The following is a 100,306-nucleotide window of genomic DNA, read 5'->3' as shown; positions in this document are numbered from 1 at the left end:
GCACAAACTCGCGCCGCTGCTCCATGGCCGACACCTCCATCCAAGGCATGGACCGCCCTCCTCAAGAGCCAATCCAGAAAATGATGTGTCAGCTATGTCCCCGAACACCTGTCAGGCATGTCCCCGGGCTGAACAACAAGGCCTAGGATGACGGTAGCGAGGAGGTGGGCGGGGTTGGCGGGCCTTCCATCCACAATGTTAGGATAGCCCGTGAACCGCCTCCTCATCTTCGGCTTCGGCTACACCGGACGGGCCTTCGCCCACCGCATGCAGGCGGACGGCTGGGAGGTCTGGGCCGCCGTCCGGTCGGAGGACTCGGCCGAGGAGGCCCGCGCCGCCGGCGTCATCCCCGTCGACAGCGGCGACCAGACCGCCCTCGTCGCCGCCCCACCGATGACCGCCATCCTGGTCACGACGCCGCCCACCGACCACGGTTGCCCAGCCCTGGAGGCCCTGGTTCCGGCCATCGCCCGGGCCGGCGCCTTTCCCGACTGGATCGGCTATCTGTCGACCACCGGCGTCTACGGCGACCGAGAAGGCGGCTGGTGCTTCGAGGCCACGCCGCTGCACGCCCGCAGCATCGAGGCCGGCCGCCGCGTCGCCGCCGAGCGCGACTGGCTGGAGGTCGGGCGCGGCATGGGGCTGACAGTGCAGGTCTTCCGTCTGCCCGGCATCTATGGCCCCGGCCGCTCGCCGCTGGAGAAACTTCACGAGCGCACGGCCCGCAACATCGTCAAGCCGGGCCAGGTGTTCAGCCGCATCCACGTCGACGACATCGCGCGGGCCCTGGCCGCCTCCGTCGCCCGGCCGCGAGCCGGCGGAATCTACAATATCGTCGACGACGAACCGGCCCCGACCCATGAGGTCAACGCCTTCGCCGCCGCCCTGCTGGGCCAGTCGCCGCCGCCGCTCCTCCCCTACGACGAGGCCAGCATGCCGGCCCCGGCCCGGCGCTTCTGGGCTGAGAACAAGCGGGTCTCCAACGCCCGCGCCAAGGCCGAGCTCGGCTGGCGGCCGAGATACCCTTCCTATCGCGAAGGCCTGGCGGCTATCCTCGCCGCGAACGAGGGGAAACAGGCATGAGCAAGGCGTTGGTTCTGGGCGGCGGCGGTCCGGTGGGGATCGCCTGGGAGACGGGCCTGCTGGCCGGCCTGGCCGACGGCGGGGTCGATGTCTCGGACGCCGACTGGATTCTCGGCACGTCCGCCGGCTCCTTCGTCGGCGCCCATCTGGCCATCGGCCGCGACCCGGTCGCCATGCTGCGGGCCGAGTTCGCCGCCGCCGAGCAGATCAGGGAAGCCGCGCCAAGCGGCCGCCCCGCCCCCGACCTGACGCCGCTGATGAGCGTCATGATGAGCAAGCCGCCCGGCGAGCCGCTGGCCGTCGAGGGCCGGCTGAAACTGGCCAAAATGGCGCTGGAGGCCACGACCGTCTCGGAAGAGGCCTTCATCGCCGGCTTCGGCCCGCTGGCCGAAGGGACCCGCCCCTGGCCTGCCGGCTACGCCTGCACGGCCGTCGACACGGCCGATGGTGAGCTGGTCATCTGGGGCGAGGACAAGGCCGCCCCGCTGATCCGAGCCATCGCCTCCAGCTGTTCGGTGCCGACCATCTTCCCGCCGATCACCATCGACGGCCGGCGCTACATCGACGGCGGCATGCGGTCCGGCACGAACGCCGACCTCGCCAAGGCCCACGACAAGGTCCTGCTGGTCGCCGTCGCCCCGCCGGCCTTCCTGCCCTTCATGATGCCCGGTCTCGAAGCCGAACTGGCCCAGGTCCGCGCCGCCGGCAACAAGGCCGCCCTGATCGTCCCCGACGCCGGCAGCGGCGAGGCCTTCGGTCCCAACCTGATGGACGGTTCGCGTCGCGGAGACATCGCCCGCGCCGGCCATGCGCAGGGCTTGGCCGAGGCGGAACGGATCAAGGCGTTCTGGGCCTAAGGATTGTCATGCCCAGCCGCGACGCCCTGCTGATGAACCGCCCGGGTTGGTGGCGCCTCTACGGCGCCGCCGCGATCATCATCCTGATCGGTCTCGGCTGCCTGGCCGCCGGGGTCTGGATGCTGCTCTTCCAGGAGCAGGCCGAGCCAGTCGTTCGCACCTTCCTGGTTCGACCTCGACGCTGGGAGCGCTTCGGCGAGACCAGCTACGTCTTCTACCTCGCCCTGATACTCGGCCTGGGCCTGGTGCTGACGGCTTTGGCCGTCTGGATCGCCCGCGCCATTTCGGCCAGCGAACGGCGGCTTGATGAAAGGCTATCCCGTCAGATCGAGGCTGAGGCCGGCCGCAACACCCGCAGCCTCGACTAGCCGACCTCCTCCACCGCCGCGATCAGCCGCGCGATGTCCTGCGGCCGCGACAGTCGGTGGTCGCCGTCCTTGATCAGGGTGAAGACCACGTCCTCGCCCTTCAAAGCCTGGGCCAGAGCCAGCGCATGGCCCCACGGCACGTCCGGGTCCTCGGCGCCCTGGAGAATCCGCACCGGGACCTCGATCGGCACAGGGCCGGGCAGGATCGACCAGCGGGCGCCGTCTTCCAGCAGACTTCTGGTGATCGGATAGCCGCCCTCCTCGTAGAGGCTGGGCCGGGTCCATTCGCCGGTGGCGGCCAGGGCGGCGTGGGCCTCAGCCGGGAAGCCGGGCAGCATCAGCTTCTCGGTGAAGTCGGCGGCCGGGGCGATCAGCACCATGCCGGCCAGCCGTTCGGGGCGCACCGCCGCGACCAGGCAACTGATCCAGCCGCCCATGGAGGAGCCGACCAGCACCAGCGGTCCCTCCGTCAACTGATCGATCACCGCCAGGGAATCCTCGCGCCAGCGGCTGATGGTCCCGTCGCGGAACGCCCCGCTCGACTCGCCATGGCCCAGGTAGTCGAACCGCACATAGGCCCGTCCCCGCGCCAGCGCCCAGTCGGCCAGCGCCTTGGCCTTGGTCCCGGCCATGTCGGACATGAAGCCGCCCAGCCAGACCACCGTCGGGCCGGCGCCGGCGACGGCTTTCCAGGCCACGCGCTCGCCATCTTCACGCTCCAGGTATCCACTGGTCTCGGTCATGGCGCCGGGCTCCCGTTTGGCCTATCAACGCTCCCTATCCTCATTCGTCACCGCCAAGGAAGCGCTCACACCCTTGATCGCCCTGCCCCCGGATTTTGCGTTGCTGCAGGTGGTTCCCGAACTGGAGACCGGCGGCGCCGAGCAGACCGCCATCGACATCGCGCAAGCTGTCGTGAACGCGGGCGGCCGGGCCTATGTGGCGACGCGCGGCGGGCGGATGGCGGCGCGCCTTGAGGCCGACGGCGGCCGCCTGGTGCAGATGCCGGTGCATAGCAAGAACCCGCTGGTGATGATGGGCAACGCCGCCCGGCTGATCGACCTGATCCGCAAGGAGAAGATCAGCATCGTCCACGCCCGCAGCCGCGCCCCGGCCTTCAGCGCCCTGTGGGCGGCGCACGCCACCAAGGTCCCCTTCGTCGCCACCTACCACGGCATCTACAACGCCAAGTCCGGCCTCAAGCGCTGGTACAATGCGGTGATGACCCGCGGCGACCTGGTTATCGCCAACAGCGACTACACCCGCGACCACGTCATCGCCGCCCACGACGCCGCGCCCGACAAGGTCATCTCCATCCCGCGCGGCGTCGATCTCACCCGCTTCGATCCGCGCAAGGTCACCGCCGCCCGGGTCAAGGCCCTGCGCGACCTCTGGGGCCTGGGCAAGGCGGACGGCCGCACGGTCTTCGTACTCGGCGGCCGCATCACCCGGCTGAAGGGCCACAAGACCATCGTCGACGCCGCCGCCCGGCTGAAGAAGGAGGGCCAAGCCGACTTCCTGATCCTCTTCGTCGGCGACGACCAGGGCCGCACCGACTACCGCCAGGAGGTCGAGGACGCCATCCGCGCCAACGGCCTTGGCGATCAGGTCAAGCTGGTCGGCCACTGCGACGACATGCCGGCCGCCTACCGCCTGGCCGACTTCGCCCTGCTGCCCTCGACCCAGCCGGAAAGCTTCGGCCGCGCCGCGGTCGAGCCGCAGGCCATGGGGCGGCCGGTGCTGGTCAGCGACCACGGCGGGGCCCGCGAGACGGTGGTCGACGGCGAGACCGGCTGGCGGCTGGCCGTCGGCGACGCCGACGCCTGGGCCAAGGGGCTGGCTGAGGCCATGCAGACCGACGCCGCCCGCCGTCGCGCCATGGGCGAGGCCGGCCAGGCGCGGGCCAAAAAACTCTACTCGGTTGAAGCCATGTGCGAAGCCACGCTGGGCGTTTATGTTCGCATATTGGAGAGTCGGGCCTGATGGCGAGCTTCGAGAAGATCCTGGTCGTGCAGGCCGGGACCATCGGCGAATTCGTGCTGTCCCTGGCCGCCATGCGGCGGATCAGGGCCGCCCACCCGCGCGCCCGCATCACCCTGCTGACCATCCCCGCCTTCGAGGCCCTCGCCAAGACCAGCCCCTACTTCAACGAGGTCGACACCAATGGCGCGCCGGGCAATCCCGGCGAGTGGCTGGCCCTGCGCAAGGCGATCAAGGCGGCCAAATACGCCCGCGTCTACGACCTGCAGGGCAACTCCACCTCGGCCTCGCTGTTCAACATGCTGCGGCCCTTCCCGCCGCCCTGGTCGGGCCCGGTGGCCGGCGCCAAGTTCCGCCACCGCAACCCCAACCGCGAGAAGATGCACATCCTCGAGCGCCAGGCCGAGCAGCTGCAGGTGGCCGGCATCTGGCCGGACGCCCCGACCACGCCCGGCGACGCGCCGGCCCCCGACCTCTCCTGGATCGTTCGCCGCGCGCCGGAAGCTCGGCCAACCCCCGGCGCCCAGGCCCCGCGCCCCTTCGTGCTGCTGGTGCCGGGTGGCAATGAGAAGGCGCCGGAGAAGCGCTGGCCGATCGAGAAGTTCTCGGACCTGGCCGGGCGGCTGTTCAAGGCCGGCTACGACATCGTCATCATCGGCGGGCCGCAGGAAAGCGCCCTGGCCCGCACCATCCAGAAGACCGTCGGCCGGGCCCGCGACCTGACCGGCCGCACCGACTTCGCCCAGATCGCCCTGTTGGGCTCGCGCTCGGTGCTGGCGGTCGGCAACGACACCGGCCCGCTGCACCTGATCGCCGCCGCCGGCGCCCCGACGGTGGCCCTGTTCTCGGCCAGCTCCGACGCGGCCGTCACCGGCCCGCGCGGCCACGTCGCCGTGCTGCATGCCCCGACCCTGGCCGACATGGCCGTGGACACGGTGGCCAGCGCCAGCTTCTCACTGCTTCCGCGCTAAGAAGCGGCCGCGGGCCTGCCGGACCCGCGGCCTTCTTCACGTCAGCTCAGCGATGAAGACCCACGCGCCGTGGTTGGCGTCGCGGTCGTCCCGTCGCCCCGGCTCGCGCCGTCCCGGACCCGCAGATTGTTCTGCACATGCTTGGCGCCGGAGATGCGATCGGCGATGTCCTCGGCGTGGCGCTTGGCGAAGCGGCTGTCGACCGTGCCGCTCAGGGTCACCTCACCGTCCTTCACCGCCACCTGGATGCCCGAGGCGTCGATGTGGGCGTCGTCGGTCAGCCGGTCGTTGACGTCCTCGCGGATGCGGTCGTCCGAGCGCTTGTAGTCAGCCGGGCCGCGCCCCCGGTGGTGGCCCTGCGCCTCGCCGTCGGTCGCGGCCCGGACGTAGGGGTTGGGATCGCCGAAGCCGGTGTCACGGCCATAGGCGCCGCCACGGTAATCGGCCCGGTAGTCGGCGCGACGGGCGTCGTAGCTGTCGCGATCGCTCCACTCGGCGCCGTAGTAGCGGTTGGTCTGATCGTAGCTGTAGTCCGGCCCGCCCCGGCCCCGTTGGCTGTACCGGTCACGGCCGCCCTGGTCGAAGCGGCGGGCGTCGCCGAGGTAATCCTCGCTCGGATAGCCGGTCGGGCCGCCGTCGCCGTAGTTCCGGGCCCCGTAGTCGCCGTAGTAGCGGTCGGGGCGGTCGCCGGCGCTCCACGAGCGGTCTTCGCCCGCGTGATAGTTCTGGGCGGGTCCGGCCGGATTGTGCCCCTCCTCGAAGCGGCGCGCCTCGCGGCGCCCGCGGTAGTCGTCACGGTCGCGCCAGTCACTCGCGCCGCGCCAGTCCTGTTCGCGTTCGTTCCACCGTTGCATGGCCATTTTTGTTCTCCCGTACGCTTGAAACAACGAAGCCCCAGCCCGCCCCCGCGTTCAAAACCGGGGGCGACTCCGGTTGTTCCGGGAACTCCGATCACAACCGGCCTCGTCGCGTCTTTGTGAGCACAGGGGCGGCGCCCGGCCGCCGTGGGCCGCAACTTCACTTGCGGCGCACCCCGCCAAGGGTCATATATCGCCCACAGACGCGGAACGCCCCGGGCGAGCCGCGCCTTTCGTATAAACAGATACCGGAGCAGAAGCCTATTCGCCGCCCTAACAATACGCCGCCCGTGAAAGACGGGCCGCGCATGAATGAAGACATTCGCGTTCCCCGTGTTCTTCTGATCGATCAGAACGGCGAGAAGCAGGGTGAAATGCCCATCTCCGCCGCTTTGGAAGCGGCTGAAGAGGCCGGTCTGGACCTCGTCGAGATCGTCCCCAACGCCAATCCGCCGGTCTGCAAGATCCTGGACTATGGCAAGTTCAAGTTCCAGGAACAGAAGAAAAAGAACGAGGCCCGCAAGCGGCAGAAGATCGTCGAGCTCAAGGAAATCAAGCTGCGGCCCAACATCGACATTCACGACTACGACGTGAAGGCCAAGTCGATGCACCGGTTCTTCGAGGAGGGCGACAAGGTCAAGGTGACCCTGCGCTTCCGCGGCCGTGAAATGGCCCACCCGGAACTGGGCATGAAGCTGCTCAACAAGGTCAAGGCCGACTTCGACGAGGTCGCCAAGGTCGAGCACGAGCCCAAGATGGAAGGCCGCCAGATGATCATGATCCTGGCCCCGCGCTAGGCTTCCCTCATCGGTAAGAGATCAACGCCCCGGTTCGCGCCGGGGCGTTTTTCGTTGGCCCTTTCCGCCGGGGCCCCGCCTTTGCTAGCATTGCCCCGGGGCCGTCAGTCGGGCCTTGGGGGGCGTACTCATGAAATTCCTGTCGCGCGGCCTGGCCGCTCTGAGCCTGGGCGTTCTCGCCGTCTGCGCCCTGCCGCCGACGCCGTCGCTGGCCGCGCCGCTCGCCGCCTATGGCCGGCTGCCGACGATCGAGGACGCGCAGATCTCGCCCAACGGGGCGATGGTCGCCTATGCCGTCACCCGGGGCGACGCCCGGCTGGTGCTGATCAAGGCGGTCGCCGACGGCAAGGCGGTGGTCACGCTCAACGCCGGCGACCGGAAGGTGCGCGACCTGCAATGGGCGACGCCGGGCTACCTGCTGATCACCGTCTCCTCGACCAACTATGTCGCCGGCCTGGCCGGACCGGTGCGGGAGTATTTCCAGGTCCTCGCCTACGATGTCGCCACCGGCAAGACCCGGCTGTTGATGGACAAGGCCAAGGACTCCATGAACACCGTCATCGGTCCGCCGCAGGTGCGGATGATCGACGGCGCGCCCACGGTCATCGTCGAGGGCGTCCATTGGCCGAGCGGCGAGATGGGCCGCGACAGCCTGTTCGCCATCAAGCTGACGACCGGCGCCACCCGGCTCTACGAACAGGGCCGGCCCGACACCTCCGACTGGGTGCTGTCCCGCGACGGCACGCCCTTGGCCCAGACCGAATACGATCGGGTCAAGGGCGACTGGTCGCTGCGCCTGCAGCGCGACAACCGCTGGACTCTGGTCGAGAGCCTCAACACCCCTCTCAACCGCCCCTATCTGGCCGGCCTCGCCCAGGACGGAACCTCGGTGCTGCTGGTCAGCCATGACGACGAAACCGACGTCCGGGTGATCCGCGAATACCCCGCCGACGGCTCGGCCCCGCGCGAGATCAAGCTGCCGCCCTATGACGGCTTCGTCCGCGACCCGGCCAGCCACGCGCTGATCGGCATCTGGAACCTCGACGGCGACGACCTCTCCTACAGTTTCTTCGACAAGAAGGACCAGGCGGTCTGGCGCGGCATCAGCAAGGCGTTTCCGGGGCTGCAGGTCAGGCTGGTCTCCTGGACCGATGATCGCCGCAAGATCATCGTCCGGGTCGAGGATCCGCAGGCCGGCCCCTACTACGCCCTGGTCGATCTCGACACCAAGTCGGCGGGCGCCCTGGGCGACATCTACAGCGGCCTGAAGCCCGAGGACATCAGCGAGGTGCGGCCGGTGAAATACAAGGCCGCCGACGGCCTGGAGATCACCGGCTATCTGACCCTGCCGCGCGGCCGCGCAGCGGAGAAGCTGCCGCTGGTGGTCCTGCCTCACGGCGGCCCGGCCGCGCGCGACGAGCCGGGCTTCGACTGGGAAGCTCAGGCCCTGGCCTCGCGCGGCTATGCGGTGCTGCAGCCCAACTTCCGCGGCTCGGACGGTTTCGGGCGCCGGTTCCTCGAGGCGGGCTACGGCGAATGGGGACGCAAGATGCAGACCGACCTGTCGGACGGCGTCCGCGACCTGGCCGCCAAGGGGATCATCGACCCCAAGCGGGTCTGCATCGTCGGCTCCAGCTATGGCGGCTATGCGGCCCTGGCCGGGGCGACCCTGGATCGCGGCGTCTACCGCTGCGCCGTCGCCATCTCGGCGGTCTCCGACCCCAAGCGTTTCATGACCTCGGCGGCCGCGGCCGAAGGCGGCCGCAACACCGACACCCAGCGCTACTGGTCGCGGTTCATGGGCGTCGACAACCGCCGCGACCCGGCCCTCGCCGCCATCTCGCCGGTCGCCAACGCCGCCAAGGCGGACATCCCTGTCCTGCTGATCCACGGCAAGGACGACACGGTCGTGCGCTACGACCAGAGCCAGGTGATGGCCGACGCCCTGCGCAAGGCGGGCAAGCCGGTCGAACTGGTCACCCTCAAGGCCGAGGACCACTGGATGTCGCGCAGCGACACCCGGCTGCAGATGCTGGAGGCCACCGTGGCCTTCCTGGAGAAGCACAACCCGCCCAACTAGCCAGAAGAGGCCGTCAGGCGTAGAGGCTCAACCCCTCATGTCGGACCAACCCGCTCCTCAGCCAGAAGACAAGCGCGCCCTGGCCATCCTGCTGGGGGTGGTGTTCATCAACATCGCCGGCTTCGGGGTGGTGATCCCCCTGCTGCCCTTCTACGCCTCCAGCTTCGGGGCGCCGGCCTGGCAGGTCATCGTCCTGTTCTCGGCCTACAGCCTGGGCAACTTCTTCGCCGAGCCGATCTGGGGCAAGCTGTCGGACCGCATCGGCCGCCGGCCGGTGCTGATGCTGACCATCTTCGGCAACGCCGCCACCTACATCGCCCTGGCCTTCGCCGGCGACATCTGGATCGCCATGGGCATCCGCTTTGTCGGCGGCATCCTGACCGGCAACATCTCGACCATCCAGGGCTACCTGGCCGACGTCACCCCACACGAGAAACGGGCCGGCCGCATGGGCTTCATGGCGGCGGCCTTCAGCCTGGGCTTCGTCACCGGGCCGGTGCTGGGCGGGCTGCTGGCTGACCCCAGCCAGGGCACGGCGGGGTTCCGCCTGCCGCTGCTGATCGCCGCCGGCCTGGCCCTGACGGCGGGCCTGGGCGTCACGCTGTTCGTGCGGGAGACCCGCCACGTCCACAAGGACGCCCCGCGCCGCGGCCGCTTCGAGGGCCTGGGCGACGCCATCGCCCATCCGGTCATTCGCCGGGTGCTGGTCGTCAGCCTGATCGCCATGGCCGGGTTCGCCGGCATGGAGGCCACCTTCGGCCTGTGGGCCAAATATCAGTTCGCCTGGGGCCCGCGCGAGATCAGCCTCTGCTTCCTGGCCATCGGCATTACCGCCGCCATCGCCCAGAGCCTGCTGACCGGCTGGATGGCCCGGCGGATCGGCGAGGCGGCGACCCTGATGACCGGCCTGTGCCTGATCGCGCTCGGCTTCGCCTTCCAGCCCCTGGTCGGCCAGAACTGGCCGATCGCCATCCTGGGCATGATCATCGTGGCGCTGGGCCAATCCCTGGCCTTCCCCAACATCGTGGCCATCCTCTCCAAGGCCGCGCCGCATGACCGGCAGGGCGAGATGCTGGGCCTCAACACCGCCGCCGGCGCCCTGGCGCGCATCTGCGGCCCGCTGGTCGCCGCCCCGCTGTTCACCGGCATCGGGCCGAGCGCCCCGTTCGCGGTGGCCGCCGGCCTCTGCCTGCCGGCCGTGTTCATGGCCTGGCGGGTGTCGAAAGCCGTGCGGCGGAGCGCCTAACGTTCAGGCGGCGGGATCGGGCGACCTTCGCCCCGCGGCGGCGGCTCGCGCAGCTGGCCGGCCATGGCCTGGCGCAGGCCGGCCGCCAGCACCTTGCGCTCCTGCGGCGTCAGGGTGGCGGCGAAGTCCATGATCCTGGCCTCGACCTGACCCCTGGCCGCGGTGTCCAACTGGCGGGCGCGGTTCATCTCGCCGGCCACCGCCTTGGCGTCGAAGGTCTCCGCTTCCAAGGCGGCGATCGCTTCGCGACGGATGGCGCGCGATTGGCGGATGTCGTCGCGGGTCTCCAGCCCGGCCTGGCGGAACATCTGGCGGAAGGCCCGCCGCTTGGGGAAGGGCAGCTCATCGCCGGCCCGCCACAGCGGCGTGCGGTTCTGCGCCGCCAGCGCCGCCGGCCGCAGCTCGGCCGCCCGCCGCGCCACCACCACCCCGCCGACGATCAACCCGGCCAGGAACAGGTTCAGGGCCACCGAGACGACCAGGGCGACGATCAGACCACGGGGTTTCACGACTGGTTCTCCGTCTCGGGCAGCACGATCCAGTCGTCGTCGGCCGAGGCGGCCGTCACGGCGTCGTCCGAGACCTCGACGGGCGCCGGGCTGACCTGCGTCCCGACCATGACGCCGGCGACACTGGCCGCCGCCAGGGTCGCCCCGACGCCGGCCCCGGCCAACCAGCGACCAAGATTCCAGCGCGGCTTCTCCTGCGGCGCGGCGGCGAGGATGCGCGTCCGCAGCGCCGCGGAGGCTTGCGGTGGCCGCAGAACATCCAGCGCCTCGTCAAGGGCCAGGGCCTGCGTCAGCACCGCCTGCGCCGCCTCCGGAGCCTGCGCCAGCCAGGCATAGGCGGCGTCCTGCACGTCGGCCGGCCAGCGGGCGATCAGGCCGCCGTGGGCGTCGGCAAGAACCTCGAAGCGTTGCGCGTCCATCATCGTCTCATTCTCTCAGGTCGGCGAGGGCGGCGCGCAAGGCCCGGCGCCCCCGGGACAGCAGACTTTCCAGGGCCTCGACGCTGATCCCCATCAGCGAGGCGGCCTCGATGTTCCCCAGGTCCTGGTAGTGGCACAGCACGACCGCCTCCCGCTGCCGGTCCGGCAAGGCGGCCAGCGCGGCGGAAACCCGCACCCCGGTATCCTGGGCCAACAGCCCCCGGTCGGGGGCCGGGCCGGTGTCCACCTGCTCGGGCGGCTCGGCCATGACCTGCTCGCGCCGGCGGCGCAGGCGGTCGTAGCAGAGGTTCAGCGCCACCCGGTGCAGCCAGGTGTCGAACTTCGCGGCCCCAGGCGACCAGCTGGCCGCCTGTTTCCAGGCCCGCACGAACACCTCCTGGGCAATGTCCTCGGCCTCGGAGGCGTCGTTCAGCATCCGCTGGGCCAGCTGCAGCATGCGCGGCAACTTGCGGGCGACAAGGGACTGGACCGCGGCCTGATCGCCGCGGCCGATACGCGCGACAAGCGCTTCGTCCGGATCGCCCTTCAGCGTCAATACACACTCCCATCAGCGGCGCCCGTCCCGCCGCTTCAAGGACTATACCGTCAGCGGCCGCCACCCATCATGCCCTGTCCGGCCGACTGGCGCTCGGCGGCGGTCAGCACGCCATCGCCGTCGGCATCCATGCGGCCAAAGCGGCGCTCGGCCATCTTGCCCAGTTCGGCCTTGTCGAGCGCGCCGTCGCCATTGCCGTCCAGCATGCCGAACATGCGGCTGCCGTCACCCTTGCCCTTGCCTTCCATGCCCTTGCCCTCGGCCTTCGCCTTGCGGGCGGCCATGCCGGCCTGGAACTCGGCCTTGGAGACCTTGCCGTCATGGTCGGTGTCCATGCGCATCATCATCGTGGTGCGGCCGGCCTTGAACTCGGCCAGGGTGAGCTTGCCGTCGCCGTTGGCATCGGCGCGGCCGCCCTTGCCGGGGGCGGGCTGGGCGCAGGCGGCCCCGGCGGTCATGGCGAGCAGTACGCCGGCGATCAGATAGGCTTTCATGTACGGGAATCTCCTTGATCACTCCCCCGCAGCTTCAACGGCCGGGCCAAGGGGTTCCGTCGCCGGTCTCGCTATCGAAGCGGCGACCATTATACCGCCGTCCGCCGACCTACGAAAAAGGCGATGTCGCTCGAAAACCTCCGGGGAGGGGGCAAACCCCAGGAACCGTTGGCTTTTGCGTGGGCCATGGCCGCGCGATAGTAGCCTCGGGGGTTGGTCGGTCGGTTGGTCGATGTGCGGGGTTTGTTGGTCGAAAGCGCGCCGCCGTGACCAACGCCTCCCCTCGCCTTCTCCCGGGAGGCCAAAAACACTGATGAATATGTCTAGACATATTCATTTGGGCCCCGGCGTGGGGCGGTTTCTCAGCGCACCAGCTGGTCGTAGACAGCCCTTGCCGCGACGCGGGCCCTGGCCAGGGCGGTCTTCAGGGCCTTGAAGTCCTTGGCCCCGCCGGCCCGCGCCAGCAGGGCTTTCAGGGCGCGGGGCTCGCCGTCCGGATCGGCGGCGTCGTCGAGCGCCACCTTCAGCAGCTGGCTGAGGTTCTGCTGCATCCGCCAGGCGCCCTCCAGCACCCGCACCGCCTCCGGATCGGCCATTCTCGCGTCCGCCAGGGCGGTCAGGGCGTCGCCGGTGTTCTGGCGCAGCGGCCCGCCTTCGGCGGCATGGGCCAGCTGCAGGAACTGGGCGGCGAACTCGATGTCGACCAGGCCGCCGGGCGACAGCTTCAGGTCCCAGGGGCCGGACGGCGGCCGCTCGTCCTCCATCAGCTGGCGCATCTCGCGGACGTCGATGGCGGTGCGGGCCCGAATCCGCGGCCGGCGCAGGGCCGCCTCGATGGCCGCCTCGCAGACCTGGGCGAAGTCCGGGCTGCTGGACCAGGCGACGCGGGCGCGGGTCAGGGCCAGCATCTCCCAGGTCTCGGCCTCGCGGTCATAGTAGGCCTCGAAGGCCTTCATGCTGACCGCCACGGGTCCCTTGCTGCCGGTCGGTCGCAGCTGCATGTCGACCTCGTAGAGGCCGCCCTCGCCGGTCGGCGCCGACAGCGCCGCGATCAGCCGCTGGGTGAAGCGGCCGTAGAAGGTCTCCGCCCCCCAGCCGCGCCCCTCCGACATCGCCGCCGCGTCGGCCGGCGAATAGAGGGTCATCAGGTCGAGGTCGGAGCGGGCGGTCATCTCCCGCCCGCCGGCCTTGCCCAACGCGATGACCGCCACCTCGCCGGGGAAGGCCCCGCCCTGGCGCACCGTCTCGGCCAGGGCCGCGGGCGCGAGGCCGGCGATGCAAAGGTCGGCGAGGTCGGCGAAGGCGGCCCCGGCGTCGGCCGCCGTCGCCGTGCCGCCAATGACCTGCACGCCGATGCGGAAAGCCTGTTCGCGGTGCACGCGGCGGGCGGCGTCCATCGCCGCCTCGAAGCCGTCAGCGGCGGCCAGGGCCTGATCGAAGGCCGCCGCCCCCTGCCCGGTCTCGAACGGGGCGAAGAAGGCCGGGTCGAGCAGGGCGTCGAGCGCCGCCGGCCGCCGGGCCAGGGTGCGGGCCAGCTCCGGCGCGAAGGCCATGACCTGCACCACCAGCTCGAACAGCTTGGGCTGGGCCAGGAACAGCGACTGCACCTGCACGCCGGAGCCCAGCCGCTCGAAGAAGTCCCCGAACCGGCGGAAGGCGGCGTTGGGCGCGCCGGTGGCGTGGGCGGCGTCGAGCAGGCGCGGGGCCAGCCTCGTGAACAGCTCGCGGCCGCGCTCGGTGCGGGTGGCGGCGATGCGGCCATGGTGCCAGCCGCGGATGGACCCCGACACCGCCGACGGATCGTCGAAGCCCATGCGCTTGAGGGTGGCCAGCGTCTCCGGGTCGTCCTCGACGCCGGTGAAGATCAGGCTGCCGAACCGCGAGCTCAGCGCCTCCTCACCCTTGAACAGCTCGCCGTAGGTGGCGTTGACGCCTTTGAGGATTTTCCCGACCGCCGCGTCGAAGGCCTTCAGGCTGGCGTGCCCCCACAGCGCGGCCACCCGCTTGCGGTCGGCGTCGGCCTCCGGCAGCCGGTGGGTCTGTTCGTCGCCGATCATCTGCACCCGGTGCTCCAGCGCCCGCAGCTGGATGTAGGCCTCGCGCATCAGCGTGGCGGCTTCCGGGGTGACGTGGCCGGACTCCTGCAGGGCCGCCAGCGAGTCCAGAGTTCGGGGCGAGCGCAGGGCCGCCTGGCGGCCACCGAGGATCAGCTGCTGGGTCTGGACGTAGAACTCCACCTCGCGGATGCCGCCGCGGCCCAGCTTCAGGTCGGCGCCGGCCGCCGTCACCCGGTCGTCGACCTTGTGGGCGTGGATCTGGCGCTTGATCGAATGGATGTCGGCGATGGCCGCGAAGTCGAGGTTGCGCCGCCAGATGAAGGGCGACAGCTCGCCCAGGAAGTCCTTGCCGGCCCGCATGTCGCCGGCCGCGACCCGCGCCTTGATGAAGGCCGCCCGCTCCCAGTTCTGGCCGACGCTCTCATAGTAGGCGAAGGCGGCCGGAACCGGCATGGCCGGTGGCGTCGAGGAGGGATCGGGCCGCAGCCGCAGGTCGACGCGGAAGACATAGCCGTCGGCGGTGCGATCCTGCAGCATGCGGGCGACGCCATGGGTCAGCCGCACGGCCACGTCCTGCGGCTCGGCCCCGGCGGCGACCGGCATCAAGTCCGGCTCGTAGAAGACCGAGATGTCGATGTCGCTGGAGTAGTTGAGCTCGAACGCCCCGTGCTTGCCCATCGCCAGGCAGAACAGGCCGGGGACGGGTCCGCGGGTCTCGTCGGCCGGGGCCGTCAGCCGCCCGCGATCGATCTCCGTCCGCGCCGCCTGCACCAGCGCCGCCTCCAGGGCCGCGTCGGCGAACCGGGACAGGGCGCCGGTGACCTGGTCAAGGTCCCAGACCCCGCCAAGGTCGCTGAGGGCGCAGAGCAGGTGCAGGTCGGCCTTCTGTTCGCGCAGGCGTTTCGTGGCGACCGCGTTGTCCGGCTCCCGCGCCTGCTGGCGCGCCGCCGTCAGCAGGGCTTCCAGCCGCTCTTCGGGGTCGTCCTCAAGCGTCTCGATCAGCGACGACGGCCGCCGCCGGATCAGGCTCGACAGATAGGGCGAGGCGCCCAGCACCGGGGCCAGGGCCTCCCAGACGGCATCCAGCGCGCCCGCCCCGAGATCGCTCTCGACGATCTCCCGGGTACGCTCGGCATGTTTGGCGTCGATGACCGGCCCGCAGGGGGCGAGTCTCGGCCCCAGCGGGCTCACTCCGGCCTCGGCAGCACCAGGGCCACACGCAGCCCGGGGCCGAAGCCGTCGATGACGCCTGGCCCCTCCGACAGCTCCAGCCGCCCGCCGTGCGCCTCGGCGACGGCGGCGACCAGGGACAGGCCAAGGCCCGAGCCCGGCTCGCTGCGGCTGTTCTCCAGCCGCACGAAGCGCTGCACGACGCGGGCGCGGTCTTCCTCGGGCACCCCGGGTCCGGTGTCGGTGACCGAGAACTCCACCTCGCCCGACGAGCGGCGGCGCACCCGCAGCATCACGGCGCCGCCCTCGGGCGTGTATTTGATGGCGTTGTCGAGCAGGTTGGCCAGGGCCTGGGCGAGGATTTCCTTCGCCCCGTTGACGCTGAGGCGTGGGGTCAGTTCGGCCTTGAAGTCGAGGCCCTTGTCCTCGCAGACCGCCTCGTAGAGCTCGGCCATGTTGGAGGCCAGCTCGCCCGGATCGAAGGGCTTGGGATCGGGGATGCGGCCGGCCGCCTGCAGCCGGGCGATGGCCAGCACGGCGTTGAAGGTGGTCAGCACATTGTCGGCGTCGGCCAGGGCCTGTTCCATCGCCTGCAGCGGGTCGCCCTTGCCGTTCTCGATCTCGATCAGGCTGGCCTCCAGCCTTGCGCGAAGCCGGGTGAGCGGCGAGCGCAGGTCGTGGGCGATGGCGTCGCCGGCGTGGCGCAGGCCGCCCATCGACTGTTCCAGCCGGTCGAGCATGTCGTTCAGCCCCTCGGCCAGCTCGTCATACTCGTCGCGCACCCCGCGCACCCGCACCCGCGTGCGCAGATCGCCGCCGCGCACCGCCGCCACGGCGTCGGTCAGGCCCTGCATGTGGCGGGCGACGTTGCGGCTGACCAGCACCCCGCCGGCCAGGCCCAGGATGATGATCAGGGCGCCGGCCCCCCACAGGGCCCGGGCGATGCCGACCACGAAGGCTTCGCTCTCGCTGACGTCGGCTCCGACGAACAGGATTTCGCCGCCCTCCAGCCGCTCCTGCAGCCCCCGCGCCGGCCGGCGGATCTCGCCGCCGTCCATGTCGGTGTCGGTGAGGGTGAAACGGGCCCAGTTCTCTCCGTCCTCGGTTTCCTCGATCGGCGAGACGGGGATGGTGCCGCTGATCTTCTTCCCGGTGTGGTCCATCAACAGATAGAGGAACGGCTTCTCGCTGGCCGAGCGCTCGATGATGGCGGTGTTCAGCCCGTTGACCCCGCCCTGACGGTAGGTCGCCTCCAGCGAGTTCATCTCGCGGGTGATCTCATTGTCGGCTCGCCGGCTGACCTCGCCGGCCGTGGCCACATAGATGTAGCCGAGGAACGCCGCCGCGGCTCCGGCGAACAGCGCCAGGAACAGCAGGGTCAGCCGGAAGGTGGTGGTGCGGACGAAGCGGGGGAGTTTCATCATCGGTCGCGACCCAGCAGGGCCTGGATGTCGCGTCTGCCGTCGAGCACCCTCATCACCCGAATTCCTCTTTCCCCAATGAGGGGCTCATACACCAACAGCCAAGGATGTACGGAAAAGCTTCGCGGCGAATCGAGCAGGTCGGGCCGAAAGCGACCCATTTCGGGAAACGCCGCGAGATTGTTTAGAGCGCGGTCAATTCTGCTCAGAACCTGGCTGGCGGCGTTTGGGCCGGTATCGATCGCGATCCACAAGTCGAGTTCGTCCAACTCATCGCGAGCGGTCAGGGTGAACCGTATGATCGGCTCCGACTTCGTTGGCATCAGGACCGTTGCTTGGCCAGATATTCCTCATAGCGTCGGCGGCCGCGCTCGAGCGCCTCCTCGAGGTTCCATTCGACAACTCGCCCCTGCCGAACGTCCTCGTGGGCCTCTTCGAGGAGCTTGTTTATCGCCTCGCGGTTCCGCGCGATGAACGCATCCTCCCAGTCCTCAAACGCCTTGGCGTCCTCGGCCATGCCTTCCGGCGTTTCGGGATATTCGGGATCGGACGTCATCTCGCCATCCTACCACATCTCTAGGGGTCGAGCCGGTACCCGGCTCCGCGCACCGTCTGCAGCATTGCCCGATCGAAGCCCTTGTCGATCTTCGAGCGCAGGCGGGAGATGTGGACGTCGATGACGTTGGTCTGGGGATCGAAGTGGTATTCCCAGACCTTCTCCAACAGCATGGTGCGGGTCACCGACTGGCCGGCGTGGCGCATCAGGAACTCCAGCAGCTGGAACTCGCGCGGCTGCAGGTCGACCTCCTTGCCGGCGCGGTGGACCTCGCGGGTCAGCAGGTTCATCTCCAGGTCGCCGACCTTGAGCGTCGTGGAGACCGCGCCGGTCTCGCGGCGGCGCGACAGGGCCTCGACCCGGGCGATCAGCTCGGGGAAGGCATAGGGCTTGACCAGATAGTCGTCGGCGCCGGCCTTGAGGCCGACCACGCGGTCATCGATCTCGCCCATCGCCGACAGGAACAGGACCGGGGTGGCGTCGCCCTCGCGGCGCAGGGTCTCGACGACGCTGACGCCATCGCGGCGCGGCATCATCCGGTCGACGATGAGGACGTTGTAGTCACCGGCCCGGGCGGCCTCCAGGCCGAACTCCCCGTCCGAGGCGTGCTCGCATTCGTAGCCGGCCTCGGAAAGGCCGCGCCGCATGGCTTCGGCCGCTTCGATGTCGTCTTCGATGATCAGGATACGCATGCCGCCCAGCCCCAGAAATAAGTCACGGGCGGCCCCGACTCAGGGCCGCCCGGACTTAGACTAACCCGGGATCTTCACCGGGACGAACTGCGTCGAGCCGCCGACCGCGAAACCCATCAGCACGGTCGGGCGACCGGCCTTCTTGGCGGCGTCAACGGCGGCGGCGACTTCCGCCGCGCTGGCCACCTTGCGGGTGTTGACGCTGACGATCACCGCGCCGCGGCGCACGCCCTGTTCGGCGGCGTCGGAGTCGGCGCGGACGGTCTCGACCAGCACGCCGGTCTCGACGTTCAGCCGGCTCTTGGTGGCCGCGTCGATGGGGGCGAGCGCCATGCCCAGGACCACCGGCCGCTGGGCCGGGGCCGACTGCGGGGTGGCCTTCGGCGCGCCGCCGGGGGTGTCGGGGGTGTTCAGCTCGGCCAGTTCCTTGGCCGAGGGCCGCACGCCCGACTGGATCGACACGCTGCGCTTCTTGCCGTCGCGCAGCACGTCCAGCTTCAGGGCGCCGCCGGGAGGGGCCTTGGCCACTTCGCGGGTCAGGCTGGTCGAGGAGGTCACCGGGTTGCCGTTGACGGCGGTGACGATGTCATCGCGCATCAGCCCGCCCTTGGCGGCCGGGCCGCCTGGGGTCAGGTCGGCGACGATGGCCGCCTTGATGCCGCCCAGGCCCAGGGCCTCGCCCATGTCGGGGGTGAAGTTCTGGATGGTCGCGCCGATGTAGCCACGGGTAACCTTGCCGTTGTTGATCAGCTGCTGGGTGACGCTGTCGGCCAGTTCCGCCGGAATGGCGAAGCCGATGCCCACCGAGCCGCCGGTCGGCGAGAAGATGGCGCTGTTGACGCCGATCACCCGGCCATAGGTGTCGAAGGTCGGGCCGCCGCTGTTGCCGCGGTTGATGGGGGCATCGACCTGGATGTAGTCGACGAACGGGCCGTCGTTGATGTCGCGGCTGAGGGCCGAGACGATGCCGGCCGTGGCCGTGCCACCGAGGCCGAAGGGGTTGCCGACGGTGATCACCCAGTCGCCCACGCGAGGCTTGGCGTCATTCTCGAAATTGACGAAGGAGAAGCCCTTGCCCTCGACCTTGAGGACGGCGAGGTCGGTGCCGTCATCGCGGCCGACCAGCTTGGCCGGCAGCTCGCGGCCGTCCTTCAGGGTGACCATGATCTCGTCGGCGCCCTCGACCACGTGGTTGTTGGTCACCAGGTAGCCGTCGGCGGTGATGAAGAAGCCCGAGCCCGAGGACTGCTGCCGGGGCAGGCCGCCCGCGCCGCCTTCCTGGCCGCCTTCGTTCTCTTCACCCTCCTCGCCCTGGCCGGGCAGGTTGAAGGGCAGGCCGGGGATGCCGCGCAGGGTCGAGGGATCGACCTTCGACTTGACGTCGATGGAGACCACCGCCGGCGACACCTTCTCGAAGATGTCGGCGAAGGACAGCGGCGCGCCGGGCGGCGGCGCGAAATTCACGCGCGTGGGGGAAAGCTGGGCGGCCGCGGCGTAGTGGCCCTCGGCGGCGTCAGCCATCCGCATGCCCACGCCCGCCATAGCGGCGGCGGCGACGCCGACCCCCGCAACCGCGCCCACGACAAATCCGGTCTTTCTCGATGACATCGTCGTTTTGTTCCTGCGTCCGGCATAACGCCGGTGTTTCCACGTCCAAGTTAGTTGCGTTGCCGCGATGCGCAACGCCGCTCAAGTTATCTTTGCGTCATGAGCAAGGTGTTAGTTGCGGCAGGATCGCGGCGGCTTGGTGTCAATCTCGCTCTTCGCGCGTCAATTGCGCAAGCCGCGCCTCCTCATCGGGCGAAAGCGTCGCAGCCGCGGTGCGGTCCCGAAGACGCAGCGCCAGCAGGCCGCCGCCGACCAGCAGCACCAGGATAGGCGCCCCCCAGAGGGCGGCGTTGGGGACCGAGACGGCGGGCTTGAGCAGGGCGAACTCACCGTAGCGGGCGACCAGGAAGGCGCGGATCTCCGCATCGCTGCGGCCGGCGGCGATCTGTTCGCGGATCACCTGGCGCAGGTCGTGGGCGAGGTCGGCGGTGGAGTCGTCGATCGACTCGTTCTGGCAGACCAGGCAGCGGACCTCGCGGAACAGGGCGCGGGCGCGGGCCTCCTGGGCCGGATCGCTCAGGCGTTCGGAGGGGTCGGAGGCGGCCGCGATGCAGGCGAAGGCGGCCAGGGCGATGAGAAGGCGCTTCATGCAGCGGCGGCCTTGCTCTTTTGGCCGACGGCCAACCGCAGCCGGCGGTCCGACAGCGACACCGCACCGCCCAGCGCCATCAGCAGCGGCCCCAGGAAGATCAGCTGCACCCAGGGATTGAAGTAGCCGCGGATCAGCCAGGCTGGCTGACCCCGCACGGTCGCGCGGCGCTCGCCGAGCGTGATGTAGACCTGATCCAGGCCCCGGTAGCAGATCGCCACCTCCTGGGTGGTCTGGCCGCCGGCCGGATAGAAGCGGCGCTCCGGCTCGGCCGTGCAGACCACCTTGCCGCCCTTGCGCACGGTCAGCACCCCCTGTTCGGCCAGGTAGTTGGGCCCGTCGACGATGTCGACCCGGTCGAGGGTGACCTCATAGCCGCCCAGCGGCACGGTCCGGCCGGCATCCATGGCCTCGGCCAGCTCGATCTTCCAGGCGGTCTCGAAACAGGCGCCGAGGATGAACAGCCCCAGCCCGAAGTGGGCCAGGCTGGAGCCCCAGGCCCCGCGCGGCAGGCCGCTTAAGCGCCGGCGCACCTCCGGCCAGGGGGCGCGGAAGGCCTTCACCCGTTCGCCGATCTCGGACAGGGCGCCGAGCAGCAGCCAGACGCCCAGCGCCACCCCGGCGCTGGCGATCGCCTTGCGCGGGCTGATGACGGCCAGGGTCAGCAGGCCGGCCCCCACGGCCAGCGCGGCCGCCAGCCCCAGCCGCTGGGCGGCGCCGAGGGCGTCGCCGCGTTTCCAGGCCAGCATCGGCCCGAACGGCAGGATGACCAGGCCGATGACCATGATGGGCACGAAGATCAGGTTGAAATAGGGAGGCCCGACCGACACCGTCTGGCCGTCCAGCGCCTCGCGGATCAGCGGGAACAGGGTGCCGAACATCACCGCCGCGGCCGCCGCGGTGAGGACGATGTTGTTGACGACGATGGCGCTCTCGCGGCTGATCGGCTTGAAGCCGCCGCCGGGGGTCAGGGCCGGGGCGCGCCAGGCGAACAGGGCGAACGCCGCCCCGGACGCCAGGCCGAGGATGCCCAGCAGCAAGAGGCCGCGCTCGGGATCGACGGCGAAGGCGTGAACGCTGGTCAGCACGCCCGACCGCACCAGGAAGGCGCCCAGCATCGAGAAGGTGAAGGCGGCGATGGCCAGGAACAGGGTCCAGCCCGGCAACGCGCCGCGCTTTTCGGTGACCACCGCCGAATGCAACAGGGCCGCGCCCATCAGCCAGGGCATGAAGCTGGCGTTCTCGACCGGGTCCCAGAACCACCAGCCGCCCCAGCCCAGTTCGTAATAGGCCCAGAAGCTGCCCAGGGTGATGCCGACGGTGAGCAGGCTCCAGGCGGCCAGCGTCCAGGGCCGGACCCAGCGGGCCCAGGCGGCGTCGACGCGGCCGCCGATCAGGGCGGCGACCGCCAGGCTGAAGACCACCGAAAAGCCGACATAGCCGAGGTAGAGCATCGGCGGATGGATGGCCAAGGCCGGGTCCTGCAGCAGCGGATTGAGCGAGGCCCCCTCGACCGGCGGATTGGCCAGGCGGCTCATGGGATTGGAGGCGAACACCGTGTAGGCCAGGAAGGCCGCCCCCAGCGCCCCCTGCACGGCCATGGTCCGGGCCTTGAGGTCACGCGGCAGGTCGCGGCCGAACAAGGCGACGGCGGCCCCGAAACCGGTCAGGGCCAGGCACCACAGCACCATCGAACCCTCATGGCTGCCCCAGGCGCCGGCGACGCGATAGAGCAGCGGCTTGGCGGTGTGGCTGTGGTTGGCGACATTGGCGACCGAGAAGTCGCTGGTCACGAAGGCATGGATCAGCGCCCCGAAGGTGACGATCAGGGCGAGGAAGGCCCCGATCGCCGCCCCCTCCCCGGCCCCGGCCAGCAAGGGCCGGCGCGCCCCGGCCGCCGACAGGGCGGTCTGGGCGATGGAGAGCACGAAGGCGAGGATGAGGGCGAAGGCGCCCAGTTCGACGATCATGCCCCATCCTGCTTGGGGGCAGCCTGTCTTGGCGCGGGCGCGTCATGCGACGGCCGCTGGCCCTCGCCGCGCCATTCGCCCTGTTCCTTCAAGGCCTTGGTGACCTCGCGCGGCATGTACTTCTCGTCGTGTTTGGCCAGCACCCGCTTGGCGACGAAGACCCCGTCGGGACGCAGGGCGCCCTCGGCGACCACCCCCTGGCCTTCCTTGAACAGGCTGGTGACCTCGCCGTCGTAGACCACGGTCATGCCCGCCTGGTTGTCGACCACGCGGAAGGTCATGGCCTCGCCATGCTTCTTCAGGCTGCCGGCCTCGACCAGGCCGCCCAGCTGGAAGGCCTTGCCGGGCTTCAACGCCGCCGCCTCGACCTGCCCAGGGGTCAGGAACAGGGAGATGTTCTCGCGCAGGCCATACAGGGTCAGGCCGACGGCCAGGGCCAGCACCGGGGCGGCGGCCAGGACGATGGTCAGCCGACGGCGGGCCTTGTGCGATTTCGGCCAGAAGCTCATGGCGCATTCTCCGAAGCCGCTTTCAGCGCCTCAAGCACCTGCGGCTGGTCCTTGTAGAGGGATCGGGCGCGGGTCAGGGCGGCGTCGCGCTTGGGGATTTCGCCGAGCACGCCATAGGCGCGGACCAGCCGCACCCAGCCCTCGGGATCGTTGGGATCGGCTTCCAGCCGGGCGGCCAGGCCGTCGACCATGCCGCGAATGGCCTGGTCCATGTCGGCGCCGGGCTGCGCCGAGGGCGCGGCGGCCTGCTGTGGCGGCGCCGGCGGTTTGCCGGTGCGCTCGACCTCGGCGATCTCGGCCGCCAGCTGCCCGCGGCGCGGATCGTCCGCCGGCAGGTCGGCCATGAGGGCGCGCCAGCCGGTCAGGCCTTCCGCAGCCCTGCCGTCGGCGATGTCGGCCAATGCCAGGTGATAGCGCGGCGAGAGGGCCTTGGCGTCGTAGCGCAGGGCCTCGCCGAACGCCTTGCGGGCGTCGAGGCCGATCTCGCCATTGCCGGTCAGCACGAACAGCTCGCCCAGCTGGGTCCAGAGCTCGGGGTTGCGCGGCTCGACTGCCACCGCCTCGCGCAGCGCCTTGGCGGCCCCAAAGGGGTCGTTCGACTCCATCCGCGCCTTGGCCAGCAGCTGCAGCAGGCGGGCGTCGTTCGGCGTCTTCTTGGCCACCTGGGTCAGGGCGGCGGCGATCTGCGCCGCGGTCAGGGTGTCGGGATCGGCCTGGCTCCAGGCGGCGATGCGCGCCGCCATCGGGGCGTCGGCGCGGCCGGGCGAGCCGACCAGGACGTAGAGCCCAAAGGCGATCAGCGGCGTCAGCACCGCCGCCCCGGTGGCGATCTTGCGCCCGCCGGCCAGGGTCACGGTGCGCGCCACGTCGTCGGCCGCCAGCAGCCGCTTGCCGGCCTCGGCCCGCACCTCGGCCTGTTCGGCCGGGCTGAGCAGTCCCCGGGCCACCAGGTCGTCGATCTCGGCCAGCTGGCGGCGATGCACGGCCAGCCCGGGGTCGCCCTCAGCCGGGGCCAGCGAGCGCCGCTGGGCCAGGGTCAGCACCAACCAGCCCGCCAGCGCCGACAACAGGGCGGCGGCGGTCCAGAACAGGGCGGTGAACCAGAAGGACATGGGCGCGCTGTTAGCGGATATCCGGTGTGGAAGCGAGGTGGCAGAACGTCCGCTCGATCCGATCATCCCGACGAAAGTCGGGACCCAGTGTCCGCCAGCGGCGGCGAGCCGTGGCGCTGATCAGAGCTGATCCTTACGCTGCCTGCCAGCTGGGTCCCGACTTTCGTCGGGATGATCGGAATTTGAGGGACACGGGCCCTCGGAAAGCCCCTAAGCCGCCGCCAGACGCCGGCGGACGATCTGCGCCGCCTTCTCGTCCTTGGACAAAGTCAGGATATCGGCGGCGATGGCCAGGAAGGCGCGCACCCGTTCAGGCTCCTCGACCTCGCCGGAGCGCAGGTATTCCAGGGCGTCCTCGACATAGGGGTCGATGTGGTTTTCGACCGACTCCATGACGCGGGCCCGGGTCGCGCCGAAGCCGCCGGTGTCGGCGCTGGAGCGGACTTCCTCGGAGAAGGCCAGCAGGCTCATCGCATGACCGACCGCCTTGGGATCGGGGTCGGCCGACAGTTTCGGCGCCGCCTTGATCAGCCGGGCGCTGTAGCGGATAGCCTGCACCGGCAGGGCCTGGCCGACGGCGGGTTCGATCTCCTTCAGCCGCCCCTCGACCGACAGCGCCAGCCCGCGCTTCTGGCCGGCCAGCCGCTTGCCCCACTCGCCGTCCTTGCTGAGCTGCACCGCCTCCTCGAACTCGGCGATGGCGAGGGTGGCCTGATGCACGGCCTGGCCGGCGGCCCGGCCGGCCGCCTCGCCGCCGGCGGTGTCGAAGCCGCGCACCTCGGCCAGCTTCCGGTCGATGCTGTCCAGCACCTGGGTTCCGAACGGCCCCAGTTCCGAGTCCGAGAGATAGCGTTCGCTGGGCCGGTCCATGACCGCCGAGATGACCCGCAGGATCTGGCCGGGCTCGGCCAGCCGCGAGGCCAGCATCTGGAAGAACAGGGGCCCGGCGTCGGGCGCCATCGCGACGCTGTCGCGATAGGCCAACCGGGCGGCGGCGCGGCGTTCCTGGTCCATCCGGGCCAGCCAGTCGCCCAGATGCGGCAGGCAGCGGCGGACGATGGGGGCCAGGGCCAGGACCGGGGCCAGGCGGTCGGCGTCGAAACCAGCCAGGGCGGGCGGCCGCGCCTCGGCCCGCAGGTCTTCCGCCGCCAGGACACAGAGGTTGTCGAAGGCGGCCGGATCGATGTCCGCCGGATCATAGACGCGGGCGGAGGCCTCGGCCTGGCGGATCGCGCCGGGATGGGCGGCCTTCAGGTGGTTCCACAGCCGGCCCAGCTGGCCGGGCGGAAACTGCGCCATCGGGCCGCTGAACAGGCCGATGAGCGGGGCCAGGGCCAGGTTGCGAAAGGCCCGGTCGTGGGTCTCGCGGTCGATCAGGGTCCAGACAGATCCCAGGGGGCCGTCGCGGACGGCGTCGTCGGAGAGGGCAAGCTCAAGCCGGCGCAAGACGCCATCGGGGGCGCTGTCGATCAGCATCCGGAGCATTCCGGCCTTGGCCGGTGAAAGCTCGCTCATGGTGTGCGCCCAAGGTCGCCCCAACGGCGACACCAAACAAAATGGCGTACGGGTGGTTAATGAAGGCCGAAATGCCGGCTTCAGCCCTCGGCGCGCGGCAATTTGACCATCACCTTCAACCCGCCCATGGCGCTGTCGTCCAGCACCAGGTCGCCGCCGTAGGCGCGGGCCAGTTCGTCGACGATGGCCAGGCCCAGGCCCGAGCCCGGCGCGCTCTCGTCCAGCCGGGCCCCGCGCTTGATCACTTCCTCGCGCCGTTCGGCCGGCAGGCCCGGGCCGTCGTCCTCGATGCTGACCGTCAGCCAGTCGGCCCCGGCCGGGGCGGCGGTGGCCCGGATGTTGCGCCGGCACCAGATGCCAGCGTTTTCGAGGATGTTGCCGACCAGCTCCTGCAGATCCTGCCGCTCACCCCGGAAGCACAGGCCATCCGGCGATCGCCAGTCGATGGTGACGCCCTTCTCCTGGAAGATTCGCTCCATGGTCACGGCCAGTTCGTCCAGCACCTCGGCGACATCGGTGCGTTCGCCGGTGCTCTGCGAGCGGGCGGCGGCGCGGGCCCGGCGCAGGTGATGCTCCACATGGGCCCGCATGGCCTCGGCCTGGCGCTCGACGATGTCGGCCAGATCCCCCGGCGTCTGGCGGGCCTCGGTCAGCATCACCGCCAGCGGGGTTTTAAGGGCATGGGCCAGGTTGCCGACGTGGGTGCGCTGGCGCTCGACGACATCCTGGTTGTGGGCGACCAGGGCGTTCAGCTCGCCGGCCAGCGGCGACAGCTCGGCCGGATAGTCGCCGACCAGCCGCTCGGCCTTGCCCCGGCGCACCAAAGCAACTTCACGCCGCAGGCCGAACAGCGGCGCCAGGCCGACCCGCACCTGCAGATAGACGGCCAGGATCAGCCCGGCGCCGAGAATGACCAGCGCCCCGACGATCACGGCGATGAAGCGGTTGGCGGCCTCGTCGATCGACTCGCGGTTCTCGGCGGCCATGAACAGCACCGGCCTGTCACGGCCGGGAATGGAGCCGACCTGGGCGGCGGCGTGCAGCCGCTTGCCGAGCGGGTCGGTGGTGTCGAAATACAGGCTGATTCCCGGCGTCTTCATCGCCGCCGCGCCGATGCCGGCCGGAATGCTGAGGTTGCTGTCCCAGATGGAGCGCGACTCGACCAGCGGCGTCACCACCCCCTTGGCGTCGACATTGGCGATCTGCCAGTAGAAGCCGCTGTAGGGGCGATAGGCCCGCACGTCGGTCATCGGCGGCGCATAGACCTGACCATTGTCGACGGTGGTCTCGGCCTGCAGCCCGCGGATCGATTCCTCGAGGCCGGCCTCGAAGCGCTGCACGGCGGCCTGGCGGAACAGGTGGTTGAGGCCGAACCCGGCCAGCACCAGCATGGCGATGCTCCACACTCCGGCCAGTAGCACCAGCCGCAGGACGAGCGAGGAACGCCTCAGGCTCCGAAGGAGGGGCTGGCGCGGCCGGCCCGACGTCACGCGTCGCTCTCGCCCTCGAGCGCCATGATCCGGTAGCCCAGGCCGCGCACCGTCTCGATGCGGTCCTGGCCGATCTTCTTGCGCACCCGGCCGATGAACACCTCGATGGTGTTGGAGTCGCGGTCGAAGTCCTGGTCGTACAGGTGCTCGACCAGCTCGGTGCGGCTGATCACCCGGCCCTGGTGCATCATCATGTAGTGCAGCAGCCGGTACTCCAGCGAGGTCAGGCGCAGGGGCTCGCCGTTGACCGAGGCGCGGGCGGCGCGCGGGTCGAGGCGAAGGCCGCCGCAGGACAGCTGCGGGCTGGCATGGCCGGCCGAGCGGCGGACCAGGGCGCGCAGCCGGGCCAGCAGTTCCTCGGTGTGGAACGGCTTGGTCAGGTAGTCGTCGGCCCCGGCGTCGAAGCCGGCCACCTTCTGGCTCCAGTTGTCGCGGGCGGTGAGGATCAGCACCGGGGTGGCGACGTTCTCACGCCGCCATTTTTCCAGCACCGACACCCCGTCGATCTTGGGCAGGCCAAGGTCGAGGATGACCGCGTCATAGGGTTCGGTCTCGCCGAGGAAGTGGCCTTCCTCACCGTCCGCGGCGTGGTCCACGGCATAGCCGGCGTCGCCAAGGGCCAGCTTCAGCTGGCGCGACAGGTCGGGATCGTCTTCGACGAGCAGAATGCGCATGGGGAGACTCCTAGAACTGGCCGGTGGCCGCGTCGACCATGAAGTCTTCGAATCGGCCGCCGGGGAAGCGCAGGCGCATCCAGTAGTATTTGCGGCCGCCCTGCATCCGGGGGTTGGCGTTGACGTACTCGCCGCCGGTGCGGCTCTCGACCATGCGGATCAGCTGCGACAGCGGGATCTCGCGCTCGCGGGGGGCGTCATAGCCGCCGTCGTTGCCGTTTCCGCCGCGATTGCCCTTGCCGCCGCGTTGTTCCTGCTTGTCAGCCTTCGGCCCACGGCCCTGCGCATCCGCCGCCACGGGAAGGGCGGCGGTCAGGATCGCGGCTGCAAAGAGGGCGACGAGACGTTTCATGCCTGTGCTTCTAGAGCCCCCGGTCTGAATGGCGGCTGAATGAACAGGTTATGCGGGTTGTGCGCCAATCTGTCACGATGCCGCCCGCCATAAGCGAGATCAGCGCCGTTTGGCGGCGTACGGACGTTTCGCCTTCCACTCCTGGGCGAACTGCTCAAGTTCCGGGCCGGCGACGTCCGGCAGGGTGACCACCAGCCGCGCCACCAGGTCGCCGCGCTTGCCCTTGGCGTCGATGAAGCCCCGGCCCTTGAGCCGCAGCTGCTGGCCGCTGTTGGACCCCTTGGGCACGGTCAGGGAGACGTTGCCGTCCGGCGTCGGGGCCTCGACCTTGCCGCCCAGCACCGCGTCGGGAACGGTGATCGGCACGTCCATCTCCAGGCTGTCGCCCTCGCGGCGATAGATGGGGTGGGGCCGGATATGCAGCTCGATCAGGGCGTCGCCCGGGCCGCCGCGGCCGGGCGCGCCCTGGCCCTTCAGGCGCAGGACCTGGCCGTCCTGGGCGCCCTTGGGAATCGCCACCTCGACCGTGCGGCCGTCTGAGAAGGCGATGCGCTTCTTGGCCCCGCGAATGGCGTCTTCCAGGTCGATGTCGATCTTGGCCCGGACGTCCTGGCCCTTGGTCGAGAAGCCGCCGAAGCCGCCGGGATTGCGCTGGCCGCCGCGGCCGAACATCTCGCCGAGGATGTCGTTGAGGTCGACGCCGTCGGCGCCCTGGCCGCCGGCCCCGCGCGGCGACCAGCCGCCCGGCCCGCCGCTGCCGAACCCGCCGCCGCCCCGGCTGAAGGGATGCTGCTCGCGGCCCTCGGCGTCGATCTCGCCGTTGTCGAACTTCTTGCGCTTGTCCGGATCGCCGAGGATGTCAAAGGCGCCCGAGACGCGCTTGAACTTCTCCTCGGCGGCCTTGTCGCCGGGGTTGGCGTCAGGGTGATGCTGCTTGGCCAGCTTGCGGAACGCCTTGCGGATATCGTCCGCCCCCGCGCCGCGGGGAACGCCCAGCTCCAGATAGGGGTCGCGCGCCAAGGAAACCTCTTGAAAAACGAACGTCGGCGGAAGGCCTCTACCTAAGGCAACGCGCGGGCCGCGCAAGGGGATGGGGTTGACGAGGTCGAAAGTGAGACCTAGTGTACTAGTCAACCAATACACTAGGTCTCCACCGCTTGCATATCGCCATCAACACGACCGACGCCCGGCCGATCTACGTCCAGATCATGGACGAGGTCCGGCGCGCCCTCGTGCTGGAGACCCTGCGGCCCGAGGACCCCCTGCCCTCCGTCCGCCAGCTGGCCGGCGACCTGCGGCTCAACCCCAACACCGTCGCCCAGGCCTACCGCGAGCTGGAGCGCGAGGGGGTGGTCTATGTCCGCCGGGGCCAGGGCACCTTCGTCTCCGATCGCCAGGCCACCGCGCCACAGCGCGACGTCCTCGTCCGCGAGGTCGCCGCCCGCGCCCTGCTCGACGCCCACCGCCACGGCCTCAGCGCCGACGACCTCATCGCCGCTGTCCGCCAGGCGGCGGACACCCTCAGAGCCGCCGAATGACCCTGTCCACGCGCCAACGCCAAGTTCCCAGCTTCCATGCCGACGTCGCCGGCGCCCCCGCCGTCTCGACCCAGGGGCTGACAAAGCGCTATGGCCGCGAAACGGCGCTGGCCGGCGTCGACCTGGTCGCGCCGGAGGGCGGCGTCTACCTGCTGGCCGGGGCCAATGGGGCGGGCAAGAGCAGCCTGCTGCGCATCCTCCTCAACCTCATCGCCCCGACCGCCGGGTCGTCCTCCGTGCTCGACCTCGACCCGCGCCGCGATGGCCCCACCATCCGCGCCGAGGTCGGCTATGTGCCCGAGACCCACCAGATCGGCTATCGCTGGATGACCGTCGGCCGGCTGATGGACCACCTGGCCAGCTACTATCCGCGCTGGGACCAGGTCTACGCCGACCAGCTCAGCCGCCGCCTCGACCTGCGCCCCGACAGGAAGCTGGGCGCCCTTTCCAAGGGCCAGGCCCGCCGGGTGCAGCTGGTCGCCGCCCTGGCCCGCCGGCCGCGCCTGCTGCTGCTCGACGAGCCGACCGACGGGCTGGACCCGGTGGCCCGCGACGAGGTCATGGGCCTGATCGCCGACCACCTGGCCGACACCGGCTGCACGGTGCTGGTCTCCACCCACCTGATCTATGAGGTCGAGCGCATCGCCGACCACGTCGGGGTGCTGCGCGAAGGCCAGCTGCTGGCCCAGCTCCCCCGCGAGGACCTGCAGCGCAAGCTGCGCCTCTACCGCGCCACCGGGCCGGAAGGCTGGGTCGGCCCCTCCGATCTGACCGGGGTCATGAAGCGCGCCTCGCTCGGCCGGGAGATCCACTGGACCGTCTGGGGCGAAGAAAGGGATGTGGCCGCCCGCATCACCGACTCCGGCGGCGTCGTCCGCGACGCCACGCCCCTCACCCTCGACGACGCCGTCGTCACCCTGATGCGCGCCAAGGACTCCCAGAACTGACATGACGGACGCCGCCATCTCCTCACCCCTTGCCGCGCCGAAGCCGACGCCGCCCTTCATGGCCGTCTTCTCCGAGCAGCTCGGCCTGATCGGCCGCGCCCTGTGGCGCGAGGCCGCCATCCTGGGGACCGCCTTCGTCCTGTTCACCGCCGTGGCCCTGGTCGAGATCTTCAAGCACCGCATGCAGGTCGACTTCCCGGTCGAGGCCGCCCCGATCGTGGCCCTCTTCGGCTTCCTCGCCGGCTTTGCCGTCTGGCGCGGCGAGAAGCTGTTCGACCAGGGCCATCTGACGACCCTGCCCGTCGACCGGCGGGTCCACATCTTCATCCGGACCCTGGCCGGCGGCGTCTGGCTGTTCGGCGTCGTCGCCTGGGTGATGCTGTGGCTGGCGGGCATGGGCCTGCTGTCCGGCGGCGACCTGGGCTTCGACCGCTACCTGCTGCTCCAGCCCCCCGGTCCCGAGGGCCAGGTCACCCTGGAGGGCCTGAGCAAGATCCGCTGGACGCCGCAGACCTGGCACTGGCTGGCGCCCTTCGCCACCGCGGCGGTCTTCTACCTGCTGGGCGTCGCCGTCACCGTCGGCGCGCGGCGCCAGCTGCGCTGGGCCCTGGCCGCCGTCGGACTGGTCCTGCTGTTCGTGACCAGCCCGTTCGGCGTCGGCGATGTCCTGTCCGAACTCCTGGTCAACAGCCCGGTCGGCCTCGACAACCTGCTGAGCGGCGGCCTGGAGCAGGCCAACCGCGCCGTCACCCTGCCCGGCGGCGAGCGGATCATCGCCTGGAGCCACGTCCCCAGCATGCTCGCCTGGGCCCAGGCCGCCGCCTTCTGGCTGGCGCTCGGCGGCGCCCTTCTCTGGCTGGCCGCCTGGCGGCATCGGGAGCATTAGTGGAACACCTCGCAGCTGATATCGGCGCCTTCATCGCCCGCAACGCCATCTGGGCCGGACCCGTGCTGGGGCTGATCACCTTTGGCGAGTCGATGGCCTTCATCGGCGCCTTCTTCCCGGCCACGGCCCTGATGATGATCGCCGGCGGCCTGGCCGCGGCCGGCATCCTCGACCCCTTCGCCGTCGTCGCCTGGTGCGTCGCCGGCGCCGTCCTCGGCGACGCGGTCAGCTACTGGATCGGCCGCCGGGCCGGCCCCGGCGCCTTCCGCAGCCCCATCATGCAGCGCCGGCGCCGCACCATCGCCCGCGCCCGGCTGTTCTTCCGCAAGTGGGGGGCCGCCTCGATCTACTTCTGCCGGTTCCTCGGGCCCGTGCGGGCCTTCGTGCCGCTGATCGCCGGCATGACGGCGATGAACCACGTCCGTTTTCAGGTCGCCAACGTCGGCTCGGCCATCGTCTGGGTGCCGGTCATGCTGGCCCCCGGCTACCTGGCCGCCAAGGGCGCCGAGCATGCCCACGGCTTCGGCTGGCTGGCGCTCGGAGCCCTGATCGTCATCGCCATCGCCCTGTTCGGCCGCCGCCTGTTCAAGGCCCGGGCGGCGTCAAAGCATTGAGACGACGTCCAGCTTCCGCGGGATGAAGGTGGCCCGCGCCACCTCGACGATCATGCCGTCCGGGCCGCTGACGGCGTCGAGCCGGGCGTCCAGCTGCTTGACCAGGGCCTGGACGATCACCGTCCCCAGCCCGCCCACGGCCCCCTGCACCGACGCGCCGGCCGCCGGCGTGGCGCCGATGCCGTTGTCGCTGACGGTCAGCTTCCAGTCCTCGCCCTTGCTCTCGTAGCGGACCCGCACCAGCGCCCCCTGGCGCCCGTCCGGGAAGGCGTACTTGACCGCATTGATCACCAGCTCGGTGACGATCAGCCCGATGCTCACCGCCTGGGCCGAGCTCATCCGCCCCTCGTCGGCGACGACTTCCAGGGCGATCGGCCGGTCCTCGGCGATCATCGAGCGGCCCAGGCTCTCGCACAGCTTGGTCAGGTAGGTCCCGACCTCGATCTGGTCGATGCCCTCGACGGCGTGCAGGTGCGACTGCACCGCCGCCACGCTCATCACCCGTTGATGGGCGTCGCGCAGATGGTCCCGCGTCTCGGTCGAGGTCACCGCCCGCGCCTTCAGCATCAGGATGCTGGCGATGATCTGCAGGCTGTTGGCGACCCGGTGCTCCATCTCCTGCAGCAGGATCTGCTTCTGCTCCAGCAGCGCCTCGGTGCGGGCCAGCAATTCGGCCAGCTCCCGCTCCATCGCCCGCCGCGCGGTGACGTCGGTGAAGGCCAGCAGGATGGTCCGCTCGGCGCTGGTCTCATAGACCACCTTGCGGGCGTTCAGCAGCATGGTCCGCTGGCCGACGCCCGGGAAATCATGGCTGACCTCGAAGTCGTCCATCGCCGCCCGCTCGGGGATGATGGTCTCCAGGAGCAGCCGCAGGGCCGGGATGTCCCACTGCCCGTCGCCCAGGTCGTAGAGCAGCGCCCCGAAGGTGTCGTCGGGATCGACCTTGAAGATCTCGTAGAAGGCGCGGCTGGCGGCCATGACCCGCAGGTCGCCATCCAGCACCAGCAGCGGCTCATGGATGGTGTTGACGATCGCCTGCGCGAGCGTCTGGGCCTCCGCGATCCCCTGCAGGGGGTTCATCATGGCGGTAAGGTCGACCGATCTGGAGCGCGCGGGCGGCGGCCGATATCGGCCGAAGGAACACCCTGGGATGGTTCATAGGCCATCGGGCCGGCCATGTCGCGTGGTGACGGTGTCGCGGCCCAGGGCCGACCGACGTTCCGCTGCTGATGCATGGCCGCAAACCCTGATTATCGAAGCGGCGACCATTATACCGCGATCGCCAGACCAACGAAAAAAGCCGGCGCCGCCTGAAAGCCGCGAAAATCGGGCCAAACCCCCGGGCCCGTTGGTTTTGGCGTAGGTCCAGGCAGCAAGACGGTAGCCCGGAGCGTTGGTCGGTCGGTTGGTCGTTGCGCGGGGTCGGTTGGTCGAAAACGCGCCGCGGCGACCAACGCCTCCGGCCCGGTCGCCGGCGATGGCCGAAAAGGCGGATGAATATGTCTAGACATATTGTGCAAAGCCCCGGCGGGCGGGGGTTTTCCGGTTGCTGGAGGCGCGGCCCCGGCCTCAGCCAGACCCGTCCGCATGGCCCTCGAACCGGGGAGAGTCGTCGCAGATCGCCACCCAATCCGGCTTCGACCCGACGAAGATGTGGCCGGCGATCTTCAGGTCCGGATTGCCGTCCAGCGCCCCCGCCTGCACGAACAGGCGGCCGCCGTCGGGCGTCGGCTGCGGCATTGGGCAGCCGCACCGGCCGCAAAAGGTCGTGCTCCAGCCGGACGCCGTCTCATAGCGCCGCAACTCGCCCTCGCCGCTGACCCATTCGAACCGGTCCCGGCGGACGTTGAGTATGGCGTTGGAGCCTGTGCCGGAGGCGCGGCGGCACTGGGAACAGTGGCAGAAGCCGACGGGTGGGAGGCGGTCGAGGAGACGGAACCGCACCTGGCCGCAGAGGCAGCCGCCTTCGGCGACGATGGGGTGAATATTGGGCGTGTCCATACGGCCAATCCTACGTCGCGGTCGCGCCAACCCGACTCAGTCATGAGACAATCCTCGGCACCGAGGATCAATCTACTCATGCTCCGCAATGTCCGCCTGCCTTCGGAATTTGGACTACAGTCGTCTCGTACGGGACGACCTATTCGCCCAGCAATGGAAATGCGTTGGCATGAGGCAGGCAACTTACCCGGGCGTAACCGACGAATTCGCCGCATTTATTGCTTGACGGAGTTTACTACCTATCAATATGATAGGTCTATGGTGCAACCAACCACGGGCAAAGTCGTTGCCCAGTTCACGCTCCGGCCCGAGCAGCTGCTGCGCCAAATTCGGGCAGCAGCCGCGAATTCGAGTGACGCCCTTTGGTCCGATCTGATCGTAGACCAACTGGAAAAGCGTGCGCTCTCGATGCTCGATGTGCTGCGGGCCCTCAGAACTGGCAACTTGGCGTGCACCACTACGTCGGGGAAGCAAGTTGGAGAATGGTTATGTCAAGTCGTCGCGCCAATGCGGGGAAGCCGAGAGACGGGCGTGGTGACGCTCGTCCTCAGCTCGGGGCGGCTAATACTGAAAAGCATCGAATGGAAAGACTGATGATGAAGGACAGCTTCTACCTAAAGGGTGAAGCGGTTCAAAATGAGCCGCTAGCCTATAGAGCATGCGGTCTAGACGGAATCTATCTCCTCAACGGTTATGCAATCGAGGAGCATGATGGTGATCGACATGTTTCCGTCGTTGACATGGACGGACTGCATAAAGCCATCGGGCGGCATCTGATTACTCATCGGAAGGCCCTGTCTCCCAAAGAGATACGGTTTCTCAGGAACACGATGGAGATGACGCAGGCCGATTTAGCCAAAGTGCTTGGCAACAACTCGCAATCTGTCGCGCGTTGGGAGAAGGGCGAGTGCGAAATTCCTGGGACTGCGGAGAAATTGCTCAGAGCGATATTCATGGCGTCTCTGATGAATGAAGAGATGGATTCGCTCCGCGAGCTGCTGACGGGCAAACTGGCCGAGCTCGACAGCATGGACGAAGTCGCTCCCGCTCAAGCGCAGTTCCAGCTGGACGATACCTGGTCGGAGAAAGCTCCAACCAAAGCGGCCGCCTAGTTAGTCAAACCTGACTATTTGCAGAGGGGCTTCGCAAAGCGCGGAGCCCCTTTTGCGTTTCAGATCGCTGCGGCCGCTAGCTCGTCCCAAAAAAGCTATCACCATGATAGGTGGCACTTGCATCTTACCTATCACGATGATAGCAGGATGAACTATCACGATGATAGTTATCTGGAGCTGGAAATGACCAAGGATATCGAGCGCGGGAAGCCGACCAAGGACGAGACGGAGGTCCACGTCCTCCACGTGGGCGAGGTGGAGCGGGTGAACTTCAAGGTGGAAACGGATTCCACCCTGAAGGCCATCTGGGACCGTGCCTACGAAGAACTGGCCGTCGCCCATGATACCCGCGACGGCTTCCAAGCCGTTGAAGGGGGCGGGCCCAACCGGACGGCGACCGATCTCGCCCCGTACTTGACGCTGACCTTGGCGGAGGCCCTCGCGCAGGACCTGACGAAGACCAAGCACTTCGAGATCACCAGCGGAACCGGCGGCGCCTAGTATGGCCCAGCCAAACGTTCGACCGACGATCGATTTGGCGGCGGGACGTGCCGTTCTCGCCGCCAGTTTGGCTCGTGTTCTGACGGTCGAAGGGGTCGAAACGCCAGCGGATCTTGGCTGGTCGATGCCCAACAAATCGACCCTCTTGGTTCCGATGGCGGGAACCCACGAAGGTCGCACCGAGGCCTATTTGCTCAAGCTGTATTTCTGCACTGGCCAGGAATGGCCGCCCTCGGCGCAGTTCGTGAACCCCGAGAGCCACAAGTACGATATCGCAAAGGACCGGAAGCATTTGCCGATGCTCCAAAGTCCGGAAGCGCACATGCACCCCGCCTACAAGCATCCGGAGGGCCATCAGCTTCAACTCGTCTGTTGCTCCGCGACGTTCGAGTTCTACGACGTCCTGCATCCGGTCAATGAAGCCCACCATCTATGGCGGAGCACCGACACGTTCCTTGTGACTGTGCGGGCCATCGAGCGGGCGATGACGAACCACTATCATGGACGGTTTCCAGAAAATGACTGAGGTATTTGAGGGTCGACCGCCCCCGCTTGGTCCATACCGCTGGGGCGGCCAGGGTCTGACGGTCTCAACTAACGCCGTCGAAGGCACGCTGAGTCTGCTCCGGCGTTTTGGAAGACGGGAAGCTAGCGTCTTTTGGTACGGCGTCCGGCAGGCTAACGGTGACGGTCAGGTCGAAGCGATCTTCTCGCCCCAACAACGTATGGAGCCGCGTTGGTACGACGTTCCGGCGTTCGCCATGAGCGAAATGGTCGATTCCCTGGCGGAATCGGGCTGGAAGCCACTCGCCCAAATTCATAGCCACCCTGGAATCTGGGTTGAGCACTCGCTGTATGACGATGAAATGGCGAACAGCAAACGCGCCTTGTCGCTGGTTGTCCCCAACTATGGCTACAGCCGGAAAGCCGCGTTTCAGGATTGGGGCGTCCATGAGCATCAGGATGGCTATTGGCACATGCTGACGGCCAGCCAAACTGAGAGGCGCCTTCGCCTTGCGCCCGCCAAACCCGTTCTTTTGAAGGATTTCCGCCGATGAGTATCGGTGATCGCCACCTGCGCCAAGCGTCGGGACTCTCCGACGACGCCCACGCCATCGCGATCCGGGTTGTGGTTGGGGACCGAGCCGCAAACACCATTGCCGGCCAGCTCCTTGTGACAAGCCTGATCAATCTCCTTTGCCGCCAGGTTGGCGCTGTGTCTTCGATCACGCTGTCCGGGGCCGACGCGGCCCTGGCCATCGCCCTTCCTCACGCTAACCACAAAGGCCTAGTTGACGCGACTATCGGCATGGCGTGTTGGATTCAGCAAGACATTCCCGTCGCCCGAGAAGGCGTCGGAACGACAGCGGACGTTACGCTACACATCGGTGTCGAGCCTATTTCTGCCCCCTCTGACGACACCATTTGCGCGATTGGGAGCGGCTGGCGCGCGTGGATCGGTAACCCGCGCCTAGCGCCCTTGGGACCGGCCGTCGATCTGACGGACCCGAACCCGTTGGGGCCCTTCTTGGCCGCGTGCCTGCTTGCCGGCGAGGTCTTCAAACGCGCGCGCAAGGCGACGCGCGGCCGTCAATTCGAACAGGTCAGCTATTCACTTTGGACCGGCCAGAGCGGACAAGAATTGGAAGAAGTTGGGCAAGGTCCTCGCTTGGAGAGGTCGCAACTTCCGCCGTTCTATCTAGTCGGCGCAGGGGCAGTTGGTCAGGGTCTAGCATACGTGCTCGGAAGTGCACCGGTTCAAGGCCTCATGGTGGTCATCGATGACGACTCCCATGACGATACGAACCTCAATCGCTGCTTCTTGGCTGGGTTTGACGACATTCAGAAGCCAAAGGTCGATGCCGTTGACCGCTTCGCCACTGGGACCAACTTGGAGGTCCGGTCCTTCAAGGGCACCCTCGCAAAGTACATAGGCGAAAGTCACGACCATCTCCCGGCAGACCTGCAGCTTCTCGAAGAGAATGGGCAATTCGATATTGTTGCCAGCTGCGTCGACAAAGGCGTTTCGCGACAGACCATTCAAGGGCTGTGGCCCCGTTTGATCGTGGGCGGCAGCACCAATGGCTTGTCGGCGAAGTCGAACGTTTATGATCTCGCGACCGACAACGCCTGCCTTGGCTGCCACAATCCCGCAGAGCCCGACGGCGAACGTCTGCGACTGTTGGAAAGGCACATGAAGTCGCTGACGCGGCCCCAGCGGGCGGAATTTCTGGAGGGCAAGGTCGACGATCTTGAGGCGGTTCTCGACTACCTTGACTTGGGCCACGCAGATTGCGGTTCCGCCGGAGAGGCACAATTTAGGGCCGTCGCGGTTGAGCACAGCGCCGAGTTCTCTGTCGGGTTTGTGTCCTTGGGCGCCGCTCTGTTGCTGGCTTCGGCGTTGCTGAGAGAGACCGTCTTCAGCGCGAGCGCGCCCGCGCGGGGCTCTATGACCACCTTGAACTTCCTGAACGTCCGAGGCCTCGACTCTACCTTGGCCGTTGATTCCCGCTGCGAACGATGCGGCGTGGAGCGGCGTCATCAGTTTCGTTCGGAATGGGGACTGCCCGCTTAGCGGGCCGATACGCATCAACCGTTCAAGGCCGCCGGCCCACGACCGCCCCTCCCGGAACCATCCCCCCTCCCCAACCGCTCCCCTCCCACGGGTTCGCGACCATCGCCGACCTTCGGAGAACCCCCATGTCCATTCTCGCCTGGATCGTGCTCGGCATCGTCGCCGGCTTCATCGGCAGCAAGATCGTCAATAAGTCCGGCAGTGGCCTGGTCATGGACCTGGTGCTCGGCGTCGTCGGGGCCGTGGTCGGCGGCTGGCTGTTTGCCCAGTTCGGCAGCGCCGGCATCACCGGCTTCAACCTCTACAGCCTGCTGGTCGCCGTCATCGGCGCGGTCGTCGTGCTGCTCATCTACCACCTGATCTTCCGTCGCGGCCGCGTCTGACACCGGCGGCGACGCCCAGTCAAAAGGCTCCCCGGCGCGAAGCCGGGGAGCCTTTTTCGTTCCGCCCGGGGTTCGGGGGGCGATCGGCGGGGGAACGGCCGGCGCTGGGCCGGCGATGTTAAACGCGTCGCGAGGATGATCGTTCGATGTGGGGCGTGGATATCTCAACTTTTCCGGGTGCTCGGTGGTGGCAGGGGCCGGGCCCGAGGGTTTGGGGCTAGTCGGCATTCACCGTTTCCTTTGGGTCCGCTCGTCCCGGCGAATGCCGGGACCCATTTCATGGAGCGCCGTCGGCCAGGATTCGTGCCTTCAGGCACGGTGAAGTTCGGACTGGGGCAATCATGGCCGTGCCCAAGGGCACGTTCACTTGACCTTGAGCCCTATGAAATGGGTCCCGGCATTCGCCGGGATGAGCGGAAATTGGGGGGTAAGGGTTGAATGCTGGTTGGCCCTACCCCGTCGGCGCCAGTCCGAACCCGGCCTCGTCAAACACCTCCAGCCCCTGCGGCATCGGCGGCGGCGGCTCTCCCGCCAGCCGCGCCAGCAGGTAGCCGACCGCCAGCACCATGTCGGCCGCGTCGTAGGGCTTGGGCAGGGAGGCGATGGCCACCGTCTGGGCTGAGCGGGCCCGGCTGATCTGGCCGCTGATCAGCAGCACCGGGATGCCCAGGTCCTTGAGATACTCGGCCAGTTCGATGCCGTCGTCGCGGCCGGCCAGGCGGATGTTGACCAGGGCCAGGTCCGGCTTGCGCGCCCTGGCCACCGCCAGCGCCTCGGCGTGGCGCTCGGTCAGGTCGAGGACGTCGTAGCCGGCCTCGACCAGTTCATCGCGCAGGATCATCGCCACCACGGCCTCGTCCTCGACGATCATCAGGGTCTTTCCCAGCTTGCCGGTCGGAAGGGCGGTCATGATTTTTTCCTCTGCTCATCGCTGGGGGTTTGCCCCGCCGGCGCGCGCCTCTTCCGCCGCCGGATCGTCCTCGGCCAGGGCGATGCCTGTGCGGTGGATCGAAACCTGGGTGCCGGGATGCCGCGGCGTGATCTCGACCGTCGCGCCCAGCTGCTGGGCCAGGGCCTGGACGATGCTGGCCCCCATGCCGGTCCGCGCCGGCGGGCCGGGCGGCATGCCCACCCCGTCGTCCTGCACGCAGAGCACCCAGTTGGGTCCATGGAAATCGTAGTCGACCGCGATCCGGCCGCGCTCGCCGCACGGAAAGGCATGCTTCAGCGCGTTGATCACCAGTTCGGTGACGATCAGCCCCAGGCTGACCGAGACCCGGGCCTCGACCATCCCATGGCCGCCCGCGACGGTCAGGGTGATCTGGTCGGGATCGCCGATCATCGAGGCGGTGATGCTCTGGCAAAGGCTGCTGAAATAGACCTGCACATCGACGTCGCCGCCCTGCGAGGTCGACAGCAGCCGCTCCAGGGCGGCCACGGCCATCACCCGCCCGTGGGCGTCCTTGAGATTGCCGCGGGTCTCCTCGGAGCTGGTCTTGCGGGCGTTCTGCAACAGCACGCTGGCGATGATCTGCAGGCTGTTGGCCACCCGGTGGCGCACCTCGCTGAGCAGCACGCTGTTCTCCGCCAGCAGGGCCTCCTGCTGGGCGGCGTCGGCCATGCTGTCGGTGACGTCGGTCACCCCGATCAGGATACGGGTCTGCTCGAGGTCCAGATAGACCAGCCGCCGGGCCTGGATGATCAGGTGGCGGACGGGCTGGCGCGGCCGCTTGAGGTCGATGTCGCGGGCCTCGGTGGTCGCCTGGCCGGCCACGGCGGCGTCCATCAGGGTGCGCAGGGCGGGACTGTCCCAGTCGCCGGCGTCCAGCGCATAGAGCGGCCGGCCGACCACCTCGGCCAGATCCAGGCCGAACACGTCGCAGAAGGAGAGGCTGGCGGCGACGACGGTCAGCCGTCCGTCCAGCAGCAGCAAGGGCGCGGGCGAAGCGGTCACCACCGCCAGGGTCAGGCTGAAGGCGATGTCTTCGAGACTATGGGATCGATCAGCCATGGCGGGCCTTCGGACATACCGGAGGCTCGCGGGGCGAAAGCCGATGGCCGGGAAATCGCGAGGTCAGGCGGCGGGGGCCTGGACGGTGGTTCGCGTGAAAGCTTAACGCGCGCCGCCCGGCGAGGTTGCGTTGAAGGGGTTGCGCACGGCCCGCCGTGGGACAATGGGCCCGCCGCTTCGACAAGCCCGCTACCTCTCCCTTCCCCCTGGAGGCAGGGCGCCGTGACGGGATGTTTGTGAGTTCGCCTCTGGGCTCCCTTCTCCCCTCGTGGGAGAAGGTGCCCCCGGAGGGGGCGGATGAGGGGGCTCCCCGGCCTCCGACACGGCCTGTCGCCACCGCCTCTGCGCAGCTGAAAGACCTATCGACCCCTCATCCGGCGCTTCGCGCCACCTTCTCCCACGAGGGGAGAAGGGCGCCCAGAGGCGAAATCACGAAGCTGAGGGGCGGCTTCACCTCCGCTTCATGGGGACTTCACCCCGACGCAGTCAGGCCTTTGAAATCGTCCGGGACAGCAGGCAATCAGGCCCGTTTGCGCTCCGGCCCTGCCTGCTCTTCCCCGACCGAGAACTGCCGGATCAGCCCGCCCAGGGTGTCGACGTTCTCGTCCAGGCCGTAGGCGGCGGCGGTGGTTTCCTCGACCATGGCGGCGTTGTGCTGCACGGCGACGTCCATGTGGCCGACGGCGCCGTTGATCTGCACCAGGTTGGCGGCCTGGTCGCGGGCCGAGTCGGCGATATCGGCGACCAGCAGGTCGATCTCGCCGACCCGCTCGACGATGCGGCCCAGCGCCTCGCCGGCCCGGCCGACCAGGTCGACGCCGGTTCCGACGTGCCGGCTGGAGGCGGCGATCAGGGCCTTGATCTCCTTGGCGGCGTCGGCCGACCGCTGGGCCAGGGCCCGGACCTCCATGGCGACCACCGCGAAGCCGCGGCCGGCGTCGCCGGCCCTGGCGGCCTCGATACCGGCGTTGAGGGCCAGAAGGTTGGTCTGGAAGGCGATCTCGTCGATCACCCCGATGATCTGGCCGATCTGGTCCGAGGAGGTCTCGATGTCGCCCATGGCGCGGACGGCGTCGGCGACCAACTGGTTGGACTCGTCGGTCTCGGCCCGGGTGGCGCGGACCACCTGGGCGGCGCGCTGGGCGTCGGCGGCGGAGCGCTCGACGGTGGCGGTGATGTCGCCGAGGGCGGCGGCCGTCTCCTCCAGCCGGGCGGCCTGGCCCTCGGTGCGGCCCGACAGGTCGGCGGCGGCCCTGGCGATGTCGGCCGAGCCGTCGTGGATGCCGCCGGTGGCGGCGGCGATGGTGCGGACGGTGGCCTCCAGCTTGGCCACCGTGGCGTTGAAGTCGGCGCGCAGCCGGTCGTACTGGCCGGGGAAGGCCTGGCCGATGCGGGCGCTGAGGTCGCCGCCGGCCAGGGCGGACAGGCCGCCGGCCAGGACCTCGACGATCTCGGTCTGCTCGGCGGCCAGGCGGCGGGCGGTGTCGGCCTCGCGATCCTGCTGGGCGCGGGACAGCTGGTCGAGCTCGGCCTGCTGGGCCAGCTGCTGGGCGTGGGCGTCGGCCTGGCGGGCGACGACGACCTCGCGCATGCGCAGGATGTCGCGCATCAGCACCGCGAACTCGCCGCGGCCGACGACCCGCAGGGTCTCGACACTGTCGGCGTCCTCCTCGACGCGGCGGACCACGCCGCGGGCGTGGGCCAGGGCCGACAGGATGCTGCGCGACAGCAGGAAGGCGAGGATGGCGCTGAGGATGATGGTCGGAGCCAGGGTCAGCACGATCATGTCGTGGCCCTTGGCGGCGATCTCGGCGATGTCCAGCCGGCGCTGGAAGACGACCATGAACTGGCTGTCGACGGCCGACTGCAGCTGGGTCTCCGCCTCTGCCAAAACACTAGGGGGGAGGGCGGCCGGGTTGGCGGCCAGCTGGCCGAGCGCCTGGGCCGAGGCGGCGACGGCGGCCTTGGCGGCGGGGTCGCTCATCCGGGGCGCGAAGGCCTGGACGGTGGCGACGGCGTCGGCGGCGGTCGAGGGATCGGCGCTGAGGCCCTTGAGGGTCAGTTGGGCGGCGCGCATCTCGTCCAGGGCGGCGACGTCGGTCTCGTCGAAGGTGGCGCGCAGCTTGTTGAAGGCCTTGTACTGCTCGGCCCCGTAGGCCCCGGCCGACAGGGTCATGACCAGGATCAGGCCGCAGCAGGCGGCCAGCTGGACGGTCAGGGGGATGCGGTTGACCAGCCGGTCGGCCGGCGGCGGGGGGAGCATGCGCTCCAGCACCGGGGCCTTGCGGAAGAGGTGGTTGAAGGCGACGGCGCCCAGGTGGACGCCGAGCAGCCCGACCATGGCGTAGGCCAGGGTGGCGTGCCAACCGCCGATCATGACGCCCTGCGGCTCGCTCAGCTGGACCAGCACCGGCAGCTGGATCAGGCCCAGAACGCTGATCTGGTCGCCGCGGGCCCAGGCCGAGAGCATGCCGAGGATCGGCTGGGCGGCCAGGGCGGCCATCAGGCCCCAGTGGACGGCATGGGCGGCGGCGCTCTGCCAGAAGGGCGAGGCGTAGGGGGTCCTGGGGCTGCGGACGAAGAGGCCGAGGGCCAGGCGCGTGAGGATCAGGAGGAGGATCAGCACCCCGCACTGGCGGTGCAGGCTGAGGACCAGCCGGCCGAACTCCAGCGACTCCAGCTGGCGCAGCACCACGATCAGCGCGAACTGCAGGCCGACCAGCAGGGCCAGGCCCCAGTGCAGGGCCTGGAAGATGCGCGGATGACGGTGGCGGGCCTCCAGGACCTCAGGCGCGGACATCTACTGGACCGTCACGGACATCTTCATCTTCGGATGGATGCCGCACATGACCTGGTAGGTCCCCGGCTTGACCATCGGGGCCTTGAAGGAGACGCCGGGCTGCTGCAGCCCGCTGTTGAGGTTCACCCCCGCCCCGGTGATCAGGATGTTATGCGAGGTGTTGTCGCTGTTGTTGAAGCTGAGGATGGAGCCCTTCGACACCGTCAGGGAGGCGGTGCTGAAGGCCAGCCCCTTCTGGTCGACGCTGACCACGCCGGCGGCCCAGGCGGCGGCGGTCGTCAGGGCGGTGGCGGCGGCGATGGCCAGGCCAAGGGTGACGCGGGACTTCATTGCGAGGGCTCTCCGGCGGACGGCAGGTTGGGCAGGGAAACGGGCGCGTCCTGGCTGCTCAGGGTGCGCATGAAGGCGACGAGGTCGGCGCGGTCCTGGGCCGACAGGTTCAGCGGCTTGATGCTGTCCGACAGCGAAGCGCGTTGGACGAAGCCCTTGTCGTAGTGGTCGACGACGGCCTCCAGCGTCGGCTGCGAGCCGTCGTGCATGTAGGGGGCGCGCTCGGCGATGTTGCGCAGGGTCGGGGTCTTGAAGGCCCGCTCCAGGATGGTCAGGCCGGGCATGATCTTGCCCCGGCCCATGTCGTCGCCGGCCAGGCCGATGTCGTGGAAGCCGTCGTCGGTGAACCGCCAGCCGGTGTGGCAGGTCGAGCATTTGGCGGTGGTGTTGAACAGCACGAAGCCGCGCTTGGCGCTCTCGGAAATGGCGGCGGCGTCGCCCTTGGCCCAGCGGTCGAAGGGCGCGTCGGCCGAGACCACGGTGCGCTCGTAGGTGGCGATGGCCTTGGCGACGGTGTCGATGTCGATCGGCTCGCCCGGGAAGGCGGCGGCGAAGGCGGTGCGGTAGCCGGGCATGCCGCGGATGGCCTTGACCACGTCGTCGTGCGGCATGTTCATCTCGGCGGTGGATTGCAGCGGGCCCTTGGCCTGCTCCTCCAGCGTGGTGGCGCGGCCGTCCCAGAACAGCGGCTCGGCCCAGGCGGTGTTGAGGATGGTCGGGGTGTGGCGGCCCAGTTCCGCGCCCTTGTGGCCGACGCCCTTGGCCAGGCCGTCTTCCCAGCCCAGCGCCGGGTTGTGGCAGCTGGCGCAGGAGATGGCGCCGGAGCCCGACAGGCGGGGGTCGAAGAACAGCGCCTTGCCCAGGTCGATCTTGGCCTGGGTGATCGGGTTGTCGGCCGGGGCCGGGATGGAGGTGGGACGCTTGTAGTCCTGCAGCAGGACCTGGATCTGGTCGCCGCCGGCCAGGACGGGGGCGGCGATGGCGACGAACGCGACAGCCGCGATTGCGGCCAAGCTTCTGCTGTTCATGGGTCCCCCCGAGTGCGCGTGTTGGGGGCGAACATTGATGGAGAGGGTTAAAATTCCCGTACCGGTGATCGGTCGAAAAGGTCGCAGCTACCCAACTTGGGTTGCTATGCTTTGACACCCGATCGCGAATACTCGCGAGAGTTACGGATCATACTCCTCGTCGCCCCGATCGCACATCAGGTCCCAGGCGGTGAAGTCCAGCGCATCTTCCGGATCTTCGAGGGTTTCTTCGCCTATTGTCTGTCCCCGTATGGATACTCCGGCCTTGTGCACGCTTTCCGGGTCGCCGGTGACCAGGGGATGCCATTGCGGCAGCGTCCGGCCCTCATGCAACCGGCGATACGCACAGGACGGCGGCATCCACTGCAGCCGCTCGATATTGTGGGGTGTCAGTTTGACGCAGTCGGGGACGTGCTTCTGGCGGTTGGCGTAGTCGGTGCAGCTGCAGGCCTGGCTGTCGAACAGCTTGCAGTGCACGCGGGTGGGTATGACTTCGCCGGAAACTTCATCCTCGAAGCGAACCAGGCAGCATAGGCCGCAGCCGTCGCATAGGCTTTCCCATTCGGCCACCGTCATCTGGCCGAGAGTCTTGTATTCCCAGAAGGGTTTGCGCGGCATGGTCCTTGCGTCCTAAACCGCTAGACCCTCAATCGCCAAGGTTTCCTCACGCGTGTCCGACGATTGGTCCCTCGAACCGTTCAAGTTTCCGGATTCGCAGCCGGAGCCGGAGGACTCGAAACCCGAGGAGCCTCAGGAGCCGCGGAAGGAAAAGCCCAGAAAGCCCGAGAAGGTCCGCAAGGAAAAGCCCGCCAAGGCCCCCAAGCCGCCCAAGGAAAAGAAGCCCAAACGCGAGAAGATCGTCTCCGACGGCCAGGGCTGGGAGCGTTTCAAGGCGGGACTGGCGCGGCTGAAATGGCTGTGGATCACCCTGGCGGTCCTGTTCGTGATCGGCGCGGCGACCGCCATCGGCGGCGGCGTCTACATCTGGCGCAAGTATCTGACCGACGTGCCGCCGCTGCCCGACCGGGCCGCCCTGTTCGCCGTCAACCGCGCGCCCGGCATCCGCTTCCTCGACCGCGAGGGGACGCTGATCGCCACCCGGGGCCCCCGCTACGGCGAGCGCATCACCCTGGCCCAGCTTCCGGAGCATGTGCCGGAGGCATTCCTGGCCGCCGAGGACCGGCGCTTCTACCAGCACGGGGCGCTGGACCTCTACGGCATCGCCCGCGCCGGGTACGTCAACTGGCGGGCCGGCCACACGGTGCAGGGCGGCTCGACCATCACCCAGCAGCTGGCCAAGGGCCTGTTCCTGACGCCGGAGCAGACCATCAAGCGCAAGCTGCATGAGGCGGTCATGGCCCGGAGGCTCTACAAGGTGCTGAGCCGCGACGAGATCCTCGAGCTCTACCTCAACCGCATCTATTTCGGGGCCAACACCTTCGGCATCGACGGGGCCAGCCACAGCTATTTCGGCAAGCCGGCCTCGCAGCTGACCATCGCCGAGGCGGCCCTGTTGGCCAGCCTGCCCAAGGCCCCCTCGCGCCTGGCCCTGAACAAGAACATGGGCGCGGCCCTGCAGCGTTCGCACCTGGTGCTGGACCGCATGCGCAAGGAGGGCTGGATCACCGCCGAGCAGGAGCAGGAGGCGCTCGACAACCCGCCGACACTGCAGGCCAAGGCCCTGCAGGACGAGGGCGACCTCGGCTACATCCTCGACTACGCCACCAACGAGGCGGTGAAGATCGCCGGCGCCAACGCCCCCGACCTGACCGTCCGGCTGACCATCGACAGTAAGCTCCAGAAGATCGGCGCCGACACCGTGCGCAAGGTCCTGGCCACCGACGGCGCCAAGGCCAAGGCCAAGCAGGCCGCCCTCCTCTCACTCGGCAGCGACGGGGCCATCCGCGCCATGATCGGCGGCACCGACTTCGACGTGGCCCCCTTCAACCGCGCCGTCCAGGCCAAGCGCCAGCCGGGCTCGACCTTCAAGGCCTTCGTCTACGCCGCCGCTCTGGAAAAGGGCCTGCTGCCCAAGGACATCCGGGTCGACGGGCCGGTGAAGTTCGGCGACTGGGCCCCTGAGAACTACGGCGGCAACTACTCTGGGCCCGTGACCATCGAGACGGCGCTGGCCAAGTCGATCAACACCGTGGCGGTCAAGGTCGGCCAGGAGGTCGGCGGCCCGGCGATCGGCGAGATCAGCCGCCGCTTCGGCTTCACCTCCATCCCGGCCCGGCCGGACCTGTCGGTGTCGCTGGGCAGCTACGAAGTGAACCTGCTGGAACTGACCAGCGCCTTCCAGGTCTTCCAGCAGGCCGGCCAGCGGGTGCAGCCCTACATCATCGAGAGCATCGCCACCCAGGACGGCGAGCCGGTCTACAACCGCGGCCAGCGGCCCGGTTCCCCGGTCTACGACATCCAGTACGCCTCGATGATGGTGAAGATGCTCAAGGGCGTGGTCGAGCGCGGCACTGGCGCCCGGGCCGCCTTCGGCCGTCCGGCGGCGGGCAAGACCGGCACCAGCCAGAACTACCGCGACGCCTGGTTCATCGGCTTCACCCCCGACATCGTCACCGGCGTCTGGGTCGGCAACGACGACGACACGCCGATGGAGCGGGTGGCCGGCGGCGGCATGCCCTCGACCATCTGGCGCCAGTACATGGTCGCCGCCCACGCCGGCATCGAGGCCAGGGACTTCGATTGGCTGCTGCCCGACGTCGAGCCGGAAACCGAGCCCGACCCCCGCAACGGCTTCTACGAGGGCCTGGGCAGCGACTTCTCCCGCTCGGCCAGCGAACTGGAAATCCTGACGCGCGAGCCAGACCCGGTGGCGGAACCACCGCCGGGCCAGGCGCCGCCTGGCGCGACCGCCCCGCCGGCGCCGAGCGAGCCAATTCCATATTGATAGTTCCTCCTCCGGGGGCGTAGCCCACGGGGGAGGGGGACCGCCGGCCCGACTTAGGGCCGGTGGTGGAGGGGGCAGCGCCGGCCCGTCGGGCTGAAGAGCGTTCTGGCGCGGCTGTCACAGCTGCATTCAGGGCAGCCGGCGCCGCCGGCGCTGCCCCCTCCACCACCGCCTTCGGCGGCGGTCCCCCTCCCCCGTCGCTGCGCGCCGGAGGAGGAACTTGGGGATCGACGCGAGCAATTTATGGTTAACGAGTTGTAAACGCGACTGGATCGGGCTTTGCTCTGCACCGACACGACCCCCACCGGACTGTTCCGGTCCGGGACGGTTTCGGAGCTCCGCATGTTCGAGTTTGGTCGCCAGCTGCGCCGTGCTTTCGAGAGCCCCGCCGCCCCGCCCCGCGATGGGATGACCGGCGGCGACGCGGCGCTGCTGGACCTGCTGGACCTGCGCCTGCTGAAAGCCGAGGCCCGCGCCGCCGATGTCGCGGCCGGCCGCATCAGCGCCCGCGACCCAGCCATGCGCCAGCTGGACGCCGCCCTGGTCTGGCGCGAGGTCGCCCGCCGCTCCGGCGACGCAGTCGCCCTGCGCAAGGCCGCCGCCGCCGCCGAGGCCGCCGCGACGAAGTTCGAAGCCACCCGTCGCCCGGCCGGCGTGGCGCGGGCCCGGGTCGAACAGGCCTTCTGCGCCCTGCTGGGCGCGGAGCTGTTCGGCGACGAGGGCCTGGAAGCCGCCGTCATCGCCACCCTGACCCCCGTCTCGACCGATCCCGGCCCGGCCGGCGCCCTGGCCCTCTGCGGCCTGGCCGGCGTCGCCGGCCGCCGGGCGCTGTCGGGCGGCGGGATCGAGGACGCCCTGGCCGCCGCCAACCGTTTCGAGGCCCCGCTGCGCCGCCTTGACCAGGCCGGTAAAGGCAATGTCGCCCTGCGCATGGCCGCCGCCGAGCAGCGGGCCGTCCTGGCTGACATCCTGGCCGGCTGCGGCGCCCGCCTGAAGGACCAGCCGCTGATCGATTGCGCCCTGCGCGAGCTGAGCCTTGCCGAGAAGACTCTGGACCCAGATTACGAGCCCCTGCTCAGCGCCCGCATCACCGCCCAGGCCGGCTCGGCTCGCGCCCTGCTGGCCGAACTGACCGCCGACGCCGGGGCCGCCGCCGACGGGGTGCAACAGCTGACCGACGCGCTGGAAGCCATCCCGCGCGACCATAGCCCGCTCGACTGGACCCGCATCCAGGCCCAACTCGGCCAGGCCCTGCAGACCCTCGGCGAGGTCACCGACGCGCCGCGCGCCTTCGACCAGGCCCTGCGCTGCTACGACCGCGCCGTGTTCGGCCTGCGCGGCGAAGCCGCCCTGTCGCTGCACGCCGCCGTCGCCGCCGGCCGCGCCAACTGCCTGGGCCGGCTGGCCGAACTGACCGGCGACCTGGCCGTGCTCGACGCCGCCGAGGCCGCCATGCGCACCGACCTGTCGGCCCGCTCGCCGGCCCTGGACCCGACCGCCTGGGCCCTGACCCAGCTGGGCCTGGCCCGCCTCTATGAGCTGCGGGTGGAGATCACCGGCCGCGGCGACCATCGACTGGCCAATGCGGCCATGGCATACGACGCCGCCCTGGAGGTCTTCTCCGAACAGGGATTGCGGTCTCTGTGCGACCTCGCCGCGCAGGGACTTGAACGGCTGCGGGAACGGTCACAAGCTTAAACCATGCTGCTTTCGCTGCTCGCCCTGGTCCTGGCTGCTCAGGAAACGTCCCCGCCCGCCCCGCCCGAACCCGAGTTCGGCCGGCCGGAATGGGTGGCCAAACCGACCGCGGCCGACCTGACCGAGGCCTATCCGGTCTCCGCCTTCGAGACCGGCAAGGGCGGCGTGGTGACGATGATCTGCCGCGCCACGATGATGGGCGACCTGGACCGCTGCGAAGTGATCAGCGACAGCGCCCCCGAGGCCGGCTTCGCGAAACCCAGCCTGAAGCTGACCCGCCTCTACAAGATGAAGCCGGTCGGCCCGGACGGCGCCCCCGTCGCCGGCCGGCTGGTGCGCATCCCCGTGGTCTGGACGGCCCCAGGCCGCTTCCCGGCTGACGGTCTGCCCTATGACCTGATCTCGCGCGATCGCCTCACCTGGACCGGCCGCGTGCGGCCGACCAAGGCCTTGGGCGGCGCCCCGACCCTGCGGCTGGTCTGCCGCATCACCGTCACCGGCAAGCTGACCCCCTGCGCCGAGCCCGGCGCCCGCAAGGCCTACGACGGTCCGGCCAAATGGACCGCCCGCAAGTTCACCGCCGCCCCGCTCGACGTCGACGGCAAGCCAGTGAAGGGCAAGCTGGTGGTGCTGGAGTTTCCGGACGTGAAGTCGAAGCTGCCTTGATTTCTACCGCTCATCCCGGCGAATGCCGGGACCCAGATGGAACCCATCGGCCCATCCGGTTTGCGCGAAAATCATGCCCAATCAGCCAGCAACTCGGGTGAATCTGGGTCCCGGCATTCGCCGGGATGAGCGGAAACTTGAGGGCTAAGCCGCCGCGGCCACATCCCCTGTCCGCCGGCGCAGTTGCCAGAAGCGGATGGTGCGCTGGGCCACCTCCAGCGGCAGATCATTGTAGAGCTGGCCGTACTGGCGGGCCTTGGCCATGGCGTCGCCGTCGCTGTCGAGGATCAGCACCGCGAAGGTCAGGAACAGGCTGGGCTCGAAGCCGGCCGCCTTGCAGATCACCGCCAGGGCGTCCAGCTCGCGCCGCTCGACGATGCGCCGGGCGGTGTGGAAATCGACGTTGGCCAGCAGCGACAGGGCGACGAGGAACCGCGTGGTCTGACGACCGCGCAGCAAGGCCGCCAGGGTGCGGGGCCCCAGTTCCTTTTTCTCGTTCATCCGCCGGACGTCGATCTCGGCCTGGGCGTAGTCGGCCGGCAGGGCGCCGTCCTGGGCGGCCAGCTGCTTGCGGCCGCTCTCCAGGGCCCGTTCCAGTTCGGCCGGGTCGATGGCGGCGTTGCGCGCCAGGATCTGCTCGCGGATGCGGGCCTCGGCCACGAAGTATATCTCGTTGAGCAGGTCGACCGGCAGGCTGCGGCGGTTGACCAGCCCCTCCTGCAGGCGCGGGCTGTCGCTGGCCTTGTCGACCAGCCGCTCCTGCGCCTCGCGCGACAGGTCGGCGCCGTCGTTGCCGATCAGGACGCTCAAGGTCTCCTCATCGCCACGCTCGACGATGACGTCGGACAGGGCGGAAGACAGGCGGGGCCGCTGCGAGATGGCCTGCAGATGGTCCTGGCCGCGCGAGCGGGCGACTTCGATCAGGTCGGTCTCGCTCAGCGCCGCGCCGGTCAGCACCGGCCTTGCGACGGCGATCTCGTCACTGGCCAGGCGGCGCAGCAACCGGGTCGGCGCGTCCGGGCGGCCCGAGATGCGGCCGGAGAGTTCCGCGCGGACGGCGACCTCCATCTCGTTGGCCAGCTGGCCGAGCACCTCGTCGAACAGGGCCATCTCGGCCGGCGCATGGGCGTCGCGGGAGAAGAAGGCGTCGGTCAGGCCGCGCAGCAGTTCGCGGCGCCGCTCGCTGGAGCCTTCCTGGGCCAGGTCGACCAGTTGCCGCAGGCGTCCGGACTCGCCGTTCATTTGCGGGCCTTCGACGGTTGCTTGGCCTTCTGGGGCGGCTGTTCTTCGTCCATCTCGTCCTCGGGCGGCGGGTCGGACGGCTGGGCGGCGCCCAGGGTGTTGGGGTCGAGGGCGACCTCGCGGCCGCTGAAGGACCCGGCCTTGGGCGGGCTGGGGATGCGGTCGGGGGTGCCGCCCCACTCACGGACCACCGAATAGGCGCGCGGCGGGCTGTAGGCGTAGGCGGGCGAGCCGGCGGCCGGCGGCGCGCTGGGCGGCGGCGGCAGGCTGGGCTGGACGGCAGCGGCCGCCTGCGGCCAGGCGGCGCGTGGCGCCGCCACATGCGGAACCGCGGCGGGCGGTACTGGCGCGGCCAGAAGCGGAGCCGGTGGCGGCTGGGCGACCGGCGCCGCCGGAACTGGCGCCGGAGCGTCGTAGAGGCTGGTCGGCAGGCGGGCCGGCTCGGGGCCGCGGGAGGCGAAGACCTGCGGCGGCGCTGAGCCAAGAGGAGACGGGGCGATGGGGGCCGGGGGCGGCATCGGGGCGACGGCCTGCGCGGCGCCGGCCGGCTTGCCCGACCAGCTCAGCAGGCGGCCGCGATAGTCGGTCGGCTCGCGGCCGGCGAGGGCCGGGGCGGCGACGGCGGCGGCGATCGGGGCGATAGCCGGGCTGCGGCTCGGGCCATAGCGATCCTCAGCGGCCAGGGCGGCGCTGGGAAGACCGAGCAGCAGAAGGAGAAGCCCCGAACGCATGACAGACCGCAGGTTGTTGTGCGCAGACTGTGCCGGTCGCGGCTTAAGACCCCCCTAACGGCCGCGCCACCAGGCGAGGATCCGGCGCTCCAGGACGTCGACGGCGGCGTAAAGCAGCGCCGCCATCACCGCCAGGGTGACCAGGGCGGCGAACACCCGGGCGGTCTGCAGCCGGTTGGCCGACTCGATAATCCGCCAGGCCAGGCCCTGGGCCCCGCCGGAGCCGGCCACGAACTCGGCGACGACCGCGCCGATCACCGCCAGGGCGGTTGCGACCTTATGTCCCTCGACCAGGGCCGGGATGGCCGACGGCAGGCGCAGGCGAAGGAGGCGCTGCCAGCGGTCGGCCCCATAGAGGTCGAACAGGCGCTGGAGGTCAGGGTCGGCGGCCCGCAGGCCGGTGGCGGCGCCGGAATAGATGGGGAAGAAGGCGACGATGGTGGCCAGCACGATGATCGCCCGCTCAGGATGGTCGAGGCCGGTCCAGATCATCACCAGCGGGGCGATGGCGATCACCGGCGTCACCTGGATGGTCACGGCCACCGGCTGGATGGCCTTCTCGATCAGGGGGCTCAAACCACCCAGCAGGGCCAGCGTACAGGCGCAGGCGCTGGCCGCGGCCAGGGCGGTGAGCGCCATCGACAGCGTCGTCCAGGCCGCAGCCGCCAGGGCCGGCCAGTCCTCCAGCAGACTGGTCACGACGGCGCTGGGCGCCGGCAGCAGATAGACCGGCACGGCCAGCACCCGGCAGGCGATCTCCCAGCCGGCCAGCAGCAGCACGACCAGGGCCAGCGGGGCCAGGATGTCGATCAGACGCTTCATCGGCCGCCCTCGGCCAGCAGCCGCGAGACGGTCTCCGCCGCCTGGCGGAAGCCAGCGGTTGTGCGGAACCCCTCGGGGCGCGGCATCGCGCCCTCGATAGCAAGTTGGCCGGCGATGCGGCCGGGGCCGGGGGTCATCACCACCACGCGGCTGGCCATGTAGACGGCCTCCTCGACATTGTGGGTGACGAACAGGATGGCCGGCTTGAACTCGGCCCACAGGGCCAGAACGTCATCGGCCAGGCGGCGCCGGGTGATCTCATCCAGCGCCGCGAACGGCTCGTCGAGCAGCAGCAGCCTGGGCCTGGTGGCCAGCGCCCGGGCCAGGGACACCCGCATGGCCATGCCGCCGGACAGCTGGGCCGGCCGGGTGTCCTCGCAGCCGGCCAGGTCGACCTTGGCGATCCAGTCGGCGGCCAGGGCCCGGGCCTCGTTGCGCGGCATGCCGGCCAGTTCCAGCGGCAGGGCGACATTGCCGGCGGCGGTCAGCCAGGGCGCCAGGGTCGGGGCCTGGAAGACCAGCGAGGTCTCCCCTCGCCCGGTCGCCCGCGTCACCACGCCACGCGTCGGCGGCTCCAGCCCGGCCAGCAGGCGCATGGCCGTCGACTTGCCGCAGCCCGATGGCCCGACCAGGGCGACCACCTCCCCGGCCTCCAGAGTCAGATCCACCGGCCCCAGCGCCAGCCCCCGGGCGTACTCGACCTCGACCGCTTTGAGGTCGGCGATCACCTCAGGCCTTCGAGGGCTTCACGAAATCCAAGGTGTAGGCCTGCCGGTAGTCCATGTCCTTGGGGTAGACGCCCTGCTCAGACGTCACCTTGAAGAACTCGGCCCAGCGGGCGTCGGTCATCGCCCCGATGCCGCCGGTCTTGGCGTCGCCGCTGTCGACGATGCCGTACTGGTTCATGACGTCCCGGGCGTGGGCCAGCAGCTCCGGCGTCATCTCCGGATTGTCCTTGAGGATCAGGGCGTCGGCGGCGGCCGCGTCCCCGGCCAGATAGGCCTTCCAGCCGGCGGCGCTGGCCTCGATGAAGGCCTTCACCGCGTCCGGGTTGCGCATGATCAGCTTGTTGGGCGCCAGCACCATGGTCGCGTAGCCGGGGTAGCCCTCGTCGGCCAGCAGGAAGACGGCCGGCTTCATCCCGGCCTCCTTCTCGATTGTGTAGGGCTCGCTGGACAGATAGCCCTGCTGGATGGCCCGCTTGTCGGCCAGGAATGGGGCGGCGCTGTAGTTGTAGGCCCGCACCTGGTCGTCGGTGAAGCCGTACTTGGCCCGCAGCCAGACCCAGAAGGCCTCCTTCGAGGCCGCCGACAGCAGAATCGGCCGGCCCTTCATGTCGGCGATGCCCTTGATGCCTTGGTCCGGGTGGGCCAGCAGCACCTGGGGATCCTTCTGCATGAAGGCGGCGACGGCCTTCACCGGCACCTTCTCCTTGACCAGGTTGAGGGCGATGAAGCTGTTCGAGCCCATGCCCAGCTCGATGGCCTCGGCGGCCAGCAGCTGGGGCACGTTGACGCCCGGGCCGCCCTGCTTGATCTCGACGGCCAGGCCGCGCCGGGCGTACTCGCCGCTGGCCAGGGCGTGGTAGAAGCCGCCGTGCTCGGCCTGGGCCTTCCAGTCGGTGGCGAAGCGGATGCGGGTCTTGCCGGGCGGGGTTTCGGGCGCCTTCGAGCAGGCTGCAGCGAGAGCCGACAGCCCTCCGGCCAGAACCAGGCGACGAGACGTCATTCCACCCTCCCTCAAATCGGCCGCAAGCCTAGGGCGGGCGGCGTTCCACGCCAAGGGGAAGGGAGAGAAAACCAGGGCCAGAACGAGCAAGAGGGCGAGGCATCCGGTTGCCCGGCGGCCTCACCCTCTCACCCAGTTCCCCGAAGGGTTCTGGTAGCCGAGTGGTGGTGGCCAGTGTGGGGTCCGGATTGCTCCGGTCTTAGACTGACCGACCCCTGACCGGTTTCCGTGGGTCTCCCCTCGGTCCTTAGGTCTGGAGCCATTCCGCTCGCTTGGCCTTCCGGTTTCCCGTCTCGCCCGCGCCGCAGTTCCTCTCGACAAGTGGAGGGTGTCACCACTCCCGGGCGGCCGCAACAGCCGCGAACGGCGTCTATGTGCGCCGAGGTCGGACGATCTGGGGACAGGCTGTGGACAAGCGGGTATCGGCGCTCAGGGGCCCTTGCCGCGTAAGGGCCCGGGGTTATCCACCGGTTTTCAGCCGGCCAGGCTCTCGCGCTTTTCTTCCAGGGCCAGCCACTCTTCCTCGGCCGCATGGAGCTTGGATCGCGCCGCGTCCATGGCCTTCATGGTGCGGTCGAAGGCGGCCGGGTCGCGGGCGTAGAGGCCGGCGTCGGCCAGCACCGCTTCCAGCTTGCGGATCTCCTGCGGCAGGCTGGCGACCAGGCCTTCCAGTTCCTCCAGCCGGCGCTGGTCCTTGTAGGTCAGCTTGGCCTTGGCGCGGGCCGGCGCCGCCACCGTGGCAGCCGACTTTTGCTGGCTGCGCAGCACCTGGACGCCACTGGTGAAGAAGCCCGGGTTCTGGCCGATGAAGTCGCCCCAGCCGCCCGGCGTCTCGACCACCTCGCCTCGGCCGTTCAGGCCGATGGTCGAGCCGGCCAGCCGGTCGATGAAGTCGCGGTCGTGGCTGACCAGGATCAGGGTGCCCTCATAGGCGACCAGCAGGTCTTCCAAGAGGTCGAGGGTCTCCATGTCCAGGTCGTTGGTCGGCTCGTCGAGCACCAGCAGGTTGGCCGGCGTCGCCAGGGCGCGGGCCAGCAACAGCCGGGCCCGCTCGCCGCCCGACAGGGTCGAGACCGGCTGGCGCAGCTGGTTGTCGCGGAACAGGAAGTCCTTGGCGTAGCCGGCGACGTGGCGCGGCATGGTCCCGACCATCACCTGGTCGCCGCCGCCGGGGGTCAGGGCCTCCCACAGGGTGGCATTGGCGTCGAGGTCGGCCCGCGCCTGGTCGATGTAGGCGATCTCCAGGTTGGTCCCCAGCTGCACCGAGCCGGCGTCCGGCGCGATCTGGCCGAGCAGCAGCTTGACCAGGGTGGTCTTGCCGGCCCCGTTCGGGCCGACGATGGCCACCCGGTCGCCGCGCTGGATGCGGGTCGAGAAGCCCTTGACCAGCACCTTGTCGCCGAACGCCTTCGACAGGTTCTTGGCCTCTGCCACCCGTTTGCCGGAGGCGGACCCGACGGCCATCTCCATGTTCAGGCTGCCGCGCGCCTCGCGCAGCACCGTCGACTTCTGCTCGCGCATGGCCATCAGCCGGCGGCGGCGGCCCTCGTTGCGGGCCCGGCGGCCGGTGACGCCGCGCTGCAACCAGTGCTCTTCCTTGGCCAGGGCGACGTTGAGGCGGCGGAATTCGTCGGCCTCGGCCTCCAGCTGCTTTTCCGACCAGTCGTCGAAGGCGGCGAAGCCCTTGTCGAGGCGGCGCACCCGGCGGCTCTCCAACCAGAAGCAGCGGGTGGTGGTGCGCTCCAGGAAGGCGCGGTCGTGGCTGACGATCAGGGCGGCGCCGCGGCTGGCCTTGAGCATGCCCTCGAGGGTCTCGATGGCCAGGATGTCCAGGTGGTTGGTCGGCTCGTCGAGCATCAGCACGTCGGGCTCTTCGGCGAAGGCGCGGGCAAGCGCGGCGCGGCGGATCTCGCCGCCCGACAGGCCGGCCGTGCTCTTGGCCGGGTCGAGGCCCAGCTCGGTCAGCGTCGCCTCGGCCTGGTAGCTCAGCGCCCCGCCGGCCGTGGCGTAGTCGAGCAGGGTATCGCCGGTGATCCTCGGTTCCTGCGGCACCACGCTGATGCGGGCGCCGGGGCTGACCACCCGCTCGCCGGCGTCCGACTGGATCTCGGCCATCATCAGCCGCATCAGGGTCGACTTGCCCGCCCCATTGCGTCCGACCAGGCAGGCCTTGACCCCCGGCTCCAACGCCAGGTCGACCCCGTCGAACAGGGTGGTGGCGCCGTCCACGAGGCGGACGTCTTTGAGGGCGAGGATGGGAGGACGCATGGGAGGCGTGCGTCGTAACGAACTGAAGGCCCCAGGTCGAGGCCCCATGGCGCGGTTCCGTTTTCGATTCGCCATGCCCCTCAATCTGGGTCATGGTGCCGCCGCGCCGGGTTCCCGCCTGACGCGAACCCTATTTCCACCACGACGACGGGGTCGGTGATGGCGATAAAGCTGGTGCGGCCTGACGAAGAAGCCACGGTGACGGTGCTCGAACCGCTGACAGCGGAGATCATCGAGGCGTTGCGCTACTTCCGGGGCGTCTGCCACCGCAAGCAGGTCATCGAGTTCATCGAAGCCGCCCATCGCAAGACCGGACGCCATATCGACGGCCTGGCCGGCGCCATCATCGCCGCCTTCGAACGCCACCTCGGCAACGGCCGCGACGACCCCCGCCCTTTCCGTCTGCCGCTCGGACCGGACTCCCATCGCTGGGCCCTGGCCGACAACGCCTTGAAAGGCTAGCGGCCGTCCGGCTTCGGCGGCTCGACGATCGGGTCGATGCCACGCCCCTGTTCGGGGATCAGCATCTGGCAATCGAGCAGGTCGCGGGCGGCGTTCTCGTCGCCGGCCTGGAAGCGGACCCGGGCGCCCTGCGTCGCCCGCTCCATCGCCGCCTCGACCTGCGGCGGCTTCACCCCACCGTCGCGCCGGGCGGCGTCCATGGCCGCGAAAGCCCAGAACTCCGCGTCACTGCGGGCCAGCCGAGCGCCGGCCGACCGGTTCTCGGCTTCAAGGTCGGACCAGGCCATGGTCAGGCCGGCGCACTGCAACGCCTTCGGATAGGGCGGCGGCCCGTCCCCACCCGCAAGCATCAACCCCATGGCGATGATGATCATGCCCTGCCCTCCCGACGCTCATGAAATCGGTTCGAGACGGACGTCGTCAAGCCACTACCCGACATAGGGTCGGCCTGTTCAACCCCGTTCGCGCGTGCGCTGGAAGCTGACTTTCGGGTAGCGTTCGGCGACGTAGTTGATCTCCCAGGCCGACTTGGCCAGGAATACCGGGCTGTTGTCGATGTCGCTGGCCATGGCCGTTCGGTGCTTGGAGCGGAAGTCCTCGATGTCGGCCGCCGTGCCGCCCAGCCAGCGGGCCTCGGCGTAGGGCGAGGCCTCGAAGATGACGTCCAGGGCGTATTCGTTGGCCAGCCGGTCGGCCATGACCTCGAACTGCAGCTGGCCGACGGCGCCGACAACGAAGTCGGAGCCGAGCTCGGGGCGGAACAGCTGGGTCACCCCCTCCTCGGCCAGACCCTCCAGCGCCTTCTTCAGGTGCTTGGCCTTCAGGGGATCGCGCACCCGCACCCGGCGCAGGATTTCCGGGGCGAAGTTGGGCAGGCCGGCGAAGCGCAGGGTTCCCGTCTCCGACAGGCTGTCGCCCACCCGCAGCACCCCATGGTTGGGAATGCCGATGACGTCGCCGGCGAAGGCCTCCTCGGCCAGCTCGCGGTCGGAGGCGAAGAACATGATGGGCGCGTTGACGCTCATCTGCTTGCCGGTGCCTTGCGATTTCAGCTTCATGCCGCGCAGGAACTTGCCCGAGGTCAGGCGGAAGAAGGCGATGCGGTCGCGATGGTTGGGGTCCATGTTGGCCTGGACCTTGAAGACGAAGCCCGACACCTCCGCATCGCCCGGGACGACGGCCGTTTCGACACCGGCCTTCTCGGCCTTCACCGCCTTGGGCGGCGGGGCGAAGGCGCCCAGCGTTGCCAGCAGTTCGTCGACCCCGAAGTGGCGCAGGGCCGAGCCGAAGATCACCGGGGTCATATGGCCTTCCAGGAAGGCCTGGGGATCGAAGGGCTTGGAGGCCTCCTGCACCAGCATGGCCCCCTCCTCGGCCTCTTCCCGTTCGGCGGGATCGAGATAGGAGTCCACCGCATTGCCGCCCATCGGTACGGCGGGATCGTGACCCTCTTCGCGGTTGCGGTTGTAGGGGATGAACTTCTGGGCCCGCAGGTCGATCATGCCCTTGAACCGTCCGCCCGAACCGGCCGGCCAGTAGAGCGGGGCCGGGTCGAGCTGCAGCTTGCTGGCGATCTCGTCGAGCAGTTCGAACGGGTCCTGCGCCTCGCGGTCCATCTTGTTGATGAAGGTGACGATCGGGATGTCGCGCAGGCGGCAGACCTCGAACAGTTTCAGGGTCTGCGGCTCGATACCCTTGGCGGCGTCCAGCACCATGACGGCGGCGTCGGCTGCGGTCAGGGTGCGGTAGGTGTCTTCCGAGAAGTCCTCGTGGCCGGGGGTGTCCAGCAGGTTGAACATCAGCCCGGCGTGGTCGAAGGTCATGACGCTGGCCGAGACGGAGATGCCGCGCTCGCGCTCGATCTTCATCCAGTCGGACCGGGTGCGGCGGTTCTCGCCGCGGGCCCGCACGGCGCCGGCCGCCCGGATCGCCCCGCCGGCCAGCAGCAGGTTCTCGGTCAGGGTGGTCTTGCCGGCGTCAGGGTGGCTGATGATGGCGAAGGTGCGCCGGCGCGCGGCCTCGGCGGCAGGGGTATTGGACATGCCGGGGGAAGTAGCGGCGCGGGGGCCAGTTGTCACGCCTCGCGCACGCTCAAGGTCAACGGTTGGCCTTGATCCGCCGCAGCATGTCCTGGGCTGACTCCGCGCCGCCGCGTCCGTGCGGATCGTTGGCCAGGGGCGTCAGCAGGGCGACCGCTTCGTCCCACCGTTTGTGGCGCATGAAGGCCTGCGCCAGGGTCAGCCGGATCTCAGCTACCTGCGGGGCCCGCGTCTGGGCCTCCATCAGGACATCAATGGTGTTTTGGTTGGGATAGTCCGGCTGCAGCTGCTGGGTGCGGGTGAAATAGTACATGGTGCGATAGTCGTCGTTGTCGGCCTGGTAGGCGCGGGCCAGGTACTTTCGCGCCTCCTTCAACAGCTTCTCCTCGTTGGCGACGTCTTCCTGGCCCTTCTCGACCAGGACCGTGCCGATGATCCGCAGGGCCTCCGGATCGGCGGCGTTCCTGGCCAGCAGGCCGTCGATCAGGGCGCGACCCTTGGCGAAGTCGCCATACTCGAGCTCAGCGCGGGCCAGCGTCGCCTCGGCCATGTGGTCGCCGGGATACTTGGCGGCCTTGGTGCGGGCCAGCTCAAGGACGCCGGCCTTCTCGTCATCGTCGACCCCGCCGTTCATGCGCAGGCGCAGCAGCATGAAATCGTCGGCCGACGGCGGCAGGGTGGTGACCGTCGAGGGGGCGTTCTTGCGCTTCTCCCGGCGTTTGAAGCCGACGGCGGGAAGGCTGGTGCGGGTGTAGGCCTTCAGCTTCGCGGTGAGCGCCTCCATGCTGTCGCCCGTGACTTCGGTCCAGGTTTCGACGACGCTCTTGTCCGGCCGCAGGGCCGCGAAGTAGCGGCCCAGCTGCTGCGCCCGCTGGGGGTCGGCCTTCATGTAGTGGGTCAAGAGCCAGGCCTGGGCGTAGTAGGCGGAGACCTCGCCGCCGGTCTTGAACTCGAAGGGGCGCCGGCTCAGCAGGTCGCCCATCGGGATCCACTTTTCATTGAGCAGCTGGTGCGCCCGGCCCTGGTTGACGCCGCCGACGATGAAGGAGGTGTCGCGCATCTCGATGGGGCCGAAGTACTCGGCGAAGCCTTCCACATACCAGCCCGGGTAGGCGGCCCGCATGTAGTGGTGCATCACGTGGTGGGCGTACTCGTGATAGATGACGTCGTCCGAATCGGTGTCGCCGCGCTCGGGCCGGTCGGCGATGAAGAAGATGTCGTCCATGCTGGCTGAATAGAAGCCGGCGATGCTGGAGCCGATCCCGGGACGGACGATCTTCAGGTCCTCGCGCCGGCCAACCAGGTAGATTTCCAGCTTGCGGGCCGTATCGGTATCCTGCGGCACCAGCAGCTGGTCGCGCAGGATGGTGTCGTAGTCCTCCAGGTTGCTGACGAACTGGCGCAGCAGACCCTCGTCGCCATCGCTGTAGACAATGAACTTCTTGCTCTCGGCCCGCAGCCAACGGGCCTCGGCCGGACTGGCCGCCAGGGCCAGCAGGACGACGGCGACCAGCGCCGTGGCGACACGCGAAAACATGGAAGACCCCCCGGTACTCAAAGCCTCCGGACGCTAGCGCGCCGACCGGGCCGGCGTCCAGAAAATCAGGCGGCCAACCGCCGCCAGACCTGCCGGTCGGCCTCGACCGTGGTCAGATTGCCGTGCTGCTGGCGATCGTAGAGCAGGCCCATGACCTCGAAGCTGATCTGGGCGTAGCGGGAGGCCACCAGCTTCTCGTCACAGCCCCGGGCCGGAGCGATGAACAGGGCGGCGTTGATCTCCGGCTGCTTGAGCAGGATCAGGCTGGCCAGCCGCCGCGCCCGCTCGGGGTGGAAGCGGTGCAGCAGCGGCTCCTCGGCGAACAGCTCGCGGCCGAGCTTCTCGACGAAGCCCAGGCTCAGCGCCCGAAACCGCTGCGAGGCGACCGGCGGAGCCATCTCCGTCGGGGCCAGGTTCAGGACCACGTCGTTAAGCAGGAAAAGCATGGCGCACTCATTCTGGGGGCAACCATGTTTGCACCTGGACGGCTTTCAGGACCGTCAAGGAACGGGGTTAACGGAAAATCGGTCGCAGCCTTGTCCGGCGAAGCGGGCCGCCGCTCAGCCTGTTTCCACCGTCTCGGTCAGGAAGTGCCGGCCCTCGCGATCCTCGATCTCGACCACCCAGATGTCGGGGTCGATCCGCGCCGTGCGGGCGATGTAGGCGTCGAGGTCGGCCTCCACCGTGCTGGCCACCGGCTGCATCCAGATGCGCTGGCCGTCGCCTCGCGTCGCCTCGCTGAACAGCCGCGCGCCGCCTTCGCCGCGGTTGACCGCCTTGACCAGCACCGAGCCCGCCCGGCCGTCGCCCTTGCGGGCCACCACGGCGAAGGCCCCGCCCAGTTCGGCGCGGCGGATCAGGGCTCCGACCCAGATGTCGGTGGAAAGCAGCAAGCTCGGACTTTCTACATTTCGGCGGGCCGCTAACCGGATGGCAAGGCCAGCCCCATAGTGTGATCCGACAAGAATAGAGAAATGCGGACCGATGACGAGCCTGCGCGAGCAGCTGAAGGGTCGGGCCGCCTGGTGGACGGTGGGTCTGGTCTGTGTCGCCCTGGTGGCGACCAGCAAGCATGCTCATGCGGCCGGGGGCGCCCTGGACCTGCTGTACGAACGAACCGTGATGAGCGCGGCGGGGCAACGCTGCAACCTCTTCACGCCGCAGGTGTCGGCCGCCCTCGACGCGTCCCGTCTGCAGGCCCGGGGCGCCGCCCTGCGCGCCGGCGCGCCGCCGCAGACCCTTGGCCAGACCGAGGGCCGCGCCTGGCGCAAGGCCCGCGCCGCCGACTGCCGCTCCGCCGACATCGCCGCCGCCGCCGGCCGGGTGCGCGCGGCCTTCGCCGGCTATTCCAAGCTGGCCCGCATGGACTACCCCGGCGAGGTCGCCGGCTGGAGCGCCGACCGCTCGGCCTCGAAGGCCGGCGAGCGCTGGAAGCTCTCGCAGACCAGCGCCTTCGGCTGGGACCGCCTGCGCTTCGGCCTGGCCGGCCAGTACGGCCCGCCGCAACTGACCGCCGTCGCCGTCTTCGCCGACAACGCCACGCCCTATTCGGCCCGACTGGTGATCCGCGACGTCACCCGCACCAGCGGCCCCTACCTGGACGTCCGTTCGCGCGGCAAGGGCGGCAAGCTGACCCTGGCGGCCCGCACCTCGCCCCGCTCGGCCTCGCGGGTGTTCACCGCCGAAGCCCGCGGCCCCACCGGCCCGATGCTGCTGCCGGCCGACGCCAAGGGCGGCTGGAGCTTCCGCTTCTCCCCGACGGCCCAGGCCGCGCTGGCGGGGCTGGACCCGCGCGAGGCGGTGATCGTGGAGTTCGTGTTCGCGGGACCGCGCGGCGACAGCGTGCGTCAGGCGCATGTCGAGGTCGGTGACTTCGCGGCCGGACGGGCCTTCCTGGCGGCGGGCGCCCGCTAGCCCTCACCGCACCGGGTTGAACGCCACCACATTGTCCCCCGCCGGCTCGGCCGGCTGCACCGGCGGCAGCAGCACCGGCAGGCGGATGGTCACCGTGGTCCCCTGCCCGACCGTGCTCTCGATGCCCATCTCGCCGCCATGCAGCTCGGCGAACGAGCGCACCAGCGACAGGCCCAGACCCGTGCCGAGCGCCCGCCGGTCGCTGTCGCCGGCCTGTTCGTAGGGTCGGCCCAGCCGTTCCAGGTCCTCGGTCGAAATCCCGACGCCAGTGTCGGCCACCACCAGTTCGAACACGCCCTCGAAGCCATGCGCCGTCACGGTGATCGCCCCGCCCTTGGGGGTAAACTTCAGGGCGTTGGAGACCAGGTTCAGCACGATCTGCTTCAGCGCCCGGCGGTCGGCGTCGATCTCCAGCGGCTGGGTCGGCAGCATGCCGCGCAGCTGCACCCCGGCCCCGTCGGCCTGCAACCGCATGAGCCGCAGGGCGGCGCTCACCGCCTCCCGCGCGTCGAACGGCTCGCGTGACAGCTCGAACCGGTCGGCCTCGATCTTCGACATGTCCAGCACGTCGTTGATCAGGTCCAGCAGATGGCTGCCCGCCTCGTGGATCAGGCCGCTGTACTCGCCGTACTTGTCCGGCATCGGCCCGAACAGCCGCGAGTGCATGATGTCGGAAAAGCCCATGATGGCGTTGAGCGGCGTGCGCAGCTCGTGGCTCATGTTGGCCAGAAACCGTGACTTGCCGCTGGCCAGCGTCTCGGCGTCGGTCTTGGCCTGCTCCAGGGCGGCCTGGCGGGCGTGGTCGGTGGTGGCGTCGCGCACCAGGGCCAGAATCATGTCGTCCTCGGCCCGGCGGAAGGAGACGGCGACCCAGCGGTCCTGGGCGCTCAGCGGCGCGAAGGCGACCTCGGCCTTGCCCTCGGTGGCGGCGGCCTTCAGGGCGGCGGCGACCGGCTCACGCTGGGCGGCCAGGGCCGGCAGACCGTTGCGCACCAGGGCGTCGGTGTCGATGCCCTCGGGCGCCCGGCCGTAGAGGGCGCGGACCTGGCCGTGCGGATAAAGGGCGACCAGCAGATGCGGCTGGCCTGACAAGAGGCCGATCAGCCGCTGGGCCTCGCCGTCCTGGCGGTCCTCGGCCTCGCGGCGCCGGCGGCGCGACAGCAACAGGCCCGAACCGAGGGTCAGGACGATGACCGCCATTCCGAGCAGGCCCAGCGCCATGGCCACCGGCGGGCTGGGCGGCTGCAGGGCGATGCCGAGCAGCTGGCCGATGGCGGCGGCGGCGGCGGCGGCGATCGACAGCAGCGCCCCGGCGGCGGTCATCCGGTCCTTGCCCCGTTCCGGACCCATGACCAGGGCGATGGCCAGGGGGCTGAGGCACAGCACCCCCAGCGGCCCGCCGACCCCACCCGACAGCAGGGCCCCGAGCACCCCGGCCACGGCCGAAAGACTGAGCAGCAGGAGGGGATCGGGGCGCGCAGGCTTGCGCGCCTCGGTCACGGCGTCGGCGGCTTGATCGGTCCGATCGTCGGTCAACGGCCTAAACTTGGCGTCCCTGCCCCACTGGTGGTCGTTAAGACATTAGCCGCCCGGGCCCCTCAGCAGAAGCGCGCACAATCGGCGGGCGACGGATCAAGCGGGGAGCGTCTGTGGACAAGGCAGGGGACCGGTTGCGCGCCTTGCGCGCTACCTGTCCCCGATCAGCGCCGGTGGCTGAAGACATCCGCGATCCAGGCGCCTGAAGCCGATCCGTCATCCGCCTCCTCCGCAAATCGGGGACAGGTAGCGCGCCCTGCGCGCAACCGGTCCCCAAAGAAACGGATTCGTAAGCGCCGGCTGGCACAACGGTGGAAAGCCGCACAGAAGCGCGGCGCGAAAGGCCAGAATGACCCGCGCGGCGCGCCAGACTGTCGTCCCCTTCGAACCGCCGGCCACCATGGCCGAGCGCCGGGCGGCGATGGACGAACAGAAGAAGTCCTTCCTGCGCATGGTCAGCCATGAGCTGCGCACGCCGCTCAACGCGGTGATCGGCTTTTCCGAGATCCTGTCCTGCGAACTCTACGGGCCGCTCGGCTCGCCGCAGTACAAGGAATACGCCGAACACATCCGGGCCAGCGGCCACAAGCTGCTCGCCCTCGTCAACCAGGTGCTGGAGATCGCCCGGCTGGAGGGCCATGCCGCCGACATGGATCTGGCGCCGGAGCCGCTGGACCACGCCCTGGAGGACACCCTCGAACAGCTGGCCGCCGACCTGCGCGAGACCGGCGTCAGTATCGACATCGGCGACGACACCGCCCTGCCGTCGGTGATGGCCGACGGCCGGGGCCTGCGCACCATGCTGTTCAATCTGCTGCAGAACGCGGTGACCTGGTCGCCGCCCGGCGGCGTGGTCAGCGTTGCGGCGACAGAGCGCGGCAGCATGATCGACATCGTCATCGCTGACCAGGGTCCCGGCGTCGATCCGGCCGACATCCCGCGCCTGCTCAAGCCCTTCGAACAGGGCCAGTGCGCCCTGACCCGCCGCACCAACGGCGCCGGCCTGGGCCTGCCGATCGTCGAGGCGCTGAGCGGCGCCATGGGCGGCCGGTTGACCATCGTCTCGGCCAAGGGCGAGGGCCTGACCGCCTACCTGAGCTTGCCCGCGGCGTAACCTGGGGCTAAGCCCCGCCGCATGACTTCCCCCATCGACGCCGAACTTGCCGCGCTCGCCGAGGACTTCGACCTGATCGGCGATTGGGAAGAGCAGATCCAATACGTCATCGACCTGGGCCGCGAACTGACCCCGCTCAGCGAGGCCGAACATTCCGACGCCAACAAGGTGCGCGGCTGCGCCAGCCAGGTCTGGCTGGTCAGCGGCAAGCAGGACGGCGTCCTGACCTTCCGCGGCGACTCCGACGCCCACATCGTGCGCGGCCTGATCGCCATCCTGCTGAAACTCTATTCCGGCCGCACGCCCGCCGACATCCTGGCCTTCGACGCCAAGGCCGCCTTCAAGCGCCTCGGCCTGGACGGCACGCTGTCGACCCAGCGCTCGAACGGGCTGGCTTCGATGGTGGAACGCATCCGCCGGGACGCGGCGGGCGCGCTTTAGGCGGCGCGGATGCCGCTGGAATACACCGTGCGCTCGGACTTCAGCCCGATGACCGCGTCATAGCCCAGGATCATGTCGACCTCGCAGCCGTCGCTGGCCAGCGGCAGGCGCAGCCACAGGGTCGAGACGTGGGAGGCGCCGCGCCAGGCCATGCTGTGCGACCCGACCCGCGGCTTGCGGTCGGCGACCACGGCGTTCAGCTCGGTGCGCCAGTAGTCGGCGGCGGTGCTGCTGTAGAGGTCGGTCAGCTTCATGCCGGTGATTTCGCGGCCGTAGACCGAGTAGAGGCCGGTGCCGGCCAGGCGCTGGCGGTAGTCGACCGTGCCGTCCTCCAGGCGGATGACATCGATCAGGCTGACGGTCGGGAGAAGGCGCTTGAAAGCCTCCGGGCAGATGTCGGCGCGGGCCGGCAAACGGCCCGAGCGGCGCAGAGCGGCCCAGTAACGCAGGAGCTCTTCGTGAGCGCGGGCTGCAAGAGCCGAGGCGCCCAGTTGCGCGACCATCTACAGAATCCTTAACAACCCCTTGGAATCACCTGGGATTCACTATCGCTTAACCGACGAATCGGGGGAAGGGCTTTTTTCGCCGCAGGGAGGAAGATTCTGTTTTTGAGTCAATCGAAAAGAGAACGCAGGTCTTCCGGCCTGGTTTCGAGTCAAACGAAAACGCCCGCCGGAATCTCCGACGGGCGTCCCCGAGTCGACGATGAGTCGACGCTTGAGTCTTAGCGGCGCTTCTTGGCCTGACGGCCGCCCTGGCCCAGGCCCATCTGCTTGGCCAGGTCCGAACGGGCCTTGGCATAGTTGGGGGCGACCATCGGGTAGTCCTTGGCCAGGCCCCACTTGGCCCGGTATTCCTCGGGGCTCATGTCGTACTTGGTGCGCAGGTGGCGCTTCAGCGACTTGAACTTGCGGCCGTCTTCCAGGCAGATCAGGAAGTCGGGGGTGATCGAACGCTTCACCGGCACGGCCGGCTCCTTCGGCGCGACTTCGACAGTCTCGACGCCCGTGGCCACACCGCTCAGCGCCTTGTGCACGGACTGGATAAGAGCCGGAATGTCGGTCGCCGAGACGCTGTTGTTACCGACGTATGCGGAAACGATGTCGGTCGTCATCTCGATGATGGCGGATTTATCTTCCATGGCCGGGGGTTCCATTTGGGAATTGTTGAGCTGTTTCTTGCCCGGACGCGTCGCCCGGCTGATGGCTGCATAAGCCGTGTCGCCTATGAAGACAACCCCAAGTGCGATATTTGAAACAACAGTAGAGCGTTGCTGCCTGACAGGCTGTCGTTGAGCGGATAGTCGTCAGTTTGCCAGCAAAACCTCGGTTTGCCACCGCTTACCGCGCGAAGTCACGCCCCAGCGCCAGCATGGCCGCCCGTTGCGGCGCGGAAAATTCATCGACCGCCTCGTCGTCGCCGTCGCGGATCGCCTTCACCAGGCTGGGCGTCAGGGCCGAGGACAGCGCCCAGTTCCAGTAGCGCAGCACCGTCTGGGCCCGGTCGACGGCCAGGGAGTCGAAACAGGTCAGCACCCGCTCCAGGACCGGTGTGATGTTGCCCGCCGAGTCGGTCTCGGGCCGGCGCAGGCCGCGCCAGAGCGCGCGCACCGCTCCGCGCGGCAGGCCGGTGGCCTTGCACAGGATGGCGATCGGCTCGCCGCCCGGGTCGGTCATGATCTTGGCGCCGGTCATCGGCTTGAGGCCCGAGAGGTAGCTGATCTCCTCGGCCAGCTCGCGGGTCATGCCGCTCTGGGCGGCGGCGACGGCCTCATCGAGGCTGCCGAACGGGCTCTTGTCGATGGCGGCGCGGTTGCGCTGGCGGCGCTCAATGAACTGCAGCGCCTTGCGGGTCAGCGGATCCTGCCAGCCCTCCTCGGCGGCGATCGAGAACAGGTCGCCGACCGCGTCCTGCAGCACCTCGCGCGAGACGGCGAAGCGTTGCAGGATCAGCCGGCGGCAGTCGGAGTCGGCCCACCAGAACATGATGTAGGCGTGGCTGGGCCTAAGCTCCGGCCGGCGCAGCAGCAGGGAGATCAGCCGGGGATTGTCGCGGGTGCAGGCGACCATGGTCTCCAGCGCCCCATGGCTGAGACGGGCCATGTCGTTGCGCAGCAGGGCTTCGAGCACCGGCTGCTCACAGAGCCGGACCAGGGCGTCGGCGACCGCCTCCCCCACCCCGCGGCGCAGGGCGATCAGGCGGCGGTGGTCGAGGTCGGCGTTGAGGGCGCAGTCGATCAGGTCGGCGTCGCCCAGGTGCTGGCTGTGCTCGATCAGGCAGCTGGCGATGTCGATGCTGTCGCGCAGCAGCAGCCGGGCCAGGGCCGGCGGAATGTCGGCGATATTGGCCAGCCGGCGGGCGACCTTGGCCCGTTCCTCGGGCGCCGCCTCGCGCAGCATCTCGATCAAGAGGTCGGAGGTCATCGCCCGCTCGAAGGCATTGACCCGGCTGCCGGGCAGGCAGACCACGTCGGCCAGGCGCTTGAGCAGGGTGGCGCGCGAGCGGGACGCAGGCGTAACCGACAGCGCCGCCCCCGACAGGTCGGGGGCGTCCTCAAGGGGGCGCTGCGGGGCGGGCTCGCTCATTCGGACTCCGGTTCCGGCGGCCAGTCTATTCGGCCGCCGTTAACTACCGGTGACGAACACCGCCCTTTTAAGGCGCCTCAGGCGAAACTCGCCCGCTCCGGCTTGGAGGCCGGGTGGGTGCGGGTGAAGAGGTTGCTCCGCTCGATGAAGATGCTCACCCCGGCCAGGGCCGCGATGGCCAGGGCCAACAGGAACATGGCGCCCTTGTCGGTCGGCAGGTTCAGGGCGTCGATCTGGGCCGCCGTCATCCCCTGGGCCAGGGCCTGCGACAGCGGGCCAGGCTTGGGAACCTGCCAGCCCAGCCAGGGCGACAGGTGGAAGACGATGGCGCCCAGCGCCACGAACAGTCCCAACATGGCGCCCCGTTGCCGCATGGCGGGCCAGAGAACCAGACCGGCCGCGACCAGCTCCAGCACGGCGGTGACGTACCGCAGGCCGGGCTCGAACAGGCCGATACCCGACCGGGCCGCGATCAGGCCGAAGACGGGGTTGGGGTCGAAACCGAAGAACTTCTGAAAACTCATAGCCAGCAACAGCCCAGCGAGTGCAAGGCCGAACGACCAGCTCAACACGCGATCCATCATGGCATATTCTCCCGCGAGACTCTGTGAGGTCTCTGCGGGAGGAAGTCTGCGCCCGGTCCTTAACTTTGACGAGTCACGCTTCCGCGACGGAAACGGTGGCCGAATGCTCTACTTGAACTGGGGTTCTTCCCAGTCGGGCCAGATGTCGGGCAATTCGCTCGACACCTTGTTGGGATAGTTGGGGGCCCGCTTCTCAAGGAAGGAGGTCACCCCCTCCTTGGCGTCGCCGGCCGCGCCGCGGGCCTGGATGGCCCGGCTGTCGGAGCGGTGGGCGTACATCGGGTGCGGCGCGCCGGCGTTGCGGTAGAGCAGCTGGCGAGTCAGGGCGATGGACACCGGGGCGGTGTTGTCGGCGATCTCGCGGGCCAGGGCCCGGGCCGCCGGCAAGAGGTCTTCCGGCGCGTGCAGCGAGCGGACAAGGCGGCCGTCCAGCGCCTCCTGGGCCGGGAAGACCCGGCCGGTGTAGCACCACTCCAGGGCCTGCTGCATGCCGACGATGCGCGGCAGGAACCAGCTGGAGGCCGCTTCCGGCGTGATGCCCCGGCGGGCGAAGACGAAGCCGAACTTGGCCTCGGTCGAGGCCAGGCGGATGTCCATGGCCAGCTGCATGGTCACCCCGATGCCGACCGCCGCGCCGTTGACCGCCGCGATCACCGGCTTCTTGCACTCGTAGATGCGCAGGGTGAGGCGGCCGCCGCCGTCGCGGTAGACATCGCCCACCTTGCCGCTCTCACGGACGTCTTCCTTGCGGGAGGCGTAGTCGAAGGTCGACCCCCCGGTGCCCAGGTCCGCCCCGGCGCAGAAGGCCCGGCCCGAGCCAGTGACGATCACCACCTTGACCGCGTCGTCGGCGTCGATCTGGTCGAAGCAGTCGATCATCTCCAGCATCATCTGGGCGGTGAAGGCGTTCATCCGCTCGGGCCGGTGCAGCGTCAGCGTCGCGATGCCGTCCTCGACGGAATACTGGATGGTCTCGTAGGCCATGGGGCGGCTCCCTCTGTTGATCTGGCGGCATAGAACCCGCCCTCCCTCGGGGAAGGCAAGCCAGGGATCGGGGCCGCGTCCCTATCGAAGCGGCGACCATTATACCGCGGCGCGTCCGACCCACGGAAAACAGCGACGCTTTCTTCAAGGCGGTCCAAATGGCCGCAAACGCCGGTCGGCGTGGCCTTGGCGTGGGCCGCGCCTTCGCAAAGGTAGCTCCTGGCGTAGCCTCGGCTGTAGGTCGACCCGCTGCGTTTGTAGCCCAGAAGCGCGGCGCGCCGACCTACGCGGCGCCGCAAGAACCCGCTGTACCGCCGTGGAGGCCGTCAAATGGAGGTGAATATGTCTAGACATATTCACTAACTGATTGATTAATCTACATTTATTCAGGTGGAAGTTGGGGAATCCGGGGTCTGGACTAGCCGCCAAACGCCACGCCCAGCCGCCGGATGGCGTGGACGAAGTTGTTGGGGGCGATGTCGATGTCGCCGGTCCAGCGGATGTCCGGGTGGCGGGCCAGCAGCTGGCGCCAGGTCTCCTCCAGCTGCATCTGGGCCACCCGCTTGCCGATACAGACATGCGGGCCGTAGCCGAAGGCGACGTGCTTGTCGGCGTTGGCGCGGGTGACGTCGAGCCGGTCGGGGTTCTCGAACACCGTCTCGTCGCGGTTCGCCGCCCCGTAGTACATGATCACCTTCTGGCCCTCGAGGACGCGCTGGCCAGCGATCTCGGCGTCCCGGGTGGCGGTGCGGCGCATGTAGATCACCGGGCTGACCAGGCGGATGAACTCGTTGACGGCGCCCGGCAGCATGCCGTCGTCGGCCAGCAGTCTGGCGCGCTGATCGGGGTGTTCGGTGACCAGCTTCACCGAACCGGACAGGGTGTTGCGGGTGGTGTCGTTGCCGGCGAAGACGATCAGCAGCCAGCTGCCGTCGAGGTATTCGTCCGACAGGAAGTCGCCCTCCAGCTGGGCCCGGGCGATGGCGCTCATCAGGTCGGGCTGGGGATCGAGGCGCCGTTTGTGCAGCATGGTCCGGCCGTAGTCGAACATCTCCTCGACGTTGCTGTTGAAGTCCTGGACGAACTGCATCAGCTCCAGCGTCGGCTGGGCCGGCAGGCCGGCCTGTTCGGCGGCCATGTTCTGGGCCAGCTCCAGATAATGCATCCATTTCAGGAACTTCGGCCGATCCTCGGGCGGCACGCCGAGGATCTCGCAGAGGGTGAACAGCGGCAGGCGCGAGGAGAAGGCCTCGACGAAATCGAGCTCTCCTTTCCCGGCCATGTCGTCCAGCAGCCGGCCGATCTCGGCCCGCACCTTGATCGTCAGCTCGCGCAGATAGGCCGGGGTGAAATAGGGCATGTGCTCGCGGCGCAGCTGCAGGTGCCAGGGCTGGTCCATGTTGATCATGGCGTCCATCGAGGCGCGGAACAGCAGGGCGTGGCGCTGCTCCGGCTTGCCGACGGCCATCAGGATGCCGCCGCGCTGCGAGGAGAAGGTCGCCGGGTCGCCGTTGACGCTCATCACGTCGGCATAGCGGGTCACCGCCCAGAAGCCGGGGCCGTCGCGCGGTTCGGCGTGCCACATCACCGGCGCCTCGGTCCGCATGCGGGCGAACTCGGCCCAGGGCTGGCCGTGGGTGAAGTTGCGGATGTTGGTCAGGTCGACGCCGTCCAGCGTCGGCCAGGCGAGCGGAACGGCGGGGCCTTCGCGACCCTCGACGACAGTCTGGCTGAGCAGCTCCACTTCGTCTCTCCCTGGATATATTATCGTTGATTATCCAGACCTTAGCCCACCCTGCCCTGGCGCCAAGGATGACGTCGCGTCAGGCCACGAGCTTGTGCGCGGCCAGGCGCTCGTACAGCGGCTGGGCCCGGTCGGCGATGCGACGCAGGTCATCCGGCAGGTCGGGCGTGGTCCGCGCCTGGGGCGGGCCAAAGCCGGTCGAGCGCTCGACCGCGTCATACCAGGCCGGGGCCCAGACCCCGTCGCTTATCCTGGGCCCGGCCGGCCAGGCCAGCATGCGGTCACTGAACGGAATGCCCAGCGCCGCGCAGAGGGCGGTCAGGGTGTTTTCGGGGGCGGCCAGCACGTCGGCGCCCTCGACCACCGGCGGGGCGCGGCCCAGCCGGTCGCACTCGCGGTCGAACAACTCGCCCTGCCGCTCGACGCCGATGTCGGCCAGGGTCACCTCGCCGCGTTTCCTCACATAGGAGGCCAGCACGGCGGCCGGGTCGCGGATCAGGAAGGCGTTGACGCAGGCGGCCGTCCAGGAAAGGTCGACGCCCGGCAGCATGTGGTGGGTCATGTGCTTCTGGTAGAAGACCGCCGCCTCGCCGGGCCCCTCGCCGGCCATGGCGGCCGCCACCGCCGCCCAGTCGGTCGGCTGCGAGGCCAGCACCCCTTGGCGCATCGGATGGTCCAGGCCCGTGGCGGCCAGGTAGGCGGCGTAGAAGGGCTCATCGACGACGGCGGTGTCGGACCGGTTCTCGAACGCCCGCATCATCGCCGTGGAGATGTTGCGTGGTCCCGACCACATGGCGATGCGCAGGGTCATGATCCCCCTCCCTCCCCTTTATGGGGAGGGACGACGGCGAAGCCGTCCGGGTGGGGAAGTCGGATGCAGCGCGCTCTGTCACGCGAGCACCCCACCCTGCGAGGCTTCGCCTCGCTGCCCCTCCCCATAAAGGGGAGGGAGGAACAGTTGATCGTCCTCATCGTGTCGCCTCCGCGTCCTTGAGGGCCTCGTAAAGCGCCCGCAAACGGCCCGTCACCGGCCCAGGCAGGGCCAGGGGCAGCGTCTGACCGTCGATCTCGCGCACGGGGGTCAGGCCGCCGAAGGTGCCGGTGACGAAGGCCTCGTCGGCGGTGCGGCAGTCGTCCGGTGGAAAGTCGCCGAGCGCCAGGGGAATGGCGTTGTCGCGGCACAGGCGGATGACGTTGCCGCGGGTGACGCCGTTGAAGCAGTAGTCGCCGCGCGAGGTCCGCACCTCGCCGTCCTTGACCCAGAAGAAGTTGGTGGCGTTGCAGCTGGAGATGAAGCCATGGGGATCGAGCATGATCCCCTCATCGGCCCCCAGGGCGATGGCTTCGTTCAGGGCGATGATCAGGTTCAGGCGGCTGTGGGAGTTGAGCCGCATGTCGAACATCTCCGCCGGGCTGCAGCGGATCGACACCGTGGCCAGCTTCAGTCCCCGGGTGACGATGGCCGGGCTGGGCGATTTCCACTCGGCCAGGATGACGACGGTGGGCGTCCCCAGCGCGTTGCGCGGGTCCTGGTTGGCGGCGGACTTGGGCCCCCGCGTCACCATCAGCCGCAGATGGACGCCGTCCTCCATGCCGTTGGCGGTGAGCAGCTCGTCCAGGGCCGCCACGACCTGGGCCCGGTCCATGCCGATGTCGAGCCCGATCGCCGCCGCCCCGGCGAACAGCCGGTCCAGGTGGGTGTCGAGGAAGACCAGCCGGCCCCTGTGCAGCCGCAAGCCCTCCCAGACCCCGTCGCCGACCACGAAGCCGGCGTCGAAGATCGAGACCTTGGCGTCCTCCTTGGCGACCAGAGCGCCGTTCAGCCAGACGCGGGCGGCGGCGTTGCGGGGATCGGCGGCGAAGTCCTGGCTACCAGCCATGCGTTGTCTCCTGGGGGAGTCCAGACATGAAACAGCCGGCCCTGGATGACCAGAGCCGGCTGTAAAAGTTCAGGCCTGAAGGCTAGGCGAACCGGATCAGAGGATCCAGCCGCCCGTGCCGTCCAGGAAGGACCCGGGCGCGATGATGTCGCCGGTCGTGCCGGTGACGTCGCCGTTCACCCGCATCATGTAGTCGGCCTTCTTGTCACCATCCACGTCGAGCTTGAGGTAGGTGGTGTCGGTGCCGGCGTCGTACTGCAGCAGGGCCTGGCCGCCCGTGCCGCTGAAGCTGCCGACGAAGACGAAGGCCTGGTTGCCCATGACCGAAGAGTTGGCGTCGATCGCCTGCAGGTCGACCCGGTCGCCGCCCGCGAAGTTGAGGTCGTGGACCCGGTCGGTTTCCAGGGTCGGCAGGCCCACGCTCTCCTGACGGACAGCGAAGACGTCCCAGCCCGAACCGCCGTAGAGCAGGTCGTTGCCGGTCCCGCCGAAGATGACGTCGTTGCCGTCGTTGCCACGGATCGTGTCGACGCCGCCCTTGCCATCGAGGATGTTGACCCCCTCGTTGCCGGTGAGGGTGTTGGCCTGGTTGTTGCCGGTGCCGAAGATGTCGCCGGCCCCGGCCGTCAGCTCGAGGGCTTCGAGGTTGTCACCGAGGATGTAGGTGGCCGCGACCGAGCGGACGACGTCGTAGCCTTCCGCCGCATTCTCAACGATGAAGTCATTGTATTCGTTGACGATGTAGACGTCGTTGCCGGCGCCGCCGTACATCTTGTCGGGGCCGTTTTCACCATCCAGGTAGTCGTTGCCGTCACCGCCCGTCAGGGTGTCGGTGTCGGCCCCGCCATACATGTAGTCGTTGCCGATGCCGCCGGTCAGCTGGTCGAGGCCAGCGCCGCCGTACAGCTTGTCGGCCCCGTCGTCCCCGGTCAGCTGGTCGTTGCCGTCATCGCCGAACACCGAGTCGTTGCCGGTTCCGCCACTGGCGGTGTCGTTGTCGGCCCCGCCGTGGACGATGTCGTTGGCGTCGCCGCCCTCGAGCAGGTCGTTGCCGGTCCCGCCATCGAGGTTGTCCTTGCCGCCCATGCCGTACAGCTTGTCGGCGCCGCCCAGGCCGGACAGGATGTTGACCCCGTCGTTGCCGTTGACGGTGTTGTTGGAGCCGTTGCCCGTGCCGTTGAGATCGCCCGAGCCCAGCAGGGTCAGGTGCTCGAAGTCGGCGCCCAGGGTCAGGCTGATGGTCGTCTTGACGGTGTCGATGCCGGCGCTGTCGGTCATCGTGTCGCCAGCGTCATCCACGAAGTAGATGTCGTTGCCGGCCCCGCCGTCCGCGTCGTCGGCGCCCGCGCCGCCATCCAGGGTGTCGTTGCCGTTGCCGCCGACGAGATCGTCCAGACCAGCGCCGCCCGTCAGGATGTCGTTGCCTTCCTGGCCGTTCAGCTGGTCGTTGTCGTCGCCGCCGTTCAGCTTGTCGGCCTGGTCGCCGCCGTTGAGGGTGTCGTCGCCGGCTTCGCCGTTGACCACGTCGCCGCCGGCCATGCCGTTGACGGTGTCGTTGCCGCCGCCGGCGTTGACGGTGTTGCCGACGTTGTTGCCGTCGATGGTGTCAGCGCCACCGGTGCCGACGTAGATGTCGCCGCTGTCGGTTTCACCATTGATGGTGATGGTCACCGTCGCCACGTCGCCGCCGTCCACCGTGTAGGTGAAGACGTCGCTGTCGGTGCTGTTGCCGGCCCCGGCGGTGGAGTCGACCAGGTCGTCGAAGACGCCGTTGGGGTCGTAGTCGAAGGTGCCGTCCGAATAGATGGTCAGCAGGGCGCCGCTCGGCAGGGTGAACTGCACGCCGTAGCTGATGGCGTTGCCGTTGACCTCGGTGATGTCGGTCACCGTGGTGTCGGCGCCCGAGCCGTTGTCGGCCAGCAGGTCGCCGGCGATGATCGGCGTCGACTCCGTGGTCGTGAAGGCGTCGTCCTGGGCGTCGCCGCCGCTGTCGTCGATGGTGATCAGGGCGGTGTCGGCGAAGCTGGCGTCGACACCGTCGGTGGCTACGAAGCTGACCGTGCGGGTCAGGTCGGTGCCGCCGACGTTGGCGTCGGCCGCGCCCTGGTAGGTGATCGAGCGCAGGGCCGCCTGGTAGTCGGCCACGGACGCCGTCCCGGTCAGGGTCAGGACCCCGTTCAGGTAGCTGCCCGAGATGCCGTTCTGGTTGGTGAAGTTCAGCACGTCGCCGGCGACGAAGTCGCTGATCGTCACCGTCGCGCCGGTCAGGTTGGCGTGGTCGAGGTCGGTCACGGTCAGGTTCGGCGACACCGCCACGGCGCCCTGGCCCTCGGTGTAGACCACCGAGTCGCTGGTGGTGACGACGGGCGCGTCGTTCACCGAGTTGACCGTGGTGTTCAGCGTCACCGTCGCGGCGCTGTAGACCGTCGCGCCGCCGGTCGAGCCGCCGCCGCTGAGGTCCACCGTCGAGCCGGTCGTGATCGCGCCGGCCGAATCCTCGACCAGCCGCACGGTCAGGGCCGGGGCCGCGCCGTTGAAGTTGGCGGCGGGCAGGAAGCGCAGGGCGGTGGCCGCCGCGACCAGGAAGGCGCTGCTGGCGGAAACCGCCGGCAGGGTGACCCAGATGGCGCCGTCGAAATACTGCCAGGCGCCCTCGGTGGTCGTCGCGTTGCCGGTGATGGCCACGCCCGCGAAGCCGTTGGCCGTGCTGGCCCCGACATCGTCGGCGGCGTCGGAGAAGTTGCCGCTGAACAGTGTGGTGACGGTGGCGCCGGCCGGGTTGCCGGCGTCCTCGTTGATCGCCGCCAGGGTGGCCGAGCCGGTCGCGACCGGCGCGTCGTTGACGGCGACCACGTCAGCCTGGCTGAGCACCACCGTGCCGGTGCTGTAGGGTGTCGTGCCGCCGCGGGTGGTGACGTCGAGGTCGGCGCCGTTGGCCGGGGCGCCGACCGAGTTGTCGGCCAGCACCACCGTCAGGGACGGCGCCGGGCCGTTGTAGTTGGCGTCCGGGTTGAAGCGGATAGCCGTGGCGGCGCTGAGGTACTGACCCGCGGCCAAGCTGGCCGCGCCGATGTTCACCCAGATGGCGCCGTCGAAGTACTGCCACTGGCCGACGCCGGCCGAGCTGCCGTTGGCGGTGACGACGACGCCGGTGAAGGCGCCGGCGCTGGAACCGCCCGGGAAAGCGCTCTGGTCGTCGGTCGCGTCGCTGTACTGGCCGCTGAACAGGGTGCTGACGGTCTGGCCGCCCGCGCTAGGCGTGTCCTCGGTGACCGTCGCCGCCGTCTCCGTGCCGTCGCCGGACACGACCGGGGCGTCGTTCACCGCGTTGACGGTGATGGTGACCTGATCCTGGTCCTGTTCGCTGGTGCCGGTGCCGGTTTGGCCCGGATCGTTGCCGCTGAAGCCGCCGTCGTTGGTGGTGATCTGCAGGGTGACCGTACCGTTGACGTTGGCGCCGCCGGTGAACTGCAGGCCCGTGGCGTTGGCCAGGGTGGCGTTGATCTCGTTCTGGGTGCCGACCAGGGTGACCGTGTCGGTGCCGTTGCCGGTGATGTCGCCGGCCGTCAGGCCGCCGGAGACGCCGGTGTTCAACGTCAGGACGCCGCGGGTCACCGTCAGGGTGACGGTGATGTCCTGGGTGGCCGGGTTGGCGTCGGCGTCGGAGACGCTGACGCCGTCGATGGTGAAGGTGGTATCCTCGGCGCCGCTGTCGGCCGAGATGGTGTTGATCGGCCGGTCGTTGATGCCGACGACGGTGACCGTGGCGGCCTGCTCATCGCTGACCATCAGGCCGTCGCTGACCGAGAAGGCGATCGTGCGGCTGGGATTGGCCCCGTAGTTGGTCGGGTTGTCGCCCGAGACCGCGTAGCGGACCAGCACCAGCGCCGCCTGGTATTCGGCGAAGGTGGCGGCCCCGGTCAGGGTCATGATGCCGGTGGAGTCGCTGTAGCTGTAGGCGATGCCCGAGCCGGCGATGGTGCCGCTGACCGTACCGTTGATGGTCAGGCGGTCCTGGTGGCCGGCGCCCGACTGGAAGCCCGAGCTGATGCGGATCACCGCGCCGGCCAGGTTGTCGTTGAGGTCGGTAGTGTCGAGATCGTCGGCCGTCGAGGCGCTGATCACCTGGACGGCGGTGCCGAAGCCGGTGTTCGGGTTGACGTCGGCCTCGGTGTAGGTGGCGGCCGAGCTGGTCACGGTCAGGGTCGGGGCGCGATAGACCTCGAACCCGTCGATCTGCATGCCATTGGTGTTGGAGATGTTCTCGAAGAAGGTCAGGCCGCCGCCCGTCAGCAGGCCGCTCCAGATGCCTTCGTCGCCGCCGCCGGCCGTGCCGCCGGTGGTGTCGTGGACGAACCAGCGACCGGTGGCGAAGTCGATTTCCAGGTCATCGAGCAGGCCCTGCGGCCCGCCGCCACCCGGCGTCTGGAGGTAGATCTGGGTGAAGACGCCGGCGGCGTTGCCGGTCAGGGCGTAGCTGTAGATGCCGCCCGGACGCACCACGGCGTCGCCGGGATCGCCGTCGCCGTCATGGTCTTCCAGCAGCGTCGCCGTGGCGAAGTACAGTATGGTGCCGTCGGGGCTGAGCTCGACGCCCTCGAGCGAGCCGAATTCGCGCGGGAAGGCTTCCCCGGGGGTGGTGATGACGCCGGCGTCGTCGTCGTCCGGGCTGAAGGGCAGGACGCCGTAGGTCAGCAGGCCGGCCGAGACGTTGGTCAGGCCGCTGGCGTCGTAGATGTAGTTGCGCGAGACGATGTCGCCGTCGGAGGCCGCCGTCACCCGGTGGCTGGAGATGTAGATGTGGCCGGTGACGAAGTTGATCGCGAAGTCGTCGACGAAGTTGTTGGCGTTGCCGTTCGGGTTGCCGCTGGCCAGGTTGACCAGGGTCACCGGCGTCTGGCCGGCGGTGTCGTAGTTGACCCGCCGGATGGTGCTGCCCTCGCTGAAGAAGATCTGCTGGTTATCTTCGTCGATCACCAGGTTGATCATCTGCGAGGCGTTGCCCGAGCCGGCGGTGCTGTAGAGCACGGTCAGGGTCGGCACGCTGGTCGAGCCGGGCTGGCCCAGCAGGTCGCTGAGGTTGCCCTGGTAGAGGCGGTTGGTGCCGGCCTGGTCGCTGTCGAGGAAGAAGTACTTGCCGGCGACGGTGTCGATCACCAGGTCGCGCGGCCGCACATGCATGGTCTGATAGCCGGCGGCCTCGTCGCCGTCGGAATTGTAGACCCGCACCTGGTTGAAGCCGAGCGTGCCGGAGTTGACGGTCGCGTCGCCGCTGACGCCGACGATGCCGTCGCCGCTGCCGCCGTTGGTGGCGCCCCAGATCTGGAAGTCGGGCGCGGTCAGCAGGACGTCCTGCGGAATCTGGACGTCGGCGTTGGTGGTGTCGCGGTTGTCGCTCGTCCAGTTCGCCGCGTCCATGATCGCCTGCAGCAGGCTCTGACCGGGATTGACGAGGGCGTTGTGCTGGATCGTCGTCGGGCCGGCGTAGGCGCCGCTGTCGGCGTCGATGGCCAGGGCGCTGGTTCCGGCCACCAGGCCGGTGTTGGCCAGGCTGCCGTTGAAGGTGCCGTTGTCGCCGAACTCGACCGCCGACAGGAAGGTGGTCGGGGTGTTGGCGTTGGTTCCCTGGAAAATATACAGCGCGTCGCCGGCCTCATCGAGGTCGATGCCCGCCCCGCTCAGCGCCGCGGCGTTGATGGTGATGACCGTGCCCGCCGGCAGGTCGGCGCCCGCCGTGTAGGTATAGGTGCCGTCGCCGCCGCCGGCGACGAAGGCCGTGCCGTTCCAGGTCCGATCGGTGAAGTAGATCACCGTGCCCGAGCCGATCGGGGCCAACAGCACGAACTGGATGGCGTTCGTGGTTGCGGGATCGCCGCTCCCATCCGACTGAGCGGTGTTGAAGCTGACAACGGCGACATCGCCGGTCGAGAGCGTGGAAGCGACCATCTCAATTATCTCCCCCCGGGAACGCGCCCGGTAAAACTACATGATGAGGCGCGGCAGGCCGTCACCCCCTCGTTGACCTCGGCCCGGCCGACCCTGTGGTCGGCTGCGGCGCGGCGGCCATCATTGTCGATACATACCCCAATACACGGCCCGCGCGAATATCATTTGATACACGTGCGGCCCCCGCGGCCATGCGCTGACGCTCCCGAGTCACAAGGGCTCCGCGCGCGGCGTACCAGTGAAATCCCGTTGGCAATCAGTTGTAAACCCCGTTCAGGCGCCGGACCGGTGGTTTGCCGCCAGTTTTCCCGCGCACGATGTCAGGGCGGTGACAACTTCGCCCAGAACGGGCGTGGCGGCCGTCGGGAAGCCGACGCGAGCCCTTGTTCCACAAGGGCTGGACGCGAAGTGACGGCAGATCCGATTGTGAAAGCCCGGACTCCCGCTGAGCGCGAAACGGGCCTATTGCCGCTATCGATAACGTGGTCTACGGTGACGAAATCTGCGGTGGGGGCCCCCGAAGATTTCTCAGTACCGGCGCCCCTGACCGGTTCGGCCGACGCATTGGCGCGGCGCCTAGGGGACGTTGAACATGGCTCAGCCCTACATCGGTGAAATTCGCATGTTCGCAGGCAACTTCCCGCCTGTCGGCTGGATGTTCTGCGAAGGTCAACTCCTTCCGATTTCCGAGAACGACACCCTGTTCACCCTGATCGGCACCATCTACGGCGGTGACGGTCAGGAGACCTTTGGCCTGCCGAACCTCTCCGGACGTCTTCCGATGCACGCCGGCCAGGGGCCGGGCCTCAGCCAGAACTATCAGATTGGCGAGATGGCCGGGGTCGAGCAGGTCACCCTGACCACCCAGCAGATCCCGGTCCACAACCACCCGATGCTGGCCACCAACCAGAACCCGGTCGCCCTGCCGACCGGCGCCATGATGGGGGTTCCCAACGCCGGGCCGCCGGGGACGGTGATCTACGGCACCGACGCGCCGCTGACGACGCTCAACCAGGCCGGCAACCAGATCGTCGGCGGCAGCCAGCCGCATGATAACATGCAGCCCTACCTCGCGGTCAGCTTCATCATCTCGCTGTTCGGCGTCTTTCCGACCCAGAACTAATCACGCGCCGCGACGGGCCCGGTCGGGCCCTTCGCCGACCGAAAATCGTTGGAGCCCATCCGATGTCCGATCCCTTCGTCGCCGAGATCCGCATGTTCGCCGGCAACTTCGCCCCCACCGGCTGGGCGCAGTGCAACGGCCAGCTGATGCCGATCTCGCAGAACACCGCCCTCTTCTCGCTGCTCGGCACTTACTATGGCGGCGACGGCAAATCGACCTTCGCCCTGCCCAACCTGCAAGGCTCCTCGCCGATGCACGCGGGGCAGAGCACGACCGGCACCGAATACTTCCTGGGCCAGCAGGCGGGCAGCGAGTACGTCACCCTGATCCAGTCGGAAATGCCGGCCCACACCCACGCCATGCAGGTCAGCAACAACGACGCCAACACCGACCCGGCGATCGGCGCCAGCCCGACCAACCAGCTGCCGGCCAAGGGCAGCTATGACGAGGGCGGCAACACCGGTGTGGTGGCCTTCTACACCGCCAACGCGCCGAACGTTCAGCTGAACTTCCAGTCGACGGCGATCGCCGGCTCCAGCTTTCCGCACAACAACATGCAGCCCTACCTGTGCGTGCTGTTCATCATCGCGCTGCAGGGTGTGTTCCCCGCCCGGCCGTAGTCGCAGTCTCGCCAAGCCATCCTCGCCGGCGCTGGCCGGCTGACCTTTTCGAAGGACCACAACGATGTCCACACCGTTCCTGGCCGAGATCAAGATCATCTCCTGGAACTTCAGTCCCAAGGGCTGGGCGTTCTGCAACGGCCAGTTCCTGCCGATCAACCAGAACCAGGCGCTGTTCTCGCTTCTGGGCACGACCTATGGCGGCAACGGCCAGACCACCTTCGCCCTGCCTGACTTCCGCGGCCGCGTGCCGATCCACGTGGGCTCGGGCTTCACCGAGGGCCAGGCCGGCGGTCAGGAGTTCCACACCCTGACCATGTCGGAAATGCCGGCCCACAATCACCAGATGGGCGCCAACAACACGACCACCACGGCCACGGCCCTGAACCAGACGCCGGGCAACACCAAGACCCTGGCCGGCGGCATCGCCGCCAAGCAGGGCGGCGGCACCCAGAACGTCAACGTCTACGGCAGCGGCAGCCCGACCACGACCCTGGCCCCCAACTCGGTGACCACCATCGGCGGCAGCCAGCCGCACGAGAACCGCCAGCCCTACACGGTGCTGAATTTCATCATCGCGCTGCAGGGCATCTTCCCCTCGCAGAACTGATCGCGGTTCTTTCCAAAACCCACAGAGCGCCCATTCCGGCCTGGCCGGCGTGGGCGTTTTGCTGATCGGTCCTTAGTTGAAGGAGGACTGATATTCCTGGAAATCCCCCGGCGGGGTCAGGATCGCGCTCACATGCAGCCAGAAGGTCTCGCCGGTCTCGGTCCTGCAGTCGCGGATCTCCGTCTCCATCACCGGCCGCTTCGGCCCCCGGAAGATCAGCAGGAACGGCTGGCGGGTCTGGTGCGGCTGGATCGGATAGTCGATGATCCGGTCCAGGGTCAGGGGGGTGTCGAACCCGTCGAAATGGAACGCCTTGCCGACATGCGGCGCGAAATCTTCCTTCGTCAGCAGCTTGGTCACTTGCCCCTCCCCGGCTACACCGGATCGTTCTTAAGTTGCCGGCCGGGCGCCCACAAGCCCTCGCCGAAGGGGGGCCGCCAATGTCCGAAACGATCGTGATCCCGTGGTCCGGAGGCGACCTGATCCTGCGCCCCGAAGCCCCCGACGACCTGATGTTCCGCTATGAGCTGTTCTGCAAATCCCGGACGCCCGAATGGTACCAGGCCGGGCTGCCGAACGACCTGATGAACCAGCTGATGCAGCATCAGTTCCAGGCCCAGACCGACAGCTACCTGGCCCAATTCAAGGAGGGGCGGTTCGATATCATCGAGCTGAAGGGCCGCCGGATCGGCCGCATCGTCGTCGACCGCGCCCACGGCGCCATCAAACTGGTCGACCAGGCCATCATCCCCGAGCTGCGCAACCAGGGCATGGGCACGGCGATCATGCGCTGGCTGATCGCCGAATCGAACGCCGCCGACCTGCCGATCATCCTCTATGTCGCCAATTCCAACGACCCCTCCCTGCATCTCTACCGCCGGATGGGGTTCCAGGTGCTTGAGGACAGCAATGTCTATCTGAAGATGATCCGGCCGCCCGGCCCGGAAACCCCTCCGCCTTCCGAGGCCGGCTGATGTTCACCGCCTTCAACCTGCCCAGGACCTTCGACGTCGCCCGGCTGCGGGCCGACCTGACGCGGGCCGAGGCGGCCGACTGGGTGCCGCATTTCAACCGGGGCTATTACGAAGGCGACTGGAGCGCCGTGCCGCTTCGCTCGGTCGGCGGCGAGACCCGGCGGATCTACCCCGCCCCGGTTCCCGTCGAGGCGTATGCCGACACCCCGCACATGGCCCGCTTCCCCTATTTCCGCGAGGTCGTGGCGGCCTTTCCCATGCCCCTGCGCACGGTGCGGCTGCTGCGGCTGGGGGCCGGGTCGAGCATCCTTGAGCACAAGGACGAGTTCCTCGGCTACGAGGACGGCCAGGTGCGCTTCCACATCCCGATCGTCACCAACCCGCTCGTCGAATTCATCGTCGCCGGCCAGCGGATCGATATGAACCCGGGCGAGGTCTGGTATATCGACTTCAACCACCCCCACAGCGTCCGAAACCGGGCGGACACCGACCGGGTGCATCTGGTCATCGACGGCTTCGTCAATCCGTGGGTCGACGAGGTGTTCGCGGAGGCCCAGGTCCAGTTCGGCGTGCAGCCGCCGGCCTGACCGGCAGAGACCGGCAAGAGGCGATTGACGCAACGACAGCACAGCCCGGCATCGCATAAGGCAAAGGCAACACGGTTAACTTGCAATTTTGCGTGGCGCCCCTGGTCGTTATAACAACTTTCCCGTGAATACCTGTCTCGTCCTGCGCGAAAATCATGGTTTCCACGTGACTGACCATGTTCGCCGCTGCTATCTTCCACCAGAAGCGACCGAGGTCGCAGGTGGGGACTAAGTAACATGGACAGACGCGCATTTCTCGCTGGCGCCGCCATCGCGGCCGCCGCAACGCCGATCGCCGCCCAGGCGCAGGACGACGCCCAGACGGTGACCATCAAGGGCTACCTGAAACGGATCACGACGCATTACTACGCGATCAGCCCGACCGCCCAGAAGACCGACCCGAACACCACCAACTACGCCGCCTGGCCGACCGACGTGGTCCGGGTCTATCCCAGGGACGCCAAGAAGATGGTCCTCGGCCTGGTCTCGGTGAAGGGCAAGCTCTACCGCGGCAACCAGCAGGACGCCGTCTCGCGAACCGTCTCGACCGTGGTGATGGTCGACGCTGTCATGGCCTGATCGACCACACTGGACCTGTCTGCAGACGCCGCCTGGCTCGCCGGGCGGCGTTTTGCATGGTCGCGCCGGACTAATCGTTGAGCTTGGGCATCCGGGTGTAGCCCGGCGGCGGCTCGGCCCCCGGCGGACCCGACCACCAGCCCTTGCTTCCCCGCGGCAGCGGCGGCAGCGGCCGGCGCACCCGCGGCGGGGCCTTGGGCTCAGCAGGCGCGGCCGGCTCGGCGACGGGCGGGCCGGCCTCCGGATCCGGCGCGGCGACGAGGCGGCGTTCCGGCATGGCCATGGCCGGGCTCAGCGGGCCGCTGCGAGCCGAAAACAGCGACAGGTTCAACACCTTACGCCCCATGACCAGCCGGGCGTCGCGGCGGCCAAGCGAGACCACGCGCCAGCCATCGATATTGTCGCCCCGGCGGGCCCGCACGCTCACGCCCCGGGTGGAGAAGTAGCCGGTCAGCGCCCCGTCCTTGCCCATCACCCCGACCAGGATCGGCGTCAAATCGACCGGCGGCGGGGCGGGCGGGGCCTCGGTCTCCTCGGCGACGGCCGGCGCCGCGCCGGCGGCGGCGAAGCGGGTCATGCGGGCGGCGCTGGAGGGCTCCTCCATGCCGGCGGAGGCCAGGCGCGGGCCGCTGCTGGCCGGCAGCAGGCCGTCGGCGACCGTCTCCCGTTCCACCCCCGGCCAGAAGGTCACGGCGGCGGCCAGCACGGCCGCGCCGGCCAGGATAAGCAGCGGCGGGCGGATCACGAGCCGCCCCCCTGGACCGCGACCAGCACGGCCAGGTCGGCGCTGATCTCGGCCCCTGGCGCGCCCGGCTCGCCGGTCGCCAAGAGCAGGCGTTCCAGCACCACCGCATCGCCGCGCTTCTCGATCCAGCGAGCCAGGCGGTCGGCGGCGGGGGCGTCGGCCCAGCCGCGCAGGCCCAGCCGCACCACCTGCAGGTTGGTCCCGCCCGGCCGGCGCTCCAGCACCTCCAGCTCGACGACCTTGATCCCGGCCGCGGCCAGTTCCTGGCGCATGCGCTGGGCGGCGGCCAGGGAGGCTTGGCTGACCGGCGCGGCGACCAGGGCGGCGCCGGTGGTCGCCGCGCCGGTGCGGGCGGCATAGTCGCGAACCAGGCCCTCCTGATGGCCGGTCTCGCGATGGGCGGCGCTCAGGCTGTTCAGCTGCAGGCCGACGCGGGCGGCCAGCAGGGCGGCGACAAGCAGCAGCAGGCCGGCGAGGATCGGCAGCCAGCGCTCGGGAAGCTGAGGGAGGGTCCGGGTCATTGGCAGGCCTCCGGATCGAGGATCACCCGGTTGCCGGCCTCGGCGCCCTCATCGTTGCTGGCCCTGGCGCCCTTGTCGGTCAGGCTGGCCAGCTGTTCGGGGGTCATCGGCTGGCTGAAGCCGGCCATTACCTGGCCGTCGGCCGCCGACAGGTCGGTCAGCACCGCCTCACTGCCCGTCGCCGCCAGGACCTCGAAGGCGCAGTCGACCATCATGGCGTGGCGCTGGCCGGCCGCCGTCCGCCAGACCCGCTGGGCCTCACCCTGCAGCCGCACCTGGCGGCTGGTGAAGCGGACGAGGTTCTGGGTGGCCTCCAGCCGCGTCTGCGCCCGCTCGACCGACTGGCCCAGCCGCAGTGACGTCGCGCCGAGCACCAGCACCAGGCCAAGCGCGAAGGCGCAGACCAGTTCCAGGGTCTGGCGGCGGCCATCCTGGGCGGCGCGGCGGCGGTGGGGGTTTTCGAAGCGGAACAGGTACTCTTCGCCGTCCAGGTCGCCCGGCAGATCGACGAAGGCCGGCCCGCGCGCCGCGATCCCGGCCGTGGGGCCGAAGATGGCGCGGGAGGCGAAGGCGACGGCGAAACGCGTCTGGCCGCCCTCGGCCGGCCCGACCATCTCGACGGCCTCGACCGTCTGGTCGGCGGGCAGGGGCGAGAGGATGTCGAGCTGCAGGCGCACGGCCTCGCGGGCCGCCTTGACCGAACTGGTCGGCAGGTCGAGCGGGCGCACGAACACAGAGGCCTCGGCGGCCGCGCCGTCCCCTGCCCCATCGTCGGCCTCGAACAGGCTCATGGTTTGCCGCAATCCCCCCGCGCTGGATCATAGGTGCAGACCTCCGGGAGATCGCACCGCAGGGCGGCGACCGCAATCGCCGTATCGTCGCGGGCGACCGTGGCCACCGACCAGCCGGGCCGCTCGGCGCCGTCGGCCTTGCGGGCGGTGACGATGCTGGCGACGGCTCCGGACGGCAGGCCGAGGAAGGGGATGGTCTCTTCCCCCTGCTTGAGGCCGACCCCGCCGTTGCCGTCGAGCCCCAGAACGACGCCCGGCATGGCGCAGCGGTCAACGGCGCGCAGGGTCGCCTGCAGGGCCCGATCCGACGGATCGGGCCGGCCGAGCGCCACGGCCCGGCGGGTCCAGCCGATGAAGTCGACCTGCAGATAGATCAGCGCCGTCATGATCAGCGCCCCGATGCCGACGGCGACCAGCGTCTCCGTCATGGCAAAACCGTTGGCCCGTTTCATTGCGAGCCTCCGACGACGACGGCCTCGATGGCGCTGCGGTCGGGGCGGCCGCCCGCCGTCCAGCTCGCCTCCAGGCGGACGCGCTGGGCGCCGGCGGGGATGGACATCTCGACCGGCCCGCGCGGCAGCCGCCGCCAGTGATAGCGGCCCACCTTGCCCGAGGCCGCGGCCCGCAGGTCGGCCGGGGTGGTCAGGCGGGCCTCCTCATAGAGCCGCTCGATGACGGTGGCGGCGGCCATCCGCGCCTGGGCCCGGTCGATGGTGCGGGCGGCCCAGACCAGCAGGGTCAGGGCCAGGGCGCCGGTCAGGGCCGCCAGCCCCAGGGAGACCAGGGCCTCCGCCAGGATGAACCCACCGCGTCTTGAAGATGAGGGGCTCACAGCTCGACCATGTCGCTGATCGACATCAGACCCTGGAACACCACCAGCACGATGCCGCCGACCACCAGGCCGATCAGCAGCACGATGGCCGGGGTCAGGATGGACAGGAACCGCTCGGTCTTCTCCTGGGCGCGTGCCGACAGGGCGTCGCCGGCCTCGCCCAGCACCCGGGGCAGGTCGGACGCGCTCTCGCCGACCTTGGTCAGGCCGATCAGCATCGGCGGGGCGAAGGGGATGGCCCGGAACACCTCCGACAGCTTGGTCCCCTCGCGCAGGCGCGGCTCCTGGGCCTCCAGGGCAAGGCGCACCGGCGCCACGCCGATGGCCTCGACCGAGACACGGAAGGCGGTTGCCAGCGGCACCCCGGCCCCGACCGCGATCGACAGCCGTTGGGCAAGGCCGCCGAACACCGTATCGGGCAGGACGCCCATGCCGATCCGGGTCAGCATCAGCTTGTGCAGCAGGCCGATGGCCAGGTCGCGGGCGGCCCGCGACAGGGTCAGGGCCAGCGCCAGCCCCAGCGCCGCCAGACCCAGCATCGGCGCGGCCATCCGCAGGATACGGCCGCCGGTCATCACCGCCCGGGTGCTGGCCGGCAGCTCGCCGACCCCGGCGAAGGCCGGCTCCAGAGCCGGCAGCACGGCGAAGGCGAACAGCAGGATGGCCGCCGCCGCCATGGCCATGACGAACAGCGGATAGATGATCATCGTCACCAGCCGCTGCCGGGTGGCGGCCGAGGCCTTCAGCGCGCCCGCCCCGCCGGCCAGGATCTCGGTCAGCCGGCCCGTCGCCTCGCCGGCCTTGGCCAGGGCCTGCAGATAGCGTCCCGTCTGGCCCGGAATAGCCGACAGCCCCGCCGACAACGGCCGCCCGGCCATCAGCTCGCCCCGCACATGGGCGGCGAGCCGGGCCAGCACCGGGACCTCAGAGGTGGTCTCGATAATGTGCAGCGTCTGGCCCAGCGACAGGCCGCTCTTGAGGAACCGCGCCAGGTCGGCGGCGAAGGCGGCCCCCTGGGCGTCGCTCAGCGACAGGCCGGTGCGGGCCGGGGCGAAGGCCTGGGCGCTGACGGTGATCGAGGTCGGGGTGAGATGCTCGGCCAGCAGGGCGTCGCGCACCTGGGCCTCGCTCAGGCCCTCGCGCTTGCCGCGTGTCGCGCGTCCGGCCGCATCCACCCCCCGCCAGGCGTAAGTCTTCACAGCGAGGTCGCCCGATAGACGTCCTCCAGCGCCACCTCGCCGCGGGCGGCATGGCGCAGGGCGTCGTGGGCCAGGGTGGCGAAGTCCGGCCGGCTGGCCAGCTGGCGGCGGATGTCGGCGGTCGGGGCGCCGGTGGAGATCATCCGCTCGATGGCCTCGTCGACGGTGAAGATCTCGCCCAGTGGCGCCCGCCCGATCCGGCCGGCGCCATTGCAGGTCCGGCAGCCGGCCGCTTCGTGCAGGTTGATGTCGCCGGCCGCGACGCCATGCGCCCGGAACAGCGCCGTCTCCTCCTCGGTGGCGGCGCGCGGCGCCTTGCAGGCCTCGCACAGCCGCGGCGTCAGCCGCTGGGCCGAGGCCCCGATCAGCACCCCGGCCAGCAGGTAGCGCTCCACCCCCATGTCGGCCAGGCGGGCCGGGGCCGTGGCGGCGTCGTTGGTGTGCAGGGTGGCCAGCACCAGGTGGCCGGTCAGGGCGGCCTGCACGGCCAGGCGAGCGGTCTCGCTATCGCGGATTTCGCCGACCAGGATGACGTCCGGGTCATGGCGCAGGAAGGCGCGCAGGGAGGAGGCGAAGGTGACGCCGGCCGCCTCGTTGACCTGGGTCTGGTTGATGCCGTCGAAGACGTACTCGATCGGGTCCTCGATGGTCAGCACCTTGCGTTCGCGCGTCGCCAGCTTGCGCAGGGCCGCATAGAGGGTGGTGGTCTTGCCGCTGCCGGTTGGTCCGGTGACCAGGATCAGCCCGTAGGGCCGGCGCAGCTGCTGGGCGAAGGTCTCGCGGAAGGCGGCGTCGAAGCCGAGGGAATCGACGGTGAAGTCGACCCCGTGGCGGGTCAGCAGCCGGACCACCGCCGACTCCCCGAACACCGTCGGGGTGGTCGAAATCCGCAGGTCGGTCAGGGCCCCGCGGATCGAGGCCGTCGCCCGGCCGTCCTGCGGCGCCCGCACCGAGGCGACATCGAGGTCGGCCAGCACCTTGATGCGGGCGACGACGCCGGAGCCGAAGGCGGCCGCCAGGGGCTCAAGATCGCGCAGCGCCCCGTCGACGCGGATCCGCACCAGGCAGCGGTCGGCCTTCTGTTCCAGGTGGATGTCCGACGCCCGCTCCTGCAACGCCCGCTCCAGCAGGCCGTCGAGATAGCGCACCACCGGCGCGTCGCGGGCGAAGTCGCGCAGCCGCTCGGCGTCCTCCAGGCTGCCGACATCGGGACCGCCGGCCTGGGTCTCGGCGGCGACGGCGCGGGTGCGGGCGGCGCGCCACAGGCCGAAGGGGATGGTGCGCAGCTCGACGGCCTTGCCGGCCGCGAACCGCAGGCCCCGGCGCACCTCGTCGCCCCCGGCGTCGACCAGGCCGACGACCAGCCGGTCGGGATGGTCCTCCAGCACCAGGGCATGGTTCTCGGCCAGATACTTCTCGTTCAGCGACGGCGGGCCCAGCGCCTGTGGCTCCTCCTCGCCCTCCCACAGCGGCGCACCATGCAGGGCGGCGCTGGCAGCGGCGATGGCGGCGTCGCCGGCCAGGCCCAGCAGGCTGGCGGCGACGGCCGGCGGCTGTCCGGCGCTGGCCACGGCGGCTCGCAGGCGTTCACGGTCGGCGGCGGCAAGCCCCAGCGCCTCGGCCAGCCGCTTGGCCCCCTCGGCGCGCGCCTGCGCCAGGGTCGGCAGCACAGGTTCCCCGAGGTCTGGGCGCGACCCCGCGCCGTATGGACTCGGTGAAACGGACTGGGGCATATTCGGCTGCAAAGTTAAGGGTTTGTCGGTGGGACTTTTCTCAGTGGGTACAATGGCTGTTTTGAACACCCGCCGGAAGACGAAACAACGTCGCCGCGAGGAGGCCGGCTATACGCTGACCGAAATGCTGGTGGTGGTCGCCATCATCGGGCTGATCTCGGCGGTCGTCATTCCCCAGACCATCGGCCAGATGGGCAAGGCCCAGTCGCGCGCCGCCAAGCTCAAGGCCCAGACGGTGGCCGCCGCCATCGAGCTCTATTCGGGCGACATCGGCCGTTTTCCGACCAAGGAAGAGGGCTTGAACGCGCTGGTCGAACGGCCGGGGGGCCTCGACAGCTGGACCGGACCCTACCTGCGCACCAAGGATCAATTGCTCGACCCCTGGGGCCAGCCCTTCCTGTACACGGTCGGTGAAGGCGGGGCCTTTAGTGTGAGTACGCTCGGCGCCGACAAGAAGCCGGGCGGCGAGGGGGCGGACCGGGATATCTCGGTCCAGTAGAGGGCGACATGAACAAGGCCATTCGAGCCGGCGCAGTGGCGCTGCTGATGCTGCTGGGCGCCTGCGCGAGCGATCCGCGCCGGCCGGGCGGCAGCGCCGCCCTGCCCCAGTCGCAGCCCACCTCCCCCGCCGCCGAAGTCGCCGCCGCCACCCGCGTGGGCGAGGAGCCGCCGCCGCAGCGCGAGGGCTGGCGTGAAGACGCGTTGAGCGCCCCCGTCTCGGCCGCGCCGCCGGTCCCCTCCAGCGGTTCGGCGCAGCGTATTCCGATCAACGTGCTGATGGATCGCGCCCCGATCCCGGCCGCCGTCGAGGCGGTGCTTGGCGATGTCCTGAACCGCCCCTTCCACATCGACCCTCGGGTCACCGGCGAGGTCTCCTTCCGCCTGACCGGCGAGATGACCGAGGGCGACATCCTGATCGCCCTCGACCAGGCCCTGCGCGGCGGAGGCGCGGCTCTGGCCGCTTCGCAGGGGGGCTCGGTGGCCGTCATGCCGGCCGCCGATGTGCCGGCCTTCTCGGTGCTGCCCGACGGCAATTCATCACAGCGCACCTTCTTCGCCGGCGGCACGGCCATCTACCGGGCCCGCCACGTCAGCGCCATGGAGATGGTCCGGGTGCTGACCCCGATCGCCGAGGGCCGCGCCCAGGTGCGGGCCGACGCGGTGCGCGAGTACGTCTATATCAGCGGCGATCCGGGCACGGTGAACAGCCTGGTGCAGACCGCCGAACTGCTCGACGTCGACTGGCTGCGCGGCAACAGCTTCCAGTTCTATCCGCTGAAGTACGCCGGGGCCAAAGCCGTCGCCGATGACGTGCGCCGCCTCTACGGCGGGGTGGAGGGGCCGATCGGCACCCAGGTCGACATGATCGACATCCAGCGGCTGAACGCCATCATCGTCATCGCCAAGTCGCCGGCCCTGCTGGACCAGACGATGAAGTGGATCGAGCGGCTGGACCAGCCGGCCTCACCCAGCGAACAGCGCATCCGGGTGGTGCCGCTGTCGAACATCAAGGCCGAGGACCTGGTCAAGGTGGTCGGCGCCTTCTTCGGGGCCGCCCCGCCGCCGCCCGGCGGCCTGGCCGGCGAGCCGGGCGCCGCCACGGGCGGCGGCGGCGGCGGCGGCCAGGTGACGGCCGACCCGCGCAGCAACTCGATCATCCTCTACGCCAGCGATGCGGAGTACCAGAACCTGCTGCAGGTCGTGCGCCGGCTCGACGTATCGCCGCCGCAGATCCTCATCGAGGGCACGGTCGCGGAGGTGCGGCTGAACGACAAGCTGAACCTCGGCGTCCAGTGGTTCCTGCAGAACAATCCGGAGTTCTCCGGCGGCTTCGCCACGGTCGGCAACGGCAACCTGGCGCTGACCTTCCCCGGCCTGTCGCTGCAGTACCTCGGCCCCGACTTCAAGGTGGTGATCAACGCCCTGCAGTCGGTCACCGACGTCGAGGTGGTCTCCACCCCGCGCCTGCTGGTGCTGGCCAACGAGACCGCCACCCTGCAGGTGGGCGACCAGGTGCCGATCATCACCCAGACGGCCACCGGCGACCAGCAGACCAGCCTGACCGTCAATTCGGTCAGCTACCGCGACACCGGCGTGCTGCTGACCGTCACCCCCCGCGTCGGCGAGGGCGGCCGCATCTTCATCGATATCGAGCAGGAGGTCAGCGACGTGTCGCAGACCACCACCTCCGACATCAACAGCCCCACCATCGCCCAGCGCAAGTTCCGCACCCAGATCGCCGTCGACAACGGCCAGGTCATCGCCCTCGGCGGCCTGATCCGCACCAGCCGCACCAAGGGCGACTCGGGCGTGCCCCTGCTCAGCCAGGTGCCGCTGCTGGGCGGCCTGTTCCGCGAGCGGGCCAATGTGAAGGGGCGCACCGAGCTGGTGGTGTTCCTCAAAGCCACCCTGGTCCGCAACCGGGCCGACGCCGACCGGGTGACCAAGGACATCGCCGCCGGCCTGACCACCCTCGGGTTCGGGCGTGACCGCCGCTAAGCGCAGCTTCAGGGGCTTCACCCTGCCCCTGACCCTGGCGCTGGCCTTCGCCATCATGAGCACGGCCGCCGGGCTGACCGGCCTGGTCACCGTCAAGGCCAAGGCGGCGCGCCAGAAGGACGCCGACCTCTTCGCCCTGATCACCCTGGAATCGGCGACGCAGGCGGCGCTGACGGCCCTGGAGAAGGACGGCGCCCCGCAGGCGCCGCGCTGGACAGCGACCGAGCGGCTCAACAACCGCCAGGTCGAGCTGACCTTCCTGGCCGTCGCCTACAAGCCCGACGCGGGCAAGGACCCGGCCGCCGGCCTCGCCGCCAGCATCGTCCAGCCGGCCTTGCGGACCCGCGTGGTCCGCGCCCTGGCCAGCCCCGACCCGGAGATCGCCCGCGCCAGCTTCACCCGTTTCGGCGACTTCCTGAAAGCCGCCGAAGTCTCCCCGTCGGAAGAGGACTGCCTGCGGGCCCTGCTGACCTTCGGCCGCCAGGGGCCCGAGCCGACGCCGCTGCCCCCGACCACCGTCCTGTCGCCGGACATCCTGCCCCTGGCCCCCGGCGACGTCGTCGAGGTGCGCGCCGCCGTGCGCACCGACCGCTACAGCGACATCCTCTGGCAGCGGGTCCGCTATACCGGAACGCCCGGCCAGCCCTGGCACATCCACGACTGGCGCCGCCTGCGCCTGGCCCCCGGCGCCGTGCTTTGCAAGCCGCCGCAACCCTGATCGCGGCCGCCCTCGCGCTGGGGACCCTGGCGGCGGCGTTCGGCCTCTCCTGGCCCGCCTGGCCCAGGCTGTCCGGCGCCAGACCCGCAACCCTGTGGGTCGCCGCGGGCCTGGTCGTCGCCCTGACCGTCCTGGCCGCGTTCAGCCGCTGGTCGCTGCTGCCGGCCGGGGCGGCGCTCGTCTTCCTGGCCCTCACCGATCTGCGCCGTTTCTCCCTGCCCTGGATCGGCCTGACCCTGCTCGGCGTCGCCCTGGGGCTTGATCTGGCCCTTCATCCGATGACCGCCTGGAGCCGGTTGCTCACCGGCGCCGTCGCCCTGCTGGCCTTCCTCGCCCTGCGGCGGCTGTCCGGAAAGCCGCCCAAGCTCGGCTCCGGCGATGTCCTGTTGGCCGCGCTGACCGCCGCGTTGATCGGCTGGCGGCTGGCGCCCCTCGCCTTCGCCCTCGCCGCCCTGGCCCCGCTGGCCCTCCAACGCCTGACCGGCCGCAGCGGGCCTGTCCCCTTCGGCTTCTGGCTGTCCTGCGCGGCCCTGATCACGGCGGGCCAATCCGACCTCGCCGACGGGATTGGCGCCCTGCCCGTCTGAGCGCTCGCCTGTCCCGGCCACAACGGGAGGCGTGTGAGTTCGCCTCTGGTCTCCCTTCTCCCCCGCAGGGAGTTGTGTATGTGACCGAGCGGGCAATCGGCCGACTGAGTCGTCGGGACAGACCGGCGATCTAGACAACAATGGTGGGGCCGTGCCCGCCCTCCCAGAAGGGGCCCTCGGGCGTCCGAACAAGGAGATCTGCCACGGCCTCTACGTGCTCGTTCCTCAGGACGGGCAGGCGTCCGATCTCCAAGGGGTCAACCACGACGGGGTGGATGGGGGCGATGCCGAGATATCGGGCGTACTCCAGAGGCCGTATCGCTCGCACCTCGGGGGGGATGCGAACGGCGTGCAGAACTATGTGCTTGAGCCCAATGGTGATGACCTGACAGTTCGGTGCTGGGTTCAGGTCAATGGTCTCCTTTAGCAGCTCCTCAGGAGTGGCTAGGCCGATATAGAAACCATGCTGTCGATGCCGAAAACTCCAGCGATCCGCGTTCATGCGTCCAATGTAGATCGTCCACTCAGGCGGGGGCGCGTGCGGCGGGTTAGAGAAGGCTTCCCTGTCAGCGGCGGTGCTCGCGATAATATCCAGATCCAGCAATTCAATCATGAACGCGACAAGCATGACCAAGGTCGCCACTGTCCCTTGATCGGCCGCAGCGAGTGTCTTGGGCAGGCCTTTGATCGAATCTTCCAGAAGCCGTATCGCAGCATTCTCGGAATCCTTCATCCAGCCGTGGTTGCACCTCATGCACACGACCCGAAGCGTACGGTTCCCAAGGTGACCGTCGCGTTTGCGCGCCCGGTTGAGCGCCGTCCGGTTGAAGCCGGGAGCACGCAAAAAGCTGGTGCGAATGTGAAGGTTCTGGGTCGAGTCTCGCGGGATTATGTTTCGCAGCTGGTTGGGTAGAATGTGCTGCTTCGACAAGCGTCCGGGCTTGCCGCAGAATTTGCAAAGCCCAGGTGGTTTGACCATGACCGATAAGGTCCTCGAGGGCGACGAGAGGGCCGCAGAGGCCGAGTTTCAGCGGGTGTTGAACAACCTGGCAAAGATGCCGCCGAAGCCTCACGCAAACCCCTGCCCAAGCCAAAGCCTGAGCAGGGGTCGGTTGACGCCTAGCGACTACTTCTGGGTCCCGTAGGGGCTCTGGTTGGTCGGCTTGAGCGACACACCCAGCTCGCTCGCCTTCGCCTGAACGGCTTCGGGCGTACGGCCGAGATGCAGCCCGAGGACGCGGGTGGGCGTGTTCTGCTTCACCTCCGCCTTGAACTGCTTCACGTGGCTGGGGGTCCACGGTTTACCGTGATTGGGAGGCTGCTTGGCCATAGTCAAAGGCCCTCCTTGGGCCTTGGGAAAATGGCTGAGGCTTGACTTCTGGCCCCCGGGGACTCATCGTCCACGGCGTTAAAACGGTCCAGCCCCGCAGCCCCAGCCGGTTGCGTCGGGATCGCCAAACCAGCCGTCGGAACGTTGGCGCGTTCCGGCGGCTCTTTGATTCGGCGATGTCACTGGGAGATAGTGGGCTACCGACTCATAGGTTGAGTCAAGCCGAACCGCCCCACAAACTGTGGGTGCGCGGCACCGGATCACAAGATACGCCCCTCTCGGGCGCAACAGCGCCCAATCAACGACAAATCAATCCACCGATTCTGTCGTTGTTATCAACAGGCGCTTGTGGAGAAGCGGTGTCGCAGATGCCGAGGCCCGCTTCGTCGGTCATGAGGGCGCCCTCGCGGCGAACCTGAGTGCGCAGGATGAGGGCCGAGGGACTTCCCACGGCGGCTGAGCCGGCTTTGGCCAACTGTTCCCTTCTGTTTGATCCGCCACGTCCATAATCGCTGAATATGTCTAGACATATTCATTTTCGACCTGATCGACCCGCCATACGCCGAGGGTTGCGGCGCCGCGACCCATGTAGGTCCGGCGACCACAATCGGGCCAACGTCCGGCAACCCGCGGCCAACCCTCCGACCAACGCCCCAGGCCACATCCGCAGCGCCTCGGCCAACAGCCAAGGCACGGTTTCGTCTGTGTTTTCAACGGCCGGCGGCCTTGCCCGCCCCTTCCCCTGGCGATGCGCGGTATAATGGTTGGTCGCTTCGATAAGCGCGGCCAGGGACGGGAGGCGTGGGGCGCCTTGGGTCGATCGGCCTTGAAGAGCAGGGCGAACGATGGACAGCGCCGACAATTCCGCGAAAAGGTCGGGCGTGACGCCGCTTCGCTATCGTCTGCACCTCGCGCCCGACGCCGGCGCCGGAACCTTCGCCGGTGAGCTGACGCTCGACCTCGCCGCGACCTCGGCAGCCGAGGCGATCATGCTGGACTGTCTCGACCTCGACATCGATGGCGCCTGGATCGACGGCGCCGCCGCCGACTGGCGGCGCGTCGGCGACAAGCTGGTGGTCACGCTCCCGGGGCCGCTGGACAACACGTCCAGCCTCCGCCTGACCTATTCCGGCCGGCTGTCCGACACCGCGCGCGGCCTCTACCGGGGCGACGGCTTCATCGCCAGCCAGCTGCAGCCCGACCACGCCCGCCGCGTCTTCCCCTGCTTCGACGACCCGGCCCTGCGCGCCGTCTTCGAACTCAGCGTCACCGTGCCGGATGGTCAGACGGCCGTGTCGAACGCCGCCGTCGCCACGACGCAGGGCGGCGTCGCCACCTTCGCGCCCACGCCGCCCCTGCCGACCCACCTGATGGCCCTGGCCGTCGGCGCCTTCCACACCGTCACCAGCGGCGCCGTTTCGCTCCGCACCCTGGCGCCGGGCCCGAACGACGCCTGGGTGCTCGACACCGCCGTCGCCGCCCTGGCCTTCTTTGGCGACTGGCTCGGCCATCCCTATCCGTTCGGCAAGCTGGACCTGGTGCTGCTGCCCCAGATCGGCGCCGCCGGCATGGAGAACACCGGGGCCATCTTCCTGCGCCAGGCGGCGCTGGCCCGCCCGAGCCGCGAGGCCGCCACCCTGATCGCCCACGAGATCGCCCACCAGTGGTTCGGCGGCCTGGTCACCCCGGCCGGCTGGGACGAGCTATGGCTCAACGAGGGCTTCGCCACCTGGCTGGCCCCCAAGGCCGTGGCCGCCGACCTGGCCGACGACGCCGAGGAGGTGGCGGCCCTGCGCGGCGCCCTGATCGCCGACAGCAGCCCCGGCGCGCGGCCGCTCAGCGGCCCGGTCCCCGACGATCCGGCCCAGCTGTTCGACGTCCTCACCTACCGCAAGGGCGCGGCCCTGCTGCGCATGCTGGAGGGCTGGATCGGCGAGCCGGCGATGCGCGCCGGCCTTGGCCGCTACCTGGGCGACCATGCGCTCGGCGTCGCCCGCTCGGACGACCTGTGGCTCGCGCTGGAAGCCGCCAGCGGTCAGCCCGTCGCCGCCGTGGCCGGCGACTTCGTCCGGCGCGCCGGCCCCGCCCGCGTCGTCCTGGGCTGGGAGGGCCGCACCGTCCATCTGGCCCAGGCCGGTGACGACTTGGTGACCCTGCCCGTCGCCCTGCGCGTCGCCACCAAGGCCGGTGAGGTCTGCCAGACCCTGCTGCTGGAGGGACCGACCGCGAGCCTGACCCTGCCGGACGAGGTCCTGTGGGCCCGCGCCGACGGCTATTTCCGCACCCGCTATCGCCACGGCCCACCGCCGCTGGCCGCCCTGTCGCAGGCCGAGGCCATCGTCCTGGTCGAGGACGCCTGGCTGGCGCTGTGGGCGGGCGAGGACGAGCTGCCGGGCTTCCTGGCCCTGGCGGGCGAGGCACTCGCCGCCGGCCGCGCGCGGGCGCCCCTGCGGGTCCATCTGGCCGACCTGCGCGACCTGCTGGCCGGCGGCGCCCGTGGGGCGCTGTTCGACGCCTGGCTGGCCCCGCTCGATCCGCCCGCCCCTGCGCAAGCCTTCGCCGATCTCCAGACCCAACTGGCCGCCGATGAGGAAGCCGCCCTCGCCCAGCTCTGCGCCCTCGCCGATCCGGCCTGCCTCCCTGACCAGCTGGCCCTGCTCGACCGCTGGCCGGTGCTGGCCGCCGAGGGCCTGCTGGCCAACCCCGCCGTCCGCGCCGCCGCCTGGAGCCACCTCAAGGCCCACTGGGACCGGCTGGGCGAGGCCGTCCAGGGCCTCGGCGGCCGGGGGCTGGTCGCCGGCCTCGCCGCCTTCGCCGATGACGCCGCCGCCGCCGACATCGCCGGCTTCTTCGCCGGCCGCCCGGCGCCCGCCGGCCTGGCCGGGGCCCTCGGCCGCATCGCCAGCCGGGCCCGCTTCCGCGAATGGGCCCAGACGGCGATGGACGCCGTCCTGCTCCGCCAGGGCGCCAGCGGCCCGGCCGGCGACAGCCAGCCGCTGCTGGCGGCCTTGGCGGCGGGGTTCCGGGGCGCCCTGGTCCAGCGGTCGCTGCTCGACGGCTTCGGCCTCGCCGCGCCGGCCTGGATGCACACGCCGGAGAACCTGCGCGGCGCGCTGGGCGCGGTCGAGCGGCCGTGGCTGCAGAGCCTGCGGGGCCCGGCGCCGATCCCGCGAGACCTCACCCAACGCCTGATCGAAGACCTCGAAGCCGCCGCTGGCCAGCTGGCCGGCCTGACCGCCAAACTGCCCGACGCCAAGGATCGCGACGCCGCGCTGATCGTCGTCGCCGGCCTGGCGCGGGCCGCCCTGAGCGTCGAGCGACAGACCGAACTGGCCGCGCTGGCCGCCGCCGTGATCGAGGGCGAGCCCGCCGCCGCGCCCCACAAGGGCGCCTTGAGCCAACGCCGCGCCGAGACCGCCGCCGTCCGCGCCTGGATCGCCGACCCACCGCGCAACCCCAACCGCTTCCAACGCCTTGACCTGCAGAACGACGCCGCCCTCGCCGCCGGCCAGCTGCGCCTGCTGGCCCAGACCCTGCGCCAGGCGCTCGATGGCGCAACCCCCGACCCCTGGATCGCCTTCGGCTTCGACACCAGGACCACAGACCTCTGGCGCGCCGCCGGCTTCGACGACGCGCAAACCGCCGCCGCCTGGCGCCTGCGCGGCTTCGCGCCGAAAGCCGCCCGCGACTTGGCCGCCCAGGGCGCCGATCCGGCCGCCCTGCGCCGCCGCCCGATCCCGACGACGGAGACCCTGCCCCTGACCCTGCCCGACGGAACCGTGCTCAAGGTCGAACGCGCCGCCGAGCCGGCAATCCGCAACCAAGGCCTGATGCACCGCGACAACCTCTCCGCCCGAGGCGGCATGCTGTTCGTCTTCCCGGACGACCGGCCTCGCCCGATCACCATGGCCGGCGTCCGCTTTCCCCTCGACGCCCTGTGGCTGGGACCGGACGGCGCCGTGCGCCACATCGAGGAAGCCGCGCCCGCCTGGCGCCCGGACGCCCTGCCCGCCAACCCGGAAGCGGCCCGCTGCCGCTACCTGCTGGAGCTCGCCGCCAGCGCCGTCGGCCGCCACGGCCTCAAGGTCGGCGACCGGCTGATTTTCGCGACCTGAAGAAACTCGCGGTTCCTGCCGCAACGGCGCCCTTGAGCGCCGGCCCGCAACGCGCTTCTATTCACGCCTCAAGTGAACAACGATAACCCGGCGCCAGACCGGGGCGGCCGAGGAAACCCCATGCACCCCACCCACTACGCCAAGAGCCATCCCGACCGCGCCGCCTACATCATGGCCGCAAGCGGCGAGACGGTGACCTACAAACAGCTCGACGAACGCTCCAACCAGGGGGCGCAGCTGTTCCGGTCTCTGGGCCTGGGGGTCGGCGACGTCATCGCCGTCTGCATGGAGAACAACGCCCGCTACTTCGAGATCGCCTGGGCCGGCCAGCGCTCCGGCCTCTACTACACCTGCATCTCGTCCAAGCTGACGGCCGGCGAGGTGGAGTACATCCTGCGCGACTGCGGGGCCAAGGTGCTGGTCATGTCCAAGGCCATGGGCGCGCTGGCCGACGAGGTGGCGGCGCTCGTCCCCGACCTCAAGCTCTACATGGTCGACGGCGCCCACGGTCCCTGGGAAAGCTTCGAAGCCGCCCGCGACAGGATGCCGACGACGCCGGTGGCCGACGAGACGGCCGGCTCCGACATGCTCTACTCCTCGGGCACCACCGGCCGGCCCAAGGGCGTCAAGCCGGCTCTGAGCGGCAACCCGATCGACATGCCCAATCCGCTGTCGATGATGACCCAGGGCCTGTTCGGCTTCCAGGAAGGCTGCGTCTACCTCTCGCCGGCCCCTCTGTACCACGCCGCTCCGCTGCGCTGGTGCATGAGCGTCCACAAGCTGGGCGGCACGGTCATCGTCATGGAGAAGTTCGATCCGGAGACCGCCCTGGCCCTGATCGAGAAGTACAGGATCGACTGCGGCCAGTTCGTGCCGACCCACTTCGTCCGCATGCTGAAGCTGCCGCAGGAGGTCCGCGCCAAGTACGACGTCTCCAGCATGAGTTCGGCCGTCCACGCCGCCGCCCCCTGCCCGGCGCCCGTCAAGGAGCAGATGATCGCCTGGTGGGGCCCGGTGATCCACGAATACTACGCCGGCACCGAGGGCAACGGCTTCTGCTACATCAACTCCGCCGACTGGCTGACCCACCGGGGTTCGGTCGGCAAGGCGGTGCTGGGCGAGCTGCGCATCTGTGACGAAGAGGGCAACGCCCTCCCCGCCCGCCAGGAGGGGCAGGTCTATTTCGAGAACGGCCCGCCGATCAACTATCACAACGACCCGGTGAAGACCGCCGAGAGTTACAACAAGCACGGCTGGAC

97 protein-coding genes (1 of these 97 only partly in view) are annotated in these 100,306 nt (G+C 69.5%); 37 read left to right on the top strand and 60 right to left on the bottom strand.

The window, feature by feature from the left end; translation table 11 throughout:
• Nucleotides 1-267: 267 nt before the first annotated feature.
• Genes AC1RSK_RS02975 through AC1RSK_RS02965 form a run of 3 tightly spaced genes read left to right on the top strand, consistent with a single transcriptional unit; the run spans nucleotide 268 to nucleotide 2,308 of the window.
• Nucleotides 268-1,083 carry an SDR family oxidoreductase gene (locus tag AC1RSK_RS02975; RefSeq protein WP_492905395.1) on the top strand — a complete coding sequence of 272 codons (816 nt, stop codon included), beginning with the start codon at nucleotides 268-270 and terminating at the stop codon, nucleotides 1,081-1,083.
• Nucleotides 1,080-1,940 (top strand): patatin-like phospholipase family protein, encoded by an 861-nt coding sequence (locus tag AC1RSK_RS02970; RefSeq protein ID WP_492905377.1) that lies wholly within the window; start codon nucleotides 1,080-1,082, stop codon nucleotides 1,938-1,940. The genes AC1RSK_RS02975 and AC1RSK_RS02970 overlap by 4 nt, the downstream gene beginning before the upstream one ends.
• Before the next feature lie 8 nt (nucleotides 1,941-1,948).
• A complete protein-coding gene (locus AC1RSK_RS02965; RefSeq protein ID WP_492905375.1) occupies nucleotides 1,949-2,308 on the top strand; it encodes a hypothetical protein in 360 nt (119 codons plus the stop codon).
• Here AC1RSK_RS02965 and AC1RSK_RS02960 read toward each other — a convergent pair.
• Nucleotides 2,305-3,051, bottom strand: a complete 747-nt coding sequence (locus tag AC1RSK_RS02960) for an alpha/beta fold hydrolase (RefSeq protein ID WP_492905373.1) — start codon at nucleotides 3,049-3,051, stop codon at nucleotides 2,305-2,307. The two genes, AC1RSK_RS02965 and AC1RSK_RS02960, sit on opposite strands and share 4 nt — an antisense overlap.
• 73 nt (nucleotides 3,052-3,124) lie before the next feature.
• On the opposite strand from AC1RSK_RS02960, the gene AC1RSK_RS02955 reads away from it, so the two are divergent.
• Both AC1RSK_RS02955 and AC1RSK_RS02950 read left to right on the top strand, forming a co-directional pair.
• On the top strand, nucleotides 3,125-4,291 hold the full coding sequence (locus AC1RSK_RS02955) for a glycosyltransferase family 4 protein (protein ID WP_492905371.1): 1,167 nt from the start codon (nucleotides 3,125-3,127) through the stop codon (nucleotides 4,289-4,291).
• A complete protein-coding gene (locus tag AC1RSK_RS02950; RefSeq protein WP_492905369.1) occupies nucleotides 4,291-5,259 on the top strand; it encodes a glycosyltransferase family 9 protein in 969 nt (322 codons plus the stop codon). The genes AC1RSK_RS02955 and AC1RSK_RS02950 overlap by 1 nt, the downstream gene beginning before the upstream one ends.
• A gap of 41 nt (nucleotides 5,260-5,300) precedes the next feature.
• On the opposite strand, the gene AC1RSK_RS02945 is transcribed toward AC1RSK_RS02950, so the two are convergent.
• The gene (locus AC1RSK_RS02945) at nucleotides 5,301-6,119 is read right to left on the bottom strand and encodes a BON domain-containing protein (protein WP_492905368.1); all 819 of its coding nucleotides are present in this window, start codon (nucleotides 6,117-6,119) and stop codon (nucleotides 5,301-5,303) included.
• A 305-nt stretch (nucleotides 6,120-6,424) separates the two neighbouring features.
• Between AC1RSK_RS02945 and infC the strand changes: the two genes are divergently transcribed.
• The 3 genes from infC to AC1RSK_RS02930 all read left to right on the top strand — a co-directional run bounded on the left by infC (nucleotide 6,425) and on the right by AC1RSK_RS02930 (nucleotide 10,239).
• On the top strand, nucleotides 6,425-6,913 hold the full coding sequence (infC, locus tag AC1RSK_RS02940; protein WP_271065769.1) for a translation initiation factor IF-3: 489 nt from the start codon (nucleotides 6,425-6,427) through the stop codon (nucleotides 6,911-6,913).
• 130 nt (nucleotides 6,914-7,043) lie between these two features.
• Nucleotides 7,044-8,993, top strand: coding sequence for an alpha/beta hydrolase family protein (locus AC1RSK_RS02935; protein ID WP_492905366.1), 1,950 nt, complete (start codon nucleotides 7,044-7,046; stop codon nucleotides 8,991-8,993).
• A gap of 37 nt (nucleotides 8,994-9,030) precedes the next feature.
• Nucleotides 9,031-10,239 (top strand): MFS transporter, encoded by a 1,209-nt coding sequence (locus AC1RSK_RS02930; protein WP_492905364.1) that lies wholly within the window; start codon nucleotides 9,031-9,033, stop codon nucleotides 10,237-10,239.
• Here the strand turns inward: AC1RSK_RS02930 and AC1RSK_RS02925 are convergent.
• The 19 genes from AC1RSK_RS02925 to AC1RSK_RS02835 all read right to left on the bottom strand — a co-directional run bounded on the left by AC1RSK_RS02925 (nucleotide 10,236) and on the right by AC1RSK_RS02835 (nucleotide 28,952).
• Nucleotides 10,236-10,748: a periplasmic heavy metal sensor gene (locus tag AC1RSK_RS02925; protein ID WP_492905362.1), complete on the bottom strand. Its 513-nt coding sequence runs from the start codon at nucleotides 10,746-10,748 to the stop codon at nucleotides 10,236-10,238. The genes AC1RSK_RS02930 and AC1RSK_RS02925 overlap by 4 nt on opposite strands.
• Nucleotides 10,745-11,167 (bottom strand): hypothetical protein, encoded by a 423-nt coding sequence (locus AC1RSK_RS02920; RefSeq protein ID WP_492905360.1) that lies wholly within the window; start codon nucleotides 11,165-11,167, stop codon nucleotides 10,745-10,747. Before AC1RSK_RS02920 ends, AC1RSK_RS02925 begins: the two co-directional genes overlap by 4 nt.
• Nucleotides 11,168-11,174: 7 nt before the next feature.
• On the bottom strand, nucleotides 11,175-11,723 hold the full coding sequence (locus AC1RSK_RS02915; protein ID WP_492905359.1) for an RNA polymerase sigma factor: 549 nt from the start codon (nucleotides 11,721-11,723) through the stop codon (nucleotides 11,175-11,177).
• Between the two features lie 50 nt (nucleotides 11,724-11,773).
• A complete protein-coding gene (locus AC1RSK_RS02910) occupies nucleotides 11,774-12,217 on the bottom strand; it encodes an EF-hand domain-containing protein (RefSeq protein ID WP_492905357.1) in 444 nt (147 codons plus the stop codon).
• 362 nt (nucleotides 12,218-12,579) lie between these two features.
• Nucleotides 12,580-15,465, bottom strand: coding sequence for a bifunctional [glutamine synthetase] adenylyltransferase/[glutamine synthetase]-adenylyl-L-tyrosine phosphorylase (locus AC1RSK_RS02905; RefSeq protein ID WP_492905355.1), 2,886 nt, complete (start codon nucleotides 15,463-15,465; stop codon nucleotides 12,580-12,582).
• A complete protein-coding gene (locus tag AC1RSK_RS02900; RefSeq protein WP_492905393.1) occupies nucleotides 15,462-16,865 on the bottom strand; it encodes a sensor histidine kinase in 1,404 nt (467 codons plus the stop codon). The genes AC1RSK_RS02905 and AC1RSK_RS02900 overlap by 4 nt, the downstream gene beginning before the upstream one ends.
• A complete protein-coding gene (locus AC1RSK_RS02895; protein ID WP_492905353.1) occupies nucleotides 16,865-17,188 on the bottom strand; it encodes a type II toxin-antitoxin system RelE/ParE family toxin in 324 nt (107 codons plus the stop codon). The genes AC1RSK_RS02900 and AC1RSK_RS02895 overlap by 1 nt, the downstream gene beginning before the upstream one ends.
• Nucleotides 17,188-17,421, bottom strand: coding sequence for a hypothetical protein (locus tag AC1RSK_RS02890; protein WP_492905351.1), 234 nt, complete (start codon nucleotides 17,419-17,421; stop codon nucleotides 17,188-17,190). The genes AC1RSK_RS02895 and AC1RSK_RS02890 overlap by 1 nt, the downstream gene beginning before the upstream one ends.
• A gap of 20 nt (nucleotides 17,422-17,441) precedes the next feature.
• The gene (locus tag AC1RSK_RS02885) at nucleotides 17,442-18,113 is read right to left on the bottom strand and encodes a response regulator transcription factor (protein ID WP_492905349.1); all 672 of its coding nucleotides are present in this window, start codon (nucleotides 18,111-18,113) and stop codon (nucleotides 17,442-17,444) included.
• Nucleotides 18,114-18,173: 60 nt separating this feature from the next.
• Nucleotides 18,174-19,721 carry a Do family serine endopeptidase gene (locus tag AC1RSK_RS02880; protein WP_492905347.1) on the bottom strand — a complete coding sequence of 516 codons (1,548 nt, stop codon included), beginning with the start codon at nucleotides 19,719-19,721 and terminating at the stop codon, nucleotides 18,174-18,176.
• Between the two features lie 142 nt (nucleotides 19,722-19,863).
• Nucleotides 19,864-20,310: a cytochrome c-type biogenesis protein gene (locus tag AC1RSK_RS02875; RefSeq protein WP_492905345.1), complete on the bottom strand. Its 447-nt coding sequence runs from the start codon at nucleotides 20,308-20,310 to the stop codon at nucleotides 19,864-19,866.
• Nucleotides 20,307-22,280: a heme lyase CcmF/NrfE family subunit gene (locus AC1RSK_RS02870; protein WP_492905343.1), complete on the bottom strand. Its 1,974-nt coding sequence runs from the start codon at nucleotides 22,278-22,280 to the stop codon at nucleotides 20,307-20,309. Before AC1RSK_RS02870 ends, AC1RSK_RS02875 begins: the two co-directional genes overlap by 4 nt.
• Nucleotides 22,277-22,789 carry a cytochrome c maturation protein CcmE gene (gene ccmE / locus AC1RSK_RS02865; RefSeq protein WP_492905342.1) on the bottom strand — a complete coding sequence of 171 codons (513 nt, stop codon included), beginning with the start codon at nucleotides 22,787-22,789 and terminating at the stop codon, nucleotides 22,277-22,279. Before ccmE ends, AC1RSK_RS02870 begins: the two co-directional genes overlap by 4 nt.
• The gene (ccmI, locus tag AC1RSK_RS02860) at nucleotides 22,786-23,901 is read right to left on the bottom strand and encodes a c-type cytochrome biogenesis protein CcmI (protein ID WP_492905340.1); all 1,116 of its coding nucleotides are present in this window, start codon (nucleotides 23,899-23,901) and stop codon (nucleotides 22,786-22,788) included. Before ccmI ends, ccmE begins: the two co-directional genes overlap by 4 nt.
• Before the next feature lie 210 nt (nucleotides 23,902-24,111).
• The gene (locus tag AC1RSK_RS02855) at nucleotides 24,112-25,416 is read right to left on the bottom strand and encodes a hypothetical protein (protein ID WP_492905338.1); all 1,305 of its coding nucleotides are present in this window, start codon (nucleotides 25,414-25,416) and stop codon (nucleotides 24,112-24,114) included.
• Nucleotides 25,417-25,496: 80 nt separating this feature from the next.
• Nucleotides 25,497-26,906: an ATP-binding protein gene (locus tag AC1RSK_RS02850; protein ID WP_492905336.1), complete on the bottom strand. Its 1,410-nt coding sequence runs from the start codon at nucleotides 26,904-26,906 to the stop codon at nucleotides 25,497-25,499.
• The gene (locus tag AC1RSK_RS02845) at nucleotides 26,903-27,580 is read right to left on the bottom strand and encodes a response regulator transcription factor (protein ID WP_492905334.1); all 678 of its coding nucleotides are present in this window, start codon (nucleotides 27,578-27,580) and stop codon (nucleotides 26,903-26,905) included. The genes AC1RSK_RS02850 and AC1RSK_RS02845 overlap by 4 nt, the downstream gene beginning before the upstream one ends.
• A 10-nt stretch (nucleotides 27,581-27,590) precedes the next feature.
• Nucleotides 27,591-27,932: a PepSY domain-containing protein gene (locus AC1RSK_RS02840; RefSeq protein ID WP_492905332.1), complete on the bottom strand. Its 342-nt coding sequence runs from the start codon at nucleotides 27,930-27,932 to the stop codon at nucleotides 27,591-27,593.
• Nucleotides 27,933-28,031: 99 nt separating this feature from the next.
• Nucleotides 28,032-28,952, bottom strand: a complete 921-nt coding sequence (locus AC1RSK_RS02835; protein WP_492905330.1) for a DnaJ C-terminal domain-containing protein — start codon at nucleotides 28,950-28,952, stop codon at nucleotides 28,032-28,034.
• Between the two features lie 137 nt (nucleotides 28,953-29,089).
• Between AC1RSK_RS02835 and AC1RSK_RS02830 the strand changes: the two genes are divergently transcribed.
• Genes AC1RSK_RS02830 through AC1RSK_RS02815 form a run of 4 tightly spaced genes read left to right on the top strand, consistent with a single transcriptional unit; the run spans nucleotide 29,090 to nucleotide 31,917 of the window.
• On the top strand, nucleotides 29,090-29,470 hold the full coding sequence (locus tag AC1RSK_RS02830; protein WP_492905328.1) for a GntR family transcriptional regulator: 381 nt from the start codon (nucleotides 29,090-29,092) through the stop codon (nucleotides 29,468-29,470).
• Nucleotides 29,467-30,417: an ABC transporter ATP-binding protein gene (locus AC1RSK_RS02825; RefSeq protein WP_492905326.1), complete on the top strand. Its 951-nt coding sequence runs from the start codon at nucleotides 29,467-29,469 to the stop codon at nucleotides 30,415-30,417. The genes AC1RSK_RS02830 and AC1RSK_RS02825 overlap by 4 nt, the downstream gene beginning before the upstream one ends.
• 1 nt (nucleotide 30,418) lies before the next feature.
• Entirely contained in the window at nucleotides 30,419-31,303 is an 885-nt protein-coding gene (locus tag AC1RSK_RS02820; RefSeq protein WP_492905324.1) for a hypothetical protein, read from the top strand.
• Nucleotides 31,303-31,917 (top strand): DedA family protein, encoded by a 615-nt coding sequence (locus tag AC1RSK_RS02815; RefSeq protein ID WP_492905322.1) that lies wholly within the window; start codon nucleotides 31,303-31,305, stop codon nucleotides 31,915-31,917. Before AC1RSK_RS02820 ends, AC1RSK_RS02815 begins: the two co-directional genes overlap by 1 nt.
• Here the strand turns inward: AC1RSK_RS02815 and AC1RSK_RS02810 are convergent.
• Together AC1RSK_RS02810 and AC1RSK_RS02805 are read right to left on the bottom strand one after the other, a co-directional pair.
• Nucleotides 31,906-33,000: a sensor histidine kinase gene (locus AC1RSK_RS02810; RefSeq protein ID WP_492905320.1), complete on the bottom strand. Its 1,095-nt coding sequence runs from the start codon at nucleotides 32,998-33,000 to the stop codon at nucleotides 31,906-31,908. The genes AC1RSK_RS02815 and AC1RSK_RS02810 overlap by 12 nt on opposite strands.
• Before the next feature lie 486 nt (nucleotides 33,001-33,486).
• Complete coding sequence (locus AC1RSK_RS02805) at nucleotides 33,487-33,918, bottom strand: GFA family protein (RefSeq protein WP_492905318.1); 432 nt, start codon at nucleotides 33,916-33,918, stop codon at nucleotides 33,487-33,489.
• 593 nt (nucleotides 33,919-34,511) lie between these two features.
• Between AC1RSK_RS02805 and AC1RSK_RS02800 the strand changes: the two genes are divergently transcribed.
• The 6 genes from AC1RSK_RS02800 (at nucleotide 34,512) to AC1RSK_RS02775 (ending at nucleotide 38,489) form a co-directional block, all read left to right on the top strand.
• Entirely contained in the window at nucleotides 34,512-35,030 is a 519-nt protein-coding gene (locus tag AC1RSK_RS02800; RefSeq protein WP_492905316.1) for a helix-turn-helix domain-containing protein, read from the top strand.
• Between the two features lie 147 nt (nucleotides 35,031-35,177).
• Complete coding sequence (locus AC1RSK_RS02795) at nucleotides 35,178-35,531, top strand: hypothetical protein (RefSeq protein ID WP_492905314.1); 354 nt, start codon at nucleotides 35,178-35,180, stop codon at nucleotides 35,529-35,531.
• A gap of 1 nt (nucleotide 35,532) precedes the next feature.
• Entirely contained in the window at nucleotides 35,533-36,057 is a 525-nt protein-coding gene (locus AC1RSK_RS02790) for a hypothetical protein (RefSeq protein WP_492905312.1), read from the top strand.
• On the top strand, nucleotides 36,032-36,589 hold the full coding sequence (locus AC1RSK_RS02785; RefSeq protein ID WP_492905310.1) for a hypothetical protein: 558 nt from the start codon (nucleotides 36,032-36,034) through the stop codon (nucleotides 36,587-36,589). Before AC1RSK_RS02790 ends, AC1RSK_RS02785 begins: the two co-directional genes overlap by 26 nt.
• Nucleotides 36,586-38,106 (top strand): ThiF family adenylyltransferase, encoded by a 1,521-nt coding sequence (locus AC1RSK_RS02780; protein WP_492905308.1) that lies wholly within the window; start codon nucleotides 36,586-36,588, stop codon nucleotides 38,104-38,106. Before AC1RSK_RS02785 ends, AC1RSK_RS02780 begins: the two co-directional genes overlap by 4 nt.
• 125 nt (nucleotides 38,107-38,231) lie before the next feature.
• Nucleotides 38,232-38,489: a GlsB/YeaQ/YmgE family stress response membrane protein gene (locus tag AC1RSK_RS02775; protein WP_492905306.1), complete on the top strand. Its 258-nt coding sequence runs from the start codon at nucleotides 38,232-38,234 to the stop codon at nucleotides 38,487-38,489.
• Nucleotides 38,490-38,940: 451 nt separating this feature from the next.
• Here AC1RSK_RS02775 and AC1RSK_RS02770 read toward each other — a convergent pair whose 3' ends face one another.
• From AC1RSK_RS02770 to AC1RSK_RS02745, 6 genes are all read right to left on the bottom strand, one after another.
• Nucleotides 38,941-39,399, bottom strand: coding sequence for a response regulator (locus tag AC1RSK_RS02770; protein WP_492905304.1), 459 nt, complete (start codon nucleotides 39,397-39,399; stop codon nucleotides 38,941-38,943).
• A 15-nt stretch (nucleotides 39,400-39,414) separates the two neighbouring features.
• Nucleotides 39,415-40,500 carry a sensor histidine kinase gene (locus tag AC1RSK_RS02765; protein WP_492905302.1) on the bottom strand — a complete coding sequence of 362 codons (1,086 nt, stop codon included), beginning with the start codon at nucleotides 40,498-40,500 and terminating at the stop codon, nucleotides 39,415-39,417.
• Between the two features lie 520 nt (nucleotides 40,501-41,020).
• Entirely contained in the window at nucleotides 41,021-43,300 is a 2,280-nt protein-coding gene (locus tag AC1RSK_RS02760; RefSeq protein WP_492905300.1) for a methyl-accepting chemotaxis protein, read from the bottom strand.
• The gene (locus tag AC1RSK_RS02755; RefSeq protein WP_492905298.1) at nucleotides 43,301-43,630 is read right to left on the bottom strand and encodes a cupredoxin domain-containing protein; all 330 of its coding nucleotides are present in this window, start codon (nucleotides 43,628-43,630) and stop codon (nucleotides 43,301-43,303) included.
• Complete coding sequence (locus AC1RSK_RS02750; RefSeq protein ID WP_492905296.1) at nucleotides 43,627-44,658, bottom strand: cytochrome-c peroxidase; 1,032 nt, start codon at nucleotides 44,656-44,658, stop codon at nucleotides 43,627-43,629. The genes AC1RSK_RS02755 and AC1RSK_RS02750 overlap by 4 nt, the downstream gene beginning before the upstream one ends.
• A gap of 141 nt (nucleotides 44,659-44,799) precedes the next feature.
• Nucleotides 44,800-45,276 (bottom strand): YcgN family cysteine cluster protein, encoded by a 477-nt coding sequence (locus AC1RSK_RS02745; RefSeq protein ID WP_492905295.1) that lies wholly within the window; start codon nucleotides 45,274-45,276, stop codon nucleotides 44,800-44,802.
• Nucleotides 45,277-45,328: 52 nt separating this feature from the next.
• On the opposite strand from AC1RSK_RS02745, the gene pbpC reads away from it, so the two are divergent.
• The 3 genes from pbpC to AC1RSK_RS02730 all read left to right on the top strand — a co-directional run bounded on the left by pbpC (nucleotide 45,329) and on the right by AC1RSK_RS02730 (nucleotide 49,927).
• Nucleotides 45,329-47,563: a multimodular transpeptidase-transglycosylase PbpC gene (gene pbpC / locus AC1RSK_RS02740; protein WP_492905294.1), complete on the top strand. Its 2,235-nt coding sequence runs from the start codon at nucleotides 45,329-45,331 to the stop codon at nucleotides 47,561-47,563.
• 342 nt (nucleotides 47,564-47,905) lie between these two features.
• Nucleotides 47,906-49,261 (top strand): hypothetical protein, encoded by a 1,356-nt coding sequence (locus AC1RSK_RS02735; protein WP_492905292.1) that lies wholly within the window; start codon nucleotides 47,906-47,908, stop codon nucleotides 49,259-49,261.
• A gap of 3 nt (nucleotides 49,262-49,264) precedes the next feature.
• Nucleotides 49,265-49,927 (top strand): energy transducer TonB, encoded by a 663-nt coding sequence (locus tag AC1RSK_RS02730; protein ID WP_492905291.1) that lies wholly within the window; start codon nucleotides 49,265-49,267, stop codon nucleotides 49,925-49,927.
• Nucleotides 49,928-50,071: 144 nt separating this feature from the next.
• Here the strand turns inward: AC1RSK_RS02730 and AC1RSK_RS02725 are convergent, their stop codons facing one another.
• From AC1RSK_RS02725 to AC1RSK_RS02700, 6 genes are all read right to left on the bottom strand, one after another.
• Nucleotides 50,072-51,169, bottom strand: coding sequence for a DUF2336 domain-containing protein (locus AC1RSK_RS02725; protein WP_492905289.1), 1,098 nt, complete (start codon nucleotides 51,167-51,169; stop codon nucleotides 50,072-50,074).
• Nucleotides 51,166-51,900 (bottom strand): hypothetical protein, encoded by a 735-nt coding sequence (locus AC1RSK_RS02720; RefSeq protein WP_492905288.1) that lies wholly within the window; start codon nucleotides 51,898-51,900, stop codon nucleotides 51,166-51,168. The genes AC1RSK_RS02725 and AC1RSK_RS02720 overlap by 4 nt, the downstream gene beginning before the upstream one ends.
• 54 nt (nucleotides 51,901-51,954) lie before the next feature.
• Nucleotides 51,955-52,713, bottom strand: coding sequence for an ABC transporter permease (locus AC1RSK_RS02715; protein ID WP_492905391.1), 759 nt, complete (start codon nucleotides 52,711-52,713; stop codon nucleotides 51,955-51,957).
• Nucleotides 52,714-52,718: 5 nt separating this feature from the next.
• Complete coding sequence (locus tag AC1RSK_RS02710; RefSeq protein ID WP_492905286.1) at nucleotides 52,719-53,450, bottom strand: ABC transporter ATP-binding protein; 732 nt, start codon at nucleotides 53,448-53,450, stop codon at nucleotides 52,719-52,721.
• A gap of 1 nt (nucleotide 53,451) precedes the next feature.
• Nucleotides 53,452-54,450 (bottom strand): ABC transporter substrate-binding protein, encoded by a 999-nt coding sequence (locus AC1RSK_RS02705; protein WP_492905284.1) that lies wholly within the window; start codon nucleotides 54,448-54,450, stop codon nucleotides 53,452-53,454.
• A 474-nt stretch (nucleotides 54,451-54,924) separates the two neighbouring features.
• Complete coding sequence (locus AC1RSK_RS02700; protein ID WP_492905282.1) at nucleotides 54,925-56,766, bottom strand: ABC-F family ATP-binding cassette domain-containing protein; 1,842 nt, start codon at nucleotides 56,764-56,766, stop codon at nucleotides 54,925-54,927.
• 111 nt (nucleotides 56,767-56,877) lie between these two features.
• Here AC1RSK_RS02700 and AC1RSK_RS02695 point away from each other — a divergent pair, with 111 nt between their 5' ends.
• On the top strand, nucleotides 56,878-57,180 hold the full coding sequence (locus AC1RSK_RS02695) for a hypothetical protein (protein WP_492905281.1): 303 nt from the start codon (nucleotides 56,878-56,880) through the stop codon (nucleotides 57,178-57,180).
• On the opposite strand, the gene AC1RSK_RS02690 is transcribed toward AC1RSK_RS02695, so the two are convergent.
• From AC1RSK_RS02690 to AC1RSK_RS02670, 5 genes are all read right to left on the bottom strand, one after another.
• Complete coding sequence (locus tag AC1RSK_RS02690; RefSeq protein ID WP_492905279.1) at nucleotides 57,177-57,554, bottom strand: hypothetical protein; 378 nt, start codon at nucleotides 57,552-57,554, stop codon at nucleotides 57,177-57,179. The two genes, AC1RSK_RS02695 and AC1RSK_RS02690, sit on opposite strands and share 4 nt — an antisense overlap.
• A gap of 78 nt (nucleotides 57,555-57,632) precedes the next feature.
• Nucleotides 57,633-59,222: a peptide chain release factor 3 gene (locus AC1RSK_RS02685; protein ID WP_492905277.1), complete on the bottom strand. Its 1,590-nt coding sequence runs from the start codon at nucleotides 59,220-59,222 to the stop codon at nucleotides 57,633-57,635.
• A 55-nt stretch (nucleotides 59,223-59,277) separates the two neighbouring features.
• Entirely contained in the window at nucleotides 59,278-60,756 is a 1,479-nt protein-coding gene (locus AC1RSK_RS02680; RefSeq protein ID WP_492905275.1) for a DUF1570 domain-containing protein, read from the bottom strand.
• Nucleotides 60,757-60,821: 65 nt separating this feature from the next.
• Nucleotides 60,822-61,202 carry a hypothetical protein gene (locus tag AC1RSK_RS02675; RefSeq protein ID WP_492905273.1) on the bottom strand — a complete coding sequence of 127 codons (381 nt, stop codon included), beginning with the start codon at nucleotides 61,200-61,202 and terminating at the stop codon, nucleotides 60,822-60,824.
• A 114-nt stretch (nucleotides 61,203-61,316) separates the two neighbouring features.
• A complete protein-coding gene (locus AC1RSK_RS02670) occupies nucleotides 61,317-61,649 on the bottom strand; it encodes a DUF1491 family protein (protein ID WP_492905272.1) in 333 nt (110 codons plus the stop codon).
• A 91-nt stretch (nucleotides 61,650-61,740) separates the two neighbouring features.
• Between AC1RSK_RS02670 and AC1RSK_RS02665 the strand changes: the two genes are divergently transcribed.
• Nucleotides 61,741-62,670 (top strand): hypothetical protein, encoded by a 930-nt coding sequence (locus tag AC1RSK_RS02665; protein ID WP_492905270.1) that lies wholly within the window; start codon nucleotides 61,741-61,743, stop codon nucleotides 62,668-62,670.
• 3 nt (nucleotides 62,671-62,673) lie between these two features.
• Here AC1RSK_RS02665 and AC1RSK_RS02660 read toward each other — a convergent pair whose 3' ends face one another.
• On the bottom strand, nucleotides 62,674-64,206 hold the full coding sequence (locus tag AC1RSK_RS02660; protein ID WP_492905268.1) for a sensor histidine kinase: 1,533 nt from the start codon (nucleotides 64,204-64,206) through the stop codon (nucleotides 62,674-62,676).
• A gap of 349 nt (nucleotides 64,207-64,555) precedes the next feature.
• Here AC1RSK_RS02660 and AC1RSK_RS02655 point away from each other — a divergent pair, with 349 nt between their 5' ends.
• Together AC1RSK_RS02655 and AC1RSK_RS02650 are read left to right on the top strand one after the other, a co-directional pair.
• Nucleotides 64,556-65,320, top strand: a complete 765-nt coding sequence (locus tag AC1RSK_RS02655; RefSeq protein WP_492905266.1) for a sensor histidine kinase — start codon at nucleotides 64,556-64,558, stop codon at nucleotides 65,318-65,320.
• Nucleotides 65,321-65,341: 21 nt separating this feature from the next.
• Nucleotides 65,342-65,761, top strand: coding sequence for a SufE family protein (locus AC1RSK_RS02650; RefSeq protein ID WP_492905264.1), 420 nt, complete (start codon nucleotides 65,342-65,344; stop codon nucleotides 65,759-65,761).
• Here AC1RSK_RS02650 and mopJ read toward each other — a convergent pair.
• The 9 genes from mopJ to AC1RSK_RS02605 form a co-directional block, all read right to left on the bottom strand.
• Nucleotides 65,758-66,264, bottom strand: a complete 507-nt coding sequence (gene mopJ, locus AC1RSK_RS02645; protein WP_492905262.1) for a motility/cell cycle regulatory protein MopJ — start codon at nucleotides 66,262-66,264, stop codon at nucleotides 65,758-65,760. The two genes, AC1RSK_RS02650 and mopJ, sit on opposite strands and share 4 nt — an antisense overlap.
• Nucleotides 66,265-66,485: 221 nt before the next feature.
• Nucleotides 66,486-66,902, bottom strand: a complete 417-nt coding sequence (locus tag AC1RSK_RS02640) for a Ros/MucR family transcriptional regulator (protein ID WP_492905260.1) — start codon at nucleotides 66,900-66,902, stop codon at nucleotides 66,486-66,488.
• A gap of 199 nt (nucleotides 66,903-67,101) precedes the next feature.
• A complete protein-coding gene (locus tag AC1RSK_RS02635) occupies nucleotides 67,102-68,346 on the bottom strand; it encodes a DUF2336 domain-containing protein (protein ID WP_492905259.1) in 1,245 nt (414 codons plus the stop codon).
• A gap of 77 nt (nucleotides 68,347-68,423) precedes the next feature.
• Nucleotides 68,424-68,930, bottom strand: coding sequence for a hypothetical protein (locus AC1RSK_RS02630; RefSeq protein WP_492905257.1), 507 nt, complete (start codon nucleotides 68,928-68,930; stop codon nucleotides 68,424-68,426).
• A gap of 108 nt (nucleotides 68,931-69,038) precedes the next feature.
• Nucleotides 69,039-69,914, bottom strand: a complete 876-nt coding sequence (locus AC1RSK_RS02625; RefSeq protein ID WP_492905255.1) for a crotonase/enoyl-CoA hydratase family protein — start codon at nucleotides 69,912-69,914, stop codon at nucleotides 69,039-69,041.
• A 418-nt stretch (nucleotides 69,915-70,332) separates the two neighbouring features.
• Nucleotides 70,333-71,658, bottom strand: coding sequence for a cytochrome P450 (locus tag AC1RSK_RS02620; RefSeq protein WP_492905253.1), 1,326 nt, complete (start codon nucleotides 71,656-71,658; stop codon nucleotides 70,333-70,335).
• Between the two features lie 79 nt (nucleotides 71,659-71,737).
• The gene (locus tag AC1RSK_RS02615) at nucleotides 71,738-72,469 is read right to left on the bottom strand and encodes a sulfotransferase-like domain-containing protein (RefSeq protein ID WP_492905252.1); all 732 of its coding nucleotides are present in this window, start codon (nucleotides 72,467-72,469) and stop codon (nucleotides 71,738-71,740) included.
• Nucleotides 72,470-72,626: 157 nt separating this feature from the next.
• Entirely contained in the window at nucleotides 72,627-73,538 is a 912-nt protein-coding gene (locus tag AC1RSK_RS02610; RefSeq protein ID WP_492905251.1) for an aminotransferase class IV, read from the bottom strand.
• Between the two features lie 96 nt (nucleotides 73,539-73,634).
• Nucleotides 73,635-79,484 (bottom strand): M10 family metallopeptidase C-terminal domain-containing protein, encoded by a 5,850-nt coding sequence (locus tag AC1RSK_RS02605; RefSeq protein ID WP_492905249.1) that lies wholly within the window; start codon nucleotides 79,482-79,484, stop codon nucleotides 73,635-73,637.
• Nucleotides 79,485-80,076: 592 nt separating this feature from the next.
• On the opposite strand from AC1RSK_RS02605, the gene AC1RSK_RS02600 reads away from it, so the two are divergent.
• The 3 genes from AC1RSK_RS02600 (at nucleotide 80,077) to AC1RSK_RS02590 (ending at nucleotide 81,837) form a co-directional block, all read left to right on the top strand.
• Nucleotides 80,077-80,607: a phage tail protein gene (locus AC1RSK_RS02600; protein WP_492905247.1), complete on the top strand. Its 531-nt coding sequence runs from the start codon at nucleotides 80,077-80,079 to the stop codon at nucleotides 80,605-80,607.
• Nucleotides 80,608-80,669: 62 nt separating this feature from the next.
• Nucleotides 80,670-81,227: a phage tail protein gene (locus tag AC1RSK_RS02595; RefSeq protein ID WP_492905245.1), complete on the top strand. Its 558-nt coding sequence runs from the start codon at nucleotides 80,670-80,672 to the stop codon at nucleotides 81,225-81,227.
• 64 nt (nucleotides 81,228-81,291) lie between these two features.
• Nucleotides 81,292-81,837: a phage tail protein gene (locus AC1RSK_RS02590; protein WP_492905244.1), complete on the top strand. Its 546-nt coding sequence runs from the start codon at nucleotides 81,292-81,294 to the stop codon at nucleotides 81,835-81,837.
• A 72-nt stretch (nucleotides 81,838-81,909) separates the two neighbouring features.
• On the opposite strand, the gene AC1RSK_RS02585 is transcribed toward AC1RSK_RS02590, so the two are convergent.
• Nucleotides 81,910-82,197: a DUF6916 family protein gene (locus AC1RSK_RS02585; protein ID WP_492905242.1), complete on the bottom strand. Its 288-nt coding sequence runs from the start codon at nucleotides 82,195-82,197 to the stop codon at nucleotides 81,910-81,912.
• Between the two features lie 80 nt (nucleotides 82,198-82,277).
• Here AC1RSK_RS02585 and AC1RSK_RS02580 point away from each other — a divergent pair, with 80 nt between their 5' ends.
• The 3 genes from AC1RSK_RS02580 (at nucleotide 82,278) to AC1RSK_RS02570 (ending at nucleotide 83,977) form a co-directional block, all read left to right on the top strand.
• Nucleotides 82,278-82,811: a GNAT family N-acetyltransferase gene (locus tag AC1RSK_RS02580; protein ID WP_492905240.1), complete on the top strand. Its 534-nt coding sequence runs from the start codon at nucleotides 82,278-82,280 to the stop codon at nucleotides 82,809-82,811.
• On the top strand, nucleotides 82,811-83,398 hold the full coding sequence (locus tag AC1RSK_RS02575) for an aspartyl/asparaginyl beta-hydroxylase domain-containing protein (RefSeq protein WP_492905238.1): 588 nt from the start codon (nucleotides 82,811-82,813) through the stop codon (nucleotides 83,396-83,398). Before AC1RSK_RS02580 ends, AC1RSK_RS02575 begins: the two co-directional genes overlap by 1 nt.
• Before the next feature lie 237 nt (nucleotides 83,399-83,635).
• The gene (locus AC1RSK_RS02570; RefSeq protein ID WP_492905236.1) at nucleotides 83,636-83,977 is read left to right on the top strand and encodes a hypothetical protein; all 342 of its coding nucleotides are present in this window, start codon (nucleotides 83,636-83,638) and stop codon (nucleotides 83,975-83,977) included.
• A gap of 70 nt (nucleotides 83,978-84,047) precedes the next feature.
• On the opposite strand, the gene AC1RSK_RS02565 is transcribed toward AC1RSK_RS02570, so the two are convergent.
• Genes AC1RSK_RS02565 through AC1RSK_RS02535 form a run of 7 tightly spaced genes read right to left on the bottom strand, consistent with a single transcriptional unit; the run spans nucleotide 84,048 to nucleotide 89,735 of the window.
• Complete coding sequence (locus AC1RSK_RS02565; protein WP_492905234.1) at nucleotides 84,048-84,722, bottom strand: hypothetical protein; 675 nt, start codon at nucleotides 84,720-84,722, stop codon at nucleotides 84,048-84,050.
• On the bottom strand, nucleotides 84,719-85,243 hold the full coding sequence (locus AC1RSK_RS02560; protein WP_492905232.1) for a hypothetical protein: 525 nt from the start codon (nucleotides 85,241-85,243) through the stop codon (nucleotides 84,719-84,721). The genes AC1RSK_RS02565 and AC1RSK_RS02560 overlap by 4 nt, the downstream gene beginning before the upstream one ends.
• Nucleotides 85,240-86,034, bottom strand: a complete 795-nt coding sequence (locus AC1RSK_RS02555; RefSeq protein WP_492905231.1) for a hypothetical protein — start codon at nucleotides 86,032-86,034, stop codon at nucleotides 85,240-85,242. Before AC1RSK_RS02555 ends, AC1RSK_RS02560 begins: the two co-directional genes overlap by 4 nt.
• A complete protein-coding gene (locus tag AC1RSK_RS02550; RefSeq protein ID WP_492905229.1) occupies nucleotides 86,031-86,486 on the bottom strand; it encodes a hypothetical protein in 456 nt (151 codons plus the stop codon). The genes AC1RSK_RS02555 and AC1RSK_RS02550 overlap by 4 nt, the downstream gene beginning before the upstream one ends.
• A complete protein-coding gene (locus tag AC1RSK_RS02545) occupies nucleotides 86,483-86,866 on the bottom strand; it encodes a hypothetical protein (protein WP_492905227.1) in 384 nt (127 codons plus the stop codon). Before AC1RSK_RS02545 ends, AC1RSK_RS02550 begins: the two co-directional genes overlap by 4 nt.
• Complete coding sequence (locus tag AC1RSK_RS02540) at nucleotides 86,863-88,065, bottom strand: type II secretion system F family protein (protein WP_492905226.1); 1,203 nt, start codon at nucleotides 88,063-88,065, stop codon at nucleotides 86,863-86,865. The genes AC1RSK_RS02545 and AC1RSK_RS02540 overlap by 4 nt, the downstream gene beginning before the upstream one ends.
• Entirely contained in the window at nucleotides 88,062-89,735 is a 1,674-nt protein-coding gene (locus AC1RSK_RS02535) for a GspE/PulE family protein (protein WP_492905224.1), read from the bottom strand. Before AC1RSK_RS02535 ends, AC1RSK_RS02540 begins: the two co-directional genes overlap by 4 nt.
• Before the next feature lie 115 nt (nucleotides 89,736-89,850).
• On the opposite strand from AC1RSK_RS02535, the gene gspG reads away from it, so the two are divergent.
• The 4 genes from gspG to AC1RSK_RS02515 are packed head-to-tail and all read left to right on the top strand — an operon-like array spanning nucleotide 89,851 to nucleotide 93,602.
• Complete coding sequence (gspG, locus tag AC1RSK_RS02530; protein WP_492905223.1) at nucleotides 89,851-90,297, top strand: type II secretion system major pseudopilin GspG; 447 nt, start codon at nucleotides 89,851-89,853, stop codon at nucleotides 90,295-90,297.
• A gap of 8 nt (nucleotides 90,298-90,305) precedes the next feature.
• A complete protein-coding gene (gene gspD / locus AC1RSK_RS02525) occupies nucleotides 90,306-92,297 on the top strand; it encodes a type II secretion system secretin GspD (RefSeq protein ID WP_492905222.1) in 1,992 nt (663 codons plus the stop codon).
• Nucleotides 92,284-93,015 carry a hypothetical protein gene (locus AC1RSK_RS02520; RefSeq protein WP_492905220.1) on the top strand — a complete coding sequence of 244 codons (732 nt, stop codon included), beginning with the start codon at nucleotides 92,284-92,286 and terminating at the stop codon, nucleotides 93,013-93,015. Before gspD ends, AC1RSK_RS02520 begins: the two co-directional genes overlap by 14 nt.
• A complete protein-coding gene (locus tag AC1RSK_RS02515; RefSeq protein WP_492905218.1) occupies nucleotides 92,994-93,602 on the top strand; it encodes a prepilin peptidase in 609 nt (202 codons plus the stop codon). The genes AC1RSK_RS02520 and AC1RSK_RS02515 overlap by 22 nt, the downstream gene beginning before the upstream one ends.
• Before the next feature lie 130 nt (nucleotides 93,603-93,732).
• On the opposite strand, the gene AC1RSK_RS02510 is transcribed toward AC1RSK_RS02515, so the two are convergent.
• Together AC1RSK_RS02510 and AC1RSK_RS02505 are read right to left on the bottom strand one after the other, a co-directional pair.
• Nucleotides 93,733-94,356, bottom strand: coding sequence for a hypothetical protein (locus tag AC1RSK_RS02510; RefSeq protein WP_492905216.1), 624 nt, complete (start codon nucleotides 94,354-94,356; stop codon nucleotides 93,733-93,735).
• Nucleotides 94,357-94,728: 372 nt separating this feature from the next.
• Nucleotides 94,729-94,932: a hypothetical protein gene (locus AC1RSK_RS02505; protein ID WP_492905214.1), complete on the bottom strand. Its 204-nt coding sequence runs from the start codon at nucleotides 94,930-94,932 to the stop codon at nucleotides 94,729-94,731.
• 881 nt (nucleotides 94,933-95,813) lie between these two features.
• On the opposite strand from AC1RSK_RS02505, the gene AC1RSK_RS02500 reads away from it, so the two are divergent.
• Nucleotides 95,814-99,047 (top strand): M1 family aminopeptidase, encoded by a 3,234-nt coding sequence (locus tag AC1RSK_RS02500; protein WP_492905212.1) that lies wholly within the window; start codon nucleotides 95,814-95,816, stop codon nucleotides 99,045-99,047.
• Nucleotides 99,048-99,167: 120 nt separating this feature from the next.
• On the top strand, nucleotides 99,168-100,306 hold the 5' portion of the coding sequence (locus tag AC1RSK_RS02495; protein WP_492905211.1) for an acyl-CoA synthetase. It continues 397 nt past the right edge of the window; 1,139 of the gene's 1,536 nt are visible here — the first part of the coding sequence; the start codon lies at nucleotides 99,168-99,170; its stop codon lies beyond the right edge, outside the window.

The sequence above is a fragment of the Caulobacter sp. GW821-FHT11A05 genome (genome assembly GCF_058809015.1).
Note: the sequence above shows the minus strand (reverse complement) of the source record. Positions and strands in the feature narration are given on the sequence as shown.

Coding starts and splice junctions, on each gene's coding strand:
- AC1RSK_RS02635 (WP_492905259.1), bottom strand. CDS start 68,346: ATGAGCGAGCCCGCCCCGCAGCGCCCCCTTGAGGACGCCCCCGACCTG.
- AC1RSK_RS02695 (WP_492905281.1), top strand. CDS start 56,878: ATGGCGATAAAGCTGGTGCGGCCTGACGAAGAAGCCACGGTGACGGTG.
- AC1RSK_RS02705 (WP_492905284.1), bottom strand. CDS start 54,450: ATGACGTCTCGTCGCCTGGTTCTGGCCGGAGGGCTGTCGGCTCTCGCT.
- AC1RSK_RS02575 (WP_492905238.1), top strand. CDS start 82,811: ATGTTCACCGCCTTCAACCTGCCCAGGACCTTCGACGTCGCCCGGCTG.
- AC1RSK_RS02965 (WP_492905375.1), top strand. CDS start 1,949: ATGCCCAGCCGCGACGCCCTGCTGATGAACCGCCCGGGTTGGTGGCGC.
- mopJ (WP_492905262.1), bottom strand. CDS start 66,264: ATGGTCGCGCAACTGGGCGCCTCGGCTCTTGCAGCCCGCGCTCACGAA.
- AC1RSK_RS02870 (WP_492905343.1), bottom strand. CDS start 22,280: ATGATCGTCGAACTGGGCGCCTTCGCCCTCATCCTCGCCTTCGTGCTC.
- AC1RSK_RS02920 (WP_492905360.1), bottom strand. CDS start 11,167: ATGGACGCGCAACGCTTCGAGGTTCTTGCCGACGCCCACGGCGGCCTG.
- AC1RSK_RS02770 (WP_492905304.1), bottom strand. CDS start 39,399: ATGACCGCCCTTCCGACCGGCAAGCTGGGAAAGACCCTGATGATCGTC.
- AC1RSK_RS02595 (WP_492905245.1), top strand. CDS start 80,670: ATGTCCGATCCCTTCGTCGCCGAGATCCGCATGTTCGCCGGCAACTTC.
- AC1RSK_RS02885 (WP_492905349.1), bottom strand. CDS start 18,113: ATGCGTATCCTGATCATCGAAGACGACATCGAAGCGGCCGAAGCCATG.
- AC1RSK_RS02765 (WP_492905302.1), bottom strand. CDS start 40,500: ATGGCTGATCGATCCCATAGTCTCGAAGACATCGCCTTCAGCCTGACC.
- AC1RSK_RS02800 (WP_492905316.1), top strand. CDS start 34,512: ATGATGAAGGACAGCTTCTACCTAAAGGGTGAAGCGGTTCAAAATGAG.
- AC1RSK_RS02655 (WP_492905266.1), top strand. CDS start 64,556: ATGACCCGCGCGGCGCGCCAGACTGTCGTCCCCTTCGAACCGCCGGCC.
- AC1RSK_RS02615 (WP_492905252.1), bottom strand. CDS start 72,469: ATGACCCTGCGCATCGCCATGTGGTCGGGACCACGCAACATCTCCACG.
- AC1RSK_RS02580 (WP_492905240.1), top strand. CDS start 82,278: ATGTCCGAAACGATCGTGATCCCGTGGTCCGGAGGCGACCTGATCCTG.
- AC1RSK_RS02570 (WP_492905236.1), top strand. CDS start 83,636: ATGGACAGACGCGCATTTCTCGCTGGCGCCGCCATCGCGGCCGCCGCA.
- AC1RSK_RS02935 (WP_492905366.1), top strand. CDS start 7,044: ATGAAATTCCTGTCGCGCGGCCTGGCCGCTCTGAGCCTGGGCGTTCTC.
- AC1RSK_RS02665 (WP_492905270.1), top strand. CDS start 61,741: ATGACGAGCCTGCGCGAGCAGCTGAAGGGTCGGGCCGCCTGGTGGACG.
- AC1RSK_RS02775 (WP_492905306.1), top strand. CDS start 38,232: ATGTCCATTCTCGCCTGGATCGTGCTCGGCATCGTCGCCGGCTTCATC.
- AC1RSK_RS02760 (WP_492905300.1), bottom strand. CDS start 43,300: ATGTCCGCGCCTGAGGTCCTGGAGGCCCGCCACCGTCATCCGCGCATC.
- AC1RSK_RS02880 (WP_492905347.1), bottom strand. CDS start 19,721: ATGTCATCGAGAAAGACCGGATTTGTCGTGGGCGCGGTTGCGGGGGTC.
- AC1RSK_RS02680 (WP_492905275.1), bottom strand. CDS start 60,756: ATGTTTTCGCGTGTCGCCACGGCGCTGGTCGCCGTCGTCCTGCTGGCC.
- AC1RSK_RS02605 (WP_492905249.1), bottom strand. CDS start 79,484: ATGGTCGCTTCCACGCTCTCGACCGGCGATGTCGCCGTTGTCAGCTTC.
- AC1RSK_RS02685 (WP_492905277.1), bottom strand. CDS start 59,222: ATGTCCAATACCCCTGCCGCCGAGGCCGCGCGCCGGCGCACCTTCGCC.
- AC1RSK_RS02720 (WP_492905288.1), bottom strand. CDS start 51,900: ATGCGTTCGGGGCTTCTCCTTCTGCTGCTCGGTCTTCCCAGCGCCGCC.
- AC1RSK_RS02950 (WP_492905369.1), top strand. CDS start 4,291: ATGGCGAGCTTCGAGAAGATCCTGGTCGTGCAGGCCGGGACCATCGGC.
- AC1RSK_RS02560 (WP_492905232.1), bottom strand. CDS start 85,243: ATGACCCGGACCCTCCCTCAGCTTCCCGAGCGCTGGCTGCCGATCCTC.
- AC1RSK_RS02890 (WP_492905351.1), bottom strand. CDS start 17,421: ATGACGTCCGATCCCGAATATCCCGAAACGCCGGAAGGCATGGCCGAG.
- AC1RSK_RS02640 (WP_492905260.1), bottom strand. CDS start 66,902: ATGGAAGATAAATCCGCCATCATCGAGATGACGACCGACATCGTTTCC.
- AC1RSK_RS02910 (WP_492905357.1), bottom strand. CDS start 12,217: ATGAAAGCCTATCTGATCGCCGGCGTACTGCTCGCCATGACCGCCGGG.
- AC1RSK_RS02805 (WP_492905318.1), bottom strand. CDS start 33,918: ATGGACACGCCCAATATTCACCCCATCGTCGCCGAAGGCGGCTGCCTC.
- AC1RSK_RS02505 (WP_492905214.1), bottom strand. CDS start 94,932: ATGGCCAAGCAGCCTCCCAATCACGGTAAACCGTGGACCCCCAGCCAC.
- infC (WP_271065769.1), top strand. CDS start 6,425: ATGAATGAAGACATTCGCGTTCCCCGTGTTCTTCTGATCGATCAGAAC.
- AC1RSK_RS02700 (WP_492905282.1), bottom strand. CDS start 56,766: ATGGGGCCTCGACCTGGGGCCTTCAGTTCGTTACGACGCACGCCTCCC.
- AC1RSK_RS02510 (WP_492905216.1), bottom strand. CDS start 94,356: ATGAGGTGCAACCACGGCTGGATGAAGGATTCCGAGAATGCTGCGATA.
- AC1RSK_RS02960 (WP_492905373.1), bottom strand. CDS start 3,051: ATGACCGAGACCAGTGGATACCTGGAGCGTGAAGATGGCGAGCGCGTG.
- ccmE (WP_492905342.1), bottom strand. CDS start 22,789: ATGAGCTTCTGGCCGAAATCGCACAAGGCCCGCCGTCGGCTGACCATC.
- AC1RSK_RS02810 (WP_492905320.1), bottom strand. CDS start 33,000: ATGATGAACCCCCTGCAGGGGATCGCGGAGGCCCAGACGCTCGCGCAG.
- AC1RSK_RS02610 (WP_492905251.1), bottom strand. CDS start 73,538: ATGGCTGGTAGCCAGGACTTCGCCGCCGATCCCCGCAACGCCGCCGCC.
- AC1RSK_RS02790 (WP_492905312.1), top strand. CDS start 35,533: ATGGCCCAGCCAAACGTTCGACCGACGATCGATTTGGCGGCGGGACGT.
- AC1RSK_RS02675 (WP_492905273.1), bottom strand. CDS start 61,202: ATGCTTTTCCTGCTTAACGACGTGGTCCTGAACCTGGCCCCGACGGAG.
- AC1RSK_RS02795 (WP_492905314.1), top strand. CDS start 35,178: ATGAACTATCACGATGATAGTTATCTGGAGCTGGAAATGACCAAGGAT.
- AC1RSK_RS02755 (WP_492905298.1), bottom strand. CDS start 43,630: ATGAAGTCCCGCGTCACCCTTGGCCTGGCCATCGCCGCCGCCACCGCC.
- gspD (WP_492905222.1), top strand. CDS start 90,306: ATGAACAAGGCCATTCGAGCCGGCGCAGTGGCGCTGCTGATGCTGCTG.
- AC1RSK_RS02590 (WP_492905244.1), top strand. CDS start 81,292: ATGTCCACACCGTTCCTGGCCGAGATCAAGATCATCTCCTGGAACTTC.
- AC1RSK_RS02970 (WP_492905377.1), top strand. CDS start 1,080: ATGAGCAAGGCGTTGGTTCTGGGCGGCGGCGGTCCGGTGGGGATCGCC.
- AC1RSK_RS02625 (WP_492905255.1), bottom strand. CDS start 69,914: ATGGCCTACGAGACCATCCAGTATTCCGTCGAGGACGGCATCGCGACG.
- ccmI (WP_492905340.1), bottom strand. CDS start 23,901: ATGTCCTTCTGGTTCACCGCCCTGTTCTGGACCGCCGCCGCCCTGTTG.
- AC1RSK_RS02820 (WP_492905324.1), top strand. CDS start 30,419: ATGACGGACGCCGCCATCTCCTCACCCCTTGCCGCGCCGAAGCCGACG.
- AC1RSK_RS02730 (WP_492905291.1), top strand. CDS start 49,265: ATGCTGCTTTCGCTGCTCGCCCTGGTCCTGGCTGCTCAGGAAACGTCC.
- AC1RSK_RS02750 (WP_492905296.1), bottom strand. CDS start 44,658: ATGAACAGCAGAAGCTTGGCCGCAATCGCGGCTGTCGCGTTCGTCGCC.
- AC1RSK_RS02600 (WP_492905247.1), top strand. CDS start 80,077: ATGGCTCAGCCCTACATCGGTGAAATTCGCATGTTCGCAGGCAACTTC.
- AC1RSK_RS02650 (WP_492905264.1), top strand. CDS start 65,342: ATGACTTCCCCCATCGACGCCGAACTTGCCGCGCTCGCCGAGGACTTC.
- AC1RSK_RS02845 (WP_492905334.1), bottom strand. CDS start 27,580: ATGCGCATTCTGCTCGTCGAAGACGATCCCGACCTGTCGCGCCAGCTG.
- AC1RSK_RS02855 (WP_492905338.1), bottom strand. CDS start 25,416: ATGAGCGAGCTTTCACCGGCCAAGGCCGGAATGCTCCGGATGCTGATC.
- AC1RSK_RS02735 (WP_492905292.1), top strand. CDS start 47,906: ATGTTCGAGTTTGGTCGCCAGCTGCGCCGTGCTTTCGAGAGCCCCGCC.
- AC1RSK_RS02895 (WP_492905353.1), bottom strand. CDS start 17,188: ATGCCAACGAAGTCGGAGCCGATCATACGGTTCACCCTGACCGCTCGC.
- AC1RSK_RS02945 (WP_492905368.1), bottom strand. CDS start 6,119: ATGGCCATGCAACGGTGGAACGAACGCGAACAGGACTGGCGCGGCGCG.
- AC1RSK_RS02690 (WP_492905279.1), bottom strand. CDS start 57,554: ATGATCATCATCGCCATGGGGTTGATGCTTGCGGGTGGGGACGGGCCG.
- AC1RSK_RS02875 (WP_492905345.1), bottom strand. CDS start 20,310: ATGAAGCGCCTTCTCATCGCCCTGGCCGCCTTCGCCTGCATCGCGGCC.
- AC1RSK_RS02745 (WP_492905295.1), bottom strand. CDS start 45,276: ATGCCGCGCAAACCCTTCTGGGAATACAAGACTCTCGGCCAGATGACG.
- AC1RSK_RS02725 (WP_492905289.1), bottom strand. CDS start 51,169: ATGAACGGCGAGTCCGGACGCCTGCGGCAACTGGTCGACCTGGCCCAG.
- AC1RSK_RS02630 (WP_492905257.1), bottom strand. CDS start 68,930: ATGATGGATCGCGTGTTGAGCTGGTCGTTCGGCCTTGCACTCGCTGGG.
- AC1RSK_RS02975 (WP_492905395.1), top strand. CDS start 268: ATGCAGGCGGACGGCTGGGAGGTCTGGGCCGCCGTCCGGTCGGAGGAC.
- AC1RSK_RS02840 (WP_492905332.1), bottom strand. CDS start 27,932: ATGAAACGTCTCGTCGCCCTCTTTGCAGCCGCGATCCTGACCGCCGCC.
- AC1RSK_RS02785 (WP_492905310.1), top strand. CDS start 36,032: ATGGACGGTTTCCAGAAAATGACTGAGGTATTTGAGGGTCGACCGCCC.
- AC1RSK_RS02930 (WP_492905364.1), top strand. CDS start 9,031: ATGTCGGACCAACCCGCTCCTCAGCCAGAAGACAAGCGCGCCCTGGCC.
- gspG (WP_492905223.1), top strand. CDS start 89,851: ATGGCTGTTTTGAACACCCGCCGGAAGACGAAACAACGTCGCCGCGAG.
- AC1RSK_RS02900 (WP_492905393.1), bottom strand. CDS start 16,865: ATGAAACTCCCCCGCTTCGTCCGCACCACCACCTTCCGGCTGACCCTG.
- AC1RSK_RS02825 (WP_492905326.1), top strand. CDS start 29,467: ATGACCCTGTCCACGCGCCAACGCCAAGTTCCCAGCTTCCATGCCGAC.
- AC1RSK_RS02550 (WP_492905229.1), bottom strand. CDS start 86,486: ATGAAACGGGCCAACGGTTTTGCCATGACGGAGACGCTGGTCGCCGTC.
- AC1RSK_RS02780 (WP_492905308.1), top strand. CDS start 36,586: ATGAGTATCGGTGATCGCCACCTGCGCCAAGCGTCGGGACTCTCCGAC.
- AC1RSK_RS02555 (WP_492905231.1), bottom strand. CDS start 86,034: ATGAGCCTGTTCGAGGCCGACGATGGGGCAGGGGACGGCGCGGCCGCC.